The sequence below is a fragment of the Paenibacillus thermotolerans genome (genome assembly GCF_028745515.1).
GTDB lineage: Bacteria > Bacillota > Bacilli > Paenibacillales > YIM-B00363 > Paenibacillus_AE > Paenibacillus_AE thermotolerans.
Genome location: NZ_JAQZSG010000012.1, coordinates 57672 through 149048, shown reverse-complemented (window position 1 = coordinate 149048; position 91377 = coordinate 57672). Strand labels below are relative to the sequence as shown.

The 91377-nt window shown below is 51.3% G+C and carries 85 protein-coding genes, 3 pseudogenes and 1 riboswitch (1 of these 89 cut by a window edge); of the genes and pseudogenes, 32 read left to right on the top strand and 56 right to left on the bottom strand.

Going from position 1 to position 91377, the window contains the following annotated elements; genetic code table 11:
• The coding region (locus tag PT964_RS12495) for an alcohol dehydrogenase catalytic domain-containing protein (protein ID WP_274363678.1) at positions 1-279 on the bottom strand (279 nt) is incomplete at its 3' end.
• A gap of 511 nt (positions 280-790) precedes the next feature.
• Positions 791-1156: a hypothetical protein gene (locus PT964_RS12485; protein WP_274363677.1), complete on the bottom strand. Its 366-nt coding sequence runs from the start codon at positions 1154-1156 to the stop codon at positions 791-793.
• A 171-nt stretch (positions 1157-1327) separates the two neighbouring features.
• Between PT964_RS12485 and PT964_RS12480 the strand changes: the two genes are divergently transcribed.
• Positions 1328-1873, top strand: coding sequence for a GNAT family N-acetyltransferase (locus PT964_RS12480; protein ID WP_274363676.1), 546 nt, complete (start codon positions 1328-1330; stop codon positions 1871-1873).
• A 446-nt stretch (positions 1874-2319) separates the two neighbouring features.
• Here PT964_RS12480 and PT964_RS12475 read toward each other — a convergent pair whose 3' ends face one another.
• The 12 genes from PT964_RS12475 to PT964_RS12420 form a co-directional block, all read right to left on the bottom strand.
• Positions 2320-3330: an NAD-dependent epimerase gene (locus tag PT964_RS12475; RefSeq protein WP_274363688.1), complete on the bottom strand. Its 1011-nt coding sequence runs from the start codon at positions 3328-3330 to the stop codon at positions 2320-2322.
• A 66-nt stretch (positions 3331-3396) separates the two neighbouring features.
• Positions 3397-4329: an FTR1 family iron permease gene (locus PT964_RS12470; RefSeq protein ID WP_274363675.1), complete on the bottom strand. Its 933-nt coding sequence runs from the start codon at positions 4327-4329 to the stop codon at positions 3397-3399.
• Between the two features lie 30 nt (positions 4330-4359).
• A complete protein-coding gene (locus tag PT964_RS12465; RefSeq protein WP_274363674.1) occupies positions 4360-5466 on the bottom strand; it encodes a hypothetical protein in 1107 nt (368 codons plus the stop codon).
• A 153-nt stretch (positions 5467-5619) separates the two neighbouring features.
• Positions 5620-7131 carry a nucleoporin-interacting protein gene (locus tag PT964_RS12460; RefSeq protein WP_274363673.1) on the bottom strand — a complete coding sequence of 504 codons (1512 nt, stop codon included), beginning with the start codon at positions 7129-7131 and terminating at the stop codon, positions 5620-5622.
• Positions 7128-7874, bottom strand: a complete 747-nt coding sequence (locus PT964_RS12455) for a glycosyltransferase family 2 protein (RefSeq protein WP_274363672.1) — start codon at positions 7872-7874, stop codon at positions 7128-7130. The genes PT964_RS12460 and PT964_RS12455 overlap by 4 nt, the downstream gene beginning before the upstream one ends.
• Positions 7871-9361 (bottom strand): alkaline phosphatase family protein, encoded by a 1491-nt coding sequence (locus tag PT964_RS12450; RefSeq protein ID WP_425262711.1) that lies wholly within the window; start codon positions 9359-9361, stop codon positions 7871-7873. Before PT964_RS12450 ends, PT964_RS12455 begins: the two co-directional genes overlap by 4 nt.
• Complete coding sequence (locus PT964_RS12445) at positions 9358-10335, bottom strand: lysylphosphatidylglycerol synthase domain-containing protein (protein WP_274363671.1); 978 nt, start codon at positions 10333-10335, stop codon at positions 9358-9360. Before PT964_RS12445 ends, PT964_RS12450 begins: the two co-directional genes overlap by 4 nt.
• Before the next feature lie 113 nt (positions 10336-10448).
• Complete coding sequence (locus PT964_RS12440; protein WP_274363670.1) at positions 10449-11957, bottom strand: copper amine oxidase N-terminal domain-containing protein; 1509 nt, start codon at positions 11955-11957, stop codon at positions 10449-10451.
• 161 nt (positions 11958-12118) lie between these two features.
• Positions 12119-13480: a hypothetical protein gene (locus PT964_RS12435; RefSeq protein WP_274363669.1), complete on the bottom strand. Its 1362-nt coding sequence runs from the start codon at positions 13478-13480 to the stop codon at positions 12119-12121.
• 29 nt (positions 13481-13509) lie between these two features.
• Positions 13510-14280 (bottom strand): DODA-type extradiol aromatic ring-opening family dioxygenase, encoded by a 771-nt coding sequence (locus PT964_RS12430; protein WP_274363668.1) that lies wholly within the window; start codon positions 14278-14280, stop codon positions 13510-13512.
• 8 nt (positions 14281-14288) lie between these two features.
• Entirely contained in the window at positions 14289-14948 is a 660-nt protein-coding gene (locus PT964_RS12425; protein ID WP_274363667.1) for an alpha/beta hydrolase, read from the bottom strand.
• A gap of 22 nt (positions 14949-14970) precedes the next feature.
• Entirely contained in the window at positions 14971-15375 is a 405-nt protein-coding gene (locus tag PT964_RS12420; RefSeq protein WP_274363666.1) for a DoxX family protein, read from the bottom strand.
• A 145-nt stretch (positions 15376-15520) separates the two neighbouring features.
• Between PT964_RS12420 and PT964_RS12415 the strand changes: the two genes are divergently transcribed.
• Positions 15521-16072: a helix-turn-helix domain-containing protein gene (locus PT964_RS12415; protein ID WP_274363665.1), complete on the top strand. Its 552-nt coding sequence runs from the start codon at positions 15521-15523 to the stop codon at positions 16070-16072.
• A 149-nt stretch (positions 16073-16221) separates the two neighbouring features.
• Positions 16222-17028, top strand: a complete 807-nt coding sequence (locus PT964_RS12410; RefSeq protein ID WP_274363664.1) for a DUF2935 domain-containing protein — start codon at positions 16222-16224, stop codon at positions 17026-17028.
• A 195-nt stretch (positions 17029-17223) separates the two neighbouring features.
• On the opposite strand, the gene PT964_RS12405 is transcribed toward PT964_RS12410, so the two are convergent.
• Positions 17224-18735 (bottom strand): NTTRR-F1 domain, encoded by a 1512-nt coding sequence (locus tag PT964_RS12405; RefSeq protein ID WP_274363663.1) that lies wholly within the window; start codon positions 18733-18735, stop codon positions 17224-17226.
• A gap of 211 nt (positions 18736-18946) precedes the next feature.
• Between PT964_RS12405 and PT964_RS26540 the strand changes: the two genes are divergently transcribed.
• Both PT964_RS26540 and PT964_RS12400 read left to right on the top strand, forming a co-directional pair.
• On the top strand, positions 18947-19447 hold the full coding sequence (locus tag PT964_RS26540) for a DUF4183 domain-containing protein (RefSeq protein ID WP_425262710.1): 501 nt from the start codon (positions 18947-18949) through the stop codon (positions 19445-19447).
• 91 nt (positions 19448-19538) lie between these two features.
• Positions 19539-19922, top strand: a complete 384-nt coding sequence (locus tag PT964_RS12400; RefSeq protein WP_274363662.1) for a DUF4183 domain-containing protein — start codon at positions 19539-19541, stop codon at positions 19920-19922.
• A gap of 75 nt (positions 19923-19997) precedes the next feature.
• On the opposite strand, the gene PT964_RS12395 is transcribed toward PT964_RS12400, so the two are convergent.
• Positions 19998-20987 carry a glycosyltransferase family protein gene (locus tag PT964_RS12395; protein ID WP_274363661.1) on the bottom strand — a complete coding sequence of 330 codons (990 nt, stop codon included), beginning with the start codon at positions 20985-20987 and terminating at the stop codon, positions 19998-20000.
• A 65-nt stretch (positions 20988-21052) separates the two neighbouring features.
• On the opposite strand from PT964_RS12395, the gene PT964_RS12390 reads away from it, so the two are divergent.
• Positions 21053-22063, top strand: a complete 1011-nt coding sequence (locus PT964_RS12390; RefSeq protein ID WP_274363660.1) for a DUF4855 domain-containing protein — start codon at positions 21053-21055, stop codon at positions 22061-22063.
• Between the two features lie 89 nt (positions 22064-22152).
• Here PT964_RS12390 and PT964_RS12385 read toward each other — a convergent pair whose 3' ends face one another.
• The 4 genes from PT964_RS12385 to PT964_RS12370 all read right to left on the bottom strand — a co-directional run bounded on the left by PT964_RS12385 (position 22153) and on the right by PT964_RS12370 (position 25913).
• Positions 22153-22704 carry a hypothetical protein gene (locus tag PT964_RS12385; RefSeq protein WP_274363659.1) on the bottom strand — a complete coding sequence of 184 codons (552 nt, stop codon included), beginning with the start codon at positions 22702-22704 and terminating at the stop codon, positions 22153-22155.
• A gap of 128 nt (positions 22705-22832) precedes the next feature.
• Positions 22833-24146, bottom strand: coding sequence for a nucleotide sugar dehydrogenase (locus PT964_RS12380; protein WP_274363686.1), 1314 nt, complete (start codon positions 24144-24146; stop codon positions 22833-22835).
• A gap of 49 nt (positions 24147-24195) precedes the next feature.
• Positions 24196-24888, bottom strand: coding sequence for an acyltransferase (locus PT964_RS12375; protein ID WP_274363658.1), 693 nt, complete (start codon positions 24886-24888; stop codon positions 24196-24198).
• A 20-nt stretch (positions 24889-24908) separates the two neighbouring features.
• Entirely contained in the window at positions 24909-25913 is a 1005-nt protein-coding gene (locus PT964_RS12370) for a glycosyltransferase (protein ID WP_274363657.1), read from the bottom strand.
• A 175-nt stretch (positions 25914-26088) separates the two neighbouring features.
• Here PT964_RS12370 and PT964_RS12365 point away from each other — a divergent pair, with 175 nt between their 5' ends.
• Complete coding sequence (locus PT964_RS12365; protein WP_337995026.1) at positions 26089-27108, top strand: DUF4855 domain-containing protein; 1020 nt, start codon at positions 26089-26091, stop codon at positions 27106-27108.
• Between the two features lie 118 nt (positions 27109-27226).
• Here PT964_RS12365 and PT964_RS12360 read toward each other — a convergent pair whose 3' ends face one another.
• The 10 genes from PT964_RS12360 to PT964_RS12315 form a co-directional block, all read right to left on the bottom strand.
• A complete protein-coding gene (locus tag PT964_RS12360) occupies positions 27227-27643 on the bottom strand; it encodes a hypothetical protein (protein WP_274363656.1) in 417 nt (138 codons plus the stop codon).
• Positions 27640-28650, bottom strand: a complete 1011-nt coding sequence (locus tag PT964_RS12355) for a glycosyltransferase family 4 protein (protein WP_274363655.1) — start codon at positions 28648-28650, stop codon at positions 27640-27642. Before PT964_RS12355 ends, PT964_RS12360 begins: the two co-directional genes overlap by 4 nt.
• A gap of 4 nt (positions 28651-28654) precedes the next feature.
• Positions 28655-29602, bottom strand: coding sequence for an NAD-dependent epimerase/dehydratase family protein (locus PT964_RS12350; RefSeq protein WP_274363654.1), 948 nt, complete (start codon positions 29600-29602; stop codon positions 28655-28657).
• Positions 29602-30660, bottom strand: coding sequence for a Gfo/Idh/MocA family protein (locus PT964_RS12345; protein WP_274363653.1), 1059 nt, complete (start codon positions 30658-30660; stop codon positions 29602-29604). Before PT964_RS12345 ends, PT964_RS12350 begins: the two co-directional genes overlap by 1 nt.
• Complete coding sequence (locus PT964_RS12340; RefSeq protein WP_274363652.1) at positions 30657-31769, bottom strand: DegT/DnrJ/EryC1/StrS family aminotransferase; 1113 nt, start codon at positions 31767-31769, stop codon at positions 30657-30659. Before PT964_RS12340 ends, PT964_RS12345 begins: the two co-directional genes overlap by 4 nt.
• Positions 31766-32770 (bottom strand): CgeB family protein, encoded by a 1005-nt coding sequence (locus PT964_RS12335; protein ID WP_274363651.1) that lies wholly within the window; start codon positions 32768-32770, stop codon positions 31766-31768. The genes PT964_RS12340 and PT964_RS12335 overlap by 4 nt, the downstream gene beginning before the upstream one ends.
• Before the next feature lie 98 nt (positions 32771-32868).
• Complete coding sequence (locus tag PT964_RS12330; protein WP_274363650.1) at positions 32869-33861, bottom strand: glycosyltransferase; 993 nt, start codon at positions 33859-33861, stop codon at positions 32869-32871.
• Positions 33862-33894: 33 nt separating this feature from the next.
• Positions 33895-34863: a DUF4855 domain-containing protein gene (locus PT964_RS12325; protein WP_274363649.1), complete on the bottom strand. Its 969-nt coding sequence runs from the start codon at positions 34861-34863 to the stop codon at positions 33895-33897.
• Positions 34864-34875: 12 nt separating this feature from the next.
• On the bottom strand, positions 34876-35862 hold the full coding sequence (locus tag PT964_RS12320; RefSeq protein ID WP_274363648.1) for a glycosyltransferase family protein: 987 nt from the start codon (positions 35860-35862) through the stop codon (positions 34876-34878).
• 24 nt (positions 35863-35886) lie between these two features.
• On the bottom strand, positions 35887-36903 hold the full coding sequence (locus PT964_RS12315; protein WP_274363647.1) for a DUF4855 domain-containing protein: 1017 nt from the start codon (positions 36901-36903) through the stop codon (positions 35887-35889).
• 151 nt (positions 36904-37054) lie between these two features.
• Here PT964_RS12315 and PT964_RS12310 point away from each other — a divergent pair, with 151 nt between their 5' ends.
• Genes PT964_RS12310 through PT964_RS12295 form a run of 4 tightly spaced genes read left to right on the top strand, consistent with a single transcriptional unit; the run spans position 37055 to position 41678 of the window.
• Positions 37055-38038, top strand: a complete 984-nt coding sequence (locus PT964_RS12310; RefSeq protein WP_274363646.1) for a glycosyltransferase family 4 protein — start codon at positions 37055-37057, stop codon at positions 38036-38038.
• A 19-nt stretch (positions 38039-38057) separates the two neighbouring features.
• Positions 38058-39017 (top strand): DUF4855 domain-containing protein, encoded by a 960-nt coding sequence (locus PT964_RS12305; RefSeq protein ID WP_274363645.1) that lies wholly within the window; start codon positions 38058-38060, stop codon positions 39015-39017.
• Between the two features lies 1 nt (position 39018).
• Positions 39019-40002 (top strand): glycosyltransferase, encoded by a 984-nt coding sequence (locus tag PT964_RS12300; protein ID WP_274363644.1) that lies wholly within the window; start codon positions 39019-39021, stop codon positions 40000-40002.
• A 26-nt stretch (positions 40003-40028) separates the two neighbouring features.
• On the top strand, positions 40029-41678 hold the full coding sequence (locus tag PT964_RS12295) for a glycosyltransferase (RefSeq protein ID WP_274363643.1): 1650 nt from the start codon (positions 40029-40031) through the stop codon (positions 41676-41678).
• 216 nt (positions 41679-41894) lie between these two features.
• Here PT964_RS12295 and PT964_RS12290 read toward each other — a convergent pair whose 3' ends face one another.
• From PT964_RS12290 to PT964_RS12280, 3 genes are all read right to left on the bottom strand, one after another.
• Positions 41895-43454 (bottom strand): WG repeat-containing protein, encoded by a 1560-nt coding sequence (locus PT964_RS12290; protein ID WP_274363642.1) that lies wholly within the window; start codon positions 43452-43454, stop codon positions 41895-41897.
• A gap of 17 nt (positions 43455-43471) precedes the next feature.
• On the bottom strand, positions 43472-45721 hold the full coding sequence (locus tag PT964_RS12285; protein WP_274363641.1) for a WG repeat-containing protein: 2250 nt from the start codon (positions 45719-45721) through the stop codon (positions 43472-43474).
• A gap of 243 nt (positions 45722-45964) precedes the next feature.
• Positions 45965-46228, bottom strand: coding sequence for an SDR family NAD(P)-dependent oxidoreductase (locus PT964_RS12280; RefSeq protein WP_274363640.1), 264 nt, complete (start codon positions 46226-46228; stop codon positions 45965-45967).
• Positions 46229-46301: 73 nt separating this feature from the next.
• Between PT964_RS12280 and PT964_RS12275 the strand changes: the two genes are divergently transcribed.
• On the top strand, positions 46302-46859 hold the full coding sequence (locus tag PT964_RS12275; RefSeq protein WP_274363639.1) for a TetR/AcrR family transcriptional regulator: 558 nt from the start codon (positions 46302-46304) through the stop codon (positions 46857-46859).
• On the opposite strand, the gene PT964_RS12270 is transcribed toward PT964_RS12275, so the two are convergent.
• Together PT964_RS12270 and nagZ are read right to left on the bottom strand one after the other, a co-directional pair.
• On the bottom strand, positions 46842-47552 hold the full coding sequence (locus PT964_RS12270; RefSeq protein ID WP_274363638.1) for a hypothetical protein: 711 nt from the start codon (positions 47550-47552) through the stop codon (positions 46842-46844). The two genes, PT964_RS12275 and PT964_RS12270, sit on opposite strands and share 18 nt — an antisense overlap.
• A 607-nt stretch (positions 47553-48159) precedes the next feature.
• Entirely contained in the window at positions 48160-49920 is a 1761-nt protein-coding gene (gene nagZ / locus PT964_RS12265; RefSeq protein ID WP_274363637.1) for a beta-N-acetylhexosaminidase, read from the bottom strand.
• Positions 49921-50543: 623 nt separating this feature from the next.
• On the opposite strand from nagZ, the gene PT964_RS12260 reads away from it, so the two are divergent.
• From PT964_RS12260 to PT964_RS12250, 3 genes and pseudogenes are all read left to right on the top strand, one after another.
• Positions 50544-51215 carry a GDSL-type esterase/lipase family protein gene (locus tag PT964_RS12260; protein ID WP_274363636.1) on the top strand — a complete coding sequence of 224 codons (672 nt, stop codon included), beginning with the start codon at positions 50544-50546 and terminating at the stop codon, positions 51213-51215.
• A gap of 270 nt (positions 51216-51485) precedes the next feature.
• A pseudogene (locus PT964_RS12255) lies at positions 51486-51650 on the top strand (transposase); the annotation flags it as partial.
• 900 nt (positions 51651-52550) lie between these two features.
• The gene (locus PT964_RS12250) at positions 52551-53354 is read left to right on the top strand and encodes a LysM peptidoglycan-binding domain-containing protein (RefSeq protein ID WP_274363635.1); all 804 of its coding nucleotides are present in this window, start codon (positions 52551-52553) and stop codon (positions 53352-53354) included.
• Between the two features lie 214 nt (positions 53355-53568).
• On the opposite strand, the gene PT964_RS12245 is transcribed toward PT964_RS12250, so the two are convergent.
• On the bottom strand, positions 53569-53835 hold the full coding sequence (locus PT964_RS12245) for a hypothetical protein (protein ID WP_274363689.1): 267 nt from the start codon (positions 53833-53835) through the stop codon (positions 53569-53571).
• A gap of 743 nt (positions 53836-54578) precedes the next feature.
• On the bottom strand, positions 54579-57191 hold the full coding sequence (locus PT964_RS12240) for an adenosylcobalamin-dependent ribonucleoside-diphosphate reductase (RefSeq protein ID WP_274363634.1): 2613 nt from the start codon (positions 57189-57191) through the stop codon (positions 54579-54581).
• A 425-nt stretch (positions 57192-57616) separates the two neighbouring features.
• On the opposite strand from PT964_RS12240, the gene dat reads away from it, so the two are divergent.
• Positions 57617-58456: a D-amino-acid transaminase gene (dat, locus tag PT964_RS12235; protein WP_274363633.1), complete on the top strand. Its 840-nt coding sequence runs from the start codon at positions 57617-57619 to the stop codon at positions 58454-58456.
• Positions 58457-58706: 250 nt separating this feature from the next.
• On the opposite strand, the gene PT964_RS12230 is transcribed toward dat, so the two are convergent.
• Both PT964_RS12230 and PT964_RS12225 read right to left on the bottom strand, forming a co-directional pair.
• Positions 58707-59630: a glycine-rich domain-containing protein gene (locus PT964_RS12230; RefSeq protein ID WP_274363632.1), complete on the bottom strand. Its 924-nt coding sequence runs from the start codon at positions 59628-59630 to the stop codon at positions 58707-58709.
• Positions 59631-59667: 37 nt separating this feature from the next.
• Positions 59668-60513 (bottom strand): lipoate--protein ligase family protein, encoded by an 846-nt coding sequence (locus PT964_RS12225; protein ID WP_274363684.1) that lies wholly within the window; start codon positions 60511-60513, stop codon positions 59668-59670.
• A gap of 194 nt (positions 60514-60707) precedes the next feature.
• Here PT964_RS12225 and PT964_RS12220 point away from each other — a divergent pair, with 194 nt between their 5' ends.
• The 3 genes from PT964_RS12220 (at position 60708) to PT964_RS12210 (ending at position 64673) form a co-directional block, all read left to right on the top strand.
• Positions 60708-62528 (top strand): DEAD/DEAH box helicase, encoded by a 1821-nt coding sequence (locus PT964_RS12220; RefSeq protein ID WP_274363631.1) that lies wholly within the window; start codon positions 60708-60710, stop codon positions 62526-62528.
• Positions 62525-63499, top strand: a complete 975-nt coding sequence (locus PT964_RS12215; RefSeq protein ID WP_274363630.1) for a YqhG family protein — start codon at positions 62525-62527, stop codon at positions 63497-63499. The genes PT964_RS12220 and PT964_RS12215 overlap by 4 nt, the downstream gene beginning before the upstream one ends.
• Positions 63500-63680: 181 nt before the next feature.
• Complete coding sequence (locus PT964_RS12210; protein ID WP_274363629.1) at positions 63681-64673, top strand: hypothetical protein; 993 nt, start codon at positions 63681-63683, stop codon at positions 64671-64673.
• A gap of 64 nt (positions 64674-64737) precedes the next feature.
• Here PT964_RS12210 and PT964_RS12205 read toward each other — a convergent pair whose 3' ends face one another.
• The 4 genes from PT964_RS12205 to PT964_RS12190 all read right to left on the bottom strand — a co-directional run bounded on the left by PT964_RS12205 (position 64738) and on the right by PT964_RS12190 (position 66354).
• Complete coding sequence (locus PT964_RS12205) at positions 64738-64953, bottom strand: YqzE family protein (RefSeq protein WP_274363628.1); 216 nt, start codon at positions 64951-64953, stop codon at positions 64738-64740.
• A gap of 42 nt (positions 64954-64995) precedes the next feature.
• Positions 64996-65253, bottom strand: a complete 258-nt coding sequence (locus tag PT964_RS12200) for a hypothetical protein (RefSeq protein WP_274363627.1) — start codon at positions 65251-65253, stop codon at positions 64996-64998.
• Between the two features lie 73 nt (positions 65254-65326).
• Positions 65327-65659: a hypothetical protein gene (locus tag PT964_RS12195; protein WP_274363626.1), complete on the bottom strand. Its 333-nt coding sequence runs from the start codon at positions 65657-65659 to the stop codon at positions 65327-65329.
• Positions 65660-65778: 119 nt separating this feature from the next.
• Positions 65779-66354, bottom strand: coding sequence for a xanthine phosphoribosyltransferase (locus PT964_RS12190; protein WP_274363625.1), 576 nt, complete (start codon positions 66352-66354; stop codon positions 65779-65781).
• Positions 66355-66649: 295 nt separating this feature from the next.
• On the opposite strand from PT964_RS12190, the gene PT964_RS12185 reads away from it, so the two are divergent.
• The 3 genes from PT964_RS12185 (at position 66650) to PT964_RS12175 (ending at position 69460) form a co-directional block, all read left to right on the top strand.
• On the top strand, positions 66650-67402 hold the full coding sequence (locus tag PT964_RS12185) for a hypothetical protein (protein WP_274363624.1): 753 nt from the start codon (positions 66650-66652) through the stop codon (positions 67400-67402).
• Between the two features lie 177 nt (positions 67403-67579).
• Positions 67580-68623 (top strand): YkvI family membrane protein, encoded by a 1044-nt coding sequence (locus PT964_RS12180; RefSeq protein ID WP_274363623.1) that lies wholly within the window; start codon positions 67580-67582, stop codon positions 68621-68623.
• A 78-nt stretch (positions 68624-68701) separates the two neighbouring features.
• On the top strand, positions 68702-69460 hold the full coding sequence (locus tag PT964_RS12175; RefSeq protein ID WP_274363622.1) for an SDR family NAD(P)-dependent oxidoreductase: 759 nt from the start codon (positions 68702-68704) through the stop codon (positions 69458-69460).
• A gap of 27 nt (positions 69461-69487) precedes the next feature.
• Here PT964_RS12175 and PT964_RS12170 read toward each other — a convergent pair whose 3' ends face one another.
• Positions 69488-70690: a glycosyltransferase family 4 protein gene (locus PT964_RS12170; protein ID WP_274363621.1), complete on the bottom strand. Its 1203-nt coding sequence runs from the start codon at positions 70688-70690 to the stop codon at positions 69488-69490.
• A 219-nt stretch (positions 70691-70909) separates the two neighbouring features.
• Here PT964_RS12170 and PT964_RS12165 point away from each other — a divergent pair, with 219 nt between their 5' ends.
• The 7 genes and pseudogenes from PT964_RS12165 (at position 70910) to PT964_RS12135 (ending at position 75786) form a co-directional block, all read left to right on the top strand.
• Positions 70910-72106, top strand: coding sequence for a GGDEF domain-containing protein (locus tag PT964_RS12165; RefSeq protein ID WP_274363620.1), 1197 nt, complete (start codon positions 70910-70912; stop codon positions 72104-72106).
• A gap of 66 nt (positions 72107-72172) precedes the next feature.
• Positions 72173-73094: pseudogene (locus PT964_RS12155) on the top strand (NAD-dependent epimerase/dehydratase family protein).
• Positions 73095-73187: 93 nt separating this feature from the next.
• Positions 73188-73958, top strand: coding sequence for an AzlC family ABC transporter permease (locus PT964_RS12150; protein WP_274363619.1), 771 nt, complete (start codon positions 73188-73190; stop codon positions 73956-73958).
• The gene (locus PT964_RS12145) at positions 73955-74263 is read left to right on the top strand and encodes an AzlD domain-containing protein (RefSeq protein ID WP_274363618.1); all 309 of its coding nucleotides are present in this window, start codon (positions 73955-73957) and stop codon (positions 74261-74263) included. Before PT964_RS12150 ends, PT964_RS12145 begins: the two co-directional genes overlap by 4 nt.
• 86 nt (positions 74264-74349) lie before the next feature.
• Positions 74350-74412 (top strand): annotated as a pseudogene (locus tag PT964_RS26535) (LysM peptidoglycan-binding domain-containing protein); the annotation flags it as partial.
• 49 nt (positions 74413-74461) lie between these two features.
• The gene (locus tag PT964_RS12140) at positions 74462-75331 is read left to right on the top strand and encodes a hypothetical protein (RefSeq protein WP_274363617.1); all 870 of its coding nucleotides are present in this window, start codon (positions 74462-74464) and stop codon (positions 75329-75331) included.
• Positions 75247-75786: a hypothetical protein gene (locus tag PT964_RS12135; RefSeq protein ID WP_274363616.1), complete on the top strand. Its 540-nt coding sequence runs from the start codon at positions 75247-75249 to the stop codon at positions 75784-75786. The genes PT964_RS12140 and PT964_RS12135 overlap by 85 nt, the downstream gene beginning before the upstream one ends.
• A gap of 15 nt (positions 75787-75801) precedes the next feature.
• On the opposite strand, the gene PT964_RS12130 is transcribed toward PT964_RS12135, so the two are convergent.
• Positions 75802-76653 (bottom strand): protein phosphatase 2C domain-containing protein, encoded by an 852-nt coding sequence (locus PT964_RS12130; protein WP_274363615.1) that lies wholly within the window; start codon positions 76651-76653, stop codon positions 75802-75804.
• A 238-nt stretch (positions 76654-76891) separates the two neighbouring features.
• Here PT964_RS12130 and PT964_RS12125 point away from each other — a divergent pair, with 238 nt between their 5' ends.
• Positions 76892-77911, top strand: a complete 1020-nt coding sequence (locus PT964_RS12125) for a LacI family DNA-binding transcriptional regulator (RefSeq protein WP_274363682.1) — start codon at positions 76892-76894, stop codon at positions 77909-77911.
• Positions 77912-77914: 3 nt separating this feature from the next.
• Here PT964_RS12125 and PT964_RS12120 read toward each other — a convergent pair whose 3' ends face one another.
• The 6 genes from PT964_RS12120 to PT964_RS12095 all read right to left on the bottom strand — a co-directional run bounded on the left by PT964_RS12120 (position 77915) and on the right by PT964_RS12095 (position 83693).
• Positions 77915-78913, bottom strand: a complete 999-nt coding sequence (locus PT964_RS12120; protein ID WP_274363614.1) for an LLM class flavin-dependent oxidoreductase — start codon at positions 78911-78913, stop codon at positions 77915-77917.
• A 114-nt stretch (positions 78914-79027) separates the two neighbouring features.
• Complete coding sequence (locus PT964_RS12115) at positions 79028-80770, bottom strand: PAS domain S-box protein (RefSeq protein WP_274363613.1); 1743 nt, start codon at positions 80768-80770, stop codon at positions 79028-79030.
• A 119-nt stretch (positions 80771-80889) separates the two neighbouring features.
• Positions 80890-81819 carry an alpha/beta hydrolase gene (locus PT964_RS12110; RefSeq protein WP_274363612.1) on the bottom strand — a complete coding sequence of 310 codons (930 nt, stop codon included), beginning with the start codon at positions 81817-81819 and terminating at the stop codon, positions 80890-80892.
• Positions 81820-81950: 131 nt separating this feature from the next.
• Positions 81951-82313, bottom strand: a complete 363-nt coding sequence (locus tag PT964_RS12105; protein ID WP_274363611.1) for a response regulator — start codon at positions 82311-82313, stop codon at positions 81951-81953.
• Between the two features lie 102 nt (positions 82314-82415).
• A complete protein-coding gene (locus PT964_RS12100) occupies positions 82416-82724 on the bottom strand; it encodes a hypothetical protein (RefSeq protein WP_274363610.1) in 309 nt (102 codons plus the stop codon).
• Between the two features lie 6 nt (positions 82725-82730).
• Positions 82731-83693: a helix-turn-helix transcriptional regulator gene (locus PT964_RS12095; protein WP_274363609.1), complete on the bottom strand. Its 963-nt coding sequence runs from the start codon at positions 83691-83693 to the stop codon at positions 82731-82733.
• Positions 83694-83836: 143 nt separating this feature from the next.
• On the opposite strand from PT964_RS12095, the gene PT964_RS12090 reads away from it, so the two are divergent.
• Entirely contained in the window at positions 83837-84715 is an 879-nt protein-coding gene (locus tag PT964_RS12090; protein WP_274363608.1) for an SDR family oxidoreductase, read from the top strand.
• A gap of 262 nt (positions 84716-84977) precedes the next feature.
• On the opposite strand, the gene PT964_RS12085 is transcribed toward PT964_RS12090, so the two are convergent.
• From PT964_RS12085 to PT964_RS12075, 3 genes are all read right to left on the bottom strand, one after another.
• Positions 84978-85850 carry a hypothetical protein gene (locus PT964_RS12085; RefSeq protein WP_274363607.1) on the bottom strand — a complete coding sequence of 291 codons (873 nt, stop codon included), beginning with the start codon at positions 85848-85850 and terminating at the stop codon, positions 84978-84980.
• An 85-nt stretch (positions 85851-85935) separates the two neighbouring features.
• A complete protein-coding gene (locus PT964_RS12080; RefSeq protein ID WP_274363606.1) occupies positions 85936-86838 on the bottom strand; it encodes a WD40/YVTN/BNR-like repeat-containing protein in 903 nt (300 codons plus the stop codon).
• Between the two features lie 33 nt (positions 86839-86871).
• Complete coding sequence (locus PT964_RS12075; protein ID WP_274363605.1) at positions 86872-87429, bottom strand: VUT family protein; 558 nt, start codon at positions 87427-87429, stop codon at positions 86872-86874.
• 123 nt (positions 87430-87552) lie between these two features.
• Positions 87553-87596, bottom strand: a riboswitch (PreQ1 riboswitch).
• 168 nt (positions 87597-87764) lie between these two features.
• Between PT964_RS12075 and ilvD the strand changes: the two genes are divergently transcribed.
• Positions 87765-89435 carry a dihydroxy-acid dehydratase gene (ilvD, locus tag PT964_RS12070; RefSeq protein ID WP_425262712.1) on the top strand — a complete coding sequence of 557 codons (1671 nt, stop codon included), beginning with the start codon at positions 87765-87767 and terminating at the stop codon, positions 89433-89435.
• A gap of 279 nt (positions 89436-89714) precedes the next feature.
• Here the strand turns inward: ilvD and PT964_RS12065 are convergent, their stop codons facing one another.
• Positions 89715-90698, bottom strand: coding sequence for an aldo/keto reductase (locus PT964_RS12065; protein ID WP_274363603.1), 984 nt, complete (start codon positions 90696-90698; stop codon positions 89715-89717).
• A gap of 22 nt (positions 90699-90720) precedes the next feature.
• Positions 90721-91377: the final stretch of a glycoside hydrolase family 9 protein gene (locus tag PT964_RS12060; RefSeq protein ID WP_274363602.1), read on the bottom strand. 981 nt of this gene lie beyond the right edge of the window; 657 of the gene's 1638 nt are visible here — the last part of the coding sequence; its start codon lies beyond the right edge, outside the window — the gene reads right to left on this strand; it ends in the stop codon at positions 90721-90723.

Below are 91377 nucleotides of genomic sequence, written 5' to 3'. Positions count from 1 at the left end.
GATACATTCGCCGCATTCCATGTACGGTATGATCGCCACTTGATCGCCTTTTCGCAATCCGCCGGCGTTTTCTCCGGTTTCTTCTATTACGCCCGACAATTCATGCCCCAGCACGCGCGGGTAAGTAAAATACGGCTGATTGCCCTTAAATGCATGCAAATCCGTCCCGCAAATTCCTATTCTTCGAACGCGTACCAGAGCTTCGCCTTGTTGCAGGAAGGGCTCCTCCGCTTCAATCATCCTGAATTCATTCGGTTTTTCGCAGACAATGCTTTTCATCGATATTCCGCCCTTCCGCTCGGCCAAGTTTTATGATGGATCGGTGCCAAAATGTCGAGTACTTCCTTCAGCAATTGCGTATCCATGGGCTCATCCGTCCATTGAATGTTCTTTTTGATATGTTCCGTGCTCGCAGTACTTACTAATNCGGTGCCAAAATGTCGAGTACTTCCTTCAGCAATTGCGTATCCATGGGCTCATCCGTCCATTGAATGTTCTTTTTGATATGTTCCGTGCTCGCAGTACTTACTAATGTGGTTGGTATTTTTTCATTTGCGACACAATATTGAATCGCCAGTTTGGATATGTCTTGCCCTTTCTGCGCGCAACCATGACGACCGCGGTTTGGAACGTCCGGATTCCCTCCTCTTTGTTAATCTCCCTGAAGACGGAACCGAGTAAGACGCTCCGAAACTTAAAATAGACACTTCCAGACCGGTGCTTCCTAACGTTCTATATTTCATGTCCTTCAATCTCCTTTATTAAAATCACCGTCTCGTAACCCGTTATTTTAAGTATCGAGAAGAAACTTTATTAGTACATCAAAAAAATGTGATAATATCCATAAAGGAAAAAAAGTATAGTAATCATCAACAACCGTCACAATAATAACTCCTATGAGAATGCCGACTACTACGGTTAAAAAATAATCCGCTTTCGATTTTAGCCAACCTAAGGAAATACCTGTTGCCAATGTTAATGGAATAAAAGTTAAGCCTACCGTCAGTTGTCCTATCGAAAATCCTGCTATAAAACTGAATACATAAATCCCGAGGGCAGAGATCCAGTAAAACTGTCGCTTACCTAAGATTGCAAGCAATAAAGACAAAACTGCTATAATTATGGCGGAAAAAGCAATAACAGTAAAAATCGGCATAGTACACCTCCATACCACTATTTTACTATTCAATTGCTTCTTCATGTTGATGAATTCTGCGTACGTTACCTTTGAAAGAGATCATAGGGAATTAAAAGAACCCGCCATCGCGTAAGCTTAACGGGTTCCGTGTTTATTTGAACGAAATAACTTCGTTGATTGGAGCAGACAATGATAATAAAAGAGAAAGAGTATCATGTTAATGGAATGAATTATATTATTAGATCTGCAATTAACAAGGATGCAGAACAATTGTCTACAATTCGATTACAAATTGATGGCGAGACTGAAAATTTAGACAGAGAAAAAGGCGAGGCATTTATAGATACATTAGGGTTTGAGCAGATTATTAAATCGGATACAGAAAATAAGAAAAACCTATTCTTAGTTGCGGAAGTTCAAGGCCGAATCGTTGGGTTTTCAAGATGCGAAGGAAATCATTTGAATAGGTTATCACATAAGGTTGAATTCGGGGTATGTGTGTTGAAAGATTATTGGGGATGCAGCATTGGAAAAAACCTATTGAAAGAATCCATTCTTTGGGCTGATTCCAACGATATAAAGAAAATGACTTTGAATGTATTAGAAACGAACGAAAAAGCCATAAAGCTTTATGAAAAGTTAGGGTTTGAAATAGAAGGCATATTAAAAAAAGACAAATTTCTTTCCGACGGTAAATACTATAACACCATTATTATGGGGCGATTTCACGGATGACCTTAGCGGGAGTCTCCCCAAGAAGTCCCTGCTTGCCGAATTATCATACATCGTCGCCGTGAAATGCTCGTTGTCGATCGTCAACTGAATCTTTGCACCTTCTATATGGCAGGTCAAAGGTCGAACGATTTTTGGCTGTACTGTCGGTGCTTTCGGCACTTCCGGTACCGACGATGCTGCCGATATCGACGGGGCTGCCGGTATCGACGTTTACCACTGCTTCCGGAACTGACGCTAATCGCTTTGGCGCTAACGGAAGCGGATGTCCGCTAATTTTGTCGAAACCGGGTAAAAGGGCTCATTAGCGGAACCGGATGTCCGTTAATTCGCTCGAATCGCGGCGGAAATCACTTCAATCTCAGGAGTATATTGTGTTCAGCGCAAAAGTCCAACATCTCCTGCGTTAATGCCGTATCCGCCGCAAGACCAAACAAGTCGGAGCCTTGTTAGAGAGACGGGCCGTAATATCCGTTGTACCACTCAACAAATCTGCTTAAGCCTTCCTCAAGCGATGTTTTAGGTCGAAAACCGACATCATGCTCCAAGTCCGAAATGTCAGCATAAGTTTCAAAGACATCGCCGGGCTGCATAGGCAAATATTCAATGATCGCTTTTTTGCCAAGAACATCTTCTAATGTTGCAACAAATTCCGATAACTTCACCGCTCTGTTATTTCCTATATTGTATATTTTAAAAGGGGCATAGCTTGTTCCCGGATTTGGGTGGCGGTAGTCCCACAGCGGATTCGGAGAAGGCGACTTATCGATCAATCGTACGATACCTTCCACTATATCGTCCACGTATGTAAAATCCCGCCGCATTTCACCGTTTCCGTACAGCTTAATGCTTTTTCCGGACAAAATGTCCCGAGTAAACGAAAAATACGCCATGTCCGGGCGTCCCCATGGCCCATATACTGTAAAGAAACGGAAACCTGTAACCCGTAGTCCGAACAAATGGCTGTACGAATGGGCGATAAGCTCATTCGATCTCTTCGTAGCGGCATACAAGCTTATGGGATGCGAAACGGAATCGCTTGTTTTATAAGGCAGTTCGGTATTGGCCCCGTAAACGGAGCTTGAGGAAGCATACATAAGATGTGCGGTGCCATTATGACGACAGCATTCAAGAATATTTACAAATCCAGTTATGTTTGAACTAATATAAATATGCGGATTCTCAATGCTATGCCGGACACCAGGCTGGGCAGCGAGATGAATTACTGCCGGGAAAGGTCCGGATTCGCGGAATAGAGCTTCAAGGCTTGCCGGATCCGCAATGTCTATTGGCCGGAACGTAAAATACTCGTATTTCTTTAGTACCCCAAGCCTGTCATACTTTAACATCGGTTCGTAATAGTCGTTCATATTATCGATTCCGACTACCTTATATCCTTGCTCCAGCAATCGCTTTGCCGAATGAAAGCCGACAAATCCCGCCGCACCTGTAATGAGAATCGGTTGTGAACGATCAATCGGTCGCAACTTGACTGCCGCCTTCCTTTCCCGATATAGTGGTCAATTTTATGCCAAAACATTTTCGGCGTTTGTCTTCGTTTGCACAAAGCGTTCCGTTTTTTTTCGCTGCCAAATCAGCAAAAACATCACAACAAAATAATATCCCCAGTATGCGAGAAATTCTTCAACGGACGGATTCTGCGTGTACCCAAGGAACGCCTTCATGAAGACACCGACTTGACCGCTGATCAGAGGCGTTTCACCGAAGTCTCGGACATAATGCTCATAATCCTGCGGATGCTCAGGCATAAACCAGGTGATATTATATAACTCGCCTATTTCTCCGCCGTCCGTACGATACAAACTTCCGAGAATTCCGACGTCCTGCGCCATGCTGACGCCTTGCACAAACAGCCCGGCAGCGATAATGACCAAAAATATTCCCGTAATCTTAAAAAACGTTCCAAGAGGAACCCGGCGCGTTCCGCGGAAGAACGACCACGCGATGACGATTGCGGTTAGGAGACCGATCAGAGCTCCCCAGCTCGTGATCGCTTTTTCGATATTTCCCTGAGATATGGCCGCGAAGAAAAATACCGTTTCGACCCCTTCACGAAGAGTAATCAAATAGGAGTGTACGATCATGTTGACGACACTTCCCGTCGTCAATATGGCGGCTACTTTGCCTTGCACTTCCCCCTTCATGTCTCTGCCTTGTTTGGACATGAACATAATCATGTGCGTTAAAAGGACTGTGGAAATGAACAATATGCCGATCGTCAAATAAATATGATTCGCCATTTGTGAAAAGCCGGTGAAGACGACTTGGAAAGCAAGCGCGACGCCGTAACTTGACAGCAGCGCCAGAACAACCCCGAGCCATACCCATTTATTCCAGCGAGTCTCCCCGATCCTCGTCAGGTACGTTACGATGACCCCTACGATCAATAACGCTTCAAGCGCCTCGCGAAACGTAATTAAAAACGCTTGAAAATCCATGCCGCCACTCCTCTTCACCTAAAATCGCATTTAAAACAATTTTTGCTTTTTCGCGTACCATATGCCGCCCGCTGCCGCCAACACGACCGCTCCGATGACAACAACGCTCACGATCGGATTCGTACGGTTCGAACGTTCCATCGGCGCATGCTGCGTTGCCGATTCCACGGTGGCCGCCGGCTCGGTTTCAACTTCCGTCTCTAAAGCGGTTTCCTCGTTTGGCGAATCGATCGATTCGACCGATTCGGTTGGTTCGATAGGCTGCTCCTCTTGCTGGACAGTCTCCGTCTGGCCGGCTTCTGCCTCTGCCTCAACCGTCTCCGCCGGCTCCGTTTCATTCGTTTCCGCTTCCGTTACTTCGGGCTTCGGGCTTTCTACAGCGGTGCCCGTTTCTTTCTCGGGCTTCGCAGGAGAAGCTTCGGGCTTATTTGAAGGTTCCGCAGGCTTCGCTGTGCTTTCCGCCGGCTTCTGCTGCGTTTCCGTCGATGTTTGATCTTTCGCCGGCGCCGTTTTCGCCGGTTCTTGCTTTACCGGGGCAGGCTTCGATTCTTTGTATGGAAATAACGGTTTTATTTTTTCGAGAATGAGCGTCGTTTGCTGCTTGAACGTTTCCGGATCGACGGGCTTTTCCCCGACACCGAACAACCCCGGGTTTCCCAAAGCTTCTAAAGCTGCATCGAATGCGGCCATGACCGCGGTGTCGACGTCGGACTTTACATAAGGCTGTAGAACATCGTATGTACCTTTCGCTTTCGCAAGAAGCAATTTCGCCTGCGAGTAATCGTTTATCCCTTTATGCGCATAATCGAAACGCCTCTCCAAATTCATAACGAGCAGCGCTTTATAATTTGCCAGAAACAAATCTTTATCCTTCGCTGCAATATTGACATCGAAAGTTACGGCGACTGCGGTACCGAAGTGAGATTCGATTTCGGCGCGGTGAACTTTATATACTTTACCGACGCCCGTCCAGTCCGGGCTGTCTCCGCTTAATTTCGCCTGAAACTCCTTCAAAGCTTCCGCGATTACCTCCTGGCTCGGATCCCCATAGGAATAAGCCCATGCTTGCTGCGGAAGCAGCATTAACACTACCGTACAAAGCAGTGCTAATTTATGGAGCGGCAACCATCGTTTCACGCTCTCACTCCTTCTACCGGGTTATCGGGTTATGTAGGTTATTATCTAATGAGAACGGTTATCATTCTCTTTCGAATGTAATGATAATCATTTTCAATAAGGCTGTCAAGAAAAAAGAAGGCTCGAAAAAAGCTTTCCAAGCCGATGATTCTGCTACTGTTGACGCTTCCATTCATAGAGACGAATCTCGTGATAAACGGGCTCGATCATTTCGTTGCCCGAAAACTCGGCCACCGGTACGAGATGCCCTTCGATTTCGGCACCTTGACTAACAAACCCGTCGGCAACCGCTCCCGTTATATATACGGTTTCATCGGGTCTTGCTTCAATCTCTTGCAAAAACAACGAATACGTGTGGATGCGCCTATGGGAATAATCCGCTTGTAAAAAATGCAGCACCCGGGTTTCTTCCCACGTATACAAAATAAAATTGGCGCCGAGCCGTTCCATATGGTTGTGCAATTGGTACGTCGGCGGCAGCTCGTTGCGCTGTTCCAGAAGAAGCTGCAAGCCCGCGCTAAGCTGTAAAATCAAAGCTAACAAGCCGGTTGTTATCACTGTTGTCCGAACAATAATGCGCTTGCCTGTACTAACGGCGTATACGAAACATGCCGTAAGCCATAAGGTTATACCGATCAAAGGGACGATATGCCTCGGCTTGTCGACGTTTTGCGCGAATAGCGCCCACAAAAAGTACAAGACAAACAGGATGATGAGCCATTTCATTCGAAATAGCCGGTTAAACTGCTGCGCCGTGGTCCGCCTGCCGACGAACATAGCCGCTGCCGAGGCAGCCAGCATGGCTCCCATCGCGGCTGCATTCCATGCATTCCCCCCGCATAATCCGGCCCATAGAATGTTATAAGCTATAAGCCGAACGAACCTAACCGGTAACGGTTCACCTGCATCCGCCGTGGCGGCTCCGCCCCATTCTGTGAAATGACCGCGGATAAACTCGAACGAAAGCCGCGAAAAACCGGTTATGCTTCCTTCCGTAGCGGCGAGAGCCCCAATCCATAACAGCTGGAAACTTACGATGAACATAAGAAGTGCCGCCGGTCCAAGCCGGCCGTTCCGTTTCCATTCCCGCTGAAGAAGAAGCAGCAATCCGGCGCCGAAAGGCAGATACGATACACGAATGCCCATGAGCAGCCCGAACAGAAGCGCCGGAGCCATGCGGACGAAAAACCGGTCGGACCGAAGCGATTCGTGCAAGCTCCATAAGTACCACCATAAGGCGGCAACCGCCATCCCTTCCGACATCGGCTGCGATGCGATCAGCCACATGAAGGCGGAGCCCTGCATCGCGACGACGGCAAGCGCAGCCGGCCAAGCGGGAAGCGTCGCCCGCACAAGCCGGTACATAGGAACGACGGCCGAAGCGTAGGCAATCGCGCTTACGGCCGAAAGTGCCGCAACGGCATCCCCGACGAAAGAGCGTACAAGCGTCGCCGCTAAAATAAAATAAGGATAGCCCGGGAAGTGCGGCTGCATAGCGAGCAAATCGAAGCGGTCCAGCGCAAGCGCAAAGTCGACGGCGTCCCAAGACGATGCATACGGTGAAGCATATGCCAATCGCAAGGCGCACATAATTGCCGCGGCCGTACAAGCCGTTAAGAATGCGGCATAGCCGGATCGCCGAACAAAAATCGGTCCTGCGCTCACGACAGCCCCGCCCGCTTTCGCGGCTTTCTGCGCATCTCGAGCGCGATCGCCGGCAAGACCGCCATAGCGTACTTACGGAGCTTTATGAACGATCGGCCTTTCGTGCGCACCTGATAAGCGATCGGCATATCTTTATGCCGAAAGCCTTGGCGAAGCAAGTTCAACGTAATCACTTGCGCGTAATTGTAATCGTGAATGATGTCCGCCCGCTCCATGGCTTCGCGGGAAAAAGCGCGCATGCCCGATTGTCCGTCGGTCAACCGGACAAAGCGGGCCCCGTAGCCCGGCGAAACCGCAAGCAATATGCGCTGCAGCCAAGTAAACGCGTAATTGCCGAGCCGCCGGTGTAGCTTCATTCCCTTGATCGTTCCAAGAAACCGGGAACCGAACACGTAATCCGCCTCGCCCCGCAGGATCGGTTCCACGACCGCAGGGATCGATTCCGGCGGATATTCATTGTCGGCGTCGATCATGACGCCGACATCCGCGCCGAGCCGCAACGACTCGGCGAGACCGGCGCGCACCGCGGCACCGAGCCCCCTATTCCGCGGCTGGCGCAGCACGCGGTCCGCTCCGGCTTCGGCGGCCGCCGAGGCGGTAGCGTCCGTCGAACCGTCGTCGACGACGACGATTTCCACAACGGCGTTCGGGAAGCCCGGCAACACCCGAGGCACGCGCCGGATGACGCCGCCGATCGATTCGGCCTCATTGTAGGCCGGCAAAAACACAACGATGCGCGTCATTGTCCGCTCTCCTTTTCGAACGGCTCCGTCAGCACCGGACCGTGCGCATGGCTCGGGAACGGCGCGCCGAGCAAATACGTAACAGTCGAAGCAAGCGAAACGAGAGAATGCTTCCGGTCGACACGTTTTCCTTTTGCTACACCTTGCCCCCAAACGAAGAACGGAACGTACCGCTCGCCGTCGTCCAAATGCCCGTGTCCGCCGATGCCGTCGGCTTGTCCGTGATCCGCGCAAAAAATAAGTACGGCGTCTTCAAGCTTTCCTCTTTCGTCCAGCCATCCGACAAACTCCTCGATCAGCGCGTCCGCCTCTTCAATTTTTTGAATGTAGTCGTCGTAAAACACGCCCCGGGAATGTCCGGTTTGATCCGTACCGATCAGCTGCACCGTAAGAAAATCGGGATCCTGCTCGCTTACGATCTTTTTGGCCCGCTCAATGATGTGCCGATCCGCTTCGTCATTGTTCATAACCGCCGTTATGCTCTCGACATCGTCACCGAAGGCGTCGATCAAATGCGCAATCCCGAGCAGACGCCCTTTGCGGCCCGCGCGCCGGAGCGCATCGAAGACGCTTTCCGTCTTCACGCCGTAGCGAAGAACCAGATTCGACGCAATGCCGTGCTCCCGCGGGTAGGCTCCCGTGTGCATGGAGGAGAAACATACGACGGTTCGCGCCGGATAAATCGTCTCCATCTGCGTATACTCCGTGCCCTCCATGCGCAGCTTGTCCAGAAACGGCGTCTTCGCTTCATAGAACCGTTCTTTCCGCATGCCGTCGATCACGATTACGTACACTTTTTTGGCATGCGGCGACGCAGGTGCTTCAAAATTGTCCCTAGTAAACCAATCGTATTCCTTTGGCTTCCAATCGAACAAATATCGGTGAAGCACCCAGGCGAAAACGGCGATGCCGGCGTACAGCGCGAAAAGGGTACCGCCGTTCACACTCCAACTCCAGTATTCCGTCGTCATTTTGCCATAGAGCATCTCCCATAGTCCAAGCAGCAACAGAAACTTTGGTATTTGCTCCTGCGCGTTGCCGCTCGTGGAATCGCTATGCTTTAACACTAGCTTCCAAAAGCGCGCAAAGTTGTTCCACGGCGTCCCGATGCGCAAATGATAATAAATCGTACCCCAAAAAAAGACGGTAAAGAACGTATAGAGGGCCAGCGCGAAGCCTGCGAGCCGAAGGTCAAGGCTTTCCCTGCCGTATGCCAAAAGCGCCGCCACGACGGGAATCCACAAGTAGTTTCGAAGATAGAGAGGAAAGTCGTAGATCATATAGAGAAGCAGAATAGGCAATACAAGCGCGAGCGAAAATAGCGCATTCCCCCAGAACGGCAAGCCGCCCCAATCGGGGAGATGGTATAAGAAAAAGGCTCCGACGGTAAAGATCGGCAAAAACGGTTTTCCTTCATTTAAAAAGTTCCATGCCCGTGCGGCGAATTTTTCAAAGGGCGTTACCCCTTTCGTCTTATCCATGTTCATGGCGTGACCGCTCCCTTCCGATTTTCGTCCTGTTTTACGGCGGCGGTCATGCCGCGCCACTCTTTCCAGTCTTTCTTTCCGATCGGCATCGCCAACCAGGTGATTAGTCCCGCCGCGTAAGAGTATAGAAATTTAAAGCTGTGGGAGATGAGTGCGACGTTCAGCGCGTCGGACCATGTCATCCCGGTCCTCTCGAGCGCAAAGCTCATCACGCTTTCATACCCGCCGATTCCGCCGGGACCGGCATAAAACAACCCCCCGGCAATCGTGAAGGCGTTAGCCCATACGGCTTCCGGCAGCCGAAGCTCCCCGTGCGCCGCAGCCGCAGCGGCGACGGCGAACACGACCGCAGCCTCAAGCAGCCAGCCGGCGAGCGTCAACGCCGCGATGCTTACTCCGCGGACACCGCGCAGCGCGTTCGCGGCAATATCGGCGTGGCGGCGCACCGCACGCCAAGGAAGGCGGCGCGCAAGCGGCAGCGCGCCGGCGGCTGCGGCGGCCGCGGCTAGGCCGGCCGCAGCGTATACGGGGCCGGCCCAGTCGTCGGCCCCGAGCAGGAGCGGCGCGCCCGCAGCCGCCAGCGCCGTCAGCGCGGCCATGTCGAGCGCGCGTGCGGCTGCGACGCTGTGCAGAGCCAGCGCCGCTGGGGTTCCGTGGCGCCACAGGACGCCTACGCGCGCCGCGTCGCCGGCTTTCACCGGCAGCACGTGGTTCAGCAGCAGGCTATAGATGAGCCCATGCCAGCATAGCGCAAGCGTCGGCCGCTCCGCTTCCGGTAAATACAGCCGCCAGGCGGCGGCTCTGCAAAAAAAGGCGGCCGAATACGCCGCCGTCATGAGCGCCAGCCAGAGCGGCGCGTCCGCAAGCGCCTTCCAGCCGTCAACAAAAGCCGGGCCGTCGAAATAGCGCCATGCGAGATAAATGAATGCTGCAAATATAACGATTTTAATAAAAAGTAAGGTTATCTTCTTCATTATAGAACCATTCTACTGATAACGATTCTCATCGTCAACAAACTATTTATAGGTTGCTAAACAGCGAAACCGCCCGGCAAATACGCCGCCGGGCGGTGCTGCAATACGAATTATTATTTAATGATTACGATTTGACCTTTCGTGTAATAAACATGGTTGCCGGAAAGCTCCGCGATCGCTCGGATCGGCAAATAGGTAATACCGTTCACCGTTACAACAGGCTGATCGAGCTTCTTGTCCGTAACCGTCTCGCCATTCTTCACAACCGTGTCCTTGCCTTGCGTCAGAACGTAAGTATCTCCGTCCTTGCTGAGAGTAATGGCCTTGGCGGCTCCGTCATAGGCAACCGTAAAGCCGAGCTTCTCCAGGAACGTCGTCGGAACCAGCGTGCGGTTCGATGTTTTGTGGATAAAAGCGGCGCGGTCCGTCGCTTCCACCTTACCTGCAACCGTTACTTCCTGCTTGCCGACGTGAAACGATATGCCGTCGAGTTTGGAAAGCGCGGATGCTACCGCAAACAATTCGGCACTGACCGCTTTAGCGTCTCCTTTCGCACCCGCTTCGACCAGCTGCTGCATGTCCGCGTAAACTTCAGCATAGGCGGAGCCTAGAAACGTTTCGTGAGCCGCAAGGAACATAGCGCCTTCCATTGCATACACGTTAGCCGAGTTCTGTTCTCCGGCCGCAAGCTTGACAAGAACCTGGTTGCCGTATTCGCTGACTTTAGCGGTCAACGTACGCTGCAGCGCCTTCGAGATCCGCGCCGTGTTTACTTTGCTTGCGTCGCCGCTCGCGAAGACGCCGTAAACGTAGTCCGCGTCTTTCGCGCTCCCGCCCTTCAGATACGGATAGACGGACATGTAGAAGAAGTATCCTTCCGTCATTGCGGCCGGCTTATCGGCGTCCGCTTTCGTCGGGATCGACTCCGCATACGTCAGCGTAGCGAGGGTGTACATCTTGATAATTGTTTTGTCCAGCATCTGGCGGTGAAGATCAAACGCGTTCACGTCCATCTTCTCAACGTCCTGTTTCAGAGCCGGGAATACTGTATTGTTGAGCAGATCGCTCATCGTCGTCTTAAATTTGTTGTCTCGTTTCACCGTCGTCGGGTCAATCGCGGACGTATAGATAAGCTGAGCTTTCTCCAAAGCGGTTGTTGCAGCAGCCTTGTCTCCTGCAACGATTGCCGGCTTCGCCTGCTTATTGATGAAGTCCTTAAGCAGCATGTAGAAATACCACTGCAGCCCTTTGTCAACCGCTTGCTGCGCCTGAGCATAATGAAGTTGGCCGATCGATGGAGTTTCGTCCACGGCGTTCTCCAATACGAGTTTAATACTGTCGTTGATTTTCGGATTGTCGGCAGCGATCGCGGTGTCAATTGCTTTGACGCCATTCTCGAAGTCTGCGGCATATTTCGCGCGGATCTCAGCCATTGGCTTCTTGTCCGCAAACATCTGCTTGATTTCAGCAAACGCTTTCGTTTGGGCCGCAGCATCGGTATTGATTTGCAGTGTCGCATTAGCGGCATCGTCCGCGAATGCGGATGTTCCGAAACCAAAAACAAAGGTGAACATAAGTACAATTGCTAAGACCGAGGATAATGGCTTTCTTGCAGTGTTCATACCTAAAACATCGCTCCTTTAGTATGTATGTCCAGTGTGCGGAAGCACGCTGAAATATTCCCATTGCTCGGCTTCCGGCGCCGGACGAACAAACAATGAGACTGGTTATCATTACGGTGATAATGATAACCAATCTCATTTAGTTAGTCAATAAAATATTGTTAAAAAACAACCTTCAAATAGATAAGCAGCACAATCGCCATGCAGCAGGCGAATTTGTAATTCGGCACGGCTAGGGCAAACACCGGTTTCTTAAAAAGACCCGCCAACAAATTGTTTGCGGCTGATGCCGGCGAGACGGTATTGGACAAGCCCCAGCTTCCCAACAGCAGCACCGCGAAGCAAATCGGGCTCATTTCCATGGTCGACGGATCGATGCCTCCCGCAAGAATGGTTACGGGCACAATCGGATGAAGGCCGATTATAGATGTTCCCGCAATGAGGACCACCGTAAATACCGAGAACGATAAAGAAATCGGCAGCGGGACGTGCTCCAGTAACGCCGGAACGGCAGGGCCGAACCCTGCAGCGCCGATTGAACCGCTGAAGAAACCGGCCGCCAGAAACAACGTGATCTCTTTCTGCAAAGCGGGCAGCGTAACGGTAACATGGTTTTTCAAACCTTGCCGGTACTCAGCCGCGGCCCCCTTCGCTATGCACCAAATTACCGGCAATACTACCGCCGCTAAACAAATCAACATAACCATAGGCAGTTCGATAGTCCGCTCCAGCAGCAAAATGACAACGATGGCAGCTGTTAAATACGTTCCGAGCCCTAGTGGAAAAACCGCTTTGCTTTGTTTCCCCATCGGCTTCTGCAGAGGCAGTTCCGCTTCCGTTACAGCGCGCCGCAGCTCCCGAAGATCGACCGCCCAGCTCACGACGAGGCTTAGAAGCGACAATGCAACCGCGTAAGGCAATATGGCAGACCAGGGCAACGCCAACGCCGAAGTCACGAGCGCCATGGCGGCAAAGTACGGCGACCACAGAATGGCTCCCGCAAACCCCCGGTTCAACGCATTGGCTAGCAGCCGAGACATGCCCGGCTGCGGCTTCGCGAACACAATCTGATAAACGACGGGGATTGATCCGACGTTGATAAAAACCCCCATGATTTGAGTAAGAATCTGCGTTCCAACAAATAAGCCCGTCTTGCTGGTCAGGTTCGCCCCGTGGAACCGTTTCAAAGCTTCGAGGTACTCGGGAATCCGCACCGGAATCCCGAACAGCGGAGCAAATAGGAAGAGCGTAACGATCGTCACATTGATTTCGGCCGCCTCGAACCAAACCCGGACATCGGCCTTCTGCAGCAGCATGAGGAGCGCACCGACAACCATAAAGGATACCGTAAGCCACAGCGTCATGCCCTTAAGTTTCGGCAGCAATATGGCGATTGCGATAAAAACCAAGCTTCCCAAAAGAGGAGCTAACATATCTAATTGCATCAACTGCTGTATGAAATAAACCGCGGCAATGGAGAAAAGAATCGTCCTCTCCATTGCCGCTTTCCCTGCGGATGTCATTATGCTCCGCCCTCTTTCGATCGTCTTTCTTAATTGAATTGCCAGCAGCTTAAACTTAGATTCCCATATTGATAGCTGCGGTGAAGCAGCTTCGCCTTGCGGTTAGCGTCACCCGAGCCCATTGCGAGCAGCAGCGGAATAAAGTGTTCGCTCGTCGGAACGGCCTCTTGAACGTAAGGAGCCAGTTCCCGATAGTGAAACAACGCTTCCGTATCCCATGCCTCGAGCTTGCTTTGCAGCCAACTGTCGAACTGCTGCGCCCACTCGTCGATTTCGTCGGAATGCCACTTCAACCTTCTTAAATTATGAACCGTTCCGCCGCTTCCGATAATGAGAACGTCCTGTTCTCTAAGCTCCGACAACGCTCTGCCGATTTGATACTGCTGCTCGTTCGTCAAATGCCTGTTCACGGATAAAGCGACAACCGGGATATCCGAGTCCGGATACAATAGCTTCAAAACCGCCCAAGCCCCGTGATCCAGTCCTCTTTTTTCATTCAAAACACTCGGGACGCCTTGTTTCCTAAACAGAGACTGAATCTGTTCGCTTAACGTACGCTCGCCTTTCGCCGGATAGGTCATTTCGTAAAGCTCGTCCTGAAACCCTCCGAAATCATAAATGGTTTCATACGCTTCGGCGGCTCCGACCGTCTGTACCGGTTCCTCCCAATGAGCGGAAAAGAGCACGATCGCTTTCGGCCTGGGCATTTGATTTTTAAATTCTTTTAACAATTGCGTATATTCGTTATCCTCAAGCACGATCGAAGGAGCACCGTGCGCGAAAAAATAAGAAGGCATCATGCGGCTCATCACTCCTGTGTTGTAATCAAACCGGCATCCCGCTTCAGCCAATTCAGCACATCATGCTGATTCTCTTCCGATACGCCATGGTCCGTCGGATACATTTTGAATGTTAAGCGCTGCGTCTGATTCTGGAAATACGCCGCCGTCTCGCGGCCGATCCGAACCGGGAATACGGAATCGAATTGTCCGTGCGAAACAAATACCGATACGTCCTTCACGCTGCGCAGCGGATATTCCGTCTTCACAAAGTCGGGAATATACCCGTTCAATGCTACGATCCCCTTCAGCCGGTCCCCCATCGTAAGCGCAAGCGTCATGGAGAGGATGGCGCCCTGGCTGAAACCGAGCAAATATCGCTTGCCGGGATCGATCGGATATTTCTCCGTTGCATATTGAATGAATGCTTCGAGCCGTTTCACCGCTTCGTCGAACATCTCCCGAATGGGATTGCCCAGACTCTTCAGATCGTAATACTGCCAACCTGTACCGAGCGGCAGATTGCCGCGAATGCCTATAATGATGAAATTGTCCGAGAGCGGGGCGACCAGACCGAACATATTACTTTCATTGGAGCCTTTGCCGTGGAGCGTAAAGACGACCGGATATTTTTTGTCCGGATTCATCTTGGCCGGCATATGAACGTCATATTGATAAACCGGGTTCATAATCATCATCCTTAGTAGTAAGTTATGCGCTGCGCTTGTTCATAATAAGGCGGTCGACCGAGAACCCCTTCTCATTGGCAGAGGCCAAATACAACGATACAAATATAAATCCGAGATCCAACTCATAGCCGGCCATTTGACCGTTGCCAAGAAGTCCGACCGGAAGCTTCATCGTCACAATTGCACCGATCAGCATGACGACAAACAAGGCCGATACATAACGGGTAAACAATCCCGCAATGAGCATAATGCCGCCCACAAGCTCAAGCGCCGCCACGGCGTAAGCCAAAAAGCCAGGAACGCCCATGGAGCTGAACCATGCGTCTACATTGCTAAGCCCCATTTGAAGCTTGGCGATACCGTGCATCAAAAATATAATTCCCATTCCTACACGCATAATAAACGAAACAACTGCAGTCTTTGCCATTCTATTTCTCTCCCCCAAAATATTAGTTATAAATATATAAATTTTATATGGCTAATATTAAGCGAAGCACACTAGCATGTCAACAGAAAAATTGCTAATATAAAATTATGTTTTGTATTACAAATATTTTGTGAGGTGTTATGGGATGGATATCGGCTCCACTATACGGGCGATTCGAAAGCGCAAAAATATAACCATCGCCCAAATTTGCGAAGAAACCGGCCTGTCCCAAGGCTTCATGAGCCAGGTTGAGACCAATAAAACCTCCCCTTCCATATCGACGCTGGAAAGCATAGCGCAAGCTTTGAAGGTGCCTTTGGCTTATTTGCTTTTAAAGAAAGAGGATCGAATGCATATTGTCCGAAAGGATGAACGGACAATAACGACCAGCGGCGCGGAAAAATTAAAGGTAGCGCACCTGAGCTCCACGAAGAACGTACGGATGATGCTCGTGGAGTTTCCTCCCGGAACATCCACAGGGCATATCCCTCGTGCGCACGAAGGCGAAGAGGTCCATGTCGTCATCAAAGGCAGGGTCTACGCTGAGCAGGGGGAAGATTCAGCCGAATTCGAAGAGGGCGACTCCTTCAGTTGGAATGCCTGCACTCCTCATTTGGTGAAAAACATAGGCGAGGATACGGCAATCGTGCTTATATCCGTCTACACAGACACCGATGTCGAAGGGGATCTCCTATAATAAAGAAGGGCAGACCGGAATCGCATATCCGGTTCTGCCCTTCTTTATTAATGTTTACTCGTAATAGATAAACATATTCTGGTACTGGCATTATTGCCAATCGTCTTAATACTCTTTATTAATACAGTAAAATTAAGCGAGGTGTCTCTATGATTAACGGGTTTGTTTCGCGTTCTTTAGACGAAGTCAGGTTCTGGTCGCGGATCATGAAAGAACATTCTCTATTTCTCAGGCTTGGTTTTCGTGCCGAAGACACTCAGTTAATAAATGAAGCGAATCACTTTTACGCCGTTTTCGAAGAAATTGAAAGAAGAGCAACCGCATTCACGTCCCAATCTGATCCTGAATTAATAAAAAGATTCAACACCGAAGTGTATAACGCCGTTACTCATATATGGGCTTTTAAAAGAAAAGTGTTAGGACTCATATTGACCTGCCAGCTTCCTGGAGCGAATAATTTCCCATTGTTGGTTGACCACGTAAGCAGGGAAGCCTTTTATTTCGGAAACCGATTGCAGGAACTCAATAACGGCACACTTGACCCCTTACCGGATGCCATCATTAATGAAAATGTATTTTTCTTGCGAATCATGGCGGACCATGCGAAGTTTATAGGACATTTGCTTGATCCCTCCGAACGTAAATTAGTGGATCAAGCCAGGAACTTTAGCCATGATTTCGATCAGCTGCTGTTTCAAGCCCGTGATTTAGACTCCATGCGGCCGCAATCGCAAACCGCCCCCTTACTTGACCAATTCCTTGATCAGAATCGAGTTTCCGTGAAATCCCTTCGGGATTTTAAGAAGACGGCAAGAGATTTGATTGAGGCCTGCCGCATTAAAAGCATTATCCATCCGTTGCTTGCTGATCATGTGTTTCGGGAAGCCGAAAGATTCCTTCACATTATCGATATGTTTGAAAACACCTTAACGAATGCCGCCGCTTCGAAAAAATAACGTAAACAAGTGTCATTTTTTGCGTATATTTCTTGTCCGTTAAATGATCCATAAAAACAGCAAGGGGCGTAGCCTTAATCAGGCTCGCCCTTTTTTAATCCTATAAGACTCCTTTACAATCATGCATAAGCCGATCGTGACCATAAGAAATCCTCGTTTCTGCATAGGATTTTCATGGCTAATTCACGGCGTTCTTTACGGATTTACACCTACCCCGAACGGATTCGTTCCGACAGGGATGGTATCGAGCAGCGTATTCGTCACGCCGAAGAAAAACGACAAGTTATTATCCATAGCGTTTGCCACGTAAATGGCGTTTGTTAACGGATTTACACCGACGCCTCGCGGTTCGTTGCCCGAAGCAAATGTTCCAAGCGCCGCATTCGTAAGTCCGTCTATGACCGTAACGGTGCCATCGCCGCTGTTGGCCACATAGATGCGGTTCGTGACAGGATTTACGTCGACGGCAACCGGGGATGCACCGACACCTATACCGCTTACGGGAAGATTGGAATTTCCCTCAATCGCCAAAACATCGTTGAACGATTCCCGAGCCACATAAACCGCATTGGTTGTCAGATTGACCTTTACTCCGAATGGATTTCCATCGATATTGTAAGAAATGAGAATGGCGTTCGAAGCGCCGTCCAATACCGTGAAATCTCCACCTTGACTTGCGACATAAATACGATTCGTAACCGAATTGACTGTGATGCCCCTCGGTCCGGTGCCTACATTGGCTATCGTGGCCATCACGCTGTTGGAGGACCCGTCTATGACCGTCACATCGTTGCTTCCTTGATTCGCGACGTAAATCCGGTTGGTTTGCGGATTCACGGCAACGGCTGAAGGCTGCGTACCGACGATAATATTGGTGATGAACATATTCGTCGCTCCGTCGTAGACGCCGATCGAATTGCTGCCTTGGTTGACTGCATAGAATCGGTCCGATACCAGGTTTACGGCAACCGCAACCGGCGATATGCCAACAGTAACGGTCGCTGCTACCGAATTGGTGTACCCGTTAATAACCGAAACTGTATTTGATCCGGTATTCGCCACATAGATGCGGTTAACCGGTGTGGGGATCTCAGGACCTGCCGGACCCGTCGGACCTGTCGCTCCTGTCGGACCTGTCGGACCCGTTGGACCCGTCGGACCTGTCGGACCCGTTGGACCCGTCGGACCTGTCGGACCTGTCGGACCCGTCGGACCAATTGGGCCTTGCATTCCGTCAAACGGATATGCTTGGACATCATCCACGAAAACTCCCGCGCTTCCGGCCATAGGAAGCGCATTGATCGTAATCAACGCTCGCGCAGTTCCCAAAGGGGCAGGCGACGTAACATTATAAATTTCCAACCATCCGTCGGTCGTTGACGCGTCGGGAATCCGATCGAAGGGGTTCGTCACGATCAGTCCCGATCCTAAAAAAGTATACGATGCATTATAGTATGACACAGATACTGTAACGGGCTTGCTCGGTTGAGAGCCGTTTTTGGCTAGCGAATATAAAATCTCCAGATTGTGCCCTTCCGTCAAAGGAACGTATTGAGATAAGTACGCGTTTGCATTCCCTCCTGCTAATAATGCGCTGTACGTGCCGGAATGGCTTTGCGCGCTATGGATGGAGGCATTCGCCGATAACCAGGGAGCCAATGCTCCTGTTTCGAACCTGCCGTTTACGACAACATTATTCAGCGGCAATTCTCACACCCCTTCGCTTGTTTACCTTTGTCATATATTAGGGTATGTCCGTTATTGATCTGAGACACGGTAACAGTGGAGTTTTTAAACCTATTTTTCCGGCAAAAACGGCAATAGGCGAACCCTTACCGGTCCTTTGTCCCTTTCCTCAAATATAAATATTTCATAAACTAATTCAACGCAATGTTTCGGAGGAGGTGTTCCCATCCTAATGTACAAAATAATTATTAACGTTTGCTGTAATCGGAAAAACAAACCTTGCCGAAAGCGTTCGAAAGACACCAATAGATGCTCGATTAAAAAAAAGAAAACATCCCGAAAGAGATGCAACTCTCAAAAATCACAATACTCCGTCATTAATCACATTAAAATAAACACGACGGCCCCGTACCCCATCGAACCTTCGATTGTCGTGAAACCGATGATCAGGAGGTATTTTTACATTGCTCCGAGTGACATCGACTTATCAGAAGAAACCGTTATATTTTCCAACAGTTTTGTAGACGATGCCGGAGAACCGGTCAGTGAACTGACTGATCACGGTCATAATGGCTACACAAATTTGTACATTAACGGCGTTCTGCAGGAAGGCAAAATATATTGCGTCAGACCTGATGCAATAACATTGGCTGCAACCGGTCAAAAGATCTCCGAAGGAACTCCAATAATTCTCGAATCGGTCGGTTTTTTCGCAAAGCTTGAGTGCAAATAGATTTATACTCCCTATAGTAAGCCCTGTCCTTTCGTTCAATAGCGAATAAACTAATGTTGAACACATCCTTTACGAAGGGAGGTACTTATTCATGGCATTACAGCTTATGAAGCTGCTTGTTACGGCAACGACTATTACGGAAACGGTTCCGACACCGGAAAAATTTTTTTACGTTACGGCAAGCACTACAGGCGCGGGTACGACATTAACAATTGATGCAGCGAGTTTTTTCGATGATTCCGGCGCAGCGGTGACCGCTCTTCCTGTGCTGGCAACGGATAACAGCATGTTTAATGTTTACATTAACGGCGTCCTGCAGATGCAAGGCATTTCCACCTATACGCCGGGTGCGACTACGGTGGGATCATTAGCAATTGCGGTACCGGCCGGCGGCGACTCGATCCCGTCGGGAACACCGATTGTGTTGGAAGTCATAAACTTTGCTCCGACCTCTTCGACGACGGTAGTCACTTAAAAACAAAGTCCCTGTTTTGTCGCTTAAGCGCAACAGAACAGGGACTTTCTTGCATATATAGCACAAGCCTTTCCTCTAACCAATCAGCCGGGAATATATCTCCGACAATTTTTTGCCAATGATTCCGCTATCATGAACGGCTTCGACGTAACGCCTTCCTTCGATCCCTTTCAGCCGCCGAAACTCCCCCGAAGCAAGCAATTGCTTCAATACATCGTATAAAGTTTCAGGATTCGCATTGCACACGGGAGGAATTGCAGGATAAGTGCCGGCCAAATCCGATCGAATATAAGCGATTACGGGCTTCCCGAGCGCCATGGCTTCAACGCTAAGCACTCCATATGAGCCGCACAATATTTGATCTACTATAATATCCGCGCTTCGATACAAAGCTATCGCTTTTTCATGGGGTTGCTTTTCCACCCGACAATATCTTAGAGGAAATTCCTTCCGCAGCTTCTCGATAACGCTCTCGATTGTAGCCGTTCCTTTAAAGAGCCGATTCGTCGGAGCGTGAACAATAAGCGGCTGCTTCTCCGATTCGTTCGGATAAACGGCACAATATCGCGTAACATCAATGGCAAGCGGCAATACGTGAACTGCTTTATAATACGGTTTAACGTAAGCGTATACTTCATAGTCTTGGATAATACAAGTTGAAATGAGCTCCGAAACTTTCGATAATTTATTATGAATATCTTCTTCCGGCGGAGAATCGCCGGTGTATACATACGGATTATTCAATGCGGCGACGCTTCTCGTTCTTACATCGTTTCCCCAATGATGCATTACCATCGGTTTATTCAGTCGTGAAACAATATCCAAATCGCCATAACCGGGCAAAATCGACATATTATAATGAAAATGGTATAAATCATAAAAATCCGCGATTTCCGAAAAACATTTGATTAGTTCGTATTTATCGATTGTTCTGATATTTGCCGAATAGTCGTGGAAAGTCCGGTACCTGTGAAACCCTGTCGCTTGATGTCCCATACGATTCAAAGCATTGCATAAAATCCCCACCTGCCCCCCGATTTCGATCGGCGCATGAATAATCCTCAATCCCATCACCATCCTTATTTACCCGCTGCATTACGGCTCATTAAAAAGAAAGGACGGATCGTTACATGCACTTTGCATCCAAAGGCAAATATTTATCGCCGCGTGAATTGAAAATACGAAATCACGTATGTGTATTGCCTTGCGGCGGAATTCCTCCGAACGGTTCTACAGTATGGGATCAACTCGAACTGGCTCCGTATGTTCACTTTATTTCGGACGAACGGGAGACGCCGCCAATGTTCGGAGGGTTTGTTTTTTTAGGAATATGCTCCAGGCCGGGTCGCTTCTTGCATCCTTTGTATACGGCTTTCGGGACCCCCGCCGACAAAGGCGATTGGATGGATTGGATTTACAGCCTTTTCTCTCCCGATTGCAACTTGCAAGCTTTATCCGTTCAAACCCGTCGTCCGTTGGATGTATGGGTTTCTATTCCATACCCGGATTCGCATCAAACGGATTTTGGGTATGTAAACGGCAGAAGGCTTAATTTCCAAATCGAGGATGACCGGTACGAAGCCGTAAAGTGGTGGATGGATTGTTTTCTCGAGCGATTCGAACAGGAAACCTCATTGAAAGAAAAGCTTCAGCTTCGGGGCTTCTTATGGACGAGAGAAAGCATTGACGCAAAAGACGAGCATGTTGTAATAGAAACTAATAAATATGTGAGGGCGAACGGTTATTTATCGATGTGGCTTCCTCATTACGGCGGCTCCGGCGCAATAAAATTCAACCGGCTTGGGTTTCATGTTGCAGCTTTTCATTCGAATTATTACGGAAATACGGACTACGGCGTGGAATGGATCGACCAAACCGCGTTATTTGCAAGATTGCTTCATGCAGGGATGCAAATTATTTACGGAAAAGGCGTACTGTACAACGACACTCATCTGTTTGACTATTTGAATCTCGGTCTTCCCGACAAGAACGATTATATGAGGGACTGCTTTCTCGTTTATCAATTCCCTAATCAAAAACTAAAGGACATGTGCATTTCGCATCCAGACGAGTACAAACTTATTTACTCCTTTATTAAGGGAGATTACGATAATTCATCATATCCTGGAATTACCTACTGAAAGCACTAACATGGAGTACAGCCCGCCTCGAATCGAGGGGGCTGCACAGTTCTTCTTTGTCCTTGCTAACGTCCCTCAGCCATATTACGTTATACGACTGGCGAAGTAAGGACGCTTACTTGGCCGAGATAATCTCCGTCCGTGCCCAGCGGATATGCCGCATCAAGCGGTGCGGTGACTGTAGTTGTGACGGTGACCTGCAAGCTTTGCAATGGACCTAGAGCCGCCGATACGACCGCATCTCCGGAACCGATCGCAACGTTTTGCTTATCACCGAGATTGGATATCGTAAACAACGTCGTATCCATAACGATGACGCCAAGCAAGTTGATGGCTTGCAATGAAACGGTCGACGTCGCCGTCTGATCGGCGGCATAAGCGAAGTTGACCGTTACGGGAAGCCCCACCGTAAAAATCGGCAGCAAATTGGAAGGGATTGTAAAGACAGACTGGAGTGTTACGGTTTCTCCGGGGCCGTCAAACGGCGAAAAGATATAGTTGCTGTTTCCGTCGATTACGGGCATTTCCGGATCTTTGGGTACGAATACAGGCACAGCAGGCAAAGAACCCAGGGGAGCCCCGGTATCGGCAATTACAAGTGTGTTAGTAGGATCTGTGAAAGCTTCTAAAATAAGAGGCATTCTATCACCTCCTTTCACAGTTTAATATATGCATTGCTGTTGCCGCCGAATTAAGTCGTTTCATCCAAGTAAAAAGCATATTTTGTTCATTGCTTCGCATCCAACAACCGTAAAGCCGTTTGTTGACTTTAGAAACCGGCACCCAATCGGAAAACATGGTTGTGCTCTCGACGGCCTGCCGTCACATTGCGCGTATCGAACACCAAAGGCGCCAATGCGATAATCCGATCGACCGGTATGCTGGAATGATCGGTATAAATAACGACACAGTCGCTGGCTTTTACTAAATCGTCCGTTAGTTCGACGCTATGCATCCGTTCGCCTTCGACCGAAATCTCGGAAATGAGCGGATCGTGGAAGAAGACGCGTTTGCCTTGATGTTTAAATAACGATATCAATTCAATGGCAGGCGATTCGCGAACATCGTTAACGTCTTTCTTATAAGCGACCCCATATACGAGGACACTCGGATTTGTTTTGTTCGAATGCTTCGTTAATAATAGCTCAACGCGATTTGCTATATACTCCGGAATCCAACGATTAATATTCGCTGAAAGTTCAATAAATCTGCTTATTTTTCCGTACTCTTTCGCTTTCCATTGCAGGTAGAGCGGATCGACCGGAATACAATGGCCGCCGACACCGGGTCCCGGATAATACGGCGTAAAACCGAACGGCTTCGTCTTCGCCGCTTCGATTACTTCCCATATATCGATATTCATTTCATCGCAAATAACGGCTATTTCATTAATGAAAGAAATGTTGACCATTCGCTGCGTATTTTCCAGCAGCTTTGTCATTTCGGCAACTTCCGTCGTAGAAACCGGTACGACACGATCGAATACTCGGCTATATAATTCGTAAGTTGCCGTCGCACAAGCTTTCGTCAATCCGCTCACGATTTTCGGAATAGTTTCCAAATCGAATTGTTTATTCCCCGGATCGATCCGTTCCGGGGAATATCCGATATGAAAGTCTTTGCCGGCGGTCAAGCCGCTTTGTATTTCTAATTCCGGCTTTAACACCTCGTTCGTCGTTCCCGGGTAGGTAGAACTTTCAAGAATAACGAGATGACCGGCGCGCAAATATTTGCCGATCTTAATAGCGGCGCTTTGGAGGTAAGACAAGTCGGGCGTACTATAGGTAGTGATTGGGGTAGGCACGCATATAATAATGGCATCGGCGATCGTTATACGTTCAAAAGCATCCGTTGGAAAAAAACGCCCGGAACGGCAAGCTTCGGCAAGCTCTTTGTCGCTAATATCCGGCAAATAACTTTTTTCCTTCGTTAAGCTTTCCAGTTTTTTTGCATCGACATCCAAACCGTATACCGTATAGCCCTTTTTCACAAATAATAGGGCTAAAGGAAGCCCCACGTATCCGAGTCCGACAACCGCAACTTTTACAACGCTCCGGACTTTGCCTGCGGTTACTCCTTTCATGTTCACTTTGCATCCTCCTTGTATAACTTATGCTTGGAATAATATGCCATCATCGAATAGGCCTTCCCGGGTTTCCGACAAACGTTTGGCCGGGCGGAACATGCTTTGTAATGACCGCGCCGGCTCCGACGATCGCTTCTTCGCCGATCGTAATGCCCGGCAGCAGGGTTGCATTATTCCCGATCTTGGCCCCTCGTTTAATGATCGGTCCTTGATGAGCATAGTTGCCCATGCCCATATACTTATCGTTGGAGGTAGAGCAGCATGGCCCGATAAATACTTGATCTTCAATGATCATGTCGCTTGTAATATAAGAAGAAGTTTGGATCGTGACGCGTTTGCCGATTACCGTCCTTGGTTCTACTACAACGTTCCTGCCTATGATTGTGCTTTCCCCAACCGTAACGCGCTCCCGAATGCTTGCCATATCTCCGACCAATACGTCCGATCCGAGGGTTACCCCTCTATAGATGACCACATTGCACCCGATCTTTACGCCATCGCCGATTTGTAGCGGAGCAAGTTCAGCCGGCGGCTTTAATGCCATTTTTTTATTGGAGGCAGGGATTTTCCCGAGCACGACCAAATCTCCGACGACGACCCCGTTGCCGATTTGAGTATCGGACTTGACGATGACTCCGTTTCCGATGACAACATCGTCCCCGATTACGACGCCTTCCTCAAACACAACGTGTTCTCCGATTGTAACGTTCTTCCCCTTGAGTAAAGGCTCTTGTCCCATATTTAACCGCTCCGCTTTCGTCATAATTTTTTATAAATATCGATTAACTTGCCTATGACATGTTCCGCGGAATGATTCCGTTCCACGTACAATCTCCCCTTTTGTCCTATTTCTACCCGCAATTGTCTATGTTTCAGGAGTTTCCTTAGCGTTTCATACAATGTGTCTGGATTCGCCGAAACGATCGGAAGATTCGGGTAATGCTTCAGCAAGTCGGGACGAATGTAACAAACGACCGGTTTTCCGAGAGCCATTGCTTCTACGCTTAAGTTTCCATACATTCCGCAAAGAATTTGGTCGATTACGATGTCCGCCTCCTGGTATAACCGTATTGCTTCCGAATGGTTTAAGCCTTCTACTAACCGGAATCGAAAGGGAGCTTCGGCTTGAAGCTTCTCGATCGTCTTCAAAACATGCTCCGTCCCCTTGAATTCCCGCTGTGTCGGCGCATGTACGACTAACGGACCCTCCTTCGATCTTTCCGTTTTGTAAACCGGTTGAATCGACTTCGTATCGATCAATCTCGGCAATACGTACACAGGCTTTCCCTGTTCCCGATAATAATCCGCCACATACCCATGCAGCTCATAATCTTGCACGATCGCTGCATTGACGTACTTAGCGAACAGGCGTAAATTGCTGTCTATCGTTTCCTCGGGAAACGAGCAATTCGCATTAACGTACGGATTTACGTATCCTTTCCCTTTAGCTGCACGGACTCTTGAACGTACATCGTTTCCCCTATGATGCATCACGATCTTTTTCCCCGCCTTGACGATCATGGGGATGTCCCGCTTATCCTCCAGAAACGTATAACTGTTATGAAAATGAAAAATATCGTATTCCCGAACGGCCATATCGAATATTTTGGCAAGCTCGAAAGTATCCGTATTGATTACTTTCCGGTACTTTAAATAGTTAGGAAAGTAGTTATAGCCCGTAGCATGAATACCGCTTTTCTTCAAAAAATCGCATATTATTCCGACCTGCCCTGCGATTTCCAAAGGAGCGTGGACAATTTTCATCCCGTATTTACCTCCTCCGCTCATTCCGCCCGTTTTTCCATCGTTTTCCGGTTCTCTTATGTTGTATTCAAGTTCGATTGAGCATGTTTGTACTCTACGGGAAAATGGTTGTCTGTCGCGGTCACTAAAAGATTTCTTTTCATATGATTTAGTACCGCGATTTTGATCTAAAGGGGTGAAAAGGTTGGTTGCTGCGTCTGCAAAAGGGTATTTATCGCCGAACGCATATCAATTGCGTAATCATATATGCGTGATTCCTTGCGGAGGACTGGCGGAGAACGATTCAATATGGACCCCTGAACATTTAAGGCCGTACGCCAAATACATCGTTAACGGCCAGGCCATCGACAACTTATTTGGCGGTTTCATATTTAATGGCATTTGCATGCGGGCAAATCACTATATTTGCCCGCTATTTGTAGGATTCGGGTCTCCTTCCGATCTCCATGATTGGCAATTGTGGATCGATTCCTTATTTTCCCCTGATGGAAACCTTCATGCACTGAACTCTGTGTTAGGAAACGAAAAAAGGGACGTTTGGATTTCCATTCCTTACCCGCATCCGTTTCAAAGCTGTTTCGGTCATGCGGAAGGGCGCAACCTTGATTTCAATGTGGAGGATGACCGATTTACGGCGGTCAAATGGTGGCTGGACCGGTTTCTGCACCGGTGGAGCATGGAGAGCAAGCTGCATTCCAAACTCGACCTGCGCGGCTTCTTATGGCAAAGAGAAGCCATCGACGAACTGGATGAAGCGCTTGTGAAACGCGTAAACGCCGAGATCCACTCCAGAAAACTTCTTAGTATGTGGCTGCCCAATTACGGCTCCTATGGGGTGCTCGAGTGGAAAAAGCTCGGTTTCCACGTCGTTGCTCTTAATTCCAATTATTACGGAAATACGAACTACGACCATAACTGGATTAAAAACACAACCATGTTTGCAAAATACTATCAGACGGGGATGCAGATCGTTTGGGGTAAAGGGCTGATCTATAACAACACTCACTTATTAGATTATTTAAACTTTGGGCTTGCGGAAAAATGCGGTTATATGACAGAGTCGTTGCTTGTGTATCAATTTCCTAATCAGAGACTGGGTACTCTGCAACAAACGAATATTGTCGATTATATTCGGCTGTATACGTTTGTCAAAGGTCTTTATAAACGAATCGATTATCGAGGCATTCCCTATTAAACAACTTGCATGGGGGTCGAACGTTTTTTTCCACGGTTGACCTCTTTTTTTATTTGGATTGCTGTTAAATAATAAAAGGCCGCTCTCGGTTGTTAACCGTGAAGCGGCCGCAGCGTTTTTAGTCCATTCTTACAAGCAAATAAGGAGGCTTCTCCCCGGAAATGTCCAGCTCCTCTTCCGTTACTAGGGAAATGTAAAGGCCATGGTTTTCTAAACTGCGAAAGCGCCAATCGTTCATTACATGAGTGACCGGGACGATTCCTTCCGGCGATTCCGGGGCAACGTCGAACGTTTCGGATTTCGTATCGTATTCGGGCTTCCAATATTGAATCCAGTTTTCATCCCAACCGCTGGCAATGCCGGTTACTTTCATTTGGAGAGGCGAATTTCTTTCGGGCAGGGGGATGCATAAGTTTGCCGAAGTAACCGTGTTATCGGGAGGAATGACCGCTACATTGAAAGAAACATGGATTTCTTTACCGACGATATACAGCCGGTTAGGGATAAAAAACATAAATTTCTCATATGAGGTCACGCAAGCTCCCCTCCGTTCAATGTCTCGCCGCCGGAGTAAATCCGTTCCAGCCGGTCCACCACGATTTCCTTTGCATGATAAGTTTCCGCATACTTGCGTCCCTTAGCGCCCAATTCTTCGCGCAACTCCGGATTGTCCAGAAGCAGTTTCATTTGCTCCGCCACGTTGTCCGGATTTGCATTCAATATAGGCAGGTCCTGCGGAAATTTGCTTATCAAATCTTCCCGTATATACGCGACGACCGGTTTACCGAGAGCCATCGCTTCCACGCTTAGCAAACCGTAAGACCCGCACCGGATTTGATCCACGATAAAGTCCGCATCGCGGTAAAGCCGTATGGCTTTTTCATGATTCATCTTTTCGATTCTGCGGTAATCGAAGTCGTATTTCATCTGCAAAGAACGAATCGCTTCTTCGATCACATGCGTCCCCTTAAAATCCGGATTGGTCGGCGCATGTAGAACGAGCGGTTTCTTCTTTTCCTTCTTTCCTGATGATGGAACGAATGCGGATAAATCAATGGAAATCGGCACGACATGAACTTTCTCGTAATACGGTTTTACATATTCGTAAACCTCGTAATCTTGCACGACTGCCTCTCGTATATACTCGGAAATTTGGCTCAAGCGTTCGTGTATTACTTCGTTGGGGAGAGAATCCCCGGTAAACACATACGGATTGTTTTTTCTGGCTGCGTCGTGAAACCGAACGTCGTTCCCCCAATGATGCATAATCATTTTTTTGCCTTTATCGCGGATGATCTCCAGGTCCTTGTATTGGGGGATCAAAGAGCTGGCGTAGTGGAAATGGAATAAGTCGAAAAAATTAATAATATGCCGATGGGTGTTCGCAATCTCGTGGGCGTTGGTGAGGATCAAATGATCCCTGTAACCCAAATAAGAATTGAATATATTGTAGCCTACCGCTTTGTGGCCCCGCCTCTTTAATTCCCCGCTCAAAATACCCATCTGTCCGGCAATTTCAATCGTCCCATGGAAAATATTCAAAGCTTTACCCCCCATTCAGCCAACGATACGTGCGTTCCAGCCCTTCCTCGAGTGTTGTTTTCGCTTTCCATCCGAGAGTGTATTGCAGCAGGTCGGAGTTCAAACACCGCCGGGTTACTACATCGACCTTGCGCTTAGGCGAAAACTGAGTTTGCGTCTTAGGACGCCCGGCAATTTGCAGAACGAGTTCAGCCAATCGATTGACCGACGTCTCCACCCCTGTTCCTACATTAAATACGCCGCCGACGGCCGCGGGCGATATTCCGGCGAGAAGCAGCGCCTCAATCACATCCTCAATATAAGTGAAATCCCTCGTTTGGGAACCGTCCCCGAATACGGTGAGCGGGAGTCCTCCGGCGGCCGCTTCGAAAAATTTGGCAATCACCCCGCAGTACGGATTGGATGTCAACTGGCCGGGACCGTATGCGTTGGATAATCTCAGAACGGTGACCGGCAGCTGATGCATCCGATGAAAGACCCGGCAGTAATGCTCGACGGACAGCTTGCTTGCGGCATAAGGAGTCGTTGTATCGTATTCGCTCTCGGGCGTAGGAAGTACAGATGCGTTTCCGTAAACGGAAGCGGTTGACGTATAAACAAAGCGCTGCAAATGCCGGCTTTTTTCCATTGCTTTTTTTAACAACAAATAACCGCCATATAGATTTACATGGAAATCGTCGTCCGTATTTTGCACGGACATCTCCAAATTACGGCAAGCCAGATGATAGATATGCTGGATGTCGCCCAAAACATTTTCAAGCAATTCATCGCTTACATAGGATTGTTTCATAAAGGTTATTTTGTTTGAAACGGGCAGCGCTGAAGGTTTGCTTGTCGAGCAATCGTCAATGACAATGATATGTTCCGATATTGGAAGCAGCCGGCGTACCAGATTAGAACCGACAAAGCCGGCTCCGCCCGTCACAAGTACGTTCCTGAAGGCGTGCGGCATTACCATCCCTCCAAGTCAGACATCATCGTGGTGGAAAAAGTAGTGATCGGCCCTTTCGTTACTTGGTTTGTGCGAAACGAATCGTACAAAGCAAATACGAGTTCCAGTGCTTTCTTGCCTTCGCGTCCGTTAACGATACCGGATTGAATACCCTTGATTGCTTGAAGAAATTTTTCGTGCATAACGAAATGTTCGTCGATACCGTCCATGTCGGGACACGTTATGGAAGAATCGCTGAATGACCATCGGCGAACTGTATTTAAGTTGATTCCGCTAATCCAAACGGTTCCCTGTTCCCCAAATAGGGCGATGCTGTTATCCATACTGTTGGGATAAGTCAGCGTATTCGCTTCAATCATGCCGACCGCGCCATTCTTGAATCTTATTAATCCTACCGCAAAGTCCTCCGTTTGTTTTGGTAACGGACCGCGCGTCAAAATTCCATAAACCGATTCATATTCCCCCAGAAACCATCCAAGCAGGTCAACCAAGTGAATACCTTGATTTAGAAGCATTCCCCCGTCTTGATCCCAAGTTCCGCGCCAACGAGCCGCTTCATAATAAGCCTCGTTCCTCTGTAACCTCATGGAAGCAACGCCAAGGTGAACCTTGCCCATGGCTCCCGATTCTATGATTTCCTTGATCCTTCTCATAACAGGTTTATAGCGCAGCTGATGACACACTTGCAGCTGCAGTCCGCTAGATTCGGCAAGGCGCACGAGGTTTTCGGCTTCCTCGGCCGAAAGGGCCAGCGGCTTTTCCACCATGACATGCTTTCCTCTTTCTAATGCGGCTTTCGCAATTTCTGCGTGCATAGCCGAATGAGTCGCGATTACGACCGCTTGTACTCGTTCATCCGCCAAAATCCCCGCTATGTCTTGGTAATGGGCGATTTTTTGAGCCGACCCGGAAATTTTACGATACTCTTGTTCAACCTGCTCCATACGTTCCGCGCGTATGTCGCACAAAGCGAAAATCCGTCCTTCGCTTAATTTGGCAATCGAGGAAATGTGCCGGTCGGCGATCCGGCCGCAACCAATCACTCCGTAACCGATCATGGCGAAGTCCTCCCCCCGACTTGAAACAATGCGTCGACAACTTGATCTTGTTCGTCTTCATGAAGGAAGGGACTTATAGGAATTGCCAAAAGCTGTTCGGACGCCCGCTCCGCCTCTTGAAAATCTCCGTGTCGATAGCCCAACGGCTTGTACGCTTCCTGTAAATGAAGCGGGCAAGGATAGTAGACGCCGGACTGTATTCCGGAGCGCTGCAGTTGCTCCTGCAACGCTTCTCTATGTTCCGTTCGAACGCAAAACAAATGATAAATATGCGTACGATCCTCAGCCTCCGGGGCGACGGACAGCAACGGGTGCCCCTTCAGTTTCTCCCGATAACGCTCGGCAAGCCTTCTTCTTTCCCGATTCCAACCGTCCGCCTGCTCAAGGGCGACCAGAAGGATTGAAGCGTGAAGCTCATCCAGCCGGCTGTTATATCCGATATCCGCATGAAAATATTTTTTGTTGCTGCCATGCTGCCGCAATCTGCGAATACGCTCCGCAAGCCGTTCATCCGAGGTTGCGACGATTCCGGCGTCGCCGATCGTGCTCAAATTTTTTGTCGGAAAGAAAGAGAAGCACGCCGCATGGCCGATTCCTCCCACAGGTTTCCCTTTATATTCGGCTCCGAACGCTTGACAGGCGTCCTCGATCACCCGTAATCCGTGTTTTGCGGCGATCGCCATAATCTCATCCATGTCTGCGGGTTGGCCGAACAAATGAACCGGAATGATCGCCTTTGTCGCCGGAGTAATTTTCTCTTCAATCAGAGCAGGATTCATATTGTAAGTAACCGGACTGATATCGACGAACACCGGTACGGCTCCGACGCGCGATATCGCTTCGGCGGTAGCGATGAATGTAAACGGAGTAGTGATCACTTCATCCCCGGGTCCGATTCCCATGGCATCCAATGTCAAGACCAACGCATCCGTTCCGTTAGCGACACCGATGGCATTCGTCACTTGAAGCCTATCGGCTATCGTTTCCTCCAATCGCTTCACTTTAGGCCCCAAAATATACGTTCCCGAATCGATCGTATCTTCGATTTGCCGCAATATGTCGGCTTTTAGAGACTGAAACTGGCGCCTAAGCGGTACTAATTCGATCATGCATTTCCACTCTCCTTTGCAAGCCTCAGCTGTTTCAATACACCCGGCCACGCCTTTGCCAGCCGATGATTGAAGGTATGATATCGCAATACTTTCTCCCGGGCCTGCCTTCCGATTCGCAGCCGCTCTTCCGGCCGCTTCAAGTAGTAAGCCGCTTTTTCCAAAGTTTCTTCCGGGCCGGAAGACAAGGCGAGATGTTCTCCGTCCTTAAACAATCGTTCCAATTCGTCCGTCCGGCTAGCCAGCATAAACGCCCCTGTACCCATAATTTCGAAGGTTCGCTGGGTTACCTGGTCTAGCGCGTTTTGCACGCCAAGCACAATTTTGCTCTTGTTGTAAACCGTTGCCGTCTGTTTATATGGCAAATACCCTTGATACCAATCGGGGGGAACGGATACGCCGAACTCTCGAATTAACAGCGACTCGTTGTCGGGCCAATTCATTCCCCAAACCTTCAATTCCACTCCGGCTTTGACGAAGGGGAACACAAGATGCTTCAAGCTTTCATACCGATAGGTCCGCGTCTCGAGATGCGTTGTCCCGACAAATGAAATATCGTACGCTTCATCCGACAAATCTTTTTTGGGCGGGAACGTGTTGGGATGATATGCGAAATTGAAATATTCCGAGATAAAGCCGAGTTCTTCATATTTAGAGACGCATTCCGGATGGATCGTCCAGACGATGTCCGGTTTTACTCTCATTACGTACGGCAGCGAAACGGCTTCGAAGTGGATTTTATCTTCGACCGCCCAATAAATGTGCAGCATCCGGTATTTTTTGCACAACTCCGGAAGCATATCGAGCGTCGGTTCCATCGGTTTATCGAAACCGACAGTAACTAACAAATCCGGCTGAAAATAAGCGATGCCCGCTTCAATTTCCCTCAAATTCCATGAAGTTTGGCAGCAAACCTGGTGGCCCATCCTGCAAAGCGCGTCGCCCAAACTATTGATGTAGCTTGAAAGATGATTCAAGAAAAATATGCGGCATGCTTTCACCCATGATCACCCCCCAAACTCACAGTATGAAAGAAGAAAAAAAAGGAAACGGCGCATGCCGTTCCCTTCTCCTTCAAATGATATGACGTTCGTTGCATTCATACTTTCAGCTTTCGGTATATTTCAAGCAAACCTTGGGCTACGACATCGATATGATGGTGCTTTTCCGCATACTTTCTTCCCTTCATGCCTGCTTCATATCGAAGCTTCGGCTCAGTTATGACTTCCTTCAAAACCGAATAAATATGATCCGGATCGGCGGAAATAATCGGAGGCTCCTCCGGGAACAATCCCTTCAAATCCTCGCGAATAAATCCGATAACCGGTTTTCCCATACTCATCGCCTCAACGGCAAACAAACCGTAGGTGCCGCATAATATTTGATCGACAACGATATCCGCTTCCCGATAATATTTCAGCGCTTCGACATTGCTCAGGTTCTCGATTCTTTGATACCGAAATGAAACGCCTTCGTCCCGCAATTGTTCCAACGCCTCCTCTATAAAAGACGTCCCTTTAAAAAGCGGATTCGTAGGCGCATGGATCACTAACGGATTCGGCTCGTTCACGGAAGGATATTGCGGCGCAACGGATAAGACATCGAACGCAATCGGCAATACGTGCACTTTTTTATAATATGGCGCTACATAAGGGTATACCTCGTAGTCTTGCACGATCGCATGTTCAATCCATTGCGCTAATTTCGTCAATCGGTCGTGAATGTAATCGGACGGAGGAGAATCTCCCGTATAAACATACGGGTTCTTCATAGCGGCGAGCTGGTGCGTGCGTACGTCGTTTCCCCAATGATGCATTATCATACTCTTTCCAAGCGAACGGATTTGTTCAAGGTCTGAAAAATCCTGGGTCATCGTAGCCGCGTAGTGGAAATGAAATACATCGAAATAACGGATTGCGTCTTGCAATATCCATTCCAATTCAAAAATGTCAACATTGTGTACATGCTCGCGATAATTCAAATAAGTATGAAACGTATTGAAGGCTTCGGAAGTTACCCCCAATCGTTGCAAGCCTTTGCTTAGTATCCCCATCTGTCCGGCTATTTCGATCGGGCAGTGCATGACCCGCATAAGATCTCCTCCTCGCAGATTGCCCTGTTGCATTTACACTCCTTTAATATACGAATGGAGCGTCCGGTATAACGGATCCGATGTTTTAAACAAATGCCCGGCCCCGACTTCCCCAATTTCAAATATTTGGAGAGAATGCGCGAACAGCTCTCTGCCGATATTCAACAATTCGGGCAGCTGATTGAGGGAGACGCGGGGGTCCCCCCAAACGATTACTCCAAGCTGATATTTGTTGCAAAAGGAGACCGCGCTTTTCACCCACTCGGCCCCTCTCGGATCTTTATTCGCAAACAAAGGCCGCGTAAACACGAAATCGAAGCCTAGTTGAGAGCCCTCCCATGCTTTTGCCGTTCCGTAATTTTGGCACCAGATCAATTTCAATTTTTTATCATGGATGTATCGGCTTATTGCGGCAAGTAACGACTCGTCGTTCGGTTCCAAAGAATTTTTCGTCCAGGCGAACCCGCATAATCTGGCGTTATGACCGCTTGCTTTGCGACTTACATAATTCCATGCTTCCAATAATCGATCGATCCACCACGTTAACGCGATCTCCCGGTCTGACGGATTCGCTTGAAAATTAAGCTGCCTCCCTTTGTAAACGCCAAAATCTTGTTTCGTTTCGAGCGGATACGGCAATGCCACCCATAGATCAAGGGCGTTCCCTTTCGGCCGTAAAGCCGAGATTTGCAAAGCCATCGAAAGATTACGATCTTTTTGAAACAATACGTCTAAAGCTTGCTTCCAAGCCGTCATTGTCGGAGGCTTTCCGAATCCGATCGCCTTGCCGGACATAATTTCCTCGTTGATCGACCGATCCGCTTCAAACAATAAGCCTCCAAACATGGAATCCGCGATGTTCCCATTATCGACATACAATATATTGGGCAATAAATCTTCCTTTGTCCAAGAGCGAATTTGACTGCCCGTTACCGAACGAAGATATCCGCAATGGACGATGTGATTGTTTAGTCCGCTTGAAGCCGGAGTCAATAAGGGCATCCTGTTCCCTCCTTATAGTTCTTTGTATATTCTAAGCAATTGGGGCATCACGACCTGTACGTCGTGATGCCCTGCAACGAATTGCCGGCCTTTACGGCCCAACTCGTGACGGAGCGAGGGGTTGGTTATCAATTCCCCCAAAACTCCTTCGAGCTGCAAAGGGCTTGCGGAGACGATCGGCAGATCTTTGGGGAACCAGGGCCTCAAATCGTCGCGTATATAGGCGACGACGGGCTTCCCCATTGCCATCGCCTCGACGCTTAGTAAGCCGTAAGTACCGCACAACACTTGATCGATCACAATGTCCGAACGCATATACCAATCCATCGCTTCCCGATGGCTCATTTTCTCAATGCGCTTATATATGAATTTCATATGGTTCCGCAATTTTTCCAAAGCCGACTCAATGTATTTCGTCCCTTTAAACTCGATATTCGTCGGCGCATGAACGATTAACGGGGTATTGTTATGAATGCTTGGTACGGCATGTTTTATGGAAGAAGCGTCGATCGCCAGCGGAAGGGTGTAAATGTTTTTGTAATATGGAGCAATATACCGATACAACTCATGATCTTGAATAATAGCCGTGTCAATATAAGAAGAGATTAGCGTCAGCCGGCGGCTAATTTCTTCCCAAGTGTAATAGCTCGGAGGAAGCTTAAAAGCCTGCTCCCCGTTAACGGCTTCTACGTTCCGCACATCGTTGCCCCAATGGTGCATTACGGCTTTTTTGCCCATTTTTCGTAACAGCGACAAATCCGTAAAATCTTTGAAAAACGTGCTGCCGTTATGAAAATGGACGATGTCCGCAAATTGATATACGGAAAGTATCATTTTCCCGATCTCATAAGCGTCCGTTTGAACGATCGGGCTTTGGTATTGAAAGTAGTTTCTGTACCAATTGTATCCGTTCGCCGTCCAACCGCTCTTTCTTAATTGTTTACAGTAAATTCCCATCTGACCTGCAATATCAACCGGTCCGTGAAGCACATTAACCACGATACCATCTCCACTGGCCGGAAATTAATACTTGATTCCCGGGTAGGTTGTTTTTTTATAGGTTCCCTTAATAAACGAATATAGCCTTTTATAATCCAAATTGTTTTCCCGATAAATATCGTTCATGGTCTGATTAGGCAATTCGTAAACAAAAAAACAATCCTGAATCGCTTTGTTCAGTAACATTACATTAAGGTAATCCGATAAATGATGTTCGCTATAAATCAACCCTTTTCCGTACGTAATTTGCAAGCCGGTATGATGCACCCGGGCGAATTTGCAGGCATGATGAATCCAATTATAGTCGCAAGGAGTGTTTCCATAATAATTGGAACCCATCGCCGTAATATCAAAGCCGAGTTCATTGCATTTGTTATACCCGTAAGATCCGAAGTTGGGGAGCCACATACTGTAGAACCCTTTGCTTTTAATATACTGATTGACTCGTTTCACCAACGATTCGTCGATGCCGTCGACCGCTTCCCGCTGCCACAAAAAACCGCGGAAGTTCAAGTTTTCTTCAAGCCGATAATCCGTCTTCCAGCATCTGATAAATTGTTCGATCCACCAAACGACCGCTTGATACCGATGCTCCTCCGATCCGAAATCGAGATTGCTGCCGCCAACGATTCCGAAGCTCGACTGACTTGGATGGGGATACGGAATCGATACCCATATATCCAACGAAGGGCAGCCATGCCTCCTGACGATTTCAAATAAGGAATACAGATTGGCGTTCGGCGCGAATAACGATTCGATCCATCTCAACCAATCGTTCTTATTCGAAGGCTCGCCGAATCCCACAAACAACGGATGAAGGAATCGGTCTTTTCCTACCGAGAGCCCGTGAAAAACAAATCCGCCGAACATCCTGTCAACCGCTAACGCTTTTGAAAAATATGAAACGTACTTTTCCAAGTCCGTCTCGGTCCATAACAGAACGTCTTGTGCCGATAGTCCCCCGCAAGGAAGTACGACAACATGATTTTGTATCGAGAAAGCCGATGGTGACAAATACCCCAATTGCTGCATATTAGTCATTTATCTACCACCTTTTCAGCTTGTTTACATACAGTATATGTGAACCCGAAATAGCCTGTTATTCTCAAAGAGCACATTTTCCCAAGGACGCGGACAACGATTCCGTGTACTGAATAAACAGGTATTAATGAAAAGCGGGGAGGTCAGCAATGTGATTGTTGTTCACGCACCGTCCGAAATCGCAAGTCAGATGGGGACGCTTTGTTACGGTTTGCGGCGAGCGGGGGTTCGAGCTAACGGGTACAATTGGTTTCGCTCCTATATCGGTTACAAGCTAAATATTGTGAATACGGATGCTTACGAACTCGCGAAATTAATAGATCCTCTCGTCAAGTACTGCGACATCTTTCACTTTCATAACGGCAATACGTTCGTTACCGATAACTTGGATTTGCCGTTGATCGCGGAAACCGGAAAAAAGCTCGTCATGCATCATTGGGGCAACGACGTCCGATCGTCGCAGCGAAATCGTAAATTAAATCCGTATTCGCTGCCCCCGAGCTATTTGAGCGACGAACAAATTCATAAAAGACTTTTGTTTTTATCCAAGTACATTCCGGCAGCCGTCGTCCAAGATTTCGAAGTATTTCCGTATGTCAGCGATTATTACCGGAAGGTGTTCGTACTTCCGCTTGCTTGCGATATAAGCAGCTTTACTCCTTCATATCCGCAAGCCAATCAAAGAGAGCTGACGATCGTCCACGCGCCGACGAATCGTGATTTTAAAGGAAGCGACCATGTCGAGCGGGCCATAAAGCTTCTTAATAAAAAAGCGAGGTTTACTTATAAGCTTGTTGAAAGGATGAACCATGAGCAGGCGCTTGCCGCGTATCAATCCGCGGATATTGTGATCGATCAATTGCTGTGCGGGTCATACGGAATGGTGAGCGTGGAAGCGATGGCCATGGGAAAAGTCGTGGTCGCCTTCGTTCGCGACGATGTTCGCGAGCGGCTCCCCCCCGATTTGCCGATAGTAGTGGCAAATCCCGATACGTTATACAGTGTTCTGCTTCATTTATTTAAAAATCCGGAGCTGCGCCATGAAATCGGAAAGGCGAGCCGTGCATTTGCGGAAAAACACCACTCCGTCGAACATGTCGCAAATCAACTTATAACTATATATCGCCAGCTATGAACAGTGAAGGAGGATTTCAATGTCCGGGGAATCGGATATTCTCATGATCGAAGGAACTCAGTTGAATCAGGCTGACGAATGGGCGCCTATGCTCATTTATCGAGTCAATGGCGAAACGGCGGTTCCGTTTTTCCAGAGCTTGCTGCTTGCTCCCCCCAGGATCAACGGCCGATTTTTAACCGGACTTTGCGCCGGATATAACCCTGCCCGCCGGGAAGAATGGAAAATATGGGCCGATTCATTGTTTTCGCGGGGGCAATGGTTATCTTGCATTCATAGAACCGTCGTCAAATACAAGCTTTCTCCTATCGATATTTGGATCATGCTTCCTTACCCCCGGTTTGGACAGGAAAACTTCGGGGAAATCGATCGGCGGAAGCTGTCATTCTTCAATATGGAAGATCGAATGCATGCGCTGCGCTGGTGGATCGCGTATGTGAGCGGCGGGTTTGAAAAATACGTATACGGGGCATGGGAGACGAAAGACGCCGTTCCGAAAATCCGATTGCGCGGTTTTGTTTGGGGAAGGGAAGCCGTTTCCGCGTCCGATCAACCGTTGGTACAGTCCGTCAATGAATATATTACCTCCTTGCAGCTTGAAAGTGTCTGGCTTACGAACTATGGGGCGGCTCAGCTGTCAGCCTGGAGAGAGCTCGGCTTCGATCATGCGTCCGTTTTTTCAAACTATACAGGAAAGACGGAATACGGAATTCATTATTTAAACAATGCTGTCAATTATGCGCTGGCATATAAAACCGGTCTTCAAATCATATGCGGGAAGGGGTTGCGATTCGATGACAGTCACTTTTCGCATTATCTCGATCAAAAGAAGTATTTCGAAAGAAACGGAGGATGCGGCCCTCTTGTATACCGGTTTCCGAACCATTCACTGAGCCTGATTTATAAAAACCATCCGTACCGGTACGACCAAATATTCCAATCGCTGAATAGACGCCTGACCCAAAAAGGAGGTTCATAGAATGAAGGTTCTTCATCTTCCTCTCGAAGTGGCGGGACAAGTGAGAGAAATGTGCAAACAACTAACGTTGCATGGCATCCAATCGGTCGGATATAACTGGAGAAACAGCTATTTCGGATATGACGATTATGTGATCCAGAGCGATGCTTATGAAATGGCGAACGCCCTGGAATGCGCCATATCCTATTTCGATATTTTTCATTACCATACGGGTTATACCATATTTAAAGATAAATCCGACGTACTTATGGCTCTGGATGCAGGAAAAAAAGTCGTCATGCACCATAGAGGGAACGATGTTCGGCTTCCGAGCAAAGCAAAGAAACTTAATCCTTACGTCTATACGGGCGATTCCCAACCTGAAGAGCAGATCAAGAAAAATCTCGAATTTTTTTCCAAGCATCTCAAAGCCGCAATCGTGCAAGATTATGAGCTTTATGATTACGTGTGCGATTATTATCAAAACGTTTATGTATTGCCACGGCTTATTAATACAAAAGAAATGCTGCCTCGGTATGAAACGGAAAAGTCGCATCCCCCCCTAATCGTCCACGCACCGACAAGCAAATTATTTAAAGGAACGGAAGAAATCATTAAAGTCGTGAAAGCATTGCAACAAGAAATCAAGTTTGATTTCAAGCTCGTTGAATTATCTACAAGAAGCGAGACTTTGAACTGGTTTCAAAAAGCCGATATTATTATCGATCAAATTCTTTGCGGAGCTTATGGAAACGTAAGTGTCGAAGGAATGGCACTGGGCAAGCCGGTTGTTTGTTACTTGCGACAGGATATTCAAACCCGGTTACCCCGGGAGCTTCCCATTATTTCCGCTAATCCCGACACCTTATACGGAAAATTAAAATATCTCGTCCAACATTCGGAATACCGCCGTCAGAAAGGGAAAGAAGGAAGAGCGTACGTAGAGAAATATCATGAATCGAGCCGTGTAATCCGTGATTTGATTGACATATATCGTTCTTTATGATTGACATGTTCAAAGGGGGAATAAAAGTGAAACGGATCAGTCACAAAATAAAAAATTCCCCGAAGCCAAGTTTATCGGTGATTATTTCTGCCGACGACGAATCAAGTGCCATTACACAAGTAATAAACGAAGCAAAGAAGATTACAAATCGAACGGAAATCATAGTGGTTTGTCTCGGTTCGAACGAAACGACGGCAAAATACGCCGAAAAAGCCGGCGCCAGAGTGATTCGAATGAAAGATGCCATGAGTTCAAATGCCGGAAGAGCCATCGGAGCGGCAATCGCGGAAGGGGAAATCATTTTATTTACGGACACTTGCGTCATCCCTGCAAATGTTTTACGTAAATATTATCAAGATGTTCTTGAAGGCTGGGATGTCGTGTTGAACGGGTACTCGGGAATCGATCCGACCCGGCCGATTAATGAAGCTAAGCGTTTTCTTAACAAGCTGGTAGATCACTCGGAATTACGGGCAAGTTCTTTAAGTGCCGTCCCTCATGCATTAAGCAGAAATGCCTTAAAAAAGATAGGTTATACAAATCTGGCAGTCCCCCCCAAAGCATTTGTCAAAGCAGTGCTAAACGGACTAACGGTGAAACGGGGATATCGCCTGGACGTTCATAAATGGAGAAAAACAAGAAACGCAATGGATACGAGTTTAATATTAGGGGATCATGCGGAAGCAATAAGTAATATTATTACAGTTCGTGGCGAGAGAGGCGGTTTTACCGACTTTTTACGACAACGTGAATTGTTAAAAAACCATGTACTCAAAGTCTCAACCGAAACGGATGCCCCTAAAAAAGACATACCCATCGAAATGAAAACTAAAGATTTACCAACGGATACATGGAAGCGCAAAACGCTTTCTGTCATTATTTCAGCATCAAACGAAGAGGATACCATACAAGATGTAATCAAAAATGTAAAGGAATTGATGCCGAAAGAAATAATTGTTGTAGAGAACGGGTCTAAGGATCGTACGAAGGAGATCTGCCTATCTTTAGGAGTCAAATGTATTTCATACGAGAATTCGATAGGTCATGACATTGGTCGGGCTATAGGTGCTATGGAATCGACCGGAGATATCCTTCTTTTCCTTGATGGCGATATCGTTTTCTCGCCGGAACAATTGATTCCGTTTATTAAAAGCTGCTGCGAGAATGTAGATATTGCATTAAATAACGTAAATCCTTTTTATCTTCATAAAAGTATGATCGATGCCGTTAGTTTAGCAAAGTCGTTCCTGAATCGGTTATTGTCTTTCCCTCAACTGGGATACTCTTCTCTTACTGCAATCCCGCATGCCATGAAGAGAGATGCAGCAGAATTTATCGGCTTCGAAAATTTAGCCGTTCCCCCGAAAGCCCATGCAATTGCTTTGTTATTCGGCCTTCAGGTAGATCAAGTACAAGGTATTAATGTACTGATTTCTAATAAAATAAGACCGGTACATCTAACAGAATCCAATAAAGTCGAACAAATGATATTAGGGGATCATATCGAGGCCATTCACTGGGTTCAATCATTAATAGGTCGACGTGTTTTTTATCAAGAGCACGATGATGCACTGGAAAAATATGTAGCAAATCCGCCCAAAACGTTAAACTCTGCATCGTTCCCAAATCGGATCGAAAGAAAAGTAACATCATTAGCGAAACGAAAAAAAATCTAATGTATGGCGACAAAAGAAATACACTTGCAAAATGTGATGTTTCGTGAAAAATTATAAAGCGAAGCCCGAAGAACCCCGTAGCTTCGCTTTTATTGTTTCATAATCCCCATCGACCTCAAAGCGGTTATAATGAAGGTCGTGTTGGAGGTCCTGCGGGAGGAGCAATAGAATGACCCATACGGGCTATCTTCCATTGTTGTTTTTCTTTGTCATCGGCTACCGCTTATAATCTGCCGGCGCTTCCGGGTAATATTTCGCGCTCCATGCTCTGCTTTGCAGCATAAATTCATCCGAGCGAAGGAAATAGTCGTTGCGGTCGTTGCCGGAATCCCAGGTCGCATCAAGATGATAATACTTACCGTCAATTTTCACGATGTTCCACGCATGCCCGATACCGGACGTCCGGATCACGCCGACCGCTTTCATGCTCTCCACTCCCGCCATGTTGAGCATCAGCCCCATCAGCTCAGTGTACCCTTCGCAAACGGCCAGGTTGTATTTCAAAGCCCCGTAGGCCGAGTACGAAACTCTCGGGATATTGTTCGAATAAAAGTTGTCGTAGTCATAATCTACATGTGTTGTTACATACTCGTGTATTTTGGCGACCTTCTCATATTCGGACATGGAGCCCGTTATGATCTTCTTCAAAATCGATTTCGCTTGCCCGACGACAAAGTCGTGCTCGCTTTGGGAATATAACATAAGATCGATGTTCTTCTTTGACATGGCCGCATCCGGCTTCGTAACCGGCGTAACCGGCTTCGGTTCTACGAACCACGTAAGATCCTTCTTGATGTAGCCCCAATTGAAGAACGGTTTAACGGGTGCGACGCCGTTTTTAAAGGATCCGGCTTGAAGGTACTTCGGCTCGACCAGCCAGGTGCCGTCCTTCTTCAGAAAGCCGTAAGTGTCATTATAAGACGCGCCTCCTTCGGTGAAGTTGACGGCCACGGCGGCGACGCCTTCACTGAAATCCTGCGCGACTAAGAACGGGTATTCTTTGCCGTTACGCTTATAGCTCTTGAACAGCTTGCCGTCCGCAGTCAAATAAGCGTATCTTCGGTTGGAATTAGATCGAGCCAATGCCTGGCCGACTGTATATTCAATCAGCCCCATCCCTTCGCTGACGCTCGCCATTTCGCCTTCCAGCCGGATTGTTTTGCCGTCCGGAAGCGCCGCATAATGCGTACGATCGACGTACTGCTTCGACTTGCCTTCCGTATAGAAGAGGACGAAGCTATCCATCGCGAACGGTGCGCCGTCGAACGTCGGCTTGATCACGACACCCTTGCTCGTAATAATGCCATATTTGCCGTTCTCAATGCCTCTGCCCTGCATCACGTCCGTAATGACGGCCAAATAATGCTCTTGCTCGTCAGCGCCGTACAAATAATACTCCGGCTTTACAATGTATTTTCCGTTCTTGTCGATCACACCGGCAAGTCCCTGATCGTCGACAACCGCCCTGCCGCCTTTAAAATCGTAGGCGCGCGCATATTTCGGCTCGACAGCGAAGGTGCCGTCCGGCTTTATATAACCCCACAAATAGTTCTGGTTTCCGGAAATTACGGCCGCCAGGCCTTCGCTAAACTCCCTGGCATCCCCAAAGGAAGGCTTAATGACCCATTTGCCGCTTTGATCGACATAACCGTAAAGTCCCGTGCTCTTGTCGTATTTCAGGACAGGAGCGGCCGGTCCGGCCTGCGTGGCCGGCGCGTAGCCGAGACTGCTTAGTAATAATGTGAAAATGACGACGATAAAGGTCCACTTTTTCATTATGCCACTCCCCATCCTTATTGCCATGTGATTGCGCCCGACTTGGAAACCTCGCCGCGCTTACCGTCCTTAAATACGGTGCCGATTCCGCCCGCGAACGGCGTCGCGTAATCGTATTGAGGCACTACGAGCCAGCTCCCGTCCGGCTTCATATATCCCCAACACTCGCGGTTATCCTTCGAGCTGATGACCTGCACCGCGGCGAAGCCCTCCGAAAAGTCGAATGCATGATTTTTCGAAACCCCTGCCGCGAATTGGCCCGAGCCGGAAATGTAGCCGACCGTCTTGCCCTTCCACACGTGCGAGCTTCCAGCCGCGAACGGAGTCGCCAAGTCGTACTCCGGCTTAACGACGGTCTTGCCCGATTTATCAATGAAGCCGATTTTCCCACCCGTTCGAACCGGCGCCAGCAATGCGCCGAAGTCGAAGGCGCCGTCAAATTGCGGCTTGATCACAGCCTCGCCCTTCGTATTGATGTAGCCCCATTTCCCGTTGTCGGCCATCACCGCCGCCAAACCGCCGCGGAACGGCTTCGACCATATATATTTGACGCCTCCGAACGCCATTTTGCCGGATTTGTCTATGTACCTGTAGCCGCCGTCGGCATATACCAGAGCGAAGCCGTCGCTAAAGTCGTAGCCGAAGTCGTAGGCCCCGCCGACAAGCTCGCCCTTGCCGTTCACATATCTTGTCTTGCCGCCGATCGTGACCCGGCCCATGCCGTCTGCGAACGGTTCAACCTGGTCGAAGGATTCCTTCGTTAACGGTTTGCCCTGCTTATCGATATAAGTCGACTTTGCATCGACGCGGGCAATGCCGATGCCGCCGGAAAATTGCAGCGGCGCCGAAAAGGCCGGCTTAATGACCGTACCGTCCGCAAACACAAGCCCCCACAGCTCGTTGAGCTTCGTATGGTAGTAGGACTCTACCGTATCTTTATAGGCGCCGTCGTATTCCGGTTTGACCAAGTAGGTTCCGTCGCGCTTCAAATAGCCGACCTTGCCTCCTAACGCGATGCGGGCGATATCGTCCTCAAACTCCCAGATCGTATCGAAATCGACGGTAAATACAGGCTTACCGTTCTTGTCGATAATGAGCTCTTTTCCGTTCTTCTTCACCTTGGAGGCGCCCGGAATCGAAGTATACGGATACATGTACTCGTAGTCTGAGGCGAACCGCTCGCCGCCGTCTCGATCCAGCAGCTTTTTTGCTCCGTTCTCGATGACCGTAATCTCATTTTCCGATATAAAGATTTGATCATATTTAGGTTGAATCTTATAGGTTCCGTCTCTCTTTAATGCGCCCCATTTGCCGTCCTTTTTTACTAGGGAAACCCCTCCGACAAATGCCGTTACTTCGTCGTATTCGATCTTTGTAAGCATCTTTCCGTTCGATTCGAGAAACCCGTACTTTCCGTCTTTCTTAAGAATGATAATTCCTTCGTCTTTTCGGAAGCCGGAAATGTCATCGTAGATCGGCTCGAGCACGTATTTGCCGTCATTCCCCATCAAGCCGAACTTGCCGTCTATCTCTACCTTGCCCAGCACGTTGCTCATCAGATCAAAATGGTGAATCCAATCAAACATCGGCTCAATGGTCTTTCCGTTATAGAAGATCAAGCCCATCTTCTCTTTGCCGTTGACAAAGCCGCTGACGCGGATATAACTGTCGAAGTCGAGGATGGAGGCATATTTCACATCCGTGACGGCTCCGGTTTTCAGATTAACGATGCCTTTTGCTTCTCCGTTCTGCACGACGGCAAAGCCCTTGGATGCGAGGCGTCCTCCTAAATCGATATAGCTGTACGCGGGCTTGACGATGATGTTCCCCTTGGCATCTACGATTCCGTATTTATAGTTGTCGCCTTCGATCATCGCAACCTTCGCATATCCGCCGCGCATCGGCTCCGCAACATCGAACTGGGGCTGAATGAGATAGCTGCCGTTCGTTTTGATGTAGCCGTACTTCGCTTTGCTGAGGCTTTTGCCCATGCCGACGACAGCCGTTCCCTCGATGAAGTTCTCGGCGAAGTTAAATTGAGGCTTAATGACGACCTTCCCGTTCTTGTCTACATAGCCGTACTTCCATATTCCCTCCCACACCCCGACCAAACCTAGTCCATCGCTGTAAGCGCCCGCGAAATCGTACTCGTATTCCGATTTAACCGGAGCGGGTGCCGCGGCTGCGATGGCGCTTGTGCATCCAAGGGCGGTTGTACCGGCCGCTAATAAGATAAGCAGCGTTTTTCGCATCGTATTCGTTTGCATTCCTTTCCTTAACCGATATGATTAACCATCTTTAAAATTAGCTTATTTCAATTTTCGACATTTTTCTTCCTCTACCTTCCAAACAGACGTTCCTTTTACACAGCTATAGAAAAAAATATAGGACCAAATCCATGGCGGATTGGTCCTATTCTACACCTGAATTCATTCTGACCTAAGAAGTCACGAGTACGATGAGGTCGAACGTACCGACCAGTTTCTCAAACGTCTCCGGATCGTTGATGACTAGCCGGCATTGTTAACCAATACGTCAATGCCTCCAAATCGGTCGACGGCCAACTTTACGGCAGCCTCGGCATCCGAAGATTCCGTGACATCCAATTTTGCGATCAGAAGATTATCAGCTTCCCCGAGGACTTTAGCCATCTTATCGGTATGACGACCCGTTGCGACGACCTGATAACCCGCAGCTAGTGCGGCTTTGGCAAATTCCACACCCATCCCGCGTCCGGCACCCGTGATGAACCAAACTTTTTTGTTGTGCGCCAAAAAGCGCGAAACGTTGATATATCAACAGAGTAATCAAAAATGTTAATTTTCTTAGAAGGCTGGGTGAATATTGATGTCCAAATTGGATAGAAGAGTTGTTAAAACACAAGAATCCTTGAAGAAAGCTGTTATTGAACTGATGACTGAAAAAAACTTTGACGATATTACCATTCAGGATATTGCGGACAGGGCAAACGTAAACCGAGGTACCATTTATCTTCATTATCAGGACAAATATGATTTATTGGATAAACTCATCGAGGCACACTTTAATGAATTAGTGGAAATGGATAAGTGGGCATGTGAGATGGATTGGATCGATGCGCTTGTCCCTTATTTTGAATATTTTGAGCATAATTTTTTATTTTTTTCGACCATGTTGGCAAGTAAAGAGGCTAAAGGGGCTCCATCATCTTTCAGAACCCGGCTTCTTGCTTCATTTATGAAAGGATTCCAAGCTGAAATTGACAGAGAAAGCGGAAAAAATACGGAGTTAAGTGATGATGTGATTTTGCAATATGCCGGGACTGCTTATGTAGGTGTAATCGAGTGGTGGATCAGGAATGGAATGCCGTATCCGCCGAAAGTGATGGCCAAACAAGTCGGAGCCTTATTAGAGAGAACTCTTTAATTCAGCGGCTGCAGAAAGCGGGACCCAATAGGAGCGTTGAAAATCAAAAGAATAAGCAATGACTGCCGCAATAAAAACGACGATTCCTGAGCGGAGAGCGGTGAGAAAAACGATTGAGTTTTTATCAAAGCTCCCTAATAAAATATTTTTCAACGAAGGCTTTATAAACTCAATTTTCCGCTCTGTATGATCAATCGGTTCATTAATAACTCGATAAGCCTCTTTGATCTTGCTGAGCAGATGATTGATCTCCGGCTCTGCGTGCTCCAAATCGGGAAACGATGCCTTGCTGACTTTTGCTTTCTCAATGGCAAGTGCGATCACGCGAACCGATTCGTGTAATGCTGGAGGCAGCTTCTTTTTTGTATGCATCGACAACTCGATGATTTCTAGGAATATAACATTCGCTTGCTCATTTAATAAGAACAATCGTTTGAACGTATTTGTTTGGGCTAAGGAATGATAAGCTCCGAGCAATATATCTTCTGCCTCGTTTAACAAGACAACGGTTTTATGTCTGGCGGTGTTAAACTGCTGTGTGCCGACGGCATCAATGGCATCAGCTAATGCGAAATAGATCTTTTTCACTACATTCGTTTCAGGCCCATGAGAGTTTACGAGCCACCCCAGCATCGAGATAACCCAGGATAAAGCCCCTCCAAGGAAGACAATGCCTCCACGCAGCGGTGCCAAAGAAGGATCTATGGGCATAGCGGTAGCCATGGCATAGGTTAAAATAAAAAAAACGGCTGATGGCCCTGTAATTCTTTATGCACCAAAAATAAAAATGGGTATCACTGTAATGAGGCCCATAAAAATAGCTGAGCTTAATGGATATGGGGCCAAAAGCGTCCCTAAAAAACGCATAAGGAGATACCCAGCATGATAAAAAAGGTCCGTCTCGCTCTTTGTGCGTAAGGCTGATTAAATACGTAAAGGTATGTGAATCCGCCTAGGCTTGCCAGCAAGCCGTAGTCTAAACGGCCGAACAAAAGCCAAATCAGGACAGGCAGAGCCGCGCGTAAATATAGATCGTCGTGTGGGAACAGCCGGCTTCTTTCGCAATCTCCCGCATTAACATTTAAGTTAAACGGTCCAACCAGCTCGAAACCCATAAAAACGATAACGGGATTTAAACGGAACGGTCAAGGCTTTGCCAGTTATTATTAAGAAATTAAAGTCGGAAGGGTATAATTTTCTTACTGTACCCCAGCTCCTTCACATTTCGGAAAAATAAATACGATGTAGAGGCCGCCTTGTTAAACTGACTGCCTCTACTGTATCTAAAGGGTCCCACAAACTATTTTACAGACTCCAGAAGACTATTGATTGAGTCATTTATTTCACTTATGTTAGGATTTTCCACTTTCGTATCATTAATGCTATATTTCCTTTTTAGCCGAATAATTCTTTCCATACTTTCATTTAGTCTTTGTTCTGAAATATCCCCATGTTGAACAGCGGTTTTTAAAGAGGAGATAATCTTAACAGCATTATTATACTCATGCCCCATTAAAATAATATCGCTTCCTGCCTTTACTGATTCTACTGCTGCTTTGCCAATATCGAAATGTTCTGTAATGGCTCCCATTGCCATATCGTCTGTTATGATGACTCCCGTGAAACCTACTTGTTTTCTAAGAAGATCCGTCATGACAGCCTTTGACATGGACGCTGGATTGGTTTCATCCAATTCCGGCAATAAGATATGGGCAACCATCACAACATCTGCTCCCTGTTCAATCGCACGTTCAAACGGAATTAATTCTAGTTTCTTTAGTTCCTTAAGGCTTTTATTTACAATTGGGAGTTCCAGATGGGAATCAACCGATGTATCTCCGTGACCAGGAAAATGCTTAACGGTAGGGATGACGTTTTGCGACTCTAACCCTTTCATTGTTTGAATCCCAAGTTCACTTACGATCTCCGGATTGTTACCAAATGATCGATCCCCGATCACAGGATTTTTTGGATTGCTGTTAATATCAAGAACGGGTGCAAAATTGAGATTTAAACCAAATTCTTTTAATTCTTGGCCTAAAAGTGCTCCAACTTTGTAAGAAAACTCAGGATCATTTACCTGACCAATCTGTTTATTTGGAGGAAAGTTAACAAGACCGCCTGGCAATCTTGTTACTCTTCCTCCTTCTTGGTCGACGCCTAAAAATATCGGTAGATCCGAACGATTTCCCGCTTTCAACTGATTCACAAGTTTAACGGTTTGTTCAGGGGTATCAAAATTTCTTTTGTAAAAAATAATTCCTCCAACATGGAATTGGCCTATTAATTTTTTGTCGTTGTCATTCATTGTAGTCCCGGAAATCCCAGCAAAAATCATCTGCCCAATTTTATCTTCTACACTCATTTTAGAAATAACTTCTGAAATGGTTTGATTTTCTTGTTGATTTGGCGTTTTTTCTACCTGTGTATAGAGTGAGATATGGTGAACTTTAGGATTTGGTTCCTGCTCTGTTGGTTTAGGCAAAACCCATAATAAATCACTAGAAACCGTTGCATGATAAACAAGTATCATTTGGTCATAAGTTGAATCTTTATAGTATCGAATGGCGTCGGGTTCTCCACCATTTTTCTTAATTTCATGTAAAGAAATATGTTGTAGTTCAGGATCATAAGATCGTATATCATTTACAGTCTGATCGGCATAGCCGATTGTTGCATGTTGACTCGCGTATTCCTCATACCTGCCTTTAGCAGTTTCCGAAATATGGTCTGAATTTCCCCACTCATGATTTACTTCCTTCCGTTCTGTTTTACCAGAAACAAAGGAAATGTTCGGAACCTTACCCACCTTTGATAAGGAAAACGTATCTTCCACTAATTTCTCAAGATTTGAATTCTGATCATTCGTCGAATCCACTGTATTTTTACCGGAAGGTGTATTATCAGAAGGTTTAGTTGTCATTGGACTTTCTTTAACTGGCGTCTGTTCGCTGCCATTTTCTTTGTTTGCATAAAAATAAACGCCAATCATTAAGGCTAAAATTATAAGTAGAATCGTAAGAATACGTAGCTTATTCCGTTTATTTCTTTTTCTTCTCATGTTCCATTTCCCCTTTCTACATTCTTTATTGGAGTTTAGAGTTAATATTATAACGTAAATTAATCTTTAAATTTTTAAATGGTATAAATTGGCTTACAAACAGAAGGGACTTCTCTTTAAAACCTTTTTTCTTTCTTCCAGAATGTTCAGCAACACTGTTCTTTCCAGCAATAATCTTCGGCGAAATGCCCCCTACATGAAAAAAGAGCGTTAAACTATTAAAAGTTTAGGGTAATAAAGGTATTGATAGTTCAGCGAATTATGCAATGAAAAAGACCGCCGTCTATAAACAGACGGCGGACAACACTTACATTATGCTATCGTTACCCGTTATCCTCAGCCCTCAATTCAATTTGCCGTAGAAAGGTGAGTTTCATGATATTCTGATTGAACGAGCATGCGGTTGTTGTCATTTTTAGGAGTACGTTACTCGTTATTTTCAGGGTAGTTAAACGGAACAGGCAGCGTCTGATCCGACCAATCCGGTACGGCAGGTGCGCTCCTTCTACGAACATTTTCGGCAAAGGTATACCTCAATTGGGTATTGGCGGGAACCAGGGGGGCTTGCTGGAATGCCGCGAATAAGTAAAATGGAAGTGAGCTACGAGAAGGAGGCATGACGGATGACAAATACATCGAAGGAACCGGCTCTGCCGGAAGTGCATGACGAGAAGAAGGAAAAGGTACGGAAATACCACATCCTCAACCAGCTCGCTTCGAAGGGACAAACGGTGCTTGCCGGTTCTTCACTGATGGAGTTTTTCCCGATCAATGAAATGCAGATGAAGTTGGAGACCCGATATTGCATCTATAATCGCGGAATTGCCGGCTATGTGACGGCAGATTTACTCGCGTCCATGGAGGCGTGCATCTTCGAGCTGGAGCCCTCCAAGCTTTTTATCAACATCGGAACCAACGATATCAGCGCACCCGGCTATCGGCTGAAGCATCTGCTGGCGAATTACGATGAGATTCTGACCCAAGTTGCCAGGCGGCTTCCCGACTGCCGGGTGTATGTCATGGCCTATTACCCCGTGAACGCCAAGGCGGAGTTTCCCTTCGTGCCCAAAGCTTCCATGGAAGAGGTGTTCCAGCGCAGGACGAACGAGGCGATTCGGGAAGCGAACCGGGCGATCGAGCGGCTTGCGGCCAAGCACAACCAAACCTTCATTGATGTGAACGAAGGGCTGACGGACGAGGAAGGAAATTTGAAATCGGAATTCAGCAGCGACGGAATTCACATATACGCAAACGGATATGCCGTCATCTTGAACAATTTACTGCCCTATCTGTAAGTGCGGTATAAACTTGAAACGGGACAGAACGATTCTTGTGCAAACGCTAGTTCCTCTTGCTTTCGGAATTTCAGCATGTGCTGCTGGAGCATGCTATCCTGCGGAACGGGGCCATTGAAGAATGGACTTTCCTTGAAGGAATAACCAAACTGCTTGTCGCAAAGGCCTTATAGCGGTTGTTGACCGGTCGTGACCAAGGCGGAGGCGACCCCCTGCTCCTTAGGCTCCACTCCCGTGCCGCTCGCGATATAAATCGTCGTGAAAACCGGCATTGAGGATCAGATCATCGCAATGTATGCCAAAGGCGTAAGTACCCGAGACATTCAAGATCACCTATCCAATCAGTACGGGATTGAAGTGTCCCCGGCGATGATCTCGAACGTGACGAACAAGCTCATTCTCTTGATCAAAAAATGGCAGAATCGACCGTTACAGCTTCTACCTGGCTACCATGGACGTCACTCGCAATGGACTGGCCGTGTTCAAAACTGGGGACAGATATTACTGCAGCTCTCGGTCTTCTTCCCCGAACGGATAGCCCGCACCTGCCTTAAGCTATCCGACAGTTTTTTCTAGGAGAGCTTACACAAAATTCTTGACAGACCCTATATTGACGCGCATTTTGCTTTATTTGTCGTCTCCAAATGGGTAGTAATTTTCCTCAAATGATATATCAACCACTACTGCTCCTCACTTCAATAAAAGAGGAACCACATGGAACCCAATCTTGTTTAATGTTATCCGCTAGCTTAACCTCTCGTCCGTTTCTGCATATTTTTACATAGGTTTATCCACCTGTATAGTGTTTTTCAATCATCAGCCATCGACTGTATTTTCAGCAACACTAAATAATGACGACTGTATGTAAAGCGGTCATTGCAAGATTGTTAACTTCGTAGATACAAGCTGAAGTTCGGGGGATTGATGGTTTTAGTTGCTGTTGTACTCACAGGCGTTTCCACCAAGCATGATAGGAAATGATAAGCGCGTCAGCCGTTTATTGCTTTCTCTATAGTTGAATATTATCAACAGGAGAGCCATTTTTTTGATGACTCTCCTCATGCTGGCACTAATACGTTAACATTGCCATTCAACTGCAAAATAATCCTCAAAACCTCTATCTCCGTTGATGTCAGCTTATCAAGCTTTTCAACATCTGCGTGAATCATAGCATAATAAAGTTCCCTTACGAATTGGTCTGCCGAATATAACAGATATTGGGTACAATACATTGTTTCGTAATAAAGGAGAAGGTCCGGCAATTTCTGGGCTTTGATCACACTTGCTAGCGGCTGCATATGATAGGTGAGAACCTAGAAAAAGGAGTTGTTTCCAATGCCGATCTCCCCGGGAACCCATGTCGTATATAGGGTTCGCACCGGCGACTCTCTTTACACCATTGCCGACCAATTCGGAACGTCCGTCCCATCTCTCGTGCAAATCAATTCACTGTTTCCGCCCATTACAGAGCCTGATTTCATTTATCCAGGGCAAGTGCTGCTGGCCAGATTGCCAGGCACGTCGCAGCAAAGTTCCGTCTTGTACCAGGTCGCTTCGGGCGACACGCTGTCGCAAATCGCCGAACGCTTTTCGGTCGGCGTCGACATATTGGCCGCGGTGAATCAAATAGAGAACCCCAACAACCTTATGGTAGCCCAATTGTTATATATTCCCGCGTTTGTTTACGAAGTGATGCAGGGAGATTCGTTGTTTCGTATTTCCCGACAATTCGGCGTACCGATGAGTGAGGTCGTGCGAGCAAATCGTAACCGTCCGGGCTTTTCGCTCGACCTCATTTATCCCGGTTTCCGGTTCGTTATCCCGCTGCGCTCGTCTACCAATGTGGTCGTGTTCGAGCCGCTGCCCGGCATGAAAGTTGCTTCGGGACAACGTTTAGTCGGGGTGGCTCGTGCGTTCGAGGCGACGGTGCTGTACCAAATTCGCGATGCGATGGGCCGCATCGTTACTAGAGAACGGGCCATAACGGCGGCGGAAGGCGCCCCTGCGTTCGGCCAGTTCGAGACGCAGCTCTTTTTCGATCACGCTCCGACGACTCCGACGGGTACGCTAATGGTGTATACGCGCAGCGCACGGAACGGAAGTATACAAGATTTGGTAGAAGTGCCTATCACATTTTAGATTATAAAGAAGCCTCGAATCATCTAAAAAGCGAAATTGAAGGGGCACCTGCCTGGGTACCCCTTCGTAGACTTAATATTTGGTGCCTTGATTGACTAAGCTTGATAAGGAGGGAGTTCTATAATTTTAAACCTCCTGTCGCCGTGTGGTGTTCACGTCAAACGCTCTCGATTGGAGCAAGGTTCCATCTTCTTGCTTGTAATTAAGAACCACCTTATTTAATGTTATTTCCTTTTTCCAGGGTCTGTAAAATAAACTGTGTATATTTCTCCAGTCTATCAATTAGACTAGAAGGAAAGGTTGGATTGGAAGGATGAGCACAGTAGCTCCGAAGTTCAGCAAGGATCAAGTGAAAGCTTTCATTAAAGATAACGATTAAAAGACAATGCCCCAGCTCATGATCAAGCTCTGCTTCCAGCATTTCTTGCAGTGTATCGGCAAACAGTTCTTTGAGAGCAGATTGTACGTCCGCCCCCATCACACTTCGACGATGTAACGCTTAATAGGAGAAAGGAGTCGAAAAGTCGACCTAAACCCGCAATTTATCAATAGGAATAATTACACTAATCTATTCACCGGGTCCTGAGAAAGAAAAAACGGCAGCCATGGACATAATATTAAGTCCTACATTGCCGCCGGAGCGATTTGATTCCTATAATATAGTATTGACTCGTTGATTGCTCCATGAATTACCTAAAGAATTTCAAAGCGATTAAGTTCATCAACACTATTAATTACATAGTGATTATCAAATCGAAAATAGTCTACTATTGATAGACCGACGCGTTTTGAAAATGTCTTAAAGCCTCTATCTCCCATCATTGTTGGAAATCCGTTTTTCGAACAATACCAAATATCTTTCCAATTACACCTGTATCGATTCTATAAACAGAAAGTCCTAACGCCTGACTCTTCTCAATATAGCTTTAAATAAATTCGACATTCGTTTTACCACACCTTCCAACTCAAAAGACACCTTCTCCAGTAGTAATCAACTGTCCAATAATCCACCACATCTTACGATGCCGTTGCGCAAATCATTTAGCTTAAAAAACAAAAAAGGCTTAGGAAGTTGCCTTCTAAGCCTTTAATGCATTTTTATTCATTTGTATGCATAAATCAATTTACAAAATATTTTGAAATAAAATTTACAGCATATTGTGAACATTTTGCAACTTTTGATGAAAAATCACAAAGGCCGGGGGAAGCCCCCGGCCCTTATTATTAACTACACTTGCTATAGCCACAGTTCGTGCATGTCTTGCAGCCTTCCATGTTCACCAGGGAAGCGGAGCCGCAGCCCGGGCAAAGATCGGTGGATACCGGGAGGCTCTTGCCCTTCAACGCAATTGGTGAATCCTCGTCCACCACATGCTCTTGCGTTGCGGTTACAAGCTGCTCGGCGCTTTCGTAAGCGCTGCGCTCTTGCTCGCTTTGCACGTGAATCTCAAGCGCCTTCGCTACTGCATCGGCGATGGACTCGACGCGGTTCGGACCGAATCCGACTGCGCCGGAGCCGCCGATTCCTTTGAGGTGCTTGATCAGCAACGCCGTCTTGTTTCCGTGATCCCCATAGCGGAGGAACAAGGAGATGACGCGGCCGAGCGCCTCGGACATCGCGAATACGTCGGAACCGGCTTTGCCTACGTTCAAGAAAATCTCGCTCGGCGTACCGTTCGTGTCGTTGATCGTAATGTACGCGATGCCGAACGGCGTGTTGAATTTATACGTCGCGCCGCGAAGCACTTGCGGACGGCTGCGGTATTCCTTATCGAACACTTGCTTTTGCTGCGGTGTCACATTGACGGAAATCGCGGAAGCGATCTTCTCGAGCACCTTCTCTTCCGGTGCTGCCGGTGCTTCAGCAGCTTCCGGAGCTTGTGCCGCAGGCTCTTCCTTCTTCTCGTCGTCCTTCTTCGTGCTCAGAACTTGAACGTCGCGGCTGCCGTCGCGGTAGATCGTTACGCCCTTGCAGCCAAGCTCAAAGGCAAGCTCATACAATCTCTTCGTCTCTTCAACGGTAAAGTCTGCCGGGCAGTTTGCCGTCTTGGAGATCGAGCTGTCCACCCAACGCTGGATGGCCGCTTGTGCGCGGATGTGGTCCTCGGCGGACAGATCCATCGCCGTAATGAACCATTCCGGAAGCTCTTCGCCCGGATGCGCGTCCTTCCATTCTTGAGCGATCGGAACAAGCTGCTTATCGAAGCCGAGGCGGCTCTGACGGTAATATTCGAATGCGAAGTACGGTTCAATACCCGTGGAAGTGCCGACCATCGTACCCGTGCTGCCTGTCGGAGCTTGGGTGATGACCGTAACGTTGCGCATGCCGTTCTTCTTGATCGCCGCGCCAACTTCCGGATATACGCTCACGATGTTCTTCATGAAGCCGCTTTGCATGAACTTTTCGTAATCGTAATGCTTGAAAGAGCCTTTCTCAGCCGCAATTTCCGCCGAAGACAAATAAGCTTCCTTCGCAATAAAACCGTACAGCTTATCGAGGAACTCAAGCGATTCCGCGCTGCCGTAACGGATTTCAAGCTTGATCATCAGCTCGGCAAGACCCATGGAGCCAAGCCCTACGCGGCGCTCGCCCTGCTGGTTGATTTTGTTCTCTTCAAAATGATACGGCGTCTTATCGATAACGTTATCCAAGAAGCGCACGGAGTAACGGACCGTTTTGCCGAGCTCGTCCCACGCCACATCTTTCTTGTCTTCGTCAAAAAATTTCGAAAGGTTGATCGCCGACAGGTTGCATACGCCCCATGCAGGCAAGCCTTGTTCGCCGCACGGATTCGTACAAATAATCGGGTTGAAGTACCAGGAGTTGGACATTTGGTTGTAGTACTCCATAAATACGACGCCCGGCTCCGCCGATTTCCAAGCGGATTCGATAATCGTATGCCATACGTCGCGGGCGCGTACGGTGCGGTAGTGTACAACCGGCTTGCCGTCCGCTTTCCACTTCGCCAAGTCGCCGTCCCACGTCGTGTCGTAATCGGCGTATTTCGTGTCCGGGAACTCGAGGTTCCACTCCAAATCTTCTTTAACGGCCTTCATAAATCCGTTGCTTACGCAAACGGATAAGTTCGCGTTGGTCACTTGGCCCATTGTTTGCTTAACGGTGATGAAGTCAAGCAAGTCCGGATGCCAGTCGTTGATCATGAGCATCAAAGCGCCGCGGCGCGAACCGCCTTGCTCGATAAGCCCCGTTGTGTAGCTGAACAATCCGCCCCAGGATACGGCGCCGCTGGAGGAGCCGTTCACGCCGGCCACGATCGAACGGCGCGGACGAAGCGTGGACAGGTTGATGCCTACGCCGCCGCCGCGGGACATAATTTCCGTCATCTCGGACAGCGTCGTCATAATGCCGCCGCGGCTGTCGTGCGGAGACGGGATAACGTAGCAGTTAAACAACGTCAGTTCGTCGCTGGCGCCCGCGCCCGCTGCGATCCGTCCTCCCGGAACGAGCTTCCAATCGTCAAGAATATATCTGAAGTTTTCCGTCCATTGCTTTCGCTTCTCAGGCGCCTCTACCGAAGCCATGGCAGACGCAAGACGATCCCACATCTCTTCCGGAGTTTTCTCAAGCGTCAACGTCAGCTTTTCCACGGTCGTTTCCACCGTAAGTCCGGAACGGGTCACCACCGTAACGTTCTTGCCGTTGCGCGCCGTTACTTCGCCCACTTCTTTAGCAGGGAATTTCGGGTCGTCCTTCGTCAAGACGAGCACCACGTCACCGACTTTGGTGTTATTGTAATCCGCGTCTTTGCGTGCGTACCGGTCGAGGAAAATCTTTTCGCTCAGGCCCTCGAGTTTCACTTTTTGCTTCGTTTTCAAGGAACACCCTCCTACAACATAATAAATTACACAATATATGCGTCCATTCCGCTCCGCCAGGCTTCGACAAGCAGCTAAAAACGGCGTTGTGTAAGCAATTTGAGGTTATGTAGTTACATTACTATATATTGTGTGCAGAGTCCATTATACAGCACTACATATTGTACTTCTATCAGAAATTTGAGATAAAAAATAGAGTCTCGCACCCATTATCTCTTCTTTTCTCCCAAGAACTCACTTTTTCGTGAGACGGAAGTATTATTTTTCGACAAAGCTCGACAGTTCTCCTTCCGGCCTGCTTTTGCCAAAAATTGCTCGCCCATTTCCGATTTGGTACTCTTATTAAAAGCTATTGTAGCACAATCATGCGCTTTAGGGAACACTTGTTCTGATTTTAAAATGATCCAAAAGGAGCGATGTTATACATGGGCACATACATTTGGAACGGAGAGTCGCTATCGGCGCGCACAGGCGCTTCGGTCGATATCGAGGACCGCGGGTTTAATTTCGGGGACGGAATTTATGAAGTGTTTCGGATCTACGGAGGCAAGCTGTTCGAGGCGGAGGCACACTGGGCCCGGTTAATTCGCAGCGTCGCGGAGATTCGGATTGAGCTTCCGTATTCCGCGGAGCGCCTCTCCGGCGGCATCGCTGAGCTCGTGAAGGCCGACGGCGTGACCGACGGGATCGTATACCTGCAGGTTACCCGCGGCGCCGCTCCTCGTTCGCATGCGTTTCCGGCTCCGGCGCCGCGTCCGACGATTACCGCATTTACGAACCCGCTGGACCGGCCGGTGAAGGCAATCCGCGAAGGCGTCGCGGTGGTCACGCATCCGGATATCCGCTGGCTTCGCTGCGATATCAAAAGCTTGAACCTGCTGCCGAACGTGCTCGCGAAGCAGGCCGCCTCCGAAGCGGGCGCTTGGGAGGCAATTTTGCACCGGGACCGAATCGTAACCGAAGGCAGCTCCTCTAACGTGGCGATCGTGCGGGACGGCGTTATTTTGACGCATCCGGCGAACCATCTCATCCTGCACGGCATTACCCGAGCCGTCGCCATACGCCTTGCGAACGGGCTTGGCATACCGCTCCGCGAAGCGGCGTTCACGCTTGAGGAGCTCTACGCCGCCGACGAAGCGTTCCTGCTGAGCACGACGGCGGAAATAATGCCGATCATCGCCGTCGACGGGCGACCGATCGGCAGCGGCTCCCCGGGCGCCATCTCCCGCGCGCTTCAGGCCGAGTTCGAGAGGTTGATCTTGTAGGCACACCCGATAGTAGTAACACTACAAGTTGCTATTCGGCCCAAAAAGGCGGTCGACAAATTTTTAGCAACACCTGAAGTGGCTATTTCCCGACTTCTGCCGCTTGGACCGACGATTTGAGGTCAATAGCAACCCACAGTGTGGCTAATTTCCCACGCATACCGAAAAACAGGCACTTAGCAACTCATAGTGTTGCTATTTTCCAACGGGGAGCGGGCAGCGACGAAGCACCGCACCCGCAAGCTGCCGCTCAGCTTCCCCCGCAGCCGCCGCCGCACGAGGAACCGCCGCAGGACGAGCCTCCGCCGTCTCCGCCGCCGCCACCGCCTCCGGAGTCACCCGAATCCGCATAAGGCACTACTCCGGAATCGCCGCCGGCGTGAACCCGCTGCTCCTCCTGCAGCACGCTGAACGTCAGCAAGCTCACGGCGTAAGCGGCCGCATAATCGTTCACATTCGACGACACCGCCTTCCGGCCATGCATCTTATAATCATCCAGCCGCCGCCCATGCTCGTAGATCCGCTCCGCGATATCCTTCGCCGCGCGATCAACCGCCGCGTCTCCGGAAGGCTCCGCCATCAGCCGCTCGTATATTTCCTCCGTCCCGCTCATTCTCAGCCAATCCAGGTCATCGGCGGGGATCGGCCGCAGCCGGAACCGGCCAAGCACCCGCTCGCTATTCGGCTGCACCGAAAACATCGTGCCGTACAGCAGCTCGAACCACGCCCGATCCCGTGCAGCCTGCTGCCTAGGGACAGCGTTCACATGCGGCGTATGATGGATGACCCTTCCGGCGAACGAACGGCAGAACGCTTCATATTCCCTAGAAAACAACAGCATCTCGTGCCAAATATCGTCGACCTTCGGGCTGTACATCGGCACATACCGCACGACCGTCGTCATGAGGAAAAACCGCCGCAGCTCGAGCCACAGCCAGTCATACTCCGCGTCCGTCATCCTGGGATGCTTCGCGAACACACGCATCTTCACATGCTCAAGCCAGCCCGCGCCTTGAACCGCTTTACGAAGCCGTTCCTCCAGCTCCAGAAGCGCCGGCGAATCGTGCACGGCAAGCCCGACGCCTTCGCGCAGCTCATAAGGTACGGACTCCCACTCCCGTACCCGACCCTCGCCAAACCCAAACAAGCGACCGACCTTTCGCAGCCAAGACATGCTTCCCACGCCCCCTTACGAATCCGATTAATAATGATCACCTTCGCAAATTCCACTCGTCGCTGCCGTATTTCTCGGCAGCAAGCTTCGCCGCCGCCGCTTCCTCGGCGGCGGACAAATCCGCAGGCGCGAGCGTTACGCCGAGCGCCTGCGCCCAGCCCGAGGCGAACGCCTCCTCCGCCTCGGCCACCGCCACGGGCGGAAGCCCGCGCGCCGCCCGCAAATCGTTGATCGCCGCCGCCTTGCCGGCGAAATCGCTCGCGAGGCGCTCGCGCAGCCGCTGCGAACGAAACTGCAGCAGCTCGAACAGAAGCTCGGCGTCGATGTCGAGCAGGATCGAGCCGTGCTGCAGCACCGCGCCGTGCTGGCGCACCTGGGCGCTGCCCGCCACCTTGCGGCCGTCCACGACGAGCTCGTACCAGGAAGGCGAATCGAAGCACGCCGCCGAGCCGGCGGCCGAATATTTCGCCTTCTCCTCCTCGCTCGCCAAGGACACCATCTCCGCATCGAGCGCAAGCGCCCGAAACCCGTGCACGAGCCCTTCGCTCAGCACCCGGTACGACTCCGTCACCGACGCGGGCAGTCCCGGGTACTTGTCGGGCACGACGATCGAATACGTCAGCTCCGCATCGTGCAGCACCGCCCGTCCCCCGGTCGGCCGGCGGACGAAGCCGAGCCCTCTCGCCTTCACTTCGTCCAGCCGAACCTCGTCCGCCGCCTTCTGGAAATAACCGATCGACAGCGTCGCCGGATCCCATCCGAAAAACCGAAGCGTCGGCGGCGCCTCCCCGGCGCCCACCGCGATCATCATCGCCTCATCCGCTGCCATATTATATGCCGGCCTCCGGCGGCCGGACCGAATGAAACGCCACTGCTCAACCATAATCTCCACACTCTTTCCTTCGCTTCTATTTATATATTGATGATAGCACGCGCGAAACCTTTTGCCCAACGGACCGCTCGCGGGCGGAAACCAGTTTCAAAGTTATGAACCTCCGGCTTTCCGTACATACTAAGACGTAACTTACGCTCGATAAGCCATTCATCCGGGCGAGACTTAAGCAGGGGGCGTTACACATGCGAAAAACCGCTCTGCCGGAACCGACGCGACTCATTCACGATCATCTTGAGCTCACCTTCGACCGCTCGTGGCTGGAAGAGCTGGAGTCCCGCATCGAAAGAAACGGTCCTTGGGATCATTTTACCTATTATCAATTGGCCTATGAGGCCGAGCAGTCGGACCTCATTCAAAGCTTCGACGAGCTGCAGTGCCTCCGTCATCTTCCGAAGCTGGAGCCGCTCCCGCATCAGCTGGAAGCCGCCAAGCGGGTGCTGCACGAAATGCGCGGGCGCGCCATCCTCGCGGACGAGGTGGGCCTCGGCAAAACGATCGAAGCCGGACTCGTGCTGAAAGAATATATGATCCGCGGTTTGGTGAAGAAAGCGCTTATTCTCGTGCCCGCCTCTCTCGTGCTTCAGTGGGTCAGAGAGCTCAACGGCAAATTCGGCATCAGCGCCGCCGCCCAGAAGAAAGCCCACATGTGGGAAACGTGCGACGTCATCGTCGCCTCCATGGATACGGCGAAGCGCGACCCGCACCGGGACGTCGTGCTCGGTCTCGACTACGACATGCTGATTATCGACGAGGCGCACAAGCTGAAAAACAAGAAGACAACCAACTATCAATTCGTAACGCAGCTCCGCAAAAAATATTGCCTGCTGCTGACGGCGACGCCCGTGCAGAACGATTTGGCCGAGCTCTACAATTTGATCACCTTATTGAAGCCGGGGCAGCTGGGCGGCCAGGGCAGCTTTCTATCGAACTTCGTCGCGGAAAAAAGGATCCCCAAAAACGAATCGCTTCTCCAGCAAGAGTTACAGAAGGTGATGATCCGCAACAGGCGCAGCGACGGCGGCGTACAGTTTACGAAGCGCCATGTCAAAAATATTACGCTTACCCTTTCGCCGGAGGAGATGGAGCTGTACGAGGGCGTCACCCGCTTCGTAAAGCAGCGCTACGAGGATTCCGGCGGGGATATCAGCAGCGGGCTGGCGCTTGTGACGCTGCAGCGGGAGGTGTGCTCTTCCCGCGACGCCGTGTTTATATCGCTTGTCAATTTATTTAAGAAGCTTCCCGAGGACTCGCCCACCCGGCCGCGGGTATGGGAGCTGGTCAACATTATCCGCAACATTCAGGCCAACACGAAGGCCGAGAAGACGCTGGAGCTCATTCGGGACATTAACGACAAGGTGATCATTTTTACCGAATACAGAGCTTCGCAAGAATACTTGCTCAGCTATTTAAAGCAGCATCATATTACCGCCGTTCCGTACCGGGGCGGGATGAACCGCGGCAAGAAGGACTGGATGATGGATTTGTTCCGGTCGCGCGCGCAGGTGATGGTTGCTACGGAGGCGGGCGGCGAAGGCATCAACCTGCAATTTTGCCATCACATCATCAATTTCGACCTGCCGTGGAATCCGATGCGGATCGAGCAGCGGATCGGGCGGGTGCACCGGCTCGGACAGACGCAGGATGTGAAAATTTATAATTTGTCCACGGCGGGAACGATTGAGGAGCACATCCTTACCCTGTTGCATGAAAAAATCAATATGTTCGAGCTTGTCATCGGCGAGGTGGATACGATCGTGGAACGGTTCGAGAAGCGGTCTCAATCGCTGGAGTCGAGCCTGCTGAAAATCGTATTGGAGTCGAAGGACGATCGGGAAATCAAAGAGCGCTTGAACACGCTCGGAAAATCGTTCTACGAGGAGGCGGATGACGAGCCGGGCAATGCGAAGGCGGGCGAAGCCCGGCGGCGCGCCAAAATCGGCGCCATCATCGACGGCGTCTCCCGTCCGGTTGGGAGCGCCGAAGCAGCGGAGGTGACGCGTTGAACGCGAAGCAAATTCATAAATTCGTCTCCCGTTATGTTGAAGCAACGCAATCGCATATCGTAGAAAAATCCCCGGCGCATCTTACGGTCAAGCTGTCGCCGGAAGCCGACCGCGACCTGACGAACCGTTCGTATTACTGGACGTTCGTAGAGCGGACCGGAGCGGAGCCGCAGACGATGACGATGACGTTCGTCTTCGATCCGGACAAGGCGCCTGCAACGCTAAAGGCGCAAGCCGGACCTCCGCGGCCGCAGGCGCCTGCCCCCGCACCCGCTCCGGGTCCGGGCGCCCCTTCGAATCCGCAGGGGGACTCGATTTTGGGGCGCTTCTTCGGCTTTGCTCCCGCTCCGCCTTCGGTCGGCCGCACGCCGTACGACGAGGTGACTTACGGCAGCCGAAGACTGAATCAGCTGTTCGGCGTCGTTAGAAATAAAGGCCGCTACGTGCAGATGTATGAAGACGTGAAAGCGGGCAAAGGCGCGCCTTATATGTATGAAACTTGGCTGGCCGTCAATTATAAGGTCGAATTTTGCTGCGACATGAAGCGTGACGAGCTCCACTCGCTTGGGATTTCGCTCCTTTCCGGAGAAATCGTCGACGATTTCTTCGAACGGCTGGACTCCGTCTCTCTCACGCCGAAGCTGCCGTCCAACACGATGGTGCTTCGCCCGACCTGGTCGATTCCGCGCGCGGCTGCGGCGCTGGAGGACTTTCTGGAACGGGAGGTGCGCAGCTACAACCACGGCTGGGCGCACGAGGCGCAGGAGCGGCTGCTCGACGAGCTCGCTCGTGTCGACGCCTACTACGGCGAGCTGCTGCAGAGCATCGAGCCCGACAACCGTCCCGCCGCCGAAGAGCAATACGAAAGCCGCAAGCGGGAAATCGACTGGCAGTACCGGCCGCGGATCGCCGCCTCCGTGGTCAATGCCGGCGTCTTTCACCTCGGGAAAGACGCCTTGTCGCCCAAATGACGCGATTCGCCAAACAATCTAATATTTTTCGGACAAGAAGGGACAAACTTTTCAGCCGCTTTCAACTACACTACAAGAATAACGGCTCTGTCGTCCGGATGGACGAGCACCCCGTTGATCTATTGCAGATGTGATCTTCATGAAGCCTGTCAGCTTGTCCACACAAGATGGAGGTGACCCAATGCGTTTGTTAATGTTAATAACTGCGGTCGTGCTCGGCGGGATGACTCCGGTCGCCGCTAACGCCTTGCTCGGTGGATTGTTTACCCGATCCGTCGCGGCGTCAGCGCCTGCCGCTTCGACCGCTTCGGCTGCCCCCGCCGTGAAGGCATCCGGGTCCGTATCCGCTCTTACCGTACCGAAGCCGGTAACGCCGAAGCCGGCCGATGCGCAAATCGACGATTGGATCGACCGATTGTCGAAGGAGCCGAAATTCGAAGCGTGGAAAAACGCTTCCTGGTCAAAATATCCGATCGGCCCGGGTAATCACGGCTGGGTCGTTATTGTGAAGGATGCCGCTTCCGGCATGGAGACCGGATATTTGGTCGTATGGGAAACGGAGAACGGAACATTGCAGCTGGAGGAGTACGGAATCGGCGACTTGCCGCTGTTTTCGCAGCGGACACTGAGTTGGGCGCTTGGTTCCGAAGGACTTGAGGGTGTGAAATTTACGAAGAAGGCCGCCGTGGAGCGGATCTATTTCGACGCTTTACATGCGTACTGGAAAGTTTCCGAGGGAAAAATAACCCGCTATGCGGACGCGAAAACCGGTGAATGGCTGCCGATCGGGGAACGCGAGCTCCTAAGCTTGGCTGAGGTTCCGAGCCCGCAAGGCGAACGAACAGGCGCGGGGGCGGGAGCCAAAAGCGTGCATGTGCTGGCGAAACGCGTTGCAGACCCTTATATGAATATCGCCTGGATTACGGGAAAGCCGATTTCGATTCGAGGCTGGAACGATTTGTTGAAGACGCTTGGCGGAAAAGACGAGGCGCCGGTATACCGTGCGGATTTGTTCGACGGCCTGATGATGGTGCCGATGGGAGTTGCCGGTGTCCACGCATGGAAAGCGAACGTCGGCAATGAAGCGCTCGACAGCTTCGTCGCCGTCGAGCAGGAAGGCTTGCGATACATTCCGTTTGACCGTTTGGCGGCGAACGGATCGTTTGTGCACTAGTAGCTTACTTACGGTATTTCTCCTCTCAAATATATACATATTGAAGCCCTCGGGAGGGAACGCTTTACGCATCCCCGTCCGAGGGCGCCTTTTTGTTGCTTCCGTTTCGAAACAGCAGCTTGATCGCCATCGGAATCATTCCGAAATAGCGGTAATGCCAAGGCTCCCTGCTTTGAATTCGCGCAAGCTTCCGCTGCTTTCGTTGCTCCGGCGGAAGGTCGATGTAGGTGACTACTCTTTGCGTGATGTATTTGACGAGCTCTTCCCCTTTGGCCATCATCAATCGCCCCCCAATCCCTATTATGGTCCGGGCGGGCTTGCTTTAAACATCTTCGGGGCCGGCGTCCTCCAGAACCGCATCCTTAATGGCGGGCGGCAGCGCGCGCGGCTCGGTATACGGCTGATACACGTAGCGGCGGTCCAGCTTCACCAGCTTCCGCGTTCGTTTGCGGATCAGCACGCTGTTGTCATCCCAAGCGACGACATATCCGCGCACATCGTTGTCCTTACTCGCATCGCGGACGACGCGAAGCAGCGTTCCCTCGATGCGGTACGCATCCAGTTGTTCATCCGTAATCATTGGACTTGCCACCTCCGTTTATATAAAGAAAAAAGACCTACCGCCGTGCGATAGGCCTTCATGACAATACCGGTTAACCGACATGCTCCCTGGAATCGTTGGGCTGCGTCTCGAACCAATGGTCAAGCACCTTCGCCGACATGACGCGCGTCTTGACGTATTCGGTCTGCTGCGATGTGAAATGCTGCTCCCACTCGTATTCGACATCTTGACATATGTTAACAATGGTTAACAATTCGGACCATGCCACATAACGTTTGTACCAGAAAAATTGAGGATGTTCCACCATATACGGGTAGAGGTCATCGAATTCGGTATGCTTGCAGTCGACTGTTCGCTCGAAGTGTGTTTTGGCAGCCTCGAGCTTGTTAGCTACATATTCGTTCGTCAGCGGTTGATTCCCCATCGTGACGCCTCCTCTCCGGAACTTATCTATCATTATAAAGCAAGAGAGGTGAGGATGAAAGACAGAGACGAGTTGAAAAATGATGCTAATTTTTCGGAATGTCAGCGGTTTTCACACGGTTATTCTTCTACAAATCGGACTTGTCCTCCGGACAGCGATGCGATTTTGGCGAGCGATTCCACTCGGACGCCTTGCTCGCGGAGCGACCGGCCTCCGCTTTGGAACGCCTTCTCGATCACGATACCCGCGCCGACAAGCGCAGCCCCCGCCCGTTCCACGATGCGGATGAGCCCTCTTGCCGCGTCTCCGTTGGCGATGAAGTCGTCGATGAACAACACTCTGTCTTCCGCGGAAATAAGCGACTTCGCCAAAATAATGTCGGTCACAATTCCCTTCGTAAAGGAAGGTACGCGCTCCGCGTAATACTCCCCTTCATTCATTAAAGCCGATCGCCTGCGTGCGTAAACAAGCGGCACACCGAGCGAGAAGGCGGTCGCATAAGCGATCGCGATGCCGGAGGATTCGATCGTCAGGACGCGGGTGACGCCCGACTCCCCGAAAATCCCCGCGAAGGTTTGCCCGATCTGTGCGATCAATTGCGGGTCGACACCGTGATTCAAAAAGGTGTTCACGCTGATAACGTCGTCCGACAGCACACGCCCTTCACTTAAAATACGCCGCTTTAAAAGCTCCACAAGCCCCATCCCCCGATTAGAGTAGATATGATGTTTTCATTGTAACATTTACCATACAAAAAACGTTCATTCGACGCAACTTTTTCCATTGAAAACCAGTCTAAATACATAAAGCGGTGAAATGTCGTTCCTTAACGTGAGCCGCATTCCGCTTCGTCAAATTTGCGGTTATTTTCCGCCAAAACGATGCCAATTGGTAAAAAATCGTCTTTGAGAGGATACGGTCCCAGAGAGTATAGTATGGTAAGACAAATAAACCGGCATACAGCCGGAAACGGATAGTGAGATGAGAGCTATGAGTAACGGAAAAGGCTTGAGCGTTACGGCCGCATTGCTGATGTGTTTGGTTTTGTTCGGATGCACCGGCAACGAGCCGGCCGTCACCTCCGAGCCGCCGGGAAGCGGAGCGGAAACCGGGGATCCGCCTGCGGCGGCCGTTCAGGAAGCTGCCGGAGCGCAGCCTGCCCCGTCCGAAGCGGATGGGAGCGCGCCTCTTGAAAGTGAAGGCAATAAGAGCCCGATTGAGGTCGCATCGCCCGACGACGGCACGACTTCGGCAGCCCCTGAAAGCTCCGGCGCCGTAGAGGATGCGGAGAGCGGGATGACCGAGTCCGAGGCGCGCCAGAAATTTTACAAAGAGCTTTACGACGTTCACGACACCTTCGACGTGAAGCACCCGACGTTAATGGGCCTTGATATGCGATCGACGCTGGAAGCCGTGAAAACCCGTTTCGGCGAACCCGTGGATACATATGCGCTTCCGGATGAGAGCGAGAAAGCATCGGTTTATGCATATCCCGGATTTTCCGTCGGCATCAGCGACGGTCACGTGCTCTTCGTTGAAGTCAGCACGACTGCGATCAATCCCGGCCTGAACGGCTTAAGAGTCGGCGGCACGGCTGACGATGCGGTCGCGGCGATCGGCGAACCGACCACCCGCAGCGAATATGTGCTGACGTATAAGAACAACGGCGTCGTGCTCAAGTTCGACATCGACCCTAAGAACGACACGATCCAATCGATCAAGCTGTTTCCCGAGGAAACGTAGAGTTGACTGTAAACCGCCCTTTCGGGGGCGGTTTTTTTGTGCTTGGAGCCCAAGTTCCGTTCGAGGTGGTCGATCTGGCGGCGCGGCGGCGCGCAACGGTCCCCCCTGTACTATCTTCGTACAAGTCGTCATACCTTGTACTACTGGGACGAACATGTACAGGCAGGGGGTCGGAACATGAGGCGAACGGCCGCCATTTGGCAAGTGGCCTTTACCTACATCGGCACGGTTGTCGGGGCCGGATTTGCTACGGGGCAGGAAATATTGCAGTTTTTCACGAAATACGGCGGCGTTGCACTGTTCACCATCTTGGTGTCGACGGCGCTTTTTATTTGGCTCGGCACGAAAATTATGCTGCTCGCCAGCGAGATCGGAGCGACCTCTTACGAAGACCTGAACAAAATCTTATTCGGCAAAACGTTCGGCGAATGGTTTTCGCTGCTCCTTCTGCTGGAGCTGTTCTCTGTATCCGTCGTTATGCTGGCAGGCGCAGGTTCCGTATTCGAGGAGCATCTGGGGCAGCCGTTCCTGCTCGGGGTCGGCGTTACGCTGCTGCTCGGGTATTTCGTCATCACCAGAGGGATGAAAGGCATCATTGCCGTAAACAGCATCGTTGTCCCGCTCATGCTGCTGTTTACCGGCATCGTATTTTGGCATACGCTTAATCTCCCGGAATTTGCGGCGGGCGAATGGGCGGTGCGGGAAAGCCCGTATCCGGCATGGCGCGCGTGGCTTGCGCCGCTGCTGTACTCCGCATTTAATTTAACTGCGGCCCAAGCGGTGCTCGTCCCGCTCGGAGCGACGGTGAAGGACCGAAAGGCGATCCGCATGGGGGGCTTGCTCGGCGGCATCGGCCTGGGCGCCTTGCTCATCGCAGGGCATATTTCCCTTTCCATGCATACCCCGGCGATTTTTACTTATGAAATTCCGATGGGGATGGTTGTGGCGGGATTAGGCGCTTTTGTCCATTTGGTATATCTCTTGCTGATTTACGCGGAAATTTTTACGACGTTCATTGCGGATGTGTTCGGCTTGACGCTGCAAATGGAGCAACGAACGCACCTTAAGAGAAACGTTCTGATCGGAGCAACGCTGCTTCTTTGCTTCGGAGTCAGCTTATTCGGATTCAAGGCGCTGCTTTCGACGCTGTATCCGCTGTTCGGCTGCCTAAGCCTAACTTGGTTCGGCATGCTGATCGTAAAAGGCAGGCATGCCGCCTAAACCGGAACGGTTGTACCTAGCCTCTCGTTCCGCTACAATAAATCAAAAAATGTAAATAAAACGAGGCGGTGAAGCTTCATGAAGGTAGCTGCAATTACAGGAGGAGCGCAAGGCATCGGCCGAAATCTCGCCATGCGCTTCGCAGCCCGGGGATATGCCGTATCGATTTGCGACGTGGACAAAGCTGCCGGCTTCGAGGTCATTCGCGCCATTCGGCGGATGGGCGGCAAAGCGATGTTTTTCGCCGCGGACGTGGCGAAGGAGGAAGACGTCGAACGCTGGATCCGCCTTACGGTGGAGGAGCTCGGCGGGCTGCATGCGCTCATCAACAATGCGGGCATCGGCCGCTCCGGCTCGATGCTGGAGCTGCCGATCGCCGATTGGGACCGCGTCATCGGCGTGAATCTGCGCGGCACGTTCCTGTGCTCGCGCATCGCGGCGCGCGTTATGGCCGGTAACGGAGGCGGCGCCATCGTCAACATTTCCTCCACGCGCGCGCTGATGTCCGAGCCGGACACGGAGGCGTACGCGGCTTCCAAAGGCGGCATACTCGCGCTTACGCACGCGATGGCGGTCTCGCTCGGGCCGCACAATATCCGCGTCAACGCCGTCCTGTCCGGCTGGATCGAAACGCGCGACTGGCAGTTCAGCGAGCGCGCACAGCAGCCGGTCCATAGCGAGCGGGACCGGCTGCAGCATCCTGTCGGGCGCGTCGGAACGCCCGACGATATTTCCGAGGCTTGTCTATACCTCGTCAGCGACAAGGCCGGCTTCATCACCGGCCAACGTCTTGTGATCGACGGCGGCATGACCGTCAAAATGATCTACGAAGAATAACCCGCAGTAACCCGCACTACCACGCACTCACTCCTCCGGCTCGTCGTCGGAATCGGGGGAGGCGTCGGCCGCCGCGGCCGCAATATGCGCCGCGGCTTCGCTGCCCGCAGGCACCGCTTCCAAATACACCCGCTTCAGCTGCCGAATGACGCGGTTGAGCGAATACGTCCGCTTCGCCCGCTCCCACGCCGCACGCGACAGCTCATACCGGAACGACGGATCGATCACGACTTGCTCCAGCGCATCCGCCAGCGCATCGGGGTCGTCGACGGGCACAAGCAGTCCGTTCACTCCGTGCTCGATCTGCTCGGCGATGCCGCCGACATTCGTGCCGACGAGCGCCAGCCAGCACAGCGCCGCTTCCGCAAAGACGTTGCCGAACGCCTCCGCCCGGGAGGGGAGTACGAATACATCGAAGAACGGCATAAACTCTTCGGGATGCAGCATATATCCGTAAAAAATAATGTCATCGTAAACTCCGAGCTCCTTGGCCAGCTTCTCCAGCTCTTCCCGCATCGGGCCGTCGCCGATCATATGAAGCACGAACGGCAACCCGCGCCGCTTCAGCTCGGCGCAGGCGCGAACGAGCACGTCGAGCCCTTTCGCCGGCACAAGGCGGCACATCGAGACCAGCTGGGGCACCTCGTTGTCGTGGGCGATCGGCTTAAAGCGCTTCTCGTCGAACCCGTTGCGGATGACCAAAATGTTTTCCGGATGGTCCACATATTCGCTCATATACTCTTTGAACGATTCGGACACCGTCATCAGCCGGTCAACCGTCGCCTCAAGCTCGCGGTACAGCGACGTCAGGAACTTTTCCTCGACGCTTCCCTTCGAAATGCGTTCGTTCAATATCAACTCGCGCTCATAACTGGAATGCACCGTCATCAAAACCGGCGTTTCGGGAAACACCCGCTTCATCACAAGCCCCGCGATCGGATGATGCGCATGAATCAAGTCGTATCGCTTGCCGATGCGCAGCTTCGTCCACCATTCGTAATCCTTCAGCGTCTGGATATATTTATCTACAATCGGCGAGCCTTGAAACTCCCGATGATCGAACGTCGTAAACTCGAAGGGTCCCGTCCCCTTGCCTCTAACCCTCTTCGGAATCGAAAACAAATCCGTCTCCCAGCCCATCCTGGCAAAACGTTCCTGCACATACGGCACCATCGACGAAACCCCGCCAGGCTGCTCCGGCGGAAAAAATAAAGCCTGCAATATGTTCAAGTACGTCCCTCCCGCGGTACAGCTCAAATAATTTGAGACTCTTAGACATCTTAACAAAAATACTCGCCTTCGAACAACGACGACGGCCTCAAACCTTACACCCAAACGTTTCGGAGCTCCTTATATTAATGTAAACGCTTACAACGTGTCCTAGTACACAGACGCGCTTCATTTTTTTTGCTAGAATAAGGATGATTTCTCTAAGGAGGCCCCTGCAGCATGACGGTTCGCGATTTGTTTCTCGGTTCACAAGGCGGCACAGTGTCCGCGCTTCTTATTTTGCTATTGCTCTTTCTTATGTTTACCATGTCCGTGCGGTTAATGCTTTCCCGAAGGAAGAAAGCGTATTTTTCGCTTACGTTCTCCATTGTATTGATCGCAGCGCAGCATGCGCTCATCGTTGTGCTGGGGGATCGTCCGAACCTGCAGAGCGGGGGTGAGGACCATTATATCGTTCAGGGGCTGCAGACCGTATCCTTTATTTTGATGAACGTCGGCCTGTACCAGCTCTATAATACCACCAAACGGAAAATCGCCGCGCTGGCTTACATCGGCGTATTTATCGCCTTGGCGTTAATGGCCTTGCGTTATTATGCGGCGACCAAGCTGCTGACCGATGTCAAAGGGTTGCCTGTGGAGCAGGTTCACGCATTTCTCAATATATGGATGGATCTGTATTTGTATGGTCTTATCTTGTTTTGCTTTTACTTCATTACGCATTCGGTCGGCCAGACCAAAACGTATCAAATCGGTCTTGTCGTCTACTTTTTGACTCACTCGGCGGAAGTGTTGAATTCGTATGTGTTCGATGGAACGGCGGACGGTTTGCGTTTGGCGGAGCATTTTTTCCCGGTCGTCTATTTCTTCATCATCTTTCTGTTCATATTCGAGCGGGTGCTCGAGCTGATGCAGGCGGTATACCATTCCTCCATTACGGACGGGCTGACCGGGCTGTTTAACCGCCGGTTTTTTATGCGCAGACTTAATCAATACGTGCAAAGCGGCATACCGGTGAGCGTTATCTTTACCGATATCGACAATTTCAAAAAGCTGAACGACACGCAAGGGCACCAGCGGGGCGACGAGGCGCTGCGCCATGTGGCTGCGATCGTAATGGAAGAGGCGGAAGGGATCGGCATTCCCGGGCGCTTCGGGGGCGAGGAAATCGTGATGCTGATCACCGATGAGGACGTCGATCCGGCGGAGGCGGCGGAGCGTGCTCGCTCCCGTGTCGAGGCGGAAGCGGGCGTCACCGTCAGCGTCGGCTGGAGCAAATACCGCAAAGGCATAACCGGAGAGACGCTGCTGAAGCAGGCCGACGAGGCGATGTACTATTCCAAAAAGAACGGCAAAAACCGGGTCACCGGATATAAACATATTTCAACTGCGAAACGGGCGTCTGTCACGAACGATTAGCCTCTCGTCCCGAATATCTTGGTAGAAGCAGCCTTTCGGGGCTGATTTCCGGCAGGGGGAACGGGTATGAATATTTTGGTGACGGGAGGCGCCGGGTTCATCGCTTCCCATATTGTCGAAGCTTGCATCGAACGCGGGCATCAAGTCGCCGTGCTCGACAATTTATCCTCGGGACGGATGGAAAACTTGCACGAGGACGCCGTGTTTTTCGAAGGGGACATCAACGGCATCGGCCTGTATAAATCGTTCGGCCGTTTCGCGCCCGACATCGTCATTCATCAAGCCGCCCAGATCGATCCAAACCTCGCTCAGGCGGCCGACGTTCGACGCGGACGTAAATATTTCCGGCACCATTCGGGTGCTGGAGGCGTGCCGCGATTACGGCATTGCGAAGCTCATTTACGCTTCGTCCGCAGCCGTCTACGGGAAGCCGGAGGTGCTGCCCATAGACGAAAGCCATCGGCTCGAGCCGATTTCGTTCTACGGCATATCGAAGCATACGCCGGAGCATTACATCGCGACGTGCAGCGAGCTGTACGGACTCGATTACACCGTGCTGCGGTATTCGAACGTATACGGCGAGCGGCAGGATCCGCGCGGCGAGGGCAACGTCGTGGCGAAGTTCACGGAACGGCTGCTTAGCGGCGGGACGCCGATTGTGTACGGAGACGGCGGGCAGACGCGGGATTTCGTGTACGTGAAGGACGTCGCCGCCGCCAACATTGCCGCGCTGGACCGCGGCAGCAAGGGCATCTATAACATCAGCACGAACGTGGCGACGAGCGTGAACGAGCTGCTGAAGCTGATGTGCGAGCTGGCAGGCGTGCCGTTTCGAGCGGAATACCGCGAGGCGCGCAAAGGCGAAATCGAGCACAGCCGTCTGGACAACGCACGAGCGAAGCGGGACTTGGGCTGGACGCCGCAAGTATCGCTGCGGGAAGGAATTGCGGCGACGCTCGCATATTATCGGAGCCTGGGGCGAATGTGACGCCTCGGGCTTTCGTTTCACAAAGGCCATTTCTGATAAAATAAAAGGATGACACTTTCGACAACATTGCTTGACAGACGAGGAGATCAATCGATGCAGCACAATCCGGTTGAAGCAACGAACGCAACGGCAGCGTCACCGGCCGGCACAGACAAGCCCTTGCGGGAGGGAATGAAAGCCGGAGCCGTCATCGGGCTCGGGTATATCCCGATCGCTATCGCGTTCGGCCTGTTGGCGAACGCTTCCGGCATCGAGTGGTGGCACACGGCGGCCATGTCGCTGCTGATCTATGCGGGAGCGAGCCAGTTCGTCGGCGCCAACATGATCGCGCTCGGCTTCGCCGCTTGGGAAATCGTCACGACGACCTTCATCCTGAATCTCCGGCATTTTCTGATGTCGACGACGCTCTCCCAGCGCATAGAACGCAACACGTCCCGCGGCATGCTCGGCTTGATCGCATTCGGCATTACGGACGAGACGTTTTCGGTCGCTTCGTTGCGTAAAGAACAACGGCTGCAGCCGAAGCTGCTGCTCGGGCTTAATTTCGTTGCGTACGCATCCTGGAACGCGGGCACTTGGCTCGGCATGGCGCTCGGGACCGCGCTGCCCGCCAGCCTGCAAAGCAGCATGGGCATTTCGCTTTACGCCATGTTTATCGGCTTGCTTGTCCCGTCGCTGCGCAAAGCGCGCCCCGCTATCGCAGTGACGGGCGTATCCGTGACGGTCGCATCCGCGCTGCACTGGCTTCCGCTGTTTGCAGGCTTGTCCTCCGGTTGGGTCATTATGATTTCCACCGTTCTGGCATCTGCGGCCGGCGCACTGCTGTTTAAAGAAAAATCCGAAAAGGACGAGCCGACCCCATGAACGATACCGCGCTCATCATCATGATCATTACGATGGCTATTGTAACTTACGTTCCGCGGATGCTGCCGCTTGTCGTCCTTCACCGGCTGCGGCTGCCGCCGTTTCTGCGCAGACAGCTCCGGTTTATTCCTTATGCGGCGCTTGGAGCGCTCATCTTTCCGGGCGTGCTGTATTCGACGGATCGGCCGGCCACGGCGGTCATCGGCGCATGCACCGCTCTTGCGCTTGCCTTGCTCAAAGCCAACCTGCTGCTTGTGGTGGTCGGCAGCATCGCCGCCGTTTATTTTGCCGGCTTGCTGCTGTGAATAAGTAGGCATATCGCCCAGTCAAAACGCCTACGGGCACATATACTGTACCGTTCTTACTTACTATTATTGGAGGAGTTAACGGTATGTTCACGTATGTAGTGCAGCCCGGCGATACGTTGTTCGGTATTGCCAGCCGATTCGGCGTCAACATGCAATCCATTATTCAAGCGAATAGCCTGCAAGGCGATACGATCTATGCAGGTCAAAGATTGCGCATTCCTTCAAGCAGCGGGATACCCGGTGGAGCCCCGGGCGGCGGTATATCGGGCGGTATCCCGGGCGGTTTCCCGGGCGGCGTCCCAGGCTGCATCCCAGGCGGCGTCCCGGGCGGTTTCCCGGGCGGTTTCCCAGGCGGTTTACCGGGCGGAGTTCCAGGCGGTTTCCCAGGCGGAGTCCCAGGCGGTTTCCCAGGCGGCGTTCCAGGCGGAGTTCCAGGCGGTTTCCCAGGCGGTCTCCCAGGCGGTGTCCCAGGTGGAGTCCCAGGCGGTCTTCCGGGCGGTTTCCCAGGCGGCGTTCCGGGCGGCTTCCCAGGCGGCGTTCCAGGCGGAGTTCCAGGCGGTTTCCCAGGCGGTCTCCCAGGCGGTTTCCCAGGTGGAGTCCCAGGCGGTATTCCGGGCGGATTCCCAGGCGGCGTTCCGGGCGGCTTCCCAGGCGGCGTTCCGGGCGGCTTCCCAGGCGGCTTCCCAAGCGGCGTTCCGGGCGGCGTTCCGGGCGGCTTCCCAGGCGGCTTCCCAGGCCAAACGCGGCCCGACCAACGAATCGACCGCTTGGAGCAGGAGATCGGCCAGCTTCATCAGGAAACTCGCCGAATCGGCCAAGAGCTGCAGCGCCTCGAAAGCCGGATCCCCCGCGATTGAGAGCAGGCCGGCTGCGACAATAATCGCGAAAGAGCAGCCTTCGGCACATTGCCGAAGGCTGCTCTTTTGGGCAAACTATATAATAAGCCGAAACAAGTACATAAGAAAGAAGGTCGCATGCTATTGTTCGATCCTACCGCATTTGATAATTGGAAGGTTGTCGTCGAAGGAGCATTCTACGATGCGGACCGGGAAGGTGCGATCGTAGTCGTCGGCCGGGAGGACCTGATCGATCTGGCCGGCATGTCGCGCTCCTTTCGCATAAGCGCGTCGCTTCCCGGGCAGTCGGCCCGCGCCGAGCTCCGTCTGTTCTCAGGTCTTGAGGATTTCACGGCGGAACGGCACGCGGCTTCGCTGAACGAGGAGCCCCCGGGCATCCGTATGGAGCTGCTGCTCACGCTTCCCGGGGAACGGGTGAAGGACATCGCCGCAATCCACGGAAGCATTGAATCGTTATGGTTTCCCGATGCGGAAATTCGGCATTCGCTTACCGTTTCCGTCGACCCCGCGCAGCCGCAGGCTGCCGCTTCGCCGGAGGGAAGCGAATACGCCGTTGCAATGACGTTCTGCAATAAATGGGGCGAGGATCGGCTCAGCGATATCGACGAGCTGCTCAGACGTTTGATCGAGACGCTGCAATCCGTTTCCGCCCGGCCCGCCTGATCCGAGAGCCCGCCGCTAAAGCTCGATCCATATCGCCGTTTTGTCGTCCGACGTTTTCACCCGCGGATACCGTAAGCAAGCTTCGTCGGACTGCTCCAGACGCACCAGCCAATCGACATACTCGGCAAGGCCCATCTCCATCACCTTCGCGCATGCTTCCTCGGCATTGAACGGCGTCTCGCCGGGAGGCTTCGGGACGTACAGGCCGTCCGACATCAATAAAAGAGCCTTCAACCGAATCCGGTTGATCGCTCCGTACTCCACATATCCTTCCAGCTCGGGATCTCCGTTCAATACCGCATACCCTTCGGCCGTGTTGGTCAACCGGCGTCCCGACACAATTTGCGGCAGCACGCAGCGCCACAGCTCGTCTTTGCTGCGCAGTCCGTTCGCAACGCCTTCCGCCCAAAGCCTATGCGTCTCGCCGTCCAAATGCGCGGTCTGGTCGCGGGTCACCGCGCGAATCGTTCCATCCGAGTATACCGCGATCAGCATGCAATCTCCCGCTTGCGCATACTCGACGGACCGCTCGCCGATCCGAACGACAACGGCCGCCGCCCCCCACAGCTGCTCCTTCGCCGACGTGTCGATGCCGCAGCGTTCCATCTCGAGCCTCAATTCCCGGTTCGCGTCAACCAGCGAATCGCGCAACGAGACGTTCCCGCCACCGCCGCTTACAGCCTTCCGCACCGAATCCCCGATGATGCGCGACGCCAAATACCCTCCGGTTTCGCCTTGGTTCCCCCGGAACGGAACGAGCGACGTGGCGCCGTCGATTACGCCGAACACAAGCCGGTCCTCTTCCGCAAGCAGCGCGTCTTCGTTCCATACGCCGCTGCCTTTTATGCTCAATTTTTCAATATTCATATCCCTATCCTCCATAACTCACAGCATTAACCGCGTCAACACACCTAGATGTAACGTTACAATGTGTAAAGTCACGTTACTTACTTTTTTATAATGTATTATTCAACTAGCCGACGCAATTTGTCAATTACAATCGAATCGAACAATTTCCCTTTGAATCTTCTATTATGGTTCGATATAATCGTAACGTTACAAATTGTATCGATAAATCATGTTATAAATGAGGTATAACCGGGTGATGAAATCGCGAGTAACGATGCAGGCGATTGCCGATAAGCTTAACATCTCGAAAAATTCAGTCTCGCAAGCGCTTGCGGGAAAAGACGGCGTCAGCGAGGAAACGCGCCGATTGGTCGTATCGACCGCTATGCAAATGGGTTATGTTTATCCCGGACAAGGCGCATCAAATAAAAACGAAGCACGGGGGAAGGCGGCACGCGTCGCGCTTATTTCGTCCGATTTCGCTTTCTCGCAGCAGTTTTTCGGGGAGATTTGCTTAACCATCGAGCAGGAATGCTCGAAACACGGCCTGCAATTAATGATACAATCGATATCCGATGAGGCGGTCGCAAGTCTTCTGCTGCCTTCGTTCCTTTCGACGCCGTCCGTCGACGGCGTGCTCGTTTTATCGCACTTAAGCACCGATTATTTGAATGTCATTTTATCGAGAGGAATTCCTGCCGTGATGATCGATCATCACGATCCCGACATTCGGACGGACTGCGTCTTGACCAACAACCGTTTCGGCGCTTATGAAGCGGTACGGCATTTAATACGGTTGGGGCACAAACGTATCGGATTTATGGGCAACACCTCTTTTTCTCCAAGCTATCGGGAACGGCTGGACGGTTATAGGCTTGCGCTAGAAACGTACGGAATGTCTGAGGACAAACGTTGGATCGAAACGGCGGCGGAGGAGGAGCCGGCTTTCGTTGAACGCTATATAAGCGGCTTGAAAGAAAAGCCGAGCGCATGGTTTTGCGTGAACGACGGGCTCGGATTTATGGTCACCTCGTCGCTTCGGCAGCTCGGCCTGCAAATTCCGAAGGATGTTTCCGTATGCAGCTTCGATAACGGCCGGCTGTCCCGCTTGACGAATCCGGCTACGACTACGGTTACGGTGGATTTAAAGCAGTTTGGAAGAAAAGCCGTCGAACTGCTGCTATGGAGAATGAATAACCGGGATGAGCCGCATGTGGAGGTGTTGCTCCCTGCGTCGCTGATCGTGCGCGGCTCTTCCGCATCGCCTAATTCTTAAACGCTATATAAACAATTCCGCAAGCAGCTCGTAAGATCGGACGCGGGAGGCGAAATCGTACGTGTTCGTCACGGCGATCAGCTCGTCCGTTCCATAATCTTCGGCAAATTGCAGCAGCTGCTCCTTTACCCGCTCCGGCCCGCCGACGATCATCCGCTTGCGGTTTTCGCGGATGCGCATCCGGTCCCAATCGGTATACCGGTACGCAATTGCCTCCTCGTAAGACGGAAAGCTCGTGCGGAACTGCCCTTGCTCGAACAGCAGCAGCCGCAAATCGAGCGGCGCCGCAAGCCGCTCCGCCTCCTCGTCCGTATCCGCGCATAGGACCGTCACGCATACGTTGACGCGCGGCTCGGAGCCAAGCGGACCCGGCATGTAGTTCCGCCGGTACGCCCGCACCGCCTCTTGGCCGCCGTCGCCGTTGATGAAGTGGGCGAACGAGAACGCCGCGCCAAGCTCCGAGGCAATCCTCGCGCTTACATCGCTCGAGCCGAGCAGCCACATCGCAGGCGCCGTTCCGACGACAGGCGTCGTTACGAGGCTGCCGAAGCGATGCTCGGGATCCAGATTGCCCTGCAAAAACCCCGCCAGCTCCGTCAACGCCCCCGGGAACTGCTCGTCGCGAATTTTATCCCGGCCGTAGCGCAGCGCTTGCGAAGCAAGAGGCATGCCTCCGGGAGCCCGACCGATGCCGAGATCGACCCTCCCGGGGTACAATGCCTCGAGCACGCGAAATTGCTCCGCCACTTTGTACGGGCTGTAGTGCGGAAGCAGCACGCCGGCCGAGCCGATGCGGATCGAGCTCGTATGCGCGCCGACGGCGGCGAGCAGCACCTCCGGCGCCGAGCCGGCCAAGCCCGGCGTATCATGGTGCTCGGATACCCAGAACCGGGTAAATCCGAGCTTTTCCGCTAGCCGTGCGAGCTGAATCGTATGCCGGAACGCATCAACCGCCGTTTCCCCCGCCGGCACGGGTGACTGATCCAATACGCCAAGCTTCATGCGTCCTCACTCCTTTATTTCATATTATACACGCAGAGGAAACATAGCGCTCGCTAAAACTAACAATGTTAGTTTGGAGATGAGACAATTAGGAAGCAATAGGCCGGCAGACTGCTATGCCATGCTTTTCATGAAAACGATCGTCACGCACGTTCCTTTCCCTACTTTGCTTTCGATTCGCAATTGTCCGCGGTGCTCTTGCACGATTTTATAGCACATCATAAGACCGAGCCCCGTCCCTTTGTCCTTCGTGCTGTAGAACGGTTCCCCGAGTCTGGCGAGCCGTTCCTCCGGAATTCCGCACCCTTCGTCTTGAATGAGCACGATAACCTGATCGGAGCTGCCGGAAAATACCTCTATCGTTACGTTTCCGCCTTCCGGCATCGCTTCAATCGCATTTTTGACCATATTGATGAACATTTGCTTGATTTGGTTGCCTTCGCATTCTACGACGGCCGGCTCGTCCGAATGATTCATCCGGATCGCGACATTGTTTAGCAGCGCCTGAGATTCAAGCAGCGTCATGACATCCTTCGCGATTGTGACCAGATCGTTCCTTCGATATTGGGACGCCTGCGGCTTCGCAACGATCAACAGCTCGTTCACGATCGTATTGATCCGCTCCAGCTCGCTTAACATGATGTCGAAGTACGGATTTTCTTGACGGCCCCGTTTCATAAATTGAACGAAGCCTTTGAGCGAGGTCAGCGGATTGCGGATTTCGTGAGCGATTCCCGCGGCGAGCTGGCCGATGACCGAAAGCTTTTCCGCCTTCTGAAGCATTTCCTGGGTCATTCTCTTTTCCGTAACGTCCAGCAGTATGCCGAGAATAGCCGGCCTGTCGTCCACCGTAATTAACGTTCCGCTTACTTCCAAGTCCACAAGGCCGCCGTCTTTGCGGATGCCTTTGATATGAATGGCGGGTCCCGGCTCGCCGCGGTATAAGCGGGCAATATTTCGAAGCAGCAGCGAAATATCCTCAGGCACAACATATTGCTGGAGAGGCGTATCGATAAAATCTCCGGGGTTGTAACCGAAAATATGCGCCATCGACGGATTCGCATACGTAAGCCGGCCGTCCTGCAGCATACATATTCCGAAAAAAGCCTCCTCAACGAGCGTACGGTATTTCGTTTCCGCTTCCTTCAATGCGTTCATCGTTCGGGTCTGCTCCGTTATTTCTACGCACGAAGCGATCACCTCGATCACATCGCCGCCGCTGCCGCGGATCGGCTGCAGCGACGCCAAATACGCGATGGAGCCGAGCTTGCCTTCGAATTGAACGTTTTCTTCCCCCGACCATGCCCGTTCGTAATAAAGCCGCTTCTGCGACGCCATTTCTTCGCTTAAAAAGTCCTCGAGCCGCTTTCCGACGATCCATTCGCTCCGTAGCCCCATTTTGTCCAACATTTTGCCTCCGCAAAACGTGTGCACGAACGCGCCGCCGATTTTACGGAAGGTGAACATGGCGCCTTGCTGCTTATTTAACATTTCGGTGTACGAAATGGTAGGCTCCGGCGCTCGCATGTACTGCAGCTCGACGCACCTGCGGGAGGAGGAAAGCTGACGGACCCGGCCGCGCAGCCAAACGGTTCGCCCGGAAGCGTCGGCGACCCGAAATTCAGCTTGTTCCGCCGCTTTAGTCAGACCGTTTGAAAGCAGCTCCAGCAATTCGGGAGGCAGCATCCGCTCGGAAAGCCGGCCGGCGGCGTTCTGTTCCGTTATGCCGAGCATGCCGCAAGCCATCGAGTTCATGCTGCTTAGCCGACTGCTTTCGTCCAGCACGACGATGCCGATGCCGCGTTCACTCAAAATATTCTCGTACAAATCCAAAAGCTCGTTCGTTGACAAAGGCATGAAGGCGCCGGCACCTGCCTTGGGATGTATTTTATTTCCATTGTAAATGCCGCTCTGCGATATGTAAACGAATGTTAACGTGCGTCAACTACGGAACTCGGACCGTACCTTTTTTCCCGTTAACGCGCACGTTCGTCCAGCCAGCCGATCATATCCCGAAATACTTCATCGCGATTCGTTTCGTTCAGCATTTCGTGCCGTCCGCCGGGGTACAGCTTGATCGTAACGTCCTCGATGCCCAGCTTTCGGAACGTGCGGTACAACCGAAGCACGCCTTTTCCGTTCTTTCCGAGAGGGTCCCGATCGCCGGAGAGCAGATGAATCGAGAGCTTTTTCGGTATGCGCTCCAATTGTTCCATCTTGTGAATGTCCCTTAGCCCTGTGAACAGGTTGTAATAAAATTGCGATGTGGCGGTTACCCCGCAGTACGGATCGTTAATATATTTATCCACTTCCTCCGGATCCCGGCTCAAAAAATCGTATTCCGTTCTCGTCGGCCGGAAGGAACGGTTGTATCCCCCGAATGTCAGCGCCCTGAGCAATTTGCTGCGATAATGCGGTCCTTTGCGCTTCATTTCCCGCTTCGCGAGGTAAACGCCCGCATGAATGATCGGCCCCATATTGCCGCTCGCCGCACTCAATATAACGCCGCGTATCGTATCGCCGTAATCGCTCGCGTACCGCTGCGCCAAAAACGAGCCCATGCTCTGTCCGAACAAAAATAGAGGCGTCTGCGGATACCGCTCGCGGATGATGCCGTTCAATCGGCGCATATGCTCCACCATCCGCCGAAAGCCGTCGTCGCCGCTCGTCCCTACCAAGCTTACATCGCCGGCCGTTTGGCCGTGACCGAGATGGTCATTGGCGTATACGGCGTAACCGGCCTCGGTCAGCGCCGACGCGAACCGCTCGTACCGGGCCGCGGTCTCCACCATCCCGTGGGCAATTTGCAAGGCGCCGCGCAACGGAACGCCTTCATCGGGAAGCCAGCTGTATACGAATACGGCTTGCCCGCTCGGATCCGTAAATGTAAACGTTTGCGAAATCATGCGTCCTCCTCCTTCAACGCCGCACAAGTCCAAGCAACATTTACTATCTCATACATCGTCAACATACGTAAACCGTATATAAGTAAAAAGACCTCCGCCTTACAACATAAGAGGAGGTCTTCCTTATGGCGTTACTGTGCCAATGCTTTCTCTACTGCTCCTAAAACCCGATCCGGCTGGAACGGCTTCACGATAAAATCGCGGGCTCCCGCTTGGATGGCCTGCAGCACCATCATTTGCTGCCCCATGGCGGAGCACATGACGACCTTCGCGTTCGGGTCCTTCTTGCGGATTTGCTTCAGCGCCTCAACGCCTTCCATCTCGGGCATCGTAATGTCCATCGTAACGAGATCGGGTTTCAGCTGCTGATACATTTGGACGGCTTCGAAACCGTTCGCAGCCTCTCCCACGACTTCATGCCCGTTTTTGTGCAAAATGTCCTTCAACATCATCCGCATAAACGCCGCATCATCCACAACAAGCACTTTAGCCACGATAATCCTCTCCCGGTTGACTGAAGCTCTCATGGAGAGCATAACGGCTGCCGCGCCCGTCTACAACAACAATTGAAGCGCGCAAATCGTTCGAACCGTGCGTTACTTGCTCAGCGACTCCTCCGCCGCTTGAATGAGCCGGTAGAACGCATCGTCGCTTTCTTCAAGATATTCCTCGACCTTCGTAATTTGCTCTTCGCTGCCCGAATCGTTCAAGAAGTGGAGTCCGTACTCGTAATCGTCGCCCGTTTCGCTAAAGAGGGTCATTTCGTAAGGAATGGAGTGCCCCTCCACCTGGAATTGCACGGTTCCCGCGTACCCTTCTTCATTTTTTGTCATGCTCGCATTCAAAATGGTAATGTCCATCTCCAAACGCTTCCCTTCATCAAATTGTTCTCCAACCATCATCATATCCAATCAACCCGTTCCAAAACCGCTGTAGAGGGCGGCAATTCCGGAGGCGGCGTCCTTCACGGCTTGCCGAAGCTCGGCAGGCTCGACGACGATGAGATCCGTCCCGAGACTGAGAGCCGCGCCGCAGGCATATTCCGGCGTTTGGAAATCGACGGCGGCGGTTGCCCATTCCCCCTCCGTCCCGATCACCTGCACATTCACGAAACGTATGAAGCTTAAACGCCGGATGGCGGCCGTCTTCACCCTGACCGTCGCGGGATACTTCGGTATGTTCGACCGAAATTCTCTCGTCGAGCGCTCCCAATAGTCCGCCAGAGAGAAAGCGGCCGGGCGTTCGAATGCGGCGGCGCCCTCCTTCACGTCCAGCACTCTGGACGCCCGATACGTGCGGATTTCGCCGTCGACGGCGCCGACGATATACCAGACGCTGCCCTTGGCCACTAATCCGAGCGGATGCAGCTCCCGCTCCACCGTCTCCTCCTCCCGCGCATACCGGATGACGACGGTCTTCTCGTTCCAGACGGCATCGTACAGCGCCGGCAAATGCGGGAATCGTTCCATCGACTCCGTCCACCCGGCGCCGTCGATATGGATTTTTTCCTTCACCGCATTCGCCTCCCGGCGCGACGACGACGTTAGTCCCGCCGCCGACAATTTGTCGAGCAGCCGCTCGGACTGCCTGCGTATGCCCAAATCGTCGAACAATCGGGACATCTGCGCGAGCAGCAGCAGCCTTACGTCCTGCTCGCTCATCCCGTTCAGCGCGGTGCGGTATCCTTCCGAAAGTCTCCAGCCTCCGCCATAGCCGCGATCGGCATATACCGGAACGCCCGATGCGGAGAGCGCCTCCATATCGCGCGAAACGGTTCGCTCCGATACTTCAAGCCGCTCCGCAAGCTCTTTGACCGTCCATCGTTTGCCCTCCTGCAAAAGCAGCAATATCGTGAGCAGCCGATCGGCGCGCAACGTCACATCCTCCTCCTTCTTTCCCCATTTCACGCGGGATATGTAATCAACATCATTTTATCATACAAATATGACAATAGATGTCTTATTCATTGCGATATGGTAAAGAAGCACACAAAGAGTAGAAAAGGAGTCGATAAGACATGTCCGCACAAAAACCGTTGCAAGGAAAAGTAGCCGTCGTGGCGGGGGCGACAAGAGGAGCCGGCCGCGGCATCGCGGTAAAGCTGGGCGAAGCGGGGGCGACCGTATACGTAACCGGCCGCAGCGTACGAGGAGCGCCTTCGAGCATGAACCGGGCGGAAACGATCGAAGAGACGGCCGAGCTCGTCGCCGCCGCCGGAGGAGCAGGCATACCGGTAAGAACGGACCATACGAAGGAGGAAGAGGTCCGCGCCTTGTTTGAGCAAGTGAAGCGCGAGCAGGACGGCCGGCTCGATGTGCTCGTGAACGATGTCTGGGGCGGAGACCCGTTGTCCGAATGGGACAAGCCGTTCTGGGAGCATTCGCTGGATAACGGTCTTCTCATGCAGCGGCAGGCCGTCCATTCGCACATGATTACGAGCTATTACGCCGCGCCGCTGATGATTGCCCGCGGCAGCGGCCTCATCATCGAGATTACGGACGGCGAAGGCTATCATTACCGTGGAAATTTATATTACAGCCTGGCGAAAATAGGTGCGGTACACCTTGCCGAGGCGATGGCGGCCGAGTTGAAGCCGCATAACATTACGGCGCTGGCGCTTACGCCCGGGTTTCTGCGTTCCGAGTACATGCTTGACCACTTCGGCGTGACGGAGGCGAACTGGCGCGACGCAACGAAAATCGACCCGCATTTTATCGCCTCGGAAACGCCCGCTTACATCGGGGCGGCCGTCGCCGCGCTATGCTCTGACCCGAATGTGGCGGCCAAATCCGGGAAATCGCTCAGCACATGGGGCTTGTCCGAGGAATATGATTTTACCGACGCGGACGGCACGCGCCCGCACTGGGGAAACTATTACAAGAGCTTGAACCTGTAAGAAATTCGATGGCATGCGATTTCGGGCGCACTTAACGGAACGCGGTGTCCGCTAATTCGCGGCAATCGGCGCGATTCCACGAAATAACGGAACAAGATGTCCGCTAATTTGTTGAAAAGTCAAAAAATCGAGAGAAATACCCGTGTTAGCGGTCAACGCGTTCCGTTAATTCGCCGAATTATGTAAACTAGCCCGTTTTAGCGGTCATTCGTTTCCGTTAGTTGCGGGCACTGTCAGGCGAAGCGCCGGGCCGGGCAGCAGTTTATAAACCGTGGTAAAACTCGATCATCGAAGCAAGCAAACTTCCGTCCACCGCTTCGCCCGTGTCGGCGCTCAGCCTTTGCTGCAGAGCGCCGCACTCGTCTTTTTGCCCTCCGTCCGCACCTTTATCCTGCATATGATAATACAGCAGCAGCTCATAATGGCCGATATGCGTATCCTTCAAATGGTTGTCGATCGCGAGCGCAACCTCGTCCGCCATCCGCAGCCAATGGTTGAACCGTTCCTCCGAAAGCCGCATCATCGGCTTGATATGCAAATGCAGCCCCGATTCGTAATCCTCCACCGAACGGCCGAACGAATGGCCTACGCCGTTGCGCATTTTGCGCAGCTCGTTCAGCTCCTTCACATGCTCCTTCAGCTTTGCCGGCGCTTCGCCGAACATTTTTTCGTAAAAGGCCAGACGGTTGTTCCAATCTCCCTTCACCAAATGAACCGAATACTCGGCATAGCTGTACCCGGGCCTCGATTTGAGCAGCGCGGCTCCGTCAATCGCGCCCGGAGCTCCGATGATGACGCCCGGATTCGACTCGATGGCGAGCGCGCATATTTTGCGAAGGTACAGCTCCATGTAGCCGTTGATCGCCATGGCCGCCGACAGCCGCACCCAGTTGTTGAAATCCTTATAGTTGTGCTCCCATTGATCCAGCGTAGCCGGAACATGCTTCGAATATTTGGACGTTTGGCCGAACACCGACGTCGGCTTTATCCGTTTGTCGGCTTTCTTCACGATGTTCCGCGTCCGGTGAGCGGCGATCATATGAGCCCAGTACAAGCTTTGGATTTCGGAATGATGTTTTTTAAAAAGACGGTAAGCAAACGTATTTCCGCTAGTGCATTGCCATCTGGGAAACATAGCAGCATCCTTTGGTGTTATTTATCGTATCACCAATTATGCCCAAAGAAGGCCCGAACTTTTCTTGCGAAAGTTCGGGCCTTCTTCATTTTTGATCCCATGTGTTTCCGCCGTCGGCGCTTTCGTAAACGGAATAATCGAACGTCACGACGGCAAGCCGGTTCGGGTCGGCATGCGACGCGCGCAAGCCGATCGGCTGCTCCCCGCCAAGATCGATTCCGATCGGCTCCCACGTCTTGAAGTCCCGGGAGCGTCGGAAGCCTTCGGAGCCGTAAATGATGACCTCTCCGGCAGGGAGAGTGTAAGTATAATACACCGGCTTGTCCACATAGGCGATGACCTCGTTCTTGTTTTGGCCGAAGCTGTATTGCCTCAGGCCCGCTTCGCTCGCTACCAGAAGCGCGTTGCCGCCGGGAGCGACCGACATCGAATAAGCGTCCGGCGCGATCGTGCCCGCCAAATTCCACGTATCGCCGCCGTCTGTGGTCTCGTACACATTGTTTTCCTGCTGCACGAGAAAGACGTACAGGTGCTTCGAATCATTCGGATCCTGGGCCAAAATATGGGCATCCGGCACATCCGGCTTCGGCGCGTTCGGCATTCCGTTCTCGATCGGCTTCCACGAGGCGCCGCCGTCTTCCGTCCGCTTAACGAAGCCGTGTCCCGAAATGTACATGACTTTCGGTTCGTTCGCGTTCACGTAATAGCCCATGACGTCATTGTCTGCGATCGCCGGAACGGTCCGAATCCACTTGCCGCCGTTATACTCATACATTCCCGTATGAGTTCCGATCCATAGCGTTCGGCCGTCAGGGGAATAGCCGAACGTATGCGGATGCGTCGGGCTCTTCTTCGTCAGCACATTCGGGTCCGGTTTATGGTTCGCGTTCACGATAATCGCAATGACCGACACGAGGACGAACAAACCGATCACGATGCCGAAGATCGTGCCCGCACCGATTTTAGAGCTTTTGTTGTTATTCGCCATCGTTCAGCTCCTTTCATCCATTTCGTTCCACATTTACTGGGATACTCTAATATTTTTTTTGGAGGTTGCCGCAGCAAATATAGCCGCGCCGACCGTTTGCATGAACACCTTCGTGAGCATTTGGCCGGCAATCGCATATCCGACAAGATCCCAGCTGAGGAAGCCCGCGCCGATGGGCGACAACCCGATAACCACGAACAATATGCTGTCCACCATTCCGCCCGCCGTGCCGCTGTATAACACCCTTCTTGCCATCGGAAGCTTAAGCCGTGTGTAAATTTCCGTATCCGTCGTCTCGGACACAATGAACGTTACCGCAGACGCGAACACGATCCAAAGCGTATCGCCAAGCAAGTAGGAGCTGATCACCGAAAGCGCCAAAGCCGCGATAATCGCAACATACGTGTTGCGGCGTCCGACGGCTTGCTGCACGAGGTCGCGCAATATAAAGGTAGCTCCGATCAGGAAAGACCCCGCGGGAATGATCAAAAAACCGAGCTGCAGCGGAGCGTAGGACGCCGTTACAACGTTAGCGGAAACGATCGACAACAAATACAGAACGATAAAACAAGCGGTAAACCTTTTGGACATAAAAAAATCTCCTCCCTTTTCGTAGCGGCTCATGAGTCCGGTATGAAAAGAAGACAGAGATTGCGGGAACCTGCTTCTCAAGCAAAAAACAAAGAAACGGTGCGGCTCGAACGCCGGCAACGTTACTTCTTAGTTTTTTATAGAGGGAGTTCGCGAACCTCTCCTAAGGCGAATGGCCTTAGATTTCTTCTTTTTCCATCATGACTATAACACATTTCGCAATAATTTCAATCGCAGGTTGGAACAAAAATGTTCTGAAATCTTCCGTAAAATATGATAGACTACTTTAAAAATAGGTATGCGGGATGGGGGAGAACATTCTAATGGTGAAAAAAATGCGTTCAGACATGATCAAGAAAGGGTTTGACCGGGCGCCGCACCGCAGTTTGCTGAGAGCGGCCGGCGTGAAAGAAGAGGATTTCGACAAGCCGTTTATCGCGGTTTGCAACTCTTACATCGACATCGTTCCCGGACACGTTCATTTGCAGGAATTCGGCAAAATCGTTAAGGATGCCATCCGCGAGGCGGGCGGCGTGCCTTTCGAATTTAATACAATCGGCGTCGACGACGGGATCGCCATGGGGCATATCGGCATGCGCTATTCGCTTCCTTCGCGCGAAATTATCGCCGACTCGCTGGAGACGGTCGTATCGGCTCACTGGTTTGACGGGATGGTTTGCATCCCGAACTGCGACAAAATTACGCCGGGGATGATGATGGGCGCGCTTCGCGTGAACATCCCGACCGTATTCGTCAGCGGCGGCCCGATGAAGGCCGGCAAGACGAGCGACGGACGTTCGATATCTCTCTCCTCCGTATTTGAAGGCGTCGGCGCATTCCAAGCCGGCAAGATCGATGAGAAAAGCTTGACCGAGCTTGAACAATACGGCTGCCCGACTTGCGGCTCCTGCTCCGGCATGTTCACCGCGAACTCGATGAACTGCTTGGCGGAAGCGCTTGGTCTTGCGCTGCCGGGCAACGGAACGATTCTTGCGGTTGCGCCGGAACGCCGCGAATTCGTCAAGAAATCCGCGCAGCAGCTGATGGAGCTTATCAAGATGGACTTGAAGCCGCGCGACATCGTGACGATCGAAGCGATCGACAATGCGTTCGCGCTCGATATGGCGATGGGCGGCTCCACCAATACGGTGCTTCACACGCTCGCGCTTGCGCATGAAGCGGGCATCGACTACCCGATCGGCCGCATTAACGAAGTGGCTGCGCGCGTGCCGCACCTTGCGAAGATTGCGCCGGCCTCGGACTGGCATATCGAAGACGTGCACAACGCCGGCGGCGTGAGCGCGGTGCTCAATGAATTGTTGAAGAAAGAAGGCGCGATCCACGCGGACCGCATTACGGTGACGGGACGCACGATCCGCGAGAACGTGCAGGATTCGCCTGTTCTGAATAACGACGTCATTCGTCCGATCGACAATCCGCACAGCCCGCAGGGCGGTCTTGCCGTATTGTTCGGCAATCTCGCTCCGGACGGCGCCATCGTCAAGGTCGGCGCGGTCGACAAATCGGTCGGCGGCTACCACAGCGGTCCGGCAATCGTGTTCGAATCGCAGGAAGAAGCGCTTGCCGGCATTGCGAACGGCAAAGTAAAAGAAGGCCATGTCGTCGTCATCCGCTATGAAGGACCGAAGGGCGGACCTGGCATGCCGGAGATGCTCGCTCCGACGTCCCAAATCGTCGGCATGGGTCTCGGCGCGAAGGTCGGCCTCATTACCGACGGCCGTTTCTCCGGCGCGTCGCGCGGCATCTCGATCGGCCACATATCGCCGGAGGCTGCCGAAGGCGGTCCGATCGCGTTCGTCGAGGACGGCGATATGATCGAGCTCGACTTGAACAACCGCCGCATCGAGCTGAAGATCAGCGACGAAGAGCTGGAGCGCCGCAGAGCGAACTGGAAAGGCTTCGAGCCGAAGGTGCGCACGGGCTACCTGGCGCGCTACTCGAAGCTCGTTACTTCCGCTTCCACCGGCGGCGTGATGAAGATCTAAACGGAATAACCTCAACATCTGCTGAAATCGGCAGGTGTCGAGGTTCTTTTTTTTGAATTAACGGTAACGGATGTCCGCTAAAATCGGTTAGTTTACATAATATCCCTATTTAACGGAACGAGTTGTCCGCTAAATAGGGATATTTCTCGTTTTTCACGATTTTGCCGGGGATTAACGGACATCCGGTTCCGTTATTTTGCGATTTTCTATTAAAATATCCGAATTAGCGGACATTCCGTTCCGTTAGCGCCGCCGGCTGGTGCACACGATCAAGCGAACTCAATATGGCCCCCGAATATGCGGATGCACCCGCTCCCGGTAAAACGCCCGCAGCCGCTCCAGCTCCTCCGCCGCAAACGGCCGCACGCCGGCTGCCTCTAGGTTCTGGCGAACCTGCTCCGCCGTCTTAAAGCCGGGAATGACGCACGTAATATCGTCGTTGTCCAAAATCCAGCGAAGCGCGGCGCTTGCCATTGAGCCGCGGTCTTCCGCGATCCAGGAAAGCTCTCGCGCCAACGCGACGCCCGTCTCGAACGGAAGACCGGCGAACGTTTCGCCTACGTTGAAGCTCTCGCCGTTGCGGTTGAAGCTGCGATGGTCGTCCGCCGCGAACGTACTGCTTTCGTTGAATTTTCCCGTAAGCAATCCGCTCGCCAGCGGAAGCCGCACGAGAATGCCGACTCCCGCCGCCTTCGCCTCCGGAAACAGCCGCTCCGACGGCTTCTGGCGGAATATGTTATAAATAAACTGCAGCGCCTTCACGCCCGGGTATTGCAGGCAGACGAAGCCTTCCTCCGCCGTCTCTACGCTCACGCCGTAATGCCGCACCTTCCCCTCGGCTTTCAGCTTATCAAGCACTTCAAACACGGCGCCGTCCTTCAGCATCTCAATCGGAGGGCAATGAATTTGGTATAGATCGATCCGCTCGCGATTCAGCCGCTTTAAGCTCGCCTCGCAGTAAGCGCGGACCGACGCTTCGGTGTAGGAGGCGGGATCGTGAATATTGCCGCCCCGAACGAATTTAGTTGCGATATAAATCTCGTCTTCCTTCCCTTTGGTCGCCTTCGCCAGCAGCTCCTCGCTGTGTCCGTCGCCGTACACGTCCGCCGTATCGAAAAAATTGACTCCCGCATCCATCGCCGTCTGAAGCCCGCGAAGCGACTCCGCATCGTTCGTGCTCCCCCACGCTCCGCCGATGGCCCACGTACCGAAGCTGATTTCGCTTACCTTCAGCTCCGTATTTCCCAATTGACGATATTTCATCTCTTCATCCCGCTCCCGCCATTTACCTGTTATCCGAACCGTCGAAAAACGCTCCCACAAACACGGCGGGAGAATTCCAATAAATCGCCATTTCGTTCGTCGAGTAGCTGTCGATATGATCGAGGAAGCAGCGCGCGGGCGGCTGCCCCTGCAGCTGTGCCTTCGCCTGTTCGTCTTGAAGATTTTTGTTCGGCCCGCCTGCCACCATTCCCGGAACCGGCTCCTCGACTCCATCGCCTACGGAAGGCCTGTGATGCGGACGGCGGACCGGGCTGCCGCCGAAGCCGGTGACATAGCACACATCCAGCGCATTGACGCCGAGCAAATAATGCCACTGATTCAGCGCCGCATCCGCATATTTCCCGTCGCCTGCGAACCGGTGCGCGAAAATCAGCTGCATGGCGCGGTTCATGACGATCATGTTGCTGCCCCAGATGTAGTCGCTCTCTGCGAGAGCGACTCCGTAACCGTCGGATTGCCCTTGCGCCGCTATGGCATCAGCCTGCTCGAGCCAGCCCGCCTTCAAACGCTCCGCCTGCTCGTCGGACTCGTCCGCCGCCAGCAGCAGCGCCAGCGTTCCGTATCCACCGACATTCGCCCAGCCAAGCTCGTATAACGGAAAGCCGCCCGATGCCGCCAACTCCGCCGCGCTGCGCCGGTACGCATCCCCGCCGGTCGC

Excerpts from the sequence above, each read along its gene's own strand:
- PT964_RS12450 (WP_425262711.1), bottom strand. The coding sequence starts at position 9,361 with ATGAACATGGATAAGACGAAAGGGGTAACGCCCTTTGAAAAATTCGCC.
- PT964_RS12340 (WP_274363652.1), bottom strand. The coding sequence starts at position 31,769 with ATGATCGAATTAGTACCGCTTAGGCGCCAGTTTCAGTCTCTAAAAGCC.
- PT964_RS12100 (WP_274363610.1), bottom strand. The coding sequence starts at position 82,724 with ATGATGATGGTTGGAGAACAATTTGATGAAGGGAAGCGTTTGGAGATG.
- PT964_RS12090 (WP_274363608.1), top strand. The coding sequence starts at position 83,837 with ATGTCCGCACAAAAACCGTTGCAAGGAAAAGTAGCCGTCGTGGCGGGG.
- PT964_RS12175 (WP_274363622.1), top strand. The coding sequence starts at position 68,702 with ATGAAGGTAGCTGCAATTACAGGAGGAGCGCAAGGCATCGGCCGAAAT.
- PT964_RS12220 (WP_274363631.1), top strand. The coding sequence starts at position 60,708 with ATGCGAAAAACCGCTCTGCCGGAACCGACGCGACTCATTCACGATCAT.
- PT964_RS12330 (WP_274363650.1), bottom strand. The coding sequence starts at position 33,861 with ATGCGGGTCATGCACTGCCCGATCGAAATAGCCGGACAGATGGGGATA.
- PT964_RS12080 (WP_274363606.1), bottom strand. The coding sequence starts at position 86,838 with ATGGCGAATAACAACAAAAGCTCTAAAATCGGTGCGGGCACGATCTTC.
- PT964_RS12150 (WP_274363619.1), top strand. The coding sequence starts at position 73,188 with ATGCAGCACAATCCGGTTGAAGCAACGAACGCAACGGCAGCGTCACCG.
- PT964_RS12315 (WP_274363647.1), bottom strand. The coding sequence starts at position 36,903 with ATGACTAATATGCAGCAATTGGGGTATTTGTCACCATCGGCTTTCTCG.
- PT964_RS12305 (WP_274363645.1), top strand. The coding sequence starts at position 38,058 with ATGTCCGGGGAATCGGATATTCTCATGATCGAAGGAACTCAGTTGAAT.
- PT964_RS12440 (WP_274363670.1), bottom strand. The coding sequence starts at position 11,957 with ATGAACACTGCAAGAAAGCCATTATCCTCGGTCTTAGCAATTGTACTT.
- PT964_RS12250 (WP_274363635.1), top strand. The coding sequence starts at position 52,551 with ATGCCGATCTCCCCGGGAACCCATGTCGTATATAGGGTTCGCACCGGC.
- PT964_RS12485 (WP_274363677.1), bottom strand. The coding sequence starts at position 1,156 with ATGCCGATTTTTACTGTTATTGCTTTTTCCGCCATAATTATAGCAGTT.
- PT964_RS12210 (WP_274363629.1), top strand. The coding sequence starts at position 63,681 with ATGCGTTTGTTAATGTTAATAACTGCGGTCGTGCTCGGCGGGATGACT.
- PT964_RS12325 (WP_274363649.1), bottom strand. The coding sequence starts at position 34,863 with ATGCCCTTATTGACTCCGGCTTCAAGCGGACTAAACAATCACATCGTC.
- PT964_RS12445 (WP_274363671.1), bottom strand. The coding sequence starts at position 10,335 with ATGAAGAAGATAACCTTACTTTTTATTAAAATCGTTATATTTGCAGCA.
- PT964_RS12205 (WP_274363628.1), bottom strand. The coding sequence starts at position 64,953 with ATGATGGCCAAAGGGGAAGAGCTCGTCAAATACATCACGCAAAGAGTA.
- PT964_RS12230 (WP_274363632.1), bottom strand. The coding sequence starts at position 59,630 with ATGTCTTGGCTGCGAAAGGTCGGTCGCTTGTTTGGGTTTGGCGAGGGT.
- PT964_RS12300 (WP_274363644.1), top strand. The coding sequence starts at position 39,019 with ATGAAGGTTCTTCATCTTCCTCTCGAAGTGGCGGGACAAGTGAGAGAA.
- PT964_RS26540 (WP_425262710.1), top strand. The coding sequence starts at position 18,947 with ATGTACAAAATAATTATTAACGTTTGCTGTAATCGGAAAAACAAACCT.
- PT964_RS12260 (WP_274363636.1), top strand. The coding sequence starts at position 50,544 with ATGACAAATACATCGAAGGAACCGGCTCTGCCGGAAGTGCATGACGAG.
- PT964_RS12370 (WP_274363657.1), bottom strand. The coding sequence starts at position 25,913 with ATGAAAATTGTCCACGCTCCTTTGGAAATCGCAGGGCAGGTCGGAATA.
- PT964_RS12435 (WP_274363669.1), bottom strand. The coding sequence starts at position 13,480 with ATGACATCCGCAGGGAAAGCGGCAATGGAGAGGACGATTCTTTTCTCC.
- PT964_RS12400 (WP_274363662.1), top strand. The coding sequence starts at position 19,539 with ATGGCATTACAGCTTATGAAGCTGCTTGTTACGGCAACGACTATTACG.
- PT964_RS12165 (WP_274363620.1), top strand. The coding sequence starts at position 70,910 with ATGACGGTTCGCGATTTGTTTCTCGGTTCACAAGGCGGCACAGTGTCC.
- PT964_RS12120 (WP_274363614.1), bottom strand. The coding sequence starts at position 78,913 with ATGAAGCTTGGCGTATTGGATCAGTCACCCGTGCCGGCGGGGGAAACG.
- PT964_RS12480 (WP_274363676.1), top strand. The coding sequence starts at position 1,328 with ATGATAATAAAAGAGAAAGAGTATCATGTTAATGGAATGAATTATATT.
- nagZ (WP_274363637.1), bottom strand. The coding sequence starts at position 49,920 with ATGAGAAGAAAAAGAAATAAACGGAATAAGCTACGTATTCTTACGATT.
- PT964_RS12110 (WP_274363612.1), bottom strand. The coding sequence starts at position 81,819 with ATGATTTCGCAAACGTTTACATTTACGGATCCGAGCGGGCAAGCCGTA.
- PT964_RS12145 (WP_274363618.1), top strand. The coding sequence starts at position 73,955 with ATGAACGATACCGCGCTCATCATCATGATCATTACGATGGCTATTGTA.
- PT964_RS12115 (WP_274363613.1), bottom strand. The coding sequence starts at position 80,770 with ATGCCTTTGTCAACGAACGAGCTTTTGGATTTGTACGAGAATATTTTG.
- PT964_RS12470 (WP_274363675.1), bottom strand. The coding sequence starts at position 4,329 with ATGGATTTTCAAGCGTTTTTAATTACGTTTCGCGAGGCGCTTGAAGCG.
- PT964_RS12350 (WP_274363654.1), bottom strand. The coding sequence starts at position 29,602 with ATGCCGCACGCCTTCAGGAACGTACTTGTGACGGGCGGAGCCGGCTTT.
- PT964_RS12420 (WP_274363666.1), bottom strand. The coding sequence starts at position 15,375 with ATGGCAAAGACTGCAGTTGTTTCGTTTATTATGCGTGTAGGAATGGGA.
- PT964_RS12430 (WP_274363668.1), bottom strand. The coding sequence starts at position 14,280 with ATGATGCCTTCTTATTTTTTCGCGCACGGTGCTCCTTCGATCGTGCTT.
- PT964_RS12085 (WP_274363607.1), bottom strand. The coding sequence starts at position 85,850 with ATGTTTCCCAGATGGCAATGCACTAGCGGAAATACGTTTGCTTACCGT.
- PT964_RS12390 (WP_274363660.1), top strand. The coding sequence starts at position 21,053 with ATGCACTTTGCATCCAAAGGCAAATATTTATCGCCGCGTGAATTGAAA.
- dat (WP_274363633.1), top strand. The coding sequence starts at position 57,617 with ATGGGCACATACATTTGGAACGGAGAGTCGCTATCGGCGCGCACAGGC.
- PT964_RS12140 (WP_274363617.1), top strand. The coding sequence starts at position 74,462 with ATGCAGGTCAAAGATTGCGCATTCCTTCAAGCAGCGGGATACCCGGTG.
- PT964_RS12425 (WP_274363667.1), bottom strand. The coding sequence starts at position 14,948 with ATGAACCCGGTTTATCAATATGACGTTCATATGCCGGCCAAGATGAAT.
- PT964_RS12075 (WP_274363605.1), bottom strand. The coding sequence starts at position 87,429 with ATGTCCAAAAGGTTTACCGCTTGTTTTATCGTTCTGTATTTGTTGTCG.
- PT964_RS12410 (WP_274363664.1), top strand. The coding sequence starts at position 16,222 with ATGATTAACGGGTTTGTTTCGCGTTCTTTAGACGAAGTCAGGTTCTGG.
- PT964_RS12195 (WP_274363626.1), bottom strand. The coding sequence starts at position 65,659 with ATGGGGAATCAACCGCTGACGAACGAATATGTAGCTAACAAGCTCGAG.
- PT964_RS12415 (WP_274363665.1), top strand. The coding sequence starts at position 15,521 with ATGGATATCGGCTCCACTATACGGGCGATTCGAAAGCGCAAAAATATA.
- PT964_RS12455 (WP_274363672.1), bottom strand. The coding sequence starts at position 7,874 with ATGACGCGCATCGTTGTGTTTTTGCCGGCCTACAATGAGGCCGAATCG.
- PT964_RS12385 (WP_274363659.1), bottom strand. The coding sequence starts at position 22,704 with ATGCCTCTTATTTTAGAAGCTTTCACAGATCCTACTAACACACTTGTA.
- PT964_RS12130 (WP_274363615.1), bottom strand. The coding sequence starts at position 76,653 with ATGAATATTGAAAAATTGAGCATAAAAGGCAGCGGCGTATGGAACGAA.
- PT964_RS12185 (WP_274363624.1), top strand. The coding sequence starts at position 66,650 with ATGAGTAACGGAAAAGGCTTGAGCGTTACGGCCGCATTGCTGATGTGT.
- PT964_RS12345 (WP_274363653.1), bottom strand. The coding sequence starts at position 30,660 with ATGATCGGTTACGGAGTGATTGGTTGCGGCCGGATCGCCGACCGGCAC.
- PT964_RS12275 (WP_274363639.1), top strand. The coding sequence starts at position 46,302 with ATGTCCAAATTGGATAGAAGAGTTGTTAAAACACAAGAATCCTTGAAG.
- PT964_RS12375 (WP_274363658.1), bottom strand. The coding sequence starts at position 24,888 with ATGGGACAAGAGCCTTTACTCAAGGGGAAGAACGTTACAATCGGAGAA.
- PT964_RS12125 (WP_274363682.1), top strand. The coding sequence starts at position 76,892 with ATGAAATCGCGAGTAACGATGCAGGCGATTGCCGATAAGCTTAACATC.
- PT964_RS12225 (WP_274363684.1), bottom strand. The coding sequence starts at position 60,513 with ATGGTTGAGCAGTGGCGTTTCATTCGGTCCGGCCGCCGGAGGCCGGCA.
- PT964_RS12180 (WP_274363623.1), top strand. The coding sequence starts at position 67,580 with ATGAGGCGAACGGCCGCCATTTGGCAAGTGGCCTTTACCTACATCGGC.
- PT964_RS12065 (WP_274363603.1), bottom strand. The coding sequence starts at position 90,698 with ATGAAATATCGTCAATTGGGAAATACGGAGCTGAAGGTAAGCGAAATC.
- ilvD (WP_425262712.1), top strand. The coding sequence starts at position 87,765 with ATGCGTTCAGACATGATCAAGAAAGGGTTTGACCGGGCGCCGCACCGC.
- PT964_RS12290 (WP_274363642.1), bottom strand. The coding sequence starts at position 43,454 with ATGAAAAAGTGGACCTTTATCGTCGTCATTTTCACATTATTACTAAGC.
- PT964_RS12380 (WP_274363686.1), bottom strand. The coding sequence starts at position 24,146 with ATGAAAGGAGTAACCGCAGGCAAAGTCCGGAGCGTTGTAAAAGTTGCG.
- PT964_RS12285 (WP_274363641.1), bottom strand. The coding sequence starts at position 45,721 with ATGCAAACGAATACGATGCGAAAAACGCTGCTTATCTTATTAGCGGCC.
- PT964_RS12200 (WP_274363627.1), bottom strand. The coding sequence starts at position 65,253 with ATGATTACGGATGAACAACTGGATGCGTACCGCATCGAGGGAACGCTG.